At 42.8% G+C, this 115,343-nt stretch carries 102 protein-coding genes and 2 tRNA genes (1 of these 104 running past the window's edge); 51 read left to right on the top strand and 53 right to left on the bottom strand.

Annotation, left to right across the window (positions count from 1 at the left end; translation table 11 throughout):
• The 3 genes from ABIB50_RS12100 to ABIB50_RS12090 form a co-directional block, all read right to left on the bottom strand.
• Positions 1–288, bottom strand: partial view of an NHL repeat-containing protein gene (locus ABIB50_RS12100; RefSeq protein ID WP_429379985.1) — the beginning only. It extends 843 nt beyond the left edge of the window; only the first 288 of its 1,131 coding nucleotides appear in the window; its start codon is at positions 286–288; the stop codon falls past the left edge of the window.
• 345 nt (positions 289–633) lie between these two features.
• Positions 634–2,826, bottom strand: a complete 2,193-nt coding sequence (locus tag ABIB50_RS12095) for a GH92 family glycosyl hydrolase (protein WP_429379984.1) — start codon at positions 2,824–2,826, stop codon at positions 634–636.
• Between the two features lie 194 nt (positions 2,827–3,020).
• On the bottom strand, positions 3,021–4,160 hold the full coding sequence (locus ABIB50_RS12090; RefSeq protein WP_429379983.1) for a glycoside hydrolase family 76 protein: 1,140 nt from the start codon (positions 4,158–4,160) through the stop codon (positions 3,021–3,023).
• Positions 4,161–4,344: 184 nt separating this feature from the next.
• Between ABIB50_RS12090 and ABIB50_RS12085 the strand changes: the two genes are divergently transcribed.
• On the top strand, positions 4,345–5,256 hold the full coding sequence (locus ABIB50_RS12085) for a hypothetical protein (protein ID WP_429379982.1): 912 nt from the start codon (positions 4,345–4,347) through the stop codon (positions 5,254–5,256).
• Positions 5,257–5,670: 414 nt separating this feature from the next.
• On the opposite strand, the gene ABIB50_RS12080 is transcribed toward ABIB50_RS12085, so the two are convergent.
• On the bottom strand, positions 5,671–7,962 hold the full coding sequence (locus ABIB50_RS12080; protein WP_429379981.1) for a hypothetical protein: 2,292 nt from the start codon (positions 7,960–7,962) through the stop codon (positions 5,671–5,673).
• 217 nt (positions 7,963–8,179) lie between these two features.
• On the opposite strand from ABIB50_RS12080, the gene ABIB50_RS12075 reads away from it, so the two are divergent.
• Positions 8,180–9,118, top strand: a complete 939-nt coding sequence (locus tag ABIB50_RS12075) for a sugar phosphate isomerase/epimerase family protein (protein ID WP_429379980.1) — start codon at positions 8,180–8,182, stop codon at positions 9,116–9,118.
• Positions 9,119–9,170: 52 nt separating this feature from the next.
• Here the strand turns inward: ABIB50_RS12075 and ABIB50_RS12070 are convergent, their stop codons facing one another.
• From ABIB50_RS12070 to ABIB50_RS12030, 9 genes are all read right to left on the bottom strand, one after another.
• Positions 9,171–12,080, bottom strand: a complete 2,910-nt coding sequence (locus ABIB50_RS12070) for a glycoside hydrolase family 2 TIM barrel-domain containing protein (RefSeq protein ID WP_429379979.1) — start codon at positions 12,078–12,080, stop codon at positions 9,171–9,173.
• Positions 12,081–12,272: 192 nt separating this feature from the next.
• Positions 12,273–12,857: a fasciclin domain-containing protein gene (locus ABIB50_RS12065; RefSeq protein ID WP_429379978.1), complete on the bottom strand. Its 585-nt coding sequence runs from the start codon at positions 12,855–12,857 to the stop codon at positions 12,273–12,275.
• A gap of 141 nt (positions 12,858–12,998) precedes the next feature.
• Positions 12,999–13,619, bottom strand: coding sequence for an acyloxyacyl hydrolase (locus ABIB50_RS12060; protein ID WP_429379977.1), 621 nt, complete (start codon positions 13,617–13,619; stop codon positions 12,999–13,001).
• A 255-nt stretch (positions 13,620–13,874) separates the two neighbouring features.
• Positions 13,875–15,182 carry an alkaline phosphatase family protein gene (locus ABIB50_RS12055; protein WP_429379976.1) on the bottom strand — a complete coding sequence of 436 codons (1,308 nt, stop codon included), beginning with the start codon at positions 15,180–15,182 and terminating at the stop codon, positions 13,875–13,877.
• Between the two features lie 264 nt (positions 15,183–15,446).
• Entirely contained in the window at positions 15,447–17,777 is a 2,331-nt protein-coding gene (locus ABIB50_RS12050) for a DPP IV N-terminal domain-containing protein (RefSeq protein WP_429379975.1), read from the bottom strand.
• Between the two features lie 112 nt (positions 17,778–17,889).
• Positions 17,890–20,028 (bottom strand): glycoside hydrolase family 36 protein, encoded by a 2,139-nt coding sequence (locus ABIB50_RS12045; protein ID WP_429379974.1) that lies wholly within the window; start codon positions 20,026–20,028, stop codon positions 17,890–17,892.
• Between the two features lie 109 nt (positions 20,029–20,137).
• Positions 20,138–21,682, bottom strand: coding sequence for a carbohydrate-binding domain-containing protein (locus ABIB50_RS12040; RefSeq protein ID WP_429379973.1), 1,545 nt, complete (start codon positions 21,680–21,682; stop codon positions 20,138–20,140).
• 137 nt (positions 21,683–21,819) lie between these two features.
• Positions 21,820–22,509: an SGNH/GDSL hydrolase family protein gene (locus ABIB50_RS12035; RefSeq protein ID WP_429379972.1), complete on the bottom strand. Its 690-nt coding sequence runs from the start codon at positions 22,507–22,509 to the stop codon at positions 21,820–21,822.
• A gap of 3 nt (positions 22,510–22,512) precedes the next feature.
• Complete coding sequence (locus tag ABIB50_RS12030) at positions 22,513–22,776, bottom strand: DUF4342 domain-containing protein (protein ID WP_429379971.1); 264 nt, start codon at positions 22,774–22,776, stop codon at positions 22,513–22,515.
• Positions 22,777–22,897: 121 nt separating this feature from the next.
• On the opposite strand from ABIB50_RS12030, the gene ABIB50_RS12025 reads away from it, so the two are divergent.
• From ABIB50_RS12025 to ABIB50_RS11995, 7 genes are all read left to right on the top strand, one after another.
• A complete protein-coding gene (locus ABIB50_RS12025; protein WP_429379970.1) occupies positions 22,898–23,449 on the top strand; it encodes a ferritin in 552 nt (183 codons plus the stop codon).
• A gap of 148 nt (positions 23,450–23,597) precedes the next feature.
• Positions 23,598–24,800, top strand: a complete 1,203-nt coding sequence (locus ABIB50_RS12020; protein WP_429379969.1) for a sensor histidine kinase — start codon at positions 23,598–23,600, stop codon at positions 24,798–24,800.
• 58 nt (positions 24,801–24,858) lie between these two features.
• Positions 24,859–25,095 (top strand): hypothetical protein, encoded by a 237-nt coding sequence (locus tag ABIB50_RS12015; RefSeq protein ID WP_429379968.1) that lies wholly within the window; start codon positions 24,859–24,861, stop codon positions 25,093–25,095.
• Positions 25,096–25,195: 100 nt separating this feature from the next.
• Positions 25,196–25,720, top strand: a complete 525-nt coding sequence (locus ABIB50_RS12010) for a hypothetical protein (RefSeq protein WP_429379967.1) — start codon at positions 25,196–25,198, stop codon at positions 25,718–25,720.
• Between the two features lie 102 nt (positions 25,721–25,822).
• Positions 25,823–26,293: a VOC family protein gene (locus ABIB50_RS12005; protein WP_429379966.1), complete on the top strand. Its 471-nt coding sequence runs from the start codon at positions 25,823–25,825 to the stop codon at positions 26,291–26,293.
• A 119-nt stretch (positions 26,294–26,412) separates the two neighbouring features.
• Positions 26,413–26,628: a hypothetical protein gene (locus ABIB50_RS12000; protein WP_429379965.1), complete on the top strand. Its 216-nt coding sequence runs from the start codon at positions 26,413–26,415 to the stop codon at positions 26,626–26,628.
• 89 nt (positions 26,629–26,717) lie between these two features.
• A complete protein-coding gene (locus tag ABIB50_RS11995) occupies positions 26,718–28,349 on the top strand; it encodes an ArnT family glycosyltransferase (RefSeq protein WP_429379964.1) in 1,632 nt (543 codons plus the stop codon).
• A 197-nt stretch (positions 28,350–28,546) separates the two neighbouring features.
• Here ABIB50_RS11995 and ABIB50_RS11990 read toward each other — a convergent pair whose 3' ends face one another.
• Positions 28,547–29,041, bottom strand: coding sequence for a DUF6702 family protein (locus ABIB50_RS11990; RefSeq protein ID WP_429379963.1), 495 nt, complete (start codon positions 29,039–29,041; stop codon positions 28,547–28,549).
• A gap of 78 nt (positions 29,042–29,119) precedes the next feature.
• Between ABIB50_RS11990 and ABIB50_RS11985 the strand changes: the two genes are divergently transcribed.
• Together ABIB50_RS11985 and ABIB50_RS11980 are read left to right on the top strand one after the other, a co-directional pair.
• Positions 29,120–29,698, top strand: a complete 579-nt coding sequence (locus tag ABIB50_RS11985) for a HupE/UreJ family protein (protein ID WP_429379962.1) — start codon at positions 29,120–29,122, stop codon at positions 29,696–29,698.
• Between the two features lie 43 nt (positions 29,699–29,741).
• The gene (locus ABIB50_RS11980) at positions 29,742–32,156 is read left to right on the top strand and encodes a M1 family metallopeptidase (protein WP_429379961.1); all 2,415 of its coding nucleotides are present in this window, start codon (positions 29,742–29,744) and stop codon (positions 32,154–32,156) included.
• A gap of 323 nt (positions 32,157–32,479) precedes the next feature.
• Here the strand turns inward: ABIB50_RS11980 and ABIB50_RS11975 are convergent, their stop codons facing one another.
• The 5 genes from ABIB50_RS11975 to ABIB50_RS11955 all read right to left on the bottom strand — a co-directional run bounded on the left by ABIB50_RS11975 (position 32,480) and on the right by ABIB50_RS11955 (position 38,835).
• A complete protein-coding gene (locus tag ABIB50_RS11975) occupies positions 32,480–33,229 on the bottom strand; it encodes an ABC transporter permease (RefSeq protein WP_429379960.1) in 750 nt (249 codons plus the stop codon).
• A gap of 4 nt (positions 33,230–33,233) precedes the next feature.
• The gene (locus ABIB50_RS11970; protein ID WP_429379959.1) at positions 33,234–34,016 is read right to left on the bottom strand and encodes an ABC transporter ATP-binding protein; all 783 of its coding nucleotides are present in this window, start codon (positions 34,014–34,016) and stop codon (positions 33,234–33,236) included.
• A 264-nt stretch (positions 34,017–34,280) separates the two neighbouring features.
• On the bottom strand, positions 34,281–37,022 hold the full coding sequence (locus ABIB50_RS11965; protein WP_429379958.1) for a glycoside hydrolase family 2 TIM barrel-domain containing protein: 2,742 nt from the start codon (positions 37,020–37,022) through the stop codon (positions 34,281–34,283).
• 102 nt (positions 37,023–37,124) lie between these two features.
• The gene (locus tag ABIB50_RS11960) at positions 37,125–37,763 is read right to left on the bottom strand and encodes an START domain-containing protein (RefSeq protein ID WP_429379957.1); all 639 of its coding nucleotides are present in this window, start codon (positions 37,761–37,763) and stop codon (positions 37,125–37,127) included.
• A 22-nt stretch (positions 37,764–37,785) separates the two neighbouring features.
• Positions 37,786–38,835 carry an acyltransferase gene (locus tag ABIB50_RS11955; protein WP_429379956.1) on the bottom strand — a complete coding sequence of 350 codons (1,050 nt, stop codon included), beginning with the start codon at positions 38,833–38,835 and terminating at the stop codon, positions 37,786–37,788.
• A 250-nt stretch (positions 38,836–39,085) separates the two neighbouring features.
• On the opposite strand from ABIB50_RS11955, the gene ABIB50_RS11950 reads away from it, so the two are divergent.
• Positions 39,086–40,108, top strand: a complete 1,023-nt coding sequence (locus tag ABIB50_RS11950) for a glycosyltransferase family protein (RefSeq protein WP_429379955.1) — start codon at positions 39,086–39,088, stop codon at positions 40,106–40,108.
• 116 nt (positions 40,109–40,224) lie between these two features.
• On the opposite strand, the gene ABIB50_RS11945 is transcribed toward ABIB50_RS11950, so the two are convergent.
• Positions 40,225–41,169 carry a Smr/MutS family protein gene (locus tag ABIB50_RS11945; protein ID WP_429379954.1) on the bottom strand — a complete coding sequence of 315 codons (945 nt, stop codon included), beginning with the start codon at positions 41,167–41,169 and terminating at the stop codon, positions 40,225–40,227.
• Between the two features lie 124 nt (positions 41,170–41,293).
• Here ABIB50_RS11945 and ABIB50_RS11940 point away from each other — a divergent pair, with 124 nt between their 5' ends.
• The 3 genes from ABIB50_RS11940 to lysA all read left to right on the top strand — a co-directional run bounded on the left by ABIB50_RS11940 (position 41,294) and on the right by lysA (position 44,731).
• Positions 41,294–41,794 carry a DUF892 family protein gene (locus ABIB50_RS11940; RefSeq protein ID WP_429379953.1) on the top strand — a complete coding sequence of 167 codons (501 nt, stop codon included), beginning with the start codon at positions 41,294–41,296 and terminating at the stop codon, positions 41,792–41,794.
• Between the two features lie 361 nt (positions 41,795–42,155).
• Positions 42,156–43,466 (top strand): aspartate kinase, encoded by a 1,311-nt coding sequence (locus tag ABIB50_RS11935; RefSeq protein ID WP_429379952.1) that lies wholly within the window; start codon positions 42,156–42,158, stop codon positions 43,464–43,466.
• 104 nt (positions 43,467–43,570) lie between these two features.
• The gene (gene lysA, locus ABIB50_RS11930) at positions 43,571–44,731 is read left to right on the top strand and encodes a diaminopimelate decarboxylase (protein ID WP_429379951.1); all 1,161 of its coding nucleotides are present in this window, start codon (positions 43,571–43,573) and stop codon (positions 44,729–44,731) included.
• A gap of 28 nt (positions 44,732–44,759) precedes the next feature.
• On the opposite strand, the gene ABIB50_RS11925 is transcribed toward lysA, so the two are convergent.
• Both ABIB50_RS11925 and ABIB50_RS11920 read right to left on the bottom strand, forming a co-directional pair.
• Positions 44,760–45,416 (bottom strand): HAD family hydrolase, encoded by a 657-nt coding sequence (locus ABIB50_RS11925; protein WP_429379950.1) that lies wholly within the window; start codon positions 45,414–45,416, stop codon positions 44,760–44,762.
• Between the two features lie 107 nt (positions 45,417–45,523).
• Positions 45,524–45,886 (bottom strand): hypothetical protein, encoded by a 363-nt coding sequence (locus ABIB50_RS11920; protein WP_429379949.1) that lies wholly within the window; start codon positions 45,884–45,886, stop codon positions 45,524–45,526.
• 148 nt (positions 45,887–46,034) lie between these two features.
• Between ABIB50_RS11920 and ABIB50_RS11915 the strand changes: the two genes are divergently transcribed.
• From ABIB50_RS11915 to ABIB50_RS11900, 4 genes are all read left to right on the top strand, one after another.
• Complete coding sequence (locus ABIB50_RS11915; protein WP_429379948.1) at positions 46,035–46,229, top strand: cold-shock protein; 195 nt, start codon at positions 46,035–46,037, stop codon at positions 46,227–46,229.
• A 133-nt stretch (positions 46,230–46,362) separates the two neighbouring features.
• Entirely contained in the window at positions 46,363–46,749 is a 387-nt protein-coding gene (locus ABIB50_RS11910; RefSeq protein WP_429379947.1) for a YtxH domain-containing protein, read from the top strand.
• Between the two features lie 123 nt (positions 46,750–46,872).
• Positions 46,873–47,142 carry a DUF4160 domain-containing protein gene (locus ABIB50_RS11905; RefSeq protein WP_429379946.1) on the top strand — a complete coding sequence of 90 codons (270 nt, stop codon included), beginning with the start codon at positions 46,873–46,875 and terminating at the stop codon, positions 47,140–47,142.
• Between the two features lie 4 nt (positions 47,143–47,146).
• A complete protein-coding gene (locus ABIB50_RS11900) occupies positions 47,147–47,401 on the top strand; it encodes a DUF2442 domain-containing protein (protein ID WP_429379945.1) in 255 nt (84 codons plus the stop codon).
• A gap of 3 nt (positions 47,402–47,404) precedes the next feature.
• Here ABIB50_RS11900 and ABIB50_RS11895 read toward each other — a convergent pair whose 3' ends face one another.
• The 4 genes from ABIB50_RS11895 to pfkA form a co-directional block, all read right to left on the bottom strand.
• Positions 47,405–48,481: an alpha/beta fold hydrolase gene (locus ABIB50_RS11895; RefSeq protein WP_429379944.1), complete on the bottom strand. Its 1,077-nt coding sequence runs from the start codon at positions 48,479–48,481 to the stop codon at positions 47,405–47,407.
• Positions 48,482–48,641: 160 nt separating this feature from the next.
• Positions 48,642–49,637 (bottom strand): type I glyceraldehyde-3-phosphate dehydrogenase, encoded by a 996-nt coding sequence (gene gap / locus ABIB50_RS11890; RefSeq protein WP_429379943.1) that lies wholly within the window; start codon positions 49,635–49,637, stop codon positions 48,642–48,644.
• A 6-nt stretch (positions 49,638–49,643) separates the two neighbouring features.
• On the bottom strand, positions 49,644–50,492 hold the full coding sequence (locus ABIB50_RS11885; protein WP_429379942.1) for a hypothetical protein: 849 nt from the start codon (positions 50,490–50,492) through the stop codon (positions 49,644–49,646).
• Positions 50,492–51,478 carry a 6-phosphofructokinase gene (gene pfkA, locus ABIB50_RS11880; protein ID WP_429379941.1) on the bottom strand — a complete coding sequence of 329 codons (987 nt, stop codon included), beginning with the start codon at positions 51,476–51,478 and terminating at the stop codon, positions 50,492–50,494. The genes ABIB50_RS11885 and pfkA overlap by 1 nt, the downstream gene beginning before the upstream one ends.
• 128 nt (positions 51,479–51,606) lie before the next feature.
• Here pfkA and ABIB50_RS11875 point away from each other — a divergent pair, with 128 nt between their 5' ends.
• Positions 51,607–52,296, top strand: a complete 690-nt coding sequence (locus tag ABIB50_RS11875) for an NUDIX hydrolase (protein WP_429379940.1) — start codon at positions 51,607–51,609, stop codon at positions 52,294–52,296.
• 149 nt (positions 52,297–52,445) lie between these two features.
• On the opposite strand, the gene ABIB50_RS11870 is transcribed toward ABIB50_RS11875, so the two are convergent.
• Entirely contained in the window at positions 52,446–53,306 is an 861-nt protein-coding gene (locus ABIB50_RS11870) for a BadF/BadG/BcrA/BcrD ATPase family protein (protein ID WP_429379939.1), read from the bottom strand.
• Between the two features lie 220 nt (positions 53,307–53,526).
• On the opposite strand from ABIB50_RS11870, the gene ABIB50_RS11865 reads away from it, so the two are divergent.
• The 3 genes from ABIB50_RS11865 (at position 53,527) to ABIB50_RS11855 (ending at position 54,339) form a co-directional block, all read left to right on the top strand.
• Positions 53,527–53,600: transfer RNA gene (locus ABIB50_RS11865), tRNA-Arg, on the top strand.
• 92 nt (positions 53,601–53,692) lie between these two features.
• The gene (locus tag ABIB50_RS11860; protein WP_429379938.1) at positions 53,693–53,884 is read left to right on the top strand and encodes a cold-shock protein; all 192 of its coding nucleotides are present in this window, start codon (positions 53,693–53,695) and stop codon (positions 53,882–53,884) included.
• A 2-nt stretch (positions 53,885–53,886) separates the two neighbouring features.
• Positions 53,887–54,339, top strand: a complete 453-nt coding sequence (locus tag ABIB50_RS11855) for a cold-shock protein (RefSeq protein WP_429379937.1) — start codon at positions 53,887–53,889, stop codon at positions 54,337–54,339.
• A gap of 72 nt (positions 54,340–54,411) precedes the next feature.
• On the opposite strand, the gene ABIB50_RS11850 is transcribed toward ABIB50_RS11855, so the two are convergent.
• Positions 54,412–54,636 carry a hypothetical protein gene (locus tag ABIB50_RS11850; RefSeq protein WP_429379936.1) on the bottom strand — a complete coding sequence of 75 codons (225 nt, stop codon included), beginning with the start codon at positions 54,634–54,636 and terminating at the stop codon, positions 54,412–54,414.
• Positions 54,637–54,800: 164 nt separating this feature from the next.
• Between ABIB50_RS11850 and ABIB50_RS11845 the strand changes: the two genes are divergently transcribed.
• On the top strand, positions 54,801–56,102 hold the full coding sequence (locus tag ABIB50_RS11845) for a sugar MFS transporter (protein WP_429379935.1): 1,302 nt from the start codon (positions 54,801–54,803) through the stop codon (positions 56,100–56,102).
• A 41-nt stretch (positions 56,103–56,143) separates the two neighbouring features.
• On the opposite strand, the gene ABIB50_RS11840 is transcribed toward ABIB50_RS11845, so the two are convergent.
• Positions 56,144–57,085 (bottom strand): hypothetical protein, encoded by a 942-nt coding sequence (locus tag ABIB50_RS11840; RefSeq protein ID WP_429379934.1) that lies wholly within the window; start codon positions 57,083–57,085, stop codon positions 56,144–56,146.
• A 54-nt stretch (positions 57,086–57,139) separates the two neighbouring features.
• Here ABIB50_RS11840 and ABIB50_RS11835 point away from each other — a divergent pair, with 54 nt between their 5' ends.
• Positions 57,140–57,319, top strand: coding sequence for a hypothetical protein (locus ABIB50_RS11835; RefSeq protein ID WP_429379933.1), 180 nt, complete (start codon positions 57,140–57,142; stop codon positions 57,317–57,319).
• 28 nt (positions 57,320–57,347) lie between these two features.
• On the opposite strand, the gene ABIB50_RS11830 is transcribed toward ABIB50_RS11835, so the two are convergent.
• Positions 57,348–57,593, bottom strand: coding sequence for a hypothetical protein (locus tag ABIB50_RS11830; RefSeq protein WP_429379932.1), 246 nt, complete (start codon positions 57,591–57,593; stop codon positions 57,348–57,350).
• Positions 57,594–57,634: 41 nt separating this feature from the next.
• Positions 57,635–59,074 (bottom strand): phytoene desaturase family protein, encoded by a 1,440-nt coding sequence (locus tag ABIB50_RS11825; protein ID WP_429379931.1) that lies wholly within the window; start codon positions 59,072–59,074, stop codon positions 57,635–57,637.
• 59 nt (positions 59,075–59,133) lie between these two features.
• Here ABIB50_RS11825 and ABIB50_RS11820 point away from each other — a divergent pair, with 59 nt between their 5' ends.
• Both ABIB50_RS11820 and ABIB50_RS11815 read left to right on the top strand, forming a co-directional pair.
• Positions 59,134–60,789, top strand: a complete 1,656-nt coding sequence (locus ABIB50_RS11820) for a sulfatase family protein (RefSeq protein ID WP_429379930.1) — start codon at positions 59,134–59,136, stop codon at positions 60,787–60,789.
• Between the two features lie 145 nt (positions 60,790–60,934).
• On the top strand, positions 60,935–61,567 hold the full coding sequence (locus ABIB50_RS11815) for a tetratricopeptide repeat protein (protein WP_429379929.1): 633 nt from the start codon (positions 60,935–60,937) through the stop codon (positions 61,565–61,567).
• 67 nt (positions 61,568–61,634) lie between these two features.
• On the opposite strand, the gene xylA is transcribed toward ABIB50_RS11815, so the two are convergent.
• A complete protein-coding gene (gene xylA, locus ABIB50_RS11810; RefSeq protein WP_429379928.1) occupies positions 61,635–62,963 on the bottom strand; it encodes a xylose isomerase in 1,329 nt (442 codons plus the stop codon).
• Between the two features lie 80 nt (positions 62,964–63,043).
• Positions 63,044–64,522, bottom strand: coding sequence for a xylulokinase (locus ABIB50_RS11805; RefSeq protein WP_429379927.1), 1,479 nt, complete (start codon positions 64,520–64,522; stop codon positions 63,044–63,046).
• A 215-nt stretch (positions 64,523–64,737) separates the two neighbouring features.
• On the opposite strand from ABIB50_RS11805, the gene ABIB50_RS11800 reads away from it, so the two are divergent.
• From ABIB50_RS11800 to ABIB50_RS11775, 6 genes are all read left to right on the top strand, one after another.
• Entirely contained in the window at positions 64,738–66,408 is a 1,671-nt protein-coding gene (locus tag ABIB50_RS11800) for a hypothetical protein (protein ID WP_429379926.1), read from the top strand.
• Between the two features lie 173 nt (positions 66,409–66,581).
• Positions 66,582–68,543: a glycoside hydrolase family 97 protein gene (locus ABIB50_RS11795; protein ID WP_429379925.1), complete on the top strand. Its 1,962-nt coding sequence runs from the start codon at positions 66,582–66,584 to the stop codon at positions 68,541–68,543.
• A gap of 211 nt (positions 68,544–68,754) precedes the next feature.
• Positions 68,755–69,288 (top strand): DinB family protein, encoded by a 534-nt coding sequence (locus tag ABIB50_RS11790; RefSeq protein ID WP_429379924.1) that lies wholly within the window; start codon positions 68,755–68,757, stop codon positions 69,286–69,288.
• A gap of 1 nt (position 69,289) precedes the next feature.
• Positions 69,290–70,033 (top strand): isocitrate lyase/PEP mutase family protein, encoded by a 744-nt coding sequence (locus ABIB50_RS11785; RefSeq protein WP_429379923.1) that lies wholly within the window; start codon positions 69,290–69,292, stop codon positions 70,031–70,033.
• A gap of 140 nt (positions 70,034–70,173) precedes the next feature.
• The gene (locus tag ABIB50_RS11780) at positions 70,174–70,662 is read left to right on the top strand and encodes a hypothetical protein (RefSeq protein WP_429379922.1); all 489 of its coding nucleotides are present in this window, start codon (positions 70,174–70,176) and stop codon (positions 70,660–70,662) included.
• Positions 70,663–70,679: 17 nt separating this feature from the next.
• Positions 70,680–71,033 carry a hypothetical protein gene (locus ABIB50_RS11775; RefSeq protein ID WP_429379921.1) on the top strand — a complete coding sequence of 118 codons (354 nt, stop codon included), beginning with the start codon at positions 70,680–70,682 and terminating at the stop codon, positions 71,031–71,033.
• Between the two features lie 108 nt (positions 71,034–71,141).
• On the opposite strand, the gene ABIB50_RS11770 is transcribed toward ABIB50_RS11775, so the two are convergent.
• Positions 71,142–71,651, bottom strand: a complete 510-nt coding sequence (locus ABIB50_RS11770) for a GNAT family N-acetyltransferase (protein WP_429379920.1) — start codon at positions 71,649–71,651, stop codon at positions 71,142–71,144.
• A gap of 195 nt (positions 71,652–71,846) precedes the next feature.
• On the opposite strand from ABIB50_RS11770, the gene ABIB50_RS11765 reads away from it, so the two are divergent.
• Entirely contained in the window at positions 71,847–72,209 is a 363-nt protein-coding gene (locus ABIB50_RS11765; RefSeq protein ID WP_429379919.1) for a hypothetical protein, read from the top strand.
• A 31-nt stretch (positions 72,210–72,240) separates the two neighbouring features.
• Here ABIB50_RS11765 and ABIB50_RS11760 read toward each other — a convergent pair whose 3' ends face one another.
• Positions 72,241–72,657, bottom strand: coding sequence for a hypothetical protein (locus ABIB50_RS11760; protein ID WP_429379918.1), 417 nt, complete (start codon positions 72,655–72,657; stop codon positions 72,241–72,243).
• Positions 72,658–72,809: 152 nt separating this feature from the next.
• Here ABIB50_RS11760 and ABIB50_RS11755 point away from each other — a divergent pair, with 152 nt between their 5' ends.
• From ABIB50_RS11755 to ABIB50_RS11735, 5 genes are all read left to right on the top strand, one after another.
• Positions 72,810–73,160 carry a hypothetical protein gene (locus ABIB50_RS11755; protein ID WP_429379917.1) on the top strand — a complete coding sequence of 117 codons (351 nt, stop codon included), beginning with the start codon at positions 72,810–72,812 and terminating at the stop codon, positions 73,158–73,160.
• Between the two features lie 230 nt (positions 73,161–73,390).
• Positions 73,391–75,064, top strand: coding sequence for a sodium/sugar symporter (locus ABIB50_RS11750; protein ID WP_429379916.1), 1,674 nt, complete (start codon positions 73,391–73,393; stop codon positions 75,062–75,064).
• Positions 75,065–75,428: 364 nt separating this feature from the next.
• Complete coding sequence (gene uxuA, locus ABIB50_RS11745) at positions 75,429–76,619, top strand: mannonate dehydratase (protein WP_429379915.1); 1,191 nt, start codon at positions 75,429–75,431, stop codon at positions 76,617–76,619.
• 109 nt (positions 76,620–76,728) lie between these two features.
• Complete coding sequence (locus tag ABIB50_RS11740) at positions 76,729–77,790, top strand: type III polyketide synthase (RefSeq protein WP_429379914.1); 1,062 nt, start codon at positions 76,729–76,731, stop codon at positions 77,788–77,790.
• A 2-nt stretch (positions 77,791–77,792) separates the two neighbouring features.
• Entirely contained in the window at positions 77,793–78,284 is a 492-nt protein-coding gene (locus ABIB50_RS11735) for an isoprenylcysteine carboxyl methyltransferase family protein (protein ID WP_429379913.1), read from the top strand.
• Positions 78,285–78,329: 45 nt separating this feature from the next.
• Here ABIB50_RS11735 and ABIB50_RS11730 read toward each other — a convergent pair whose 3' ends face one another.
• Both ABIB50_RS11730 and glgB read right to left on the bottom strand, forming a co-directional pair.
• Complete coding sequence (locus tag ABIB50_RS11730; protein ID WP_429379912.1) at positions 78,330–78,770, bottom strand: DUF1801 domain-containing protein; 441 nt, start codon at positions 78,768–78,770, stop codon at positions 78,330–78,332.
• Positions 78,771–78,781: 11 nt separating this feature from the next.
• Positions 78,782–80,833, bottom strand: coding sequence for a 1,4-alpha-glucan branching protein GlgB (gene glgB / locus ABIB50_RS11725; protein WP_429379911.1), 2,052 nt, complete (start codon positions 80,831–80,833; stop codon positions 78,782–78,784).
• A gap of 192 nt (positions 80,834–81,025) precedes the next feature.
• Here glgB and ABIB50_RS11720 point away from each other — a divergent pair, with 192 nt between their 5' ends.
• A complete protein-coding gene (locus tag ABIB50_RS11720; protein ID WP_429379910.1) occupies positions 81,026–83,434 on the top strand; it encodes an ABC transporter permease in 2,409 nt (802 codons plus the stop codon).
• A gap of 73 nt (positions 83,435–83,507) precedes the next feature.
• Here ABIB50_RS11720 and ABIB50_RS11715 read toward each other — a convergent pair whose 3' ends face one another.
• Both ABIB50_RS11715 and ABIB50_RS11710 read right to left on the bottom strand, forming a co-directional pair.
• Complete coding sequence (locus ABIB50_RS11715) at positions 83,508–85,964, bottom strand: glycoside hydrolase family 31 protein (protein ID WP_429379909.1); 2,457 nt, start codon at positions 85,962–85,964, stop codon at positions 83,508–83,510.
• A 234-nt stretch (positions 85,965–86,198) separates the two neighbouring features.
• Positions 86,199–86,870 (bottom strand): lipid-binding SYLF domain-containing protein, encoded by a 672-nt coding sequence (locus ABIB50_RS11710; protein WP_429379908.1) that lies wholly within the window; start codon positions 86,868–86,870, stop codon positions 86,199–86,201.
• An 87-nt stretch (positions 86,871–86,957) separates the two neighbouring features.
• Between ABIB50_RS11710 and ABIB50_RS11705 the strand changes: the two genes are divergently transcribed.
• The 3 genes from ABIB50_RS11705 to ABIB50_RS11695 all read left to right on the top strand — a co-directional run bounded on the left by ABIB50_RS11705 (position 86,958) and on the right by ABIB50_RS11695 (position 89,103).
• A complete protein-coding gene (locus tag ABIB50_RS11705) occupies positions 86,958–87,311 on the top strand; it encodes a DHCW motif cupin fold protein (protein ID WP_429379907.1) in 354 nt (117 codons plus the stop codon).
• Positions 87,312–87,391: 80 nt separating this feature from the next.
• The gene (locus tag ABIB50_RS11700; protein ID WP_429379906.1) at positions 87,392–88,375 is read left to right on the top strand and encodes an acyl transferase; all 984 of its coding nucleotides are present in this window, start codon (positions 87,392–87,394) and stop codon (positions 88,373–88,375) included.
• 62 nt (positions 88,376–88,437) lie between these two features.
• Positions 88,438–89,103, top strand: a complete 666-nt coding sequence (locus tag ABIB50_RS11695; RefSeq protein WP_429379905.1) for a PH domain-containing protein — start codon at positions 88,438–88,440, stop codon at positions 89,101–89,103.
• 4 nt (positions 89,104–89,107) lie between these two features.
• Here ABIB50_RS11695 and ABIB50_RS11690 read toward each other — a convergent pair whose 3' ends face one another.
• The 3 genes from ABIB50_RS11690 to tyrS are packed head-to-tail and all read right to left on the bottom strand — an operon-like array spanning position 89,108 to position 91,380.
• Complete coding sequence (locus ABIB50_RS11690; RefSeq protein ID WP_429379904.1) at positions 89,108–89,560, bottom strand: RES family NAD+ phosphorylase; 453 nt, start codon at positions 89,558–89,560, stop codon at positions 89,108–89,110.
• Positions 89,560–90,045, bottom strand: coding sequence for a type II RES/Xre toxin-antitoxin system antitoxin (gene parS, locus ABIB50_RS11685; protein WP_429379903.1), 486 nt, complete (start codon positions 90,043–90,045; stop codon positions 89,560–89,562). Before parS ends, ABIB50_RS11690 begins: the two co-directional genes overlap by 1 nt.
• Before the next feature lie 51 nt (positions 90,046–90,096).
• Positions 90,097–91,380, bottom strand: a complete 1,284-nt coding sequence (gene tyrS, locus ABIB50_RS11680; protein WP_429379902.1) for a tyrosine--tRNA ligase — start codon at positions 91,378–91,380, stop codon at positions 90,097–90,099.
• 188 nt (positions 91,381–91,568) lie between these two features.
• Between tyrS and ABIB50_RS11675 the strand changes: the two genes are divergently transcribed.
• Entirely contained in the window at positions 91,569–92,240 is a 672-nt protein-coding gene (locus ABIB50_RS11675; RefSeq protein ID WP_429379901.1) for an ACP phosphodiesterase, read from the top strand.
• Positions 92,241–92,419: 179 nt separating this feature from the next.
• Positions 92,420–94,390 carry a 30S ribosomal protein S1 gene (gene rpsA / locus ABIB50_RS11670; protein ID WP_429379900.1) on the top strand — a complete coding sequence of 657 codons (1,971 nt, stop codon included), beginning with the start codon at positions 92,420–92,422 and terminating at the stop codon, positions 94,388–94,390.
• A gap of 551 nt (positions 94,391–94,941) precedes the next feature.
• On the opposite strand, the gene ABIB50_RS11665 is transcribed toward rpsA, so the two are convergent.
• Entirely contained in the window at positions 94,942–96,894 is a 1,953-nt protein-coding gene (locus tag ABIB50_RS11665; protein ID WP_429379899.1) for a tetratricopeptide repeat protein, read from the bottom strand.
• Between the two features lie 170 nt (positions 96,895–97,064).
• Here ABIB50_RS11665 and pyrR point away from each other — a divergent pair, with 170 nt between their 5' ends.
• The 3 genes from pyrR to ABIB50_RS11650 are packed head-to-tail and all read left to right on the top strand — an operon-like array spanning position 97,065 to position 100,038.
• A complete protein-coding gene (gene pyrR / locus ABIB50_RS11660) occupies positions 97,065–97,613 on the top strand; it encodes a bifunctional pyr operon transcriptional regulator/uracil phosphoribosyltransferase PyrR (RefSeq protein ID WP_429380244.1) in 549 nt (182 codons plus the stop codon).
• Between the two features lie 50 nt (positions 97,614–97,663).
• Entirely contained in the window at positions 97,664–98,593 is a 930-nt protein-coding gene (locus ABIB50_RS11655) for an aspartate carbamoyltransferase catalytic subunit (protein WP_429379898.1), read from the top strand.
• An 8-nt stretch (positions 98,594–98,601) separates the two neighbouring features.
• Complete coding sequence (locus ABIB50_RS11650) at positions 98,602–100,038, top strand: serine hydrolase domain-containing protein (protein ID WP_429379897.1); 1,437 nt, start codon at positions 98,602–98,604, stop codon at positions 100,036–100,038.
• A 7-nt stretch (positions 100,039–100,045) separates the two neighbouring features.
• Here ABIB50_RS11650 and ABIB50_RS11645 read toward each other — a convergent pair whose 3' ends face one another.
• The 3 genes from ABIB50_RS11645 to ABIB50_RS11635 are packed head-to-tail and all read right to left on the bottom strand — an operon-like array spanning position 100,046 to position 103,118.
• Entirely contained in the window at positions 100,046–100,705 is a 660-nt protein-coding gene (locus ABIB50_RS11645) for an MBL fold metallo-hydrolase (protein WP_429379896.1), read from the bottom strand.
• A gap of 43 nt (positions 100,706–100,748) precedes the next feature.
• The gene (locus ABIB50_RS11640; protein ID WP_429379895.1) at positions 100,749–101,393 is read right to left on the bottom strand and encodes an HAD family hydrolase; all 645 of its coding nucleotides are present in this window, start codon (positions 101,391–101,393) and stop codon (positions 100,749–100,751) included.
• A 51-nt stretch (positions 101,394–101,444) separates the two neighbouring features.
• Entirely contained in the window at positions 101,445–103,118 is a 1,674-nt protein-coding gene (locus tag ABIB50_RS11635) for an ArnT family glycosyltransferase (protein ID WP_429379894.1), read from the bottom strand.
• Positions 103,119–103,222: 104 nt separating this feature from the next.
• On the opposite strand from ABIB50_RS11635, the gene ABIB50_RS11630 reads away from it, so the two are divergent.
• The gene (locus tag ABIB50_RS11630) at positions 103,223–104,089 is read left to right on the top strand and encodes an alpha/beta hydrolase (RefSeq protein ID WP_429379893.1); all 867 of its coding nucleotides are present in this window, start codon (positions 103,223–103,225) and stop codon (positions 104,087–104,089) included.
• Between the two features lie 189 nt (positions 104,090–104,278).
• Here the strand turns inward: ABIB50_RS11630 and ABIB50_RS11625 are convergent, their stop codons facing one another.
• The 4 genes from ABIB50_RS11625 to ABIB50_RS11610 form a co-directional block, all read right to left on the bottom strand.
• Positions 104,279–106,111, bottom strand: coding sequence for an ABC transporter ATP-binding protein (locus tag ABIB50_RS11625; protein WP_429379892.1), 1,833 nt, complete (start codon positions 106,109–106,111; stop codon positions 104,279–104,281).
• Complete coding sequence (locus ABIB50_RS11620; RefSeq protein ID WP_429379891.1) at positions 106,111–107,370, bottom strand: DUF5103 domain-containing protein; 1,260 nt, start codon at positions 107,368–107,370, stop codon at positions 106,111–106,113. The genes ABIB50_RS11625 and ABIB50_RS11620 overlap by 1 nt, the downstream gene beginning before the upstream one ends.
• Positions 107,371–107,608: 238 nt before the next feature.
• Positions 107,609–109,528, bottom strand: coding sequence for an ABC-F family ATP-binding cassette domain-containing protein (locus ABIB50_RS11615; protein ID WP_429379890.1), 1,920 nt, complete (start codon positions 109,526–109,528; stop codon positions 107,609–107,611).
• A 117-nt stretch (positions 109,529–109,645) separates the two neighbouring features.
• Positions 109,646–110,419, bottom strand: a complete 774-nt coding sequence (locus tag ABIB50_RS11610; protein WP_429379889.1) for an SGNH/GDSL hydrolase family protein — start codon at positions 110,417–110,419, stop codon at positions 109,646–109,648.
• Positions 110,420–110,534: 115 nt separating this feature from the next.
• Here ABIB50_RS11610 and ABIB50_RS11605 point away from each other — a divergent pair, with 115 nt between their 5' ends.
• Entirely contained in the window at positions 110,535–111,575 is a 1,041-nt protein-coding gene (locus tag ABIB50_RS11605; protein ID WP_429379888.1) for a quinone-dependent dihydroorotate dehydrogenase, read from the top strand.
• A 110-nt stretch (positions 111,576–111,685) separates the two neighbouring features.
• Here the strand turns inward: ABIB50_RS11605 and ABIB50_RS11600 are convergent, their stop codons facing one another.
• The 3 genes from ABIB50_RS11600 to ABIB50_RS11590 all read right to left on the bottom strand — a co-directional run bounded on the left by ABIB50_RS11600 (position 111,686) and on the right by ABIB50_RS11590 (position 112,768).
• A complete protein-coding gene (locus ABIB50_RS11600) occupies positions 111,686–111,865 on the bottom strand; it encodes a spore protein (protein WP_429379887.1) in 180 nt (59 codons plus the stop codon).
• 35 nt (positions 111,866–111,900) lie between these two features.
• Positions 111,901–111,971, bottom strand: a tRNA-Cys gene (locus ABIB50_RS11595).
• A 47-nt stretch (positions 111,972–112,018) separates the two neighbouring features.
• Positions 112,019–112,768 (bottom strand): TrmH family RNA methyltransferase, encoded by a 750-nt coding sequence (locus tag ABIB50_RS11590; protein WP_429379886.1) that lies wholly within the window; start codon positions 112,766–112,768, stop codon positions 112,019–112,021.
• Here ABIB50_RS11590 and ABIB50_RS11585 point away from each other — a divergent pair.
• Positions 112,759–115,143, top strand: a complete 2,385-nt coding sequence (locus tag ABIB50_RS11585; RefSeq protein ID WP_429379885.1) for a BamA/TamA family outer membrane protein — start codon at positions 112,759–112,761, stop codon at positions 115,141–115,143. The genes ABIB50_RS11590 and ABIB50_RS11585 overlap by 10 nt on opposite strands.
• Positions 115,144–115,343 lie beyond the last annotated feature (200 nt).

The following is a 115,343-nucleotide window of genomic DNA, read 5'->3' as shown; positions in this document are numbered from 1 at the left end:
CGCAATACCACCCGGGGCATTAAAACGTGCGGCGGCGGCATTGCCGTTTATAAAACCGGCTGCAGTATCGCCGGCCAAAGTGGTAACCTGGTAGCCAGGTTCTTTATGATCCGGAGGGCAATTATATGTGTTATACGTTTTTTTGCATGAGTTTAAATGTAAAAGCGTTACAGAAAACAATAAAATGGAGGTACGCAATATGCTTTTTGATTGATTGGTATCAGCATTTAAAATAAATTTTGGCACAAAAAGCACAGCAAGTTTGCGCAAGGTAAGGTTTAAGATCATACAAAAATTTGGAGTTGGGTTATGGGTTATACATGATTAGCGCGAGGTTATTCCGGGGAAATACAGGAGTACTCTTCGCGTTTCTATTTATCTATTTAATTGTGAGGTTTGCAAATGTGTTAATATCCCTAAGACGAGCACTTTTACTAAAAGGTTGTGTTGTGTTTAATTTTTCCCGGGGGGGGACTAATAAAGCTACGGTTCCAGCCGTTCTCAAGTGTTCCATCTTTAAAAGTGGAACAGTTACTTTATAGCAGGACCAGGTTTTGGCTGAAGCCGAGGAAAAAAAAGCCCGGCTATCATGGCCGGGCTTACAAAGTCTCTTTTATTTTAGGGGTAGATTTATTACTGCGTGGTAATAGTTAAGGTTTTCCCTTTTTTCAGATCAGCATCTGTAATAAAATAGCCGTTTACTTTTTTATCCGTCCAGTTAATGCTGGTTATTTTACGGCCCTTACCTTTTTTAATGATGGTTGTAGGGGTTGTACCTAATTTTAAAGTAACCTTATCAAACAGCGGAACAGATACGATATAGCTTGGATCGGCCGGCGAGAAGGTATAGAAACCCATTGCATTAAACACAAACCAGGCAGACATTTCGCCGGCGTCATCCATCCCTGCGTAAGCCAGTTTATCTTTGCCCATATCGTAATAGTTGTTCATCACGCTGTCTAATAACACCTGTGCCTTTGGCTGTTTATCAACAAAATAATAGTAGAATATGGTGCTATGATCCGGCTGGTTGCCCTGGCAATAATTGCCGATAAAACCCGACATATTATCGGCTTCATGCCCATCATACGGCGTTGTAAACATATCATCCAGCTTTTTCTCGGCGGCGGCTTTACTTCCAAACAAGGATATTAGTCCCTTAGGATCATGCGGCGCGAAGAAGGTTTGCTGCCACGCATTGCTTTCGCGGTACATGTATTCGTAGTAAACATAGTTAGGATCGAAATTTTTCACCCAGCTGCCATCGGCTACGCGGCCCTGCATAAATCCGGTTGCCGGGTTAAATACATTTTTATAGTTGCTTGTCCGCTTCATCAGCATATCATAATTCTTTGTGTCGCCCAGCTCTTTAGCTAATAAAGCAGTAGCATAGTCATCATAAGCATATTCCAGTGTTTTGGTTACAGCCGCCTTACGTACCGTATTAACAACCGGGTGCTCAACTACATCTTCAGCGATATAGCCTTTGGTATTGTATTCGTCTACATATTTGCGGGTCCCTTCTACCGTGGCATTTTTCAGCATCAGGTCGTAAGCGCCTTTTACATCGTAGCCTTTTAAGCCGCGCAGGTATGAGCCTGCAACAATTGCCGAAGCATGGTCGCCGTGGAAGAACGTCGGCATAAAACCTTTGATCTTACCTTTATCAACCAGCGATTGGATCACATCATTCATTACTTTTGGCGACAGCATACCCAATAAAACATCCTTATTGCGGTAATCATCCCAGATAGACGGATCGGTGTAATAATTGAAACCTTTGTTTTGTACTTTGCCTTCGGCATCAATAAAATCACCGTTTATGTCGCTGCGCAAGGCCGGCCATAAAAACGAACGGTATAAACACGAGTAGAACAACCCCTTTTGCTTTTCGGTACCGCCGGTAACCTGCAGCTTGCCCAACAGGTTTGTCCAGGTTTGGTTTGCCTCGTTTCTAACCTGCGCGAAACTTTTACTCAGCATTTCTTTCTCTAAATTCTCTTTTGCATTCTTAACGCTCACAAACGAGAAACCAATTTTAAGTTCGAGCGTATTTGAGCCATCAGCAAAATTTACAACAGGCATTACTTTAGGCCCGGTGGGCCCGCCACCCCTGCGGCCAGTTGGTTGAGGCGAAGTGCCGGCGGTTTTTAATGAATCTACTTTAATAATTTTATGGTTAGCCACTGCATAGAAATACATTTTTTCGCCGCCCTGCTGGAAACCTGTCAACACATTGTCGCCCTCTTTTTTAATATCCCAGGTGCGGATCCTTTCGTTAGCCATTGATAGGTCGGCGATAAGCTTAATACTGGCACCCGGTTTAAAAGTGTATTTATGGAACGCGCAGCGCAGGGTCGAGGTGAGCTCGGCATTAACGCCGTAGCGTGGCAGGTAAACCTGGTAATAACCCGGGTGCGCGGTTTCGTTTTTATGGCTAAAGCCCGATTTATAATCATCGGCAGTAAAGTTGCTGCCGGTAGCCGGCATCAATGGAATATTGGCCAGGTTCCAGTGCCCTTTGCTGGTATGGGCAAAACCATAGATAACCGTATCTTCATATTGATAGCCCGAACCGCTATGAAACTGGCTCACCGGCGTTAACTGCACCATAGCATTGGGCACAGACGATCCCGGGAAAACTTCGGCACCCCAGCTGCGGTGTGTCGGCACAAAGCCAAGGTCTTTCGGGTCCCATAAAGTAGCAGTACCCAGCAATGGGTTTACGTAAGCAGTTACCGGTTTTGCCGCGGCGGCTTTTTTCTGCGCCTGCGCATAGCCAGCGGACAGCAATAGCAAAGCCGCTAATACAATATTTTTTTTCATGATGGTGGTTCTATTGGTTATGCTAAAGATAAAAGGTTTATCAGTTATTTTTTGTAATAATATGGGGACAGAATGACGTCTTAATATCAAAAATGTCATTTCGACCAAAGGGAGAAATCTATACATTTCAAATTCACCGCTTGTATGTGTATAGATTTCTCACTATCGTTCGAAATGACAACCTTATATGGTTTTTATCCTTTCAAATCATATTTAGTCTCTAACCACGCATAGCGCGCCAGTATCTCCAACAGTCCGCCATGATCCACCAGGTTTTTAACTGTTATTTTTCCCCTGTTCTTTCCTGTAAATAAACCTTTTTCGTTTTTATCGGCAGCGATGGTGCCGTCAAGGCATTTTTTAAAGCCCATGATATATTTAGTGTCTTTATTAAACTTTAACAAGTGTTGGTAGCCTCTTAACAACACGGCGTTGAACCAGTAATCATCCCTGAACTTCTCGCCGCTGTAAAAGAATTTAAGCGACGCTTCGGCAATAGCGTTGGCTTCGTCAAGGTATTTCTTGTCTTTGGTGATCTCATACAGGTACACGTAGGCTTCTAACGGGGTGCCGGTATTGTAAGACAGTATACCTTTGTTAACCCGGCCGTCGCGGGTGCGGATGTTATCCCAATACAGTTTCTCGGGAGTTTGCAGTTTAGCGTCAGTCCACTTCATTATCTTAATGGCGGTATCAAGGTAAGCCTTCTTTTTTGTTGCCTGGTACATTTGCAAGGCTATCAAAGCCCCCGGGCCATTTGAGCAGGTATTTTTAGAACTCAGGTCGCCCTCTTTCCAGTATACGCCGCCGCCTAAAACCTGGTCGTAGCCGGTCATGATAAAGTCGTACATATCTTTGCCAAGGGCAAGGTCGGCTTTGCTTTTGGTGCGGGTGTAAGCATCTAAAGCGGTGATACCGATCCATTCGTTATCGTCATAGTAGCGTTCGCCGGGTTTTAACTTCATGATGTAGTCGGTAAAGCCGCCGTGCGGCGGGGCCGGGTTATAGTACTCATACATCAGCTTTAGCATTGGGCTGCGCAGATTTGTTTTTGGCTCCAGCTTTTCAATTTCGTTTGCTGCCTGGTACATGGCGCAATACGACCATAAGTAAGTGTATTGCCTTGTGTAACCGTTTTTCTTTTCGCGTTCGGCTGAATCAACCACTACAAAATACTCGCCTGATGCCTTGTCATAGAAATTGGTTTGAATAACATCCTGCAGGGCCTTCATCTCTTTATGATAATAGCCGCCCGATTTTACCTGCGCGAAAACAGATGCCGAAAAAAGCATTAATAATAAAGCCGGCAATAAGCTGCGTTTATTGGTGATCATGGTTATTTAGTTTAATTGGTTATTGGGTTGATAAATCTGCAAAATATTTATCAATTAACAGCTTTACGTAACTGATTTTATACGCAAACGTTTGCTATAATCGCCGACCTACGATAGGAAAAACAAAAAGTAAATAAATAATTAAAAATTTGCCGCTTTTTTTTTAATATTAAACAACCAAACCATGAAACCTATTACCATGAAAAAGATAACTATCCTAAGCGTTTTGCTGTCTTTATCAGCATTAACCTACGCACAAAAATCCGCGCTTTTTAAATTCAAGTACGCGCCGGACCGTACCTATACCATGAATTCAAAAATGGATATGGCTACAGAAATGGATTTAAAAAGCGACAGCACAAATCAAGTTACCAACACCAGCGGCAGCAAACTTAAAGTACACATGGATATCAATGAGTTGATGGGCGCATCTGCTAAAACAGCTAAAGCAATAGCTAAAAGCCTACCGTTCACTTTGTCGTGCAACAACTACTCCATATCCCAAAAAGTAAATATAAACGGCAAAGAAAACACCTTAACCGGCGGTAACACAATAGTGGGGAAAATATTAAATGGGTCGATAGATAAGAATGGGAAAATGTCTACCGACACCGTGGTTAACGGCGTACCCATAAGCGTTGAGGTAAAATCAGGCTCCGCTGCATTACTACGCGAAATGCGCCCCCAGACAATGAATTTCCCGGATAAGCAAATGAAAATTGGCGACACCTTTACACAGGAAGAACCAATGACCGACATTAACGTGCCGGACATGGGCATTACTAAACAAGTTAATGTAAAAGTTACATATAAACTTACTGCTATAAAGGGCAACCTGGCTTATTTTGATACCGCGTCGACGTTTAATATGGATATAAACGAACATGACACCAGGCGCACCATTACAGGCAAAGGTGATGGCAGCGGAACCGGGAAAATGATCTATAATATAGCCGACAATTATCCGCAATCCAAAGTTAACGATATTAACGTCGCCTTTAATATTGAGGGGCATTCTACCAAACCAAGTACTTTAAAAGCCAGCATGAAAATAAAAAGGAGCACAGCTGTTGAGTACCTGGTAAGCGTTAATTAATAAGCCGATAGATGGCTATTTCATTTACGTTCCCTCAGGGTCTCTTGAAAAGGACCCTGAGGGAACAACGAAGTTACGCCGCTATAAACTAAAGACTAAAACCAAATAGTTTAGCCTAAAAGCACTTTTAAATATTCAAAGGATTTTGTCGATTTCTTCTTTTTGGTGAGGTTCATATAAAGCATTAAATGCTTCCCCATCCTTTTAATAATCAAACACAAATATTCCAACCCAACCTAAACCCCAGAAATCAACAGTACCACCTAAATTAGCTTAATCAAATTCTATTTGATTAAGAGAACCGAAATCCCCCTCCTCAAAAAACCGATAGCTAATTTCAAATCTATCCATGGTCGGCTCCATAGCTTCCTTAAACCAATCAATATTTTTCACAACTATCATACATTCGTGTCATTACCACTCCAACTCCACCTTCACCCCATCCGGGCTATTCTCAAAACCCAATAAAACCGTTTTACTACCTGCATCCCATGTACTTTTGGCATCAATAGCTTGGCCGCTTGCATCGGTCACCGTAACCTTTTTAGGCTGAGCAGGCAATAATACACGCATAGCATTGGTTGTATTGAGCGGGCTTTTGGCAACAAACGAATAAGAGCTTTTTCCAACCTGCTCATCATACACACGTGCAGCTGTAGCCAGTACCTGGGGCGTTTGCGGGTTAGGCACTTTAGCTACATTATAAAAATAGCCTTGCTGTCCCGGGTTTATTTGTTTTTGGTCAATAACAGGTAAAGTTGGGTCGTACAGATCTATCAGTTTTCCTTTAATGGTGTATGGCACATTGTTAACACTTTCATCCAATACAGATACGATCTCATACGGCCCGCGGTTAAGGTAGAGGCTGTTTTTATACTGCATTTTTTGCCCGGTTAGTTGCGCGTAAAGCATTTCTACTTTTCCGCGCAATTCATCGTCGCGGTCGCTCTCCATTACAAACTCTTTAGGGTCGCGGCGGATGATACAGATCTTGCCTTTGCCTACAGGGTATGTTCCGGCTTTAGGGTTTGCGTCTAAACCCAGTTTGGCAAACAGGTCGTCGGCAGGGCATTTGTATTTTTTGGCGCCCTGGTTCCACCATTCCTGCACGCTTTGGAACGGGTCATCATCCCTGCCCGAATAAACTATAATACCTCCATTACGTACCCATTTAGCCAAATGCTGGTGCGCTTCTTCGGTTGGTGGTTTCATGTTCGAGTAGCTCATCAGCAGGATCTTTGTATCTGTTAGGGCCTTAGCATAGCCCACGTTTTCTATATGCACAATATCAACCGGAACACCCCGCTTTAAAAACGGCATAGCTTCGCCAAAGAAGTTGGACAGCTGCGGGTCCATCAGCTTATTGTTTGACGGCACGCGGTTAAACATGCCCGATGTTTCGTAAAAGCTTGAGTAATAAGGGTCGGCCCAGGCCTTGCCATCATCATGCACCGGCAGGCGCTGAAACATCATCGAGTTACCCATCATCACGCTTATTCCCTGCGTGCCCGATGTCTTATTTTTTGAGGTTTTTATATCGTTTAACGAATTGATCATCACCATCATTTGCGTCGAGTAGCTCCGTGGCATACCGGCCCGCTCATTACTTGTGCGACTGGCAAAATACTTCCCGTCGAAAATACGGTCGGGCCATGGCATCACTTCGTAATTATCTACATCCGGGAAAAACAGTTCGGCGGTAAATGTTGTCTGGTAATTCTTTTTATAATCGGCCCAATCGCGGCGGGTATCCTCTACCGGGTCATTCTCGAAGAATAGCTTGCGGCCGGTTGGCGCTGTCATCGATTTCATGCAGCAATACTCCAGGAAGGCCGTCTCAAACGAACGTTCTTTAGCGATCCCGTTAAAGTAAGTAGGCTCGCGGGCGGTACCTGTCCACGATTGTACAATATAACCATCCACGCAATCCAGCGAAGCCAAACTGGCCTCCGGACTAACGATCTGCCACATGGCATAATTGATCAGCGAATGCGTAGGCACATAGCAGCGCACATTCATGCCCTTTGTTTTACCATATGCTTTGGCGTAAGTAAACGATTCTTTCAGCGCTCTATAGTACAGGTAATACTTTAGCTTATTCGACAAATAAGTATTCTCTGCCGACTCATGCTGCGGCCGCCAGTCGAACCCATAGTATTCCTTCCACTCACGCTTAAAAGCTTCGCTATAGCCTGATTTTGCCCAGTATTCCGGCTCCTCTAAATATATGGCATCAATACCTGCATCGATAGCTTTTTTAACAACCTCCTCCTTAAAATATTTCAGGAAATTTAGGGTAGGCACTACGTAAGGCGTGTTCCGGCCATGCCAAACGGTATCGCCGTTCATCATTTTCTGGCCTTCGTCAAAATACTGTTTGCCGTCCCACTTGCCCATAAAGTAATCCTGGTAACCGCCCCAGGCCATACCGGTCATAAAAGCTACTTTATAGCCATGATCGCGCCATGATTGTACGCGCTGCTCAAATTGTCCGGGCCTGCCGCCCGCGCCGTATACAATTGCCACATCCGCTCTTGAATCAACAGTGGGTTTCCATGGCCCGCCGGTTTGGAAGGTGGTTTTTTCTTTATTGATGATTCCAAAATCAACCTGCTTAGTAACGGTCTGCGCCGAAACAATTATCGAAGTAAATAACAGGGCCGAAATAACTAAGCCGATATTTTTATGATGTAGAATTGTTGACATATTTATTATTAAGGTTGGTATTGGCTATGCACTATGTGAGATAGTAAACAATGCTAACATTATTAAGCAATTATTCCAAAATAAATTCTGCAACATTAACCTTACACAGAAGTTTATATGCCCCCCTTCAACGTAAAACTTTCACTACACATTAGGCTATTACCTAAAAGTTTATAAATTTGACAATACCATTTAAACATAAACAACAGTACAATTCATGGAGAATCAATTTTCGAGGCGCCGATTTATTGGCACCGGCGCGCTTGCCGCAACAGGGGCATTACTGCTTTCAAAATCATCATTCGCACACGCTGTTTTAAGCGGTGCCGGTAAACCAAACTCGGTTGTAAAAGGCGTGCAGATAGGTGTAATTACCTATTCGTTCCGCGCTTTGCCCAGCACTATCGAAGACCTGATAAAATACTGTGTAGACTGTAATATCAACGCTATTGAATTAATGGGCGACGCCCCGGAAGCGTATGCCGGCATACCTAAACGCGAGACCGGACAAAGCAATGCCGACCGCAACAAAGCCGTTGCCGACTGGCGCGCGTCAGTATCTATGGATAAGTTTAAAGAGATCCGTAAAATGTTTAAAGATGCCGGGATAACCATCTACGCCTGGAAACCAAGCGCCTTAGAAATGCGCAATACCGATGCGGAGATAGTTTATGCGTTTAACGCAGGTAGAGCATTGGGCGCTACACATTGCACGGTAGAGCTGCAAGCCGCCGCGCACAGCAAACGCCTGGGCGAGCTGGCAACCGCCAATAAATTTAAAGTTGCTTACCACGCGCATACTCAAGCAACACCAGAGCTTTGGGACACCGCTTTAAGCCAGTCTGAATACAATTGCATTAACCTTGATATTGGGCACTATACATCTGGTACCAGCAGCAGTCCGATCCCTTTTATAGAAAAAAACCACGAGCGTATTGTTAGTATGCACCTAAAAGACCGTAAATATCATGACGGGCCAAACACCCCATGGGGCGAAGGTGATACACCAATAAAGGATGCTTTAAAGCTAATAAGAGATAAAAAATACAAGTTCCCGGTTACGATAGAGTATGAATATAACACACCAGCCGGATCAACTGTTATTGACGAGGTTAAAAAATGCCGCGAGTATGCTGCAGAAGCTTTAAACTCATAGGTCACAGCTCATCAAACAAAAAACCCGGTCACTTTATGGCCGGGTTTTTTGTTTACTCAATTTCCAGGCTTATTTTGTTTTGGATGATACTGCCAGCATGTAACGGGGTTTCAAATTTCAGGGCATGGGTATGAAAAAAACTTTCGGCGCCGAGGTTGCTGTAACCCGCCAATAATACGTGGATGCTTTTATCCGTATCGCGCCAGCAGCGGCTATGCAAAGAACCGTCTGAGGTTAATGTAAGTTTGGTTGAACTGCTAAAAAGGGCCAGTTCCTTTATATTCATTTTTGTCGACCGGAAATCATTAGTGCCTAAACTGTTCTGATCTTCTGCCCATACTACCCCTGGTTTACGGATAGGCCCTGCCGGGCCTGAAAAATGCTGTGTGTTAGCAACTTTAGCCGTACCGCTTAAACGGCCTATATGATCTGCTGGGTAATAATTCCACAGGCCATTCCTAACCCAACTCATGTTTGAAAGATCAGGGGCCAGTTTTAAAACCAATCCCCATTGCCGTGGGTTAATGTCCCTGGTTAAGGTATAATGGTATTCTACTTCAATTTTGCCGTTGCTGTTTAACCGGTAAATCGTAGTCCCGGCCGCTTCATCGTAACTGTCCCAAACCTGGATGGTTAATACCCGGGGCTGGGTTTGATATTCGATTTTTTTAATTACGTGGTTAGCAGCGGTGCTGTTATAAGGCAAAAACTCCTTTCGTTTGCCCGTCATCTGTACCCCATCGCCTGTGGGGTTAAGCGGCAGTATCATTAGCTGTGCAAAGCCATCAATTATTTTTTTCTGAGCTACAAAAACCTGCAAACTGCCGGCATTGGTGCTATTTAACAATACCTGCTTATTGCCTGCTGCGGCCCGTACCAGGTCGTTTTTTATGGTATAGCTCCAGTTTGCTTTTTCACCGGTTACCTGTTTAATGCTTTTCTGGGCAAATGCCGGCACGATATTTTCAAAAATATATTCGTCTATCATAATCTGCCGGGCATCATATACTTCCAGTTTTAGCTTTTCATTTGCGTTAGGTTTGGTGCAAAATATCTTTATCGTGTCCGTTTTTCCCGGGGCAATGCTTGGCTTCAAAACTCCGCTTTGCGTGCCCAGCGTCCACTTAAATTCGCATTCGTTTAAGTTTGAAAAACTATGGCGGTTCTCCACCACATACTTTACATAACCATTGTCCCAGTTACCGCAGGGCTTAATTTTAACCGGCGAATAGGCTTTCTTCATATGCCAGTATTCGGGTTTTAAACGGCGCCAGGCATCAATAACACCCCACGATCCAAAGCCCACTACCGTACTGTCCGGTAATATAAATGTATCGTCAATACCGGCCCATAATGCACCGCCTAAAACCCCGCGCGACGCGTACATGCGTTCCCACATATCGGCCATGCCAATGCCCCAGGCATCGCGTAAGCCGGGGTCGGTTGTTAACTCGTACCTGTTATAGGCATTAAGGTGGCAGTATTCATCAAATACAATTGGGCGGATAGCATTTTTATATTTCTCGGGGCCCTCAGGTCCGGGATAATGGTGATTGCCTATTTCTAATTCGCCGTTATCGCCCATAGGTTCGTACTGGCTAAAGTTGCGTGGACGCGATGGGTCTGCCAGCTTAACCAGCTCAGCCGTCTTTTTAAAATACTCTGCAAACTTCTTGCTTTCATTCCCCATCGACCAAATTAAAACCGAAGGATGCGATTTAAAAAACTCAACCATATCTAAGGTTTGGTTCACCAATACCTGCTGATAGTATTCGGGTGGTACAAGCCCCCTTTCTGCCCAGCAAAACGGGGCCTCAACTTCCAGGAACATGCCCAAACTGTCGCAAGCCTTTACCAGTTCTTCGGTTGGTGGATAATGCGACGTACGCAGGTAATTTACGTTCCCATGAGCAAAAATCTTAACGTCTTCAATACATTGCTCAGCAGTTACAGAGCGTCCCCGTAAGGGCATAATATCATGATGGCAAACGCCGCGCAGTTTAATGGGATTATTGTTTACAAATACCTGGTTACCCCGCACCTCAATTTGCCTGAACCCAATTTTACGCTCGGTAACTTCTTCCACTTTGCCGTTAACCGATAGTGTTGCCCGGTAAGTATATAAATTAGGGTGTTCGCTGTCCCATTTAAGTGGGTGCGGGATGTCAAATTGGTAGGACGAGGATGTAGCTGATGCCCTATCAGCTTTATTTAAAAGCACTTGTTTTGAAAATACAGTATGGGTTTTATTATCTATCAGTTCAAAAAGTACCGAAGCCTCTGCAGCTATCTTAGTTTCGTTTTTTAAAGTGATCTTGGTGTTAAGTGTGGCGTTATCATAGTTCTTGTCGAATTTAGTATCAGCCTGGAACTCGCTTATATTAACCGGGGATAATGCTACCAGCTGTATTTTACGCGTAATACCGCCCAATGCATGTACCGCGTAGCTGCTTGCTGCCAAAACGCTATCTGCAAAGCCCTCGTTCTTCACCTTAATAGCCAGCGATAGTTTGCTATCCTTAGTTAACAGATCAGTAACATCTACTTCAAAAGGTGTAAACCCGCCTATATGTGTTGTTGCCAGCCTGCCGTTAACATACACCTGTGCCTCGCTGTAGATCCCATCGCAACGCAGCTTAATCCGCTTGCCGGCCCATTCATTGGGGATCACCCATTCCGATGCATATCCGGCCCAGGTATGTTTGGCTACTTTAAATCCCTGCATTACCCATTCGCCCGGCACCTTTATCGGTTTCCATGACGGGTCTTTTGGTGATGTTGTTTTTTCAAATCCAGGCTCGGGAGCGGGATTAAAAAGCCAGTTACCCGCAAGGCTTTTTGTCCACACCACAGCACCAGCCTTAGGCAGCGGACTGATGGTTCTGTTTTTTAAGGTATCTGCACCATATATTAATTGGGCGCAGCATAATAAAACAACAGAAAAAATAAATTTTAAAGACATAGTGTGGTTGGGTAATCCATTAGTTCGCATACTAATGCAGCGTTTATAAAGTTAACGCACCAGTCAGTAAGCAACTACAACTATTTTATGTTTTTTTGACACTATATTATTGTTTGTATGCCATTGCATATACCAGGCAATAAAAAAACCCGGCTTACAGGGCCGGGTTTTTTATTTTATGCGGATAGCCGGTTAACTCTTTGGATGCGCGGCGGCTGCGCTATTACCCGGCAGTAATATCGCGTCAATGCCGTTCACAATGCCATTGTTGCCCAACAGATCATACAATATCACCTCGGCGGTAACACCATCTGCGGTGGTAAGCTGCAGTTTTTTTGTGGGGCTTATTGATAGTTGCAGCGGCTGGCCGTTTAATGTGGTTAACGTTGCCTTACCTTTACCTGCTTTAAGTGCCTTAATAATATCGGCTTTACCATATCTGCCTGTCACTATATGCGATTTTAGCAAAGTGGAAAATTTGCCGTTATCCTTCATCAAGCTATCTAATTTTCCGGGCGATAGTTTGCTAAATGCTGCGTTGTTAGGCGCAAATATGGTATAGGGTCCGCCGGTTTTAAGGTCGGCCTCTAAATTGGCAGTTTTTACGGCCGATGCAGCAGTAGTATAATCGGCATTACTGTTTAAAGCGTTTATAACGTTGCCCTTCATGGTATCGGCAACGGCTACAACTTTGGTTACGGTGTCTGTTTGTGCAAAAGTGGGGTTCGCGGTTAAACCTGCCATTGAAACGGCGGCTATTACAATTAACTTTCTCATGGTGTTATATTAAGTTAGTAAGCTGTTAATTAGTAATAGTCTGTATCTTATAGTAGCTATGTTAGGTTAAAATATCGTTTAGTGCATGTATATATTAACTACAGATTAAACGATATATTGTTTGTGGGTGAGCGCTTACATCTAAAACCCAACCACAAACCCTTCTTTAAACACCAGGTTATTCACCCCCGCATTCGGCAGGCGGGTGCCTGCATTGCTCATGTGCCTCAGGCCGAAGCTTACATCAGCATATAACGTTTTATATACTTTTAAATTGAGCCCGGCCACCAGGTTATTGGCAAACAAAAAACCGCTCATCTGCCTGTGCGGTACACCCGACGCATAATGCGGGCCGGTACTTAACGCCACATAATAACTTAGCGGACCACCGCCCCAATTACGACGGTATAGTAAACCTAAATTTAAGCCATATTCGTACGAGTCGAGATAGTCGGTTGGCACGGATTCCGGGTACAACCCATACCGCGACACATTATACTGGGGCTGCACCAACAGGTCGAGCTGGTACACCGGTCGTTTTTTGAGGGTGCGGTAAAATTGGATCTCGTAAAAATTTACGTGGTAGTAATAGTTGGATGCTACGGTAAAGCCTTTCCTGCCAATCCCCACAAGCTGGCCGATATATTGTACGCCGGTACCGGTGCTAAACCCGAGACGATTTTTGTTGTAATTAGCCAGGATTTCCTGCGCAAATACTGGTGGTATAGCTAAACAAATATTCAGGAGAAAGAGTGTGATCATTACTTTTTTGCGCACGCGATCAGAGTTTGATGTAGATTACGGTGATAGCAAGCATTGAGTTGCCCCCTCCTAACTTGTCCCGTTAGGGACTACCCCTTTGTAGCAGCATATAGAAAAAAAATTGCTCCGTAGGTGCAAGCCCTGAAATGACAGGCGGATATCTGTCTGCAAAGGGTTGCACCTACGGAGCAAAAATGTCTGGTAGATTAGTTTCTACAAAGAGGTAGCCCCTATGGGGCATTTTTTAGTGCTCTATTATTCTAACAATCCTGCCGGTATTTTTCCATCCACTTTTGGAAATGGAATACCAAGGAGTTTTACCATGATCGGTGTCATATCGCGCAGGTTCATTTCTTCTATTACAGCGCCTTTGCGAATGCCCGGGCCATGAGCTACCAGGCCGGTACGGATATTTTTTGTATCCGGAAAATACCCGTGTGTACCGCCCCTGCCAGCCCTTACGGCATTGCCCGTGTTTGCACCGCTAAATGCAGCGTCATGCTCGCCGGTAAGCGCGAAGGCCGCGCTTGGGTTATAGCCTCCTTTGGTTAATTGTTCCTTGCTGATGATGCGGTAATATTGCTTCACGCTGTCAGGCTGTGCTTTCAGTAGTGTTTTTACTTTATCGGCGGTAGCTTTATCAGCAGGGTCCTTCAGGTATAGGTAAGCCGCCCCGCCTGATGGATTAAATTGCGCTTTCCAGTCGCCGGTTTTCACGTCATTCATTAAACCGGCTTCTTTAAGCCATACGTTTGGTGAGATCGTCTTTTTCACATCATAAAAGCCATGATCGCCACCAACCAGGAACACTGTACTATCCCATATGCCCGCTTCTTTCAATGCGTCGATAATAATCCCTACGGCTGCGTCTGCATCAGCCACAGCGTCATGCACCTTTGGGCCGTTTCGTCCCTCACCATGTTCTTCATGATCTACAGAAAATACGTGTATGGTCATCAATCCCGGCTTGCTTTTCTTGATCACATAAGCGGCTATCATAGCTATGTTCTGATTCTTGCCATTATCGATCTTATCAGCACCGCCAAATATTTCTTTTTTCACCTCGGCATAAAAACCCTTTGGTAAAGAATATTCTTCGCGAACGCCGTCACCAAGGCCGCCTATGTCCGGGATGTTATAGTCTACCGGAGCATTGGCAGATACCGGCCAGTAAAGCGAAGCCACGATCATGCCTTTGTCTTTAGCCGCTTTCCAGATTGTGGGTGCATGAATAGAGCTATCCTGCCAGTAAGGCTGTTGCGGTGCTCCATCGGCTGTAAATATGTTGTTATAAAACACGCCATGCTTAACGGGCTGCACACCTGTAACGATGGTGGTATGCGAAGGATAGGTCATAGAAGGGAATACACTGTTTACGCCTTTGGCATACGCCCCGTCTTTCATCAACGCGCGTATGTTAGGCGTTTGCCAGCCGTCTTCCAGGTAAAAATCAGGGCGGAACCCGTCAATAGTCAAAAAGATAACATGTTTGGCAGTTTGTGCCATAAGCTGGCCTGTTATCATAAACAAGGCAAAGAATGCGATTGATAATTGCTTTTTCATAAATTTCCATCCGGGTTTTGCCGGAGTTTAGGGTTGATACGTAAAATAGAGAACAGCGTAAAGGTGTTTGTAAATTTGTTAACTTTTTGTGATATTATGATTATGTAATTCGCCTTCGGCGGAAAGAGAGTAATAATTAAAGCCACAAAAAAAGCGGGTAAATCAAAAGTTACCCGCCTATTATAGAATCTTTAACACCATGCGTTTCAAAGCCCCTCTCCTTTGTCCGAAGGACTCCTACGGAGGAGAGGAGCTGGGCTGAGGTTACCTGCTTGCGCCTTTCAGCACATATTCCTGCGGAGGTGTGGCCCCCATAAGGTTTTTAACAAAGTAATCCCAACGGCGGCGCATCATGTACGGCGAGTAAACACCATAGCCATGCGGACTGTTAGGGAACACCACGAGGTCGAAATCTTTGTTAGCTTTCTCTAAAGCCTCCACAACCAGTAAAGTGTTTTGTGGCGGCACGTTGTTATCCATTAAGCCATGAACCAACATCAGCTTGCCTTTTAGGTTTTTAGCCAGGCTTTGATTGGCCTGGGCAGCGTAATCAGAATTAGCTACTAAGCCGTTATAACGTTCGCCCCAGTTATCCTCGTAATTCAGGTTCTCGTGGTTGCCCGATTCTGCAACACCAACCTTAAAGAAATCAGGGTAGCGGAACATGGCGCCCGCGGTAGCAAAACCACCACCCGAGTGTCCCCAGATACCAACTTTATCCAGATCCATATAAGGGTATTTGGCAGCCAGTTGTTTGATACCGCCAACCTGGTCTGACAGTGTGTTATCGGCCATGTTACCATAGCTCATATCATGGAAGCTCTTTGAACGTAACGGGTTGCTGGTACCTTCAATCTCTACTACAATGAAGCCCAACTCGGCTAACGCGCCGTTGTCGCCTCTTGTAGTGCTGAAGGCCCAACTGCCAACGCTACCGCCTTGCGGGCCGGGGTAGATATAATCAATAACCGGATATTTTTTATTAGGGTCAAGGTTTTTAGGCACCCACATTAAACCATAAACATCGGTAGTACCATCATGCGCTTTAACCGAGAACGGGATGATCGGTTTCCAGCCGGTAGCAGTTAGTTTTGAAATATCGGTACGTTCAAACTCGGCAATTTGCTTGCCTTTCATATCGCGCAGCACCGTAACCGGCGGCACATCAGGTTTTGAATAAGTATCGATGATAAAATTACCCATCGGCGAGAAGCTGGCGGTATGTGTACCGGGGCCTGGCGTCAAAATGGTAAAACCTTTGCCATCCATCCCTATCTTACAAAACTTGCTGAAGTAAGGATTTTCGGGATCAAGGTTGTTAGCGGTGAAATAGATAACACGAGCCTTCTCGTCAACCTTTACAACGTTGGTTAATACCCAATCACCTTTGTCCACTCGGTTTTTTAACTTGCCGGTAGTGGCATCATATAAATAAAGATGGCCCCAGTTATCGCGTTCAGAGAACCAAAGGATCTCGTTGGTTTTGCTCAGGTAGCGCCAGTTAACCGCATCCCAGCCCGACTCAAACTGCGTTTTAACGGTCTCGGTGAACAGTTCGGTTACAGCACCGGTAGCGGCATCGGCTATGCGTACTTTTGCGTCCTTGTGGTCGCGGTTGGTTGATACAAATGCCAGCTTGCTGGCATCGTCGCTCCAGTAAACATCGGCCCAGCCTGCACCGCCTTTAATATCATCGCTCAGGGTTGATCTATGCGGATCAGGAGCTACATTCAGTTTAATAACCTTTGGCTCATCTACATTAATAATAACGCGGGTAAGCATCGGGATCTCGGCATCACCCGGGAATGGATATTTCCAGGCAACAAGCTTTGGCGCGCCCACCTTAGTAGGCACCAGGTACATATCATTTACCTTACGTTCATCCTGCTGGAAAGTGGCTATCTTTTTCGAGTCAGGCGACCAAATCAGTATCGGCCTGGTACCTTGTGCCCAGCCGGCATTGTCGGTAGCGTAGCCATCGTCTTTAACGCCATCGGTAGTCAACTGGGTTTCCTTGCTGGTTTTAACATCGCGCACCCAAAGGTTAAAGTCCTTTATAAAAGCAGCCTTTTGTTTGTCTGGTGATAACACTTCATTAGGGTTACCTGCAGCAAAACCACCGCCACGACGTCCGCGGGCACCGGTTAACGCTACAGCTTTAACAGTTGTAGTGTCAGGAGTTATTGCATTATTTTCAAACTTATATTGCTTGCCATCAGCAGTAAAAATTACACCTTTACCATTGGCCGAAAAGCTGATGGTTTGGAAAGGCAGGTCGGCCGCCTTGTATTCTTTACCCGTAGTTGCAGATAGTGCCGCGGCCAGTTTAGCATGATCAAAAGCTACGCCTTTGCTGCCCTTTGCCGGGTTAACTAATATAAATTGATTGCCCTCGGCAACCGGGGTGCGGTAGTAATACCTGTCATCAGGCAGCCACGTTGGGCGGATGCCGGTGCGCCCGGTAAATGGCTCAAGGTTATAAGTCATAGCGCTTTCGGCACGCTCATAATCTTTAGCGGTAAAAACTTTGCCTTGTTGGGCATGGGTGGTTAAAGCTAACGCCAAAGGGATAGCAGTAAGTAAAAACTTATTCATAGCGGTTAAAAAGCAGTTAATTTAAGACAACCAATATACGGCAATAAATATTTTTATCAAGTGGCGCGACCACTGTTACCCGCAAACTACAATATTGTTACTTAAAAACACATTAATCAACCTTTTCAATACCCAAAACTTTGGCCGTATAGGCGGTGGGGATATTGATAGTAATTCCTTTTTCAAGCAGTTCCTTTCCGCTAAACTTGCCGAACACCTTGCCATCCTCCGGAGAATATAAACGGTAATTTGCGTCGGGGCTTGCAAAGGGGGCGGCAAAGATCCGTTGCTTTTCTAAAGAGCCGTTGCGGTAAAAGAAAAGCACACCACCTTGTTTATCTTTATTAAACTTATAACAGCCATCCCAGTTGGTCATGGTGGCACGCTCAAAAACGTCGGATGTTTGTGTAAACCGGGTAAACTGGTATTTCGCATCCATCATTTTAAACCAGTCGTTCCATTTCTGGTACCATTTTTTACTGGCATCTGTAAGTGTCCTGGGGTCACCAACCAACAAGGCCTTGGTTGACGCAAGGGATAAATAAGTGTACTTATAGTGTTTTCGGATCGCTTCGTCCGTGCCCGAATACATTTGCTGGTTACCTATCAAATTAGTGGCCGCGGGGATTACCCGCGCACGATCATAAGACATTTGGCGTATATTGATAGGCCCCTCGGGCGGGTTAGCTTCGTAATTAGTGAGCCAGTCGTAATCGGCATGTTCTATCAGCGCGAAATCATTTAAATAATATTCGCCCCATACCTCATAGGTACAATCTATCAGCAAGCCCGGGAAGGCCGTATGCAATTCATCAAAAAGCTTTAAGGTGCGTTCATAAATACTGTAGAATGAGCTTTCCCTGTCGGGATATAGTTTAGCCTCGCTGCCATAATCGCCTTTCTTTTCATAATCTAACACATAGGCCGAGTTGGCGATAGCGAAATCCAATTTTATATAGGCTAAGTTGTTTTCCTTTACCAGCGTTTTAATCCTGTTAAGGATATAATCATAATATCCCGACCCCATCGACATGGTATAAAGCCCCCTGCTGCCATTGGTGTGCAGGTAAGTTGGCTTACCATTTTTATCCCTGATGGCCCATTCCGGGTGCTCGCGGTAAACCTTACTATTTTCGTCAACTGTAGCCAAACCCATCCATAAACCCGGGCGCATACCTTTTTTAATTATATAATCGCAAACCGGTTTTAGCCCTGATGGAAATTTCTTTTTATCCGTTTCCCAATCACCCCTGTCGGCCTGCCAGCCATCATCCATAATTAAAATATCGGTGCCGGTACCGCTTAATCCGTCGGCAACTTTCCTTATCAATGTATCGCTTATATTCGTCCGGAACGGGAACCAGGTATTATAAAACAAAAAGGGTATGGTTTCTTTTTCAAATAGTTTAACACCAAGCCCGGTCCTTATAAAATCGGCAAAATAACCTTCAAAAGCGTCCTGCCATTTTTCGGCTTTAACAAGGCAAATAAAGGTTTTAGGGCTTTTAAAATTTTCGTTTGGCGCTATCCATTTTTTAAACGGATAGTTGTCGGTCAATTTTGTTAAGCCGATAGAGATCCGGTCGTCATGGGCATACACCTCGGTCCGTTTTAATATGCTTGGGCTCTCATTGCCTAATATAAAGCCTTCCTTTTTAAAAGTATTATATACATAAATTGCAGCGTCCTGGTGGTTGCCTTTGTAAGGCCGCCAGGTTAGATGCGTGCCGTAATTGCTGTATATATCTGTGTATTGCGAGTTTAGCGGCACCAGGTTAAGGCGCTCCACTTCCAGATCGGCAATAGCAATAGATTGATTAGTGTGATTAGTTACGATCAGTTGCTTACGCACTACCGGGAAATCATCATACAGATCATACACTAACTTCAGGTCAATATTTTCGGCAACGCCGCCGGCTTTACCCTTTAAAAAAACGGTAAGTTGCTGCACCACACCAATCGTAGTCAACGTATTTCTAACGTAATCAAACGCCGTATTATCAGCCGGGCGACTCACCCCCTGCTTGTTGACAGTGAAATAAAACTCTTCCGATCCGTCCCTGCTATAATCATTACCGGTTGGCAAATTCTTATAGCTGCTGGTATAAAAACGGCCGTCAGTAACTGTAAATTTTCTTTCTAAAAATTTGTTTTTTAAAACGATGAGGGTATTCGTTTCTTTTGGCTGGCAAATACCCTTACTTACAGTAATTGCCAGCAATATAAACAAGGCTGCTTTAAATCGGTTCATGAATTGGTTATGACGATGGGAAACGCCAGTCCAAATTACGATTTAGGCATTATAAAACAAATAAACCAGCCACAACATGGTCGGTTTATTTGTTTTGCTGTTATTTGAATTATTTGGTGCTGATAACGCCGCCCGCCTGGGTTACTACGCCGGCGGTTGTAAATGTAGTGGCCGACTTAGTGCCCTTAGTATAAACACCTGTAAGGTAAAAACCGTTAAGCCAGGTACCTGCAGCTACGCTGCCGCCGGTGTAAATATTATAAGTGGTGTTGGCTTTTAATTTAGGGCCGGCATATAATAATGTAGCAAATTTTACCGGAGACTGGAAGGTTAAAGCTTCAGTACCATCAGCAGCCTCGATATGTATAAATTGGTTGGCATCAGCCCCACCGGTTACTACCGTACGTACCGTTGATAAAGTACCACTTGGTGCACTGGTTGTACCGCCTACCGCTACCACCGTACCGCCTGTAATTTTAAGTACGTTAGCGTCGCAATCAAGTCCCGATTCGGGGGCAACAGTACCAATGGCGATAACCTTACCCCCTGTTATGGTTAAGTTCCCGTTCGAGTCAATCCCGTCGTTTGTTTTACTGTAGGCATAAATGTCGCCGCCGTTAATAAATATATTGACCCCTGCGTTTAAGGCATCATTAATAGCAGTAATAGCGATAGTGCCTTTATTAATCGTTAGTACATTATTGCATGATATGCCCTCGCCTGCTCCGGTAGTTATGGTAATTGTACCATTATTTATATTGATGTAAGGCACAATGGTAGCATCGGTACCGCTGTAAGACGCCGATATGCCCTTACTAAACGCGTTGATAGTTAATGTACCTCCGTTTATGATAACGTTTCCTTTTTCGGCTTCAATACCATCACTGCTGGCGGTTAAGTTAAGGGTGCCGCCATCTATAATAACTGCATTATTTGCATGCATGCCATCTGTTATTGCGCCGGTTACATTGATAGTCCCGGTGCGCACGCGGATATAATCATCACAAACAATTCCATGCTTGTAAAGGCTTTTTACATTAAGTGTACCAGTGCCGCTAAATATTACCTGACCTTCTGCAAAGAAGGTACCTTTCATATCCTCACTGCCAAACGGTGTATAAGTCGGGCCATCTGCAAGTGTATTGGTGGTGCCGTCGGCAACAACAATAAATGCTCTTTTTGATGATTGTATATTTATTGCCGGACCATCTAAATTGGTGATGCTGGCATTGTTTAAAGTAAGCTTAAATTTCTTATCGCTGTAGACCTTAACCGAGCCGTTAGCCGTTGTACCGGTTACAACAAATGCCACGCCGGTAGCGGTCGAGTTTATCACCACATCGCCGTTGCTTTGCGTAATTGTAACACCGGTTGTTGCTGCAGGGCTTATTGTCGCGGTTGCGCCCATTGTTATGGTAACGGTACTGGTAAAGCTTGAGCCTTCTACCAGGTCATCCGCGTTAGCGCCGTCGGCTGTTGATCCTTCGGGAGTGCCCGTGGTTTCAGTAGCAGTCGCAATGGTTGTAGTGCTGACAACCGGCGGTACAGGGGTACTGTCGCCCGATGAGCTTTTAGAGCAGGAGACAATAGTGATACACGCTGAAAATAAAAGCATTAGTAAAGAACAGCGGATAAGGTAAGATAGGTTTTTCATGTTTTTTTATAGCTTCTTAATAATAGGCAGCATAAATATATTTGCAATTTACATTACACGCGTGTTAAGTTTATGTTAACAAACCACTTTTAAAGCTATTTGAACTTAAACATTACACTCTCGTATCAGATATATTACTATTGCTCTTCCAGCAAGGCGCTTAATTCGGCAGCTACTTTCTGTGCAAGTGCCGAAAAACCTTTTTGCAGGGGGTGCGTACCATCGCCACCCTGGTAGTATTCGGGATGATCGATAACGGTTGCAAAAAGGTCGTCTACCTTAATATCTTTTTGGGTAGATATGTAGTCCAAAGCAATTTTGTTCCGTTCCCTGATCCGATCGGTGCGCGGGTCAAATATTTTGGCATCAGCATAGGTACGTATGGGTGTGCTTGATGCCCACATTAGCTTAGCCTTTGGCGCACCCTTGCGGATAGCTTTTACAAAAGCCGGGAAAGCTTTTTTATATTCATCCTCGGTATATCCCCAGCCATGCAGGCCATTGTTGAAATGTACGATATCAAATTTATAGTAGCTCATTATCAGCTTTATCTCTTTAGCCAGGCCAGGATCGCAAAGGCTTTTTGAGGTTGACAGGCGGGCGACATAGGCTTTACCATCCATTAGCTTTACCACTTCGGGATAATAGCCGCGGGTAATAGAATTGCCAATTAACAATATGCGCGGCAAGGCACTGTTGTTGGTGTTGGGCATATAAACATCTACCCATTCTATATCCTCCCTGATGATCTTATCCTGCGCCATTAAAGGCATCGCGGCAGCAAAAAATAGTAAGGCGGTTAAGGTTACTGCTAATTTAAGTTTCATGTTTTAGGTAGTTGTGTTTTCGTTATTTTCATCATGGCGCTCAACAATAATGGTGCATTCGCCAATAAGCGCGGCTATTGCGCCTACAGCGGCAAACATGGGCATTAAAAATACACCAACCACACCTAATGTTAGGGGGAAACCCGCAATCTCCTTACCTTCCTTATCGGCAATAGTAATTCGCGTTACGTTGCCTTCGGCAATTAGTTCTTTTACCTTTTTTAGCAGGCTCTCGCCATTCATGGAGAAAAATTCTTTATTGGCCATAAGTTGTTTTATTAAATTCCTCTTTTTTTTCCAGAGGGGTTGAGGGGAAGCTTAAAGATAAACATTTACAATAAATTACAAGCTATAAAAACTATTAACGCCCCCGTTGGTTTATGCACTTATGGAAACCAACAGATTATCACCAACCCTGGCAAAAGCGTTAAACAACCAAATGACCAACGAAGCGCACAATGCGCAGATATACCTGGCTTATGCCTCATGGGCAGCCGACAAAGGGTATGACGGGATTTCGAACTTCCTGTTCAGGCATGCTAACGAGGAACGTAACCACATGATGAAGTTCCTGGAATATATTTTAAAGCGTGGCGGCAAGGTGGTAGTTACGGCAATACCTGCGCCGGGGCCCGACCCGTTAAATGTGAACGATTGCTTTGAAAAGGTTTTTCAATCGGAAGTTGATAATACAACCAGGATCTATGATATTGTTAATATGAGCATGGCCGAGAAAGACTGGGCCACCTGGAACTTTATGCAATGGTTTGTTAAAGAACAAACCGAGGAAGAAACGCTGGCGATGGATCTGTTAAGCAAAATAAAAGTTGCCGGAGGCGTTAATGCCAATGACAGCGCTTTATATGCTTTGGATATTGACCTGGGTAAAACACCAGATGATGCCACCCTTGCACAGGATGTAACGGTTGAAAACCCGTAACAGATTTTTAATATTTAATAATAAAAGCGAATGGTCAAACGATTATTCGCTTTTATGCGTTTATTCCTGATAGTTCTAAGTGATTATCAAAAAAGGATAGCACATTTAAATTTAGATGTAACTTACGCGGTTTCCTTATACACAATTTATGCCATTGATAGCAAGGGAGGTTAATGAAGATGAGCGTTTAACCGCGCTAAAGTCTTACCACATTTTAGATACCGCAGAAGAAAAGGACTTTGATGATCTTACAGACCTGGCGTCGGCTATTTGCCAAACGCCGGTTGCCCTGATAAGCCTGATTGACGGCAACAGGCAATGGTTCAAGGCCCATACCGGTGTTGAAATAAGGGAAACATCCCGCGATGTCTCTTTTTGTGCACACGCTATAGCATCGTACGATGATATCATGGTGGTTGAAGATGCTAAAGCCGATGAACGTTTTGCTAACAACCCTTTAGTTACCGGCGAAACTAATATTACCTTTTATGCAGGCGTACCATTGGTTACAGAAGACGGCCACGCGCTGGGTACACTATGTGTTATCGACCAGGCCAGGCGCACATTGGATGAAAATCAAAAAACAAATCTTAAAATATTGGCTAAACAGGTAATGGATAAGCTTGAGCTGCGCCGTAAGGTAATGCATCTTGAAGCTGCCAACCAGGAGTTGCTAAACTCGAACGTGTTGATCCAAAAATTCGCGTCGATGGCCGCGCATGATATTAAAAACCCGCTGAGCAGTATTCTATTAACCTCGCAGGCGCTGAAAATAAGGCACGAAAAACTACAGGACGAAGGCTGTATCCGCTTGGTTGATCTTAATATTATAGCTACCAAAAACTTAATGGTACTGGTGGAAGAAATGCTGGCTTACTCTAAAGAACCATCATTACTTATTGCTAAAAAACAACGGTTTAATGCCAATACCATTCTGCAAAAAATAGTTGCCATGTTAACTGTGCCTGATAATATCAGTATAGAGCTGCCTGTTATTGCTACCGAACTACAGCTATCGCTTATTGCCTTTGAGCAAATTTTTATAAACCTGCTGAGTAATGCCATCAGGTATAATAATAAAGATAACGGCATTGTTAAGGTTGCTTTTAGCGAGGATGAAGAGTTTTACCGGTTTGAAGTTGAAGATAACGGCATAGGTATAGCCGAACATTATCATGAAAAAATATTCTCGAACAACTTTACCCTTAAGGTAACAGACCGGTATAATCAAAAAGGATCGGGCATTGGTTTATCGACTGTAAAAGATTTGGTGAACGCCTTAAACGGCAACATCTATGTACAGTCGGCTTTGGAAAAAGGAACTACTTTTTTTGTGTCGATAAAAAAGTAAGATCCACCAACAATTAAGCGTTTTTAGGGTTTCTTAGCTATACACTTAATTTGCAATCATGGAGAAATTTGAAATATCAGTAGCCATAGACAATACCAATCAGCATTTCGAAGTGCGCGATTATATGCACCACGAGGGCGAACAATGCAAGTACGAGATTTTTAAAGGCGGCCAGTTCGTTGGCAGCTTTGAACCCGATAATCATAAGATCCTGCATATCTGCAAAAACCCAGGCCTGGTACCCGAAAATACTTTACACCTGATAGCCGATCAGTTAGAGAGTTATCATATTTAAGTCGCGCTACCGGATACAAATTTGAGTATCAATATTTTGTTTGGATTTTAAGTTGATTTTTCTTAACATTAATCATCCTTAACACTAAACAATTAATATCATGCCCAACCACCTTTCACTCCTCGGAATCATCCATACCGCAATTAGCATCTTTGCCTTATTTGCAGGGTTTTATTGTTTGCTGCGCGATGGTAAAATACTACCGCTAACCAGCCACGGAAAACTATACGTTTTGCTAACCATAATTACCTGCTTAACCGCCTTCCCCATCATGAAAACCGGGCACTTTACCGGCGCGCATGGTCTTGGGGTTATGGTTTTAGCTTTATTGCCTATTGGCGTTTATATAAAAGCTATCAAACCGTTTAGCAAGCTGGCAGATTATATACAGGTTTTTGTAATGTCGGCAACTTTGTTCCTGTCGTGCATCCCTGCTATAGTTGAGACCTTAACCCGCTTACCCATCTCTCAACCGATAGCCACCGGGCCAAATGATCCGATCATCCAAACCGGCTTAGGCATGCTAACATTAACATTTCTTGTTGGTGTGGCTTACCAGGTATATAAATTAAAGAAGAGCAAAAAATCAGGCCAAACGCCGGATATCCATGTTAATTTGGGTTAAGGGCGGATAAAGTCCTTATCGGCCCTAAACAATGTCTCAAATACCCCCTTTGCGGTGCAGCTATGTGCGGTACATTTGCTTTGTACATTAAACTTAAATAGTATGAGCAAGATAACCCCGTTTTTATGGTTTGACAATAATTTGGGCGAGGCCATAACCTATTACACCCAAATTTTTAAAGATTCAAAAGTTATCAGTAAATCTACTTTGAAGGATATAACCGAAGGCCCGGTAGAAACCGTACAAACTGCCGAGTTTGAATTGGCCGGCCAAAGATTTATGGCACTGGCAGGCGGCCCGATGTTTAAGTTTACCGAAGCTGTATCATTTTATGTGAACTGTAACGATCAGGCCGAGATCGATTATTATTGGAACGCCCTAACTGCCGATGGCGGCCAGGAAAGCCGCTGCGGCTGGCTGAAAGATAAGTTTGGCCTATCATGGCAAATAGTGCCTGAGAACCTTAGCAAATTTTTAGGTAACAGCGATCCGGCAAAAGCAAAAAAAGCAATGCAGGCCATGTTGAAAATGACTAAAATGGATATAGCCAAGTTTGAAGAAGCGGTTAAATGACCAATTTGTCATCCTCGAACGAAGAGAGAGATCTATACACGGACAAGTTATACGCCTGCTTAATGTATAGATTTCTCTCTTCGTTCGAAATGACAATGTGTTTTTATATCTTAGCCCGCATGGATACTAAACCATCAACAGACCAAATAAAACAAATACGCTTCTCCTTATTCATAAACTCATGCCTGGCAATTTATGCCATTTGCACATTTGTTGCCGCGCTTAAAGCGGGTGTGGCCTGGCGGATCTTATTATCGGGTACAGGTTCGGTATTTTTTGTAGTGGCCGTTGTAATGTTATTATTAAGATTAGTAAAACTGCGTAAAGCCGGTTAAAATCGTTAACTTATTAAAACTGTAATACGGGTAATTACCATTTACTCGTATTTTTTTTTGACCTTTGGTGGCAGAAATATAACGTACTAATGAAGAAAATAACAGAACAAAACGCCGCAAAATATACGCTGGTATTAATTATTGTTACTTTTTTTATCCGTTGTTTAATAGCTGCCTACACCGGCCTGGGTAACGGCGAATCGTACTATTTCCGCGGTGCCATACATTTAGACTGGAGCTATTTCGACCAGCCGCCGTTGTTCTTTTGGATCGGTGGGGCAAGTATCCGCTTGTTTGGTTTAACCAATTTCGGGCTGCGTTTTCCGTCTGTTTTAATGTTTGCCGGCACAAGCTGGCTGCTGTTCGCACTGGGCCGCAAGTTATTTAATGCTGCCGCAGGATTTTGGGCGGTAACCGTAATGAACCTGAGCGCCCTGTTTACCGTAGGCGTTGCCTGCTGGTACCAACCCGATGCACCGCTGATGTTCTTTTGGCTACTAAGCACCTGGTACATTGTAAAAGTTTTAGGCATCGGCGAAGCCAAACCCCTCGACCCTAAAACCGACAAAGCCAAAGTTTACTGGTTGTGGATAGTTATAGGCATCTGCATGGGTTTAGCTACGCTGAGTAAATACCATGTGCTGTTTTTATTTGCCGGGGTATTTATGTTTATCCTCACCAATAAAAAACAACGCCATTGGCTGGCACATCCCGGCCCCTACCTGGCAATATTTATTACTATACTTTTTGCCACCCCGGTTATCTGGTGGAACTATAAAAACAACTGGGTATCGTTTGTTTGGCAGGGATCAAGGGCGGGTACAAGGGATGAGCCTTTTCAATTGCACCTCGACTGGTTCTTACGGAGCATTTTGGGCCAGGCTGTATGGTTATTGCCATGGATCTGGTTCCCAACCATAAGGCAATTATTTATAAGCTGGAAAGAGCGCGTAAAGTGGGAATACGGTTTTAACTTTTGGATGTCGGTATTGCCCATTGTGTTTTTTACGGTGCTTACCCTTTGGGCCGATCTGCAGTACCATTTTCACTGGCAGGCGCCGGGTTATATGATGCTGTTTGTGCCTTTAGGTTTTGCTATTGATAAAGCGTTGAATGGAGCAGACGAGCGCCGCAAACGCCTTACCCGCCGCTGGATAAATTTCTCTACCTACTTTACTATTATCACCATAACCGTACTTGGGTTTCACCTGGTTACCGGCTTCTGGCAAAGCTATGGCCCTAAATGGGTGGCAAGCTTAGGTGGCGGCAAAATAGACCCAACCATACAGGGTGTTGATTATGATGATGTAATGGCCCGCTTTGAAAAAGAAGGCTGGATAAAAAATCCTAATGTATTTGCCGGAAGTACCCGCTGGTGGCTGGCCGGTAAAATTGATTGGGCACTCAAAGGCAAAAAAGACATCATCTGCTTTAACCGCGACCCGCGCAACCTGGCTTTCCTGGTTGATCCTAAGGGATTGATCGGTAAAGACTGTATCATGATTGGCGAGGCCCACGCTTATGACGAAACCATAAAAGATGATGGCACACCATTCTTCGACAGCATAACCCAACTGGAGGATATCCCCATCATTCGCGGCGGCGTGGTTGAAGAACATTTGCAGGTTTTTTATTGCAAAAACTTCCATCAATCTAAACAGAAATTGCCTGATTACCCGCTGTACAGGCAGTTGAATGGGTTGGTGCCGTTTGGGAAGTAGTAAACTATAACCTGTCAATCAATCAGGAGGCTCCGCTGGAGCCAAATCCATTTTATAATATTTTCTATAAACACGTGGCTCCTCTGGAGCCTTGGCTTACACTTTATCCTGATTTATAACTCCAGAGGAGTTTCCTGTTTATAGAAATACAGGTGAGAACTATCGGGCTCCAGCGGAGCTTCCTTAGCCTGACTGGTTTAAAACGTTTGCGTCACCTTCTTAACCGGGTAATCCAGCTTCTCACTCTTGCGCGTACCATTGACTGTCATATGCACAATATTCATCTGGTCGGTGTACAGGTTGTGCAGCAGGGTAATCTCGGCATCAATCCGTTTTGGTGTGGGTGTTTTTTCCGATTCGAAGTAAACGTTAACCGCTTCCTTGTCTACCTCAAAACCTATATAGTTAAATCCTAAGGCTGCAGCGGTGGTTCTGATATGTACGTTGGCCGACATATAGTTTTTCACCAGCACATCCATTGCGGCGTGCATATCGGCTTTAACCAAGTCGGTTTTGGTATGATTTTGTTTGGCCAACGCGGCTTCAAAATCGTCGGTAAAAATAGTGCATGTTACTTCCAGCTTACCTTCTTTAGCGTTATAATTTATATCAGTTGTGCTAACATGCAGCGGGTGCGGCACGGGTTTATTTGCCGATAGAATATTCGTCAGCATAAAAAAACCTAATATCATATTATAAAAAACAGGGGCCATAGCGCTATAAAATAAAAACGTGCTAAATTTAACGCTTTCAACGCGCAATTCTTATTTATGTCTGATTTTGCTTTCTATTTTGGCCTGGGCTGGCACCATATTATCAGTGCCGACGCGTTGGATCACCAGTTATTTATACTTGCTTTGGCGGCCGTTTATACTTTTGGCGATATTAAAAAAGTGTTGATATTGGTTACGGCGTTTACCATCGGTCACTCGCTTACTTTGGCTTTGAGCGTATTAGACATTATCCGTTTTCCCGGCAAATGGGTAGAGTTTTTAATCCCCTGCACCATCTTTATTACCGCCTTTAATAACATCATCCAGATAGATAAAAAAGGTGCCAGCGCACGCATAAATTATTACCTGGCCTTATTTTTTGGGTTGATACACGGCATGGGCTTTGCCAACGCCGTGCGCATTATGCTGGCTAAAGACCAGTCGATCGGCATGGCGCTATTTGGTTTTAATGTGGGATTAGAAGTCGGGCAGATCTTCGTTGTTGCCATAATTTTAGTATTTGCCTATATTTTTCTATCTTTCGGCAAGATAGCCCGCAGGGACTGGATCTACTTTTTATCCGCAGGTATTTTTGCGCTGGCTATTAAAATGGCGGTCGAAAGATTGCCGCTTTAAATTTAAACGGATCTTATTATACATTAAATTCATCATAACAAGTATGAGACTACTTTTTACGGGCCTTTTATTAGCCACCACTACGCTGGCATTTGCACAGGATATCCAAAACAATCCCGGCAGTAACCATGGCAACAAATTTGAGCAGTTAGGCACCATTTTAACTACGCCTAATGAGCAGCGTACCGCAAGCGGCGCACCCGGCAACAAGTACTGGCAGCAACGTGCCGATTATAACATCAAGTGCGAGCTTGATGAAAAAGCGCTAAAACTTACCGGCAGCGAAACCATCACCTATTTCAATAACTCGCCCGACCCGCTTACCTATATCTGGCTGCAGCTGGACGAGAACGAGCATAGCAATAAAAACAACGCCGGCTATCCAAACAGCAGCTTAATGCCTAAGGGTAATTTTGTGACTACGCTTGATTTTGCAGAGAGTAACAACAACGCATCTGCCGATAATGGCTATGGCGATAAGATCACCAAAATAACAGATGCCTTAGGCAAAAATCTTAAATACACCATCAACAAAACCATGATGCGGGTTGAGCTGCCTGCCACCTTAAAACCCGGCCAGCAGTTTGTTTTTAACGTAAACTGGACGTATAAGATCCCCGACCGTTTGGCTTATGCCGGCAGCCGTGGCGGTTACGAATATTTCCCGGCTGATGGTAATTACCTGTTTACTATGGCGCAATGGTATCCGCGCTTATGTGTTTACAGCGATTTCCAGGGATGGCAAAATCACCAGTTTACCGGCACCGGCGAGTTCGCCCTAACCTTCGGTAACTTTAAAGTACAGATCACCGTTCCGGCCGACCACGCGGTTGGCGGTACCGGAGAGTGTATCAATTATTCGGCGGTATTAAGCCCTGAAAGAATGGCCCGTTATCAAAAAGCAGCGACATCGGCAACACCGGTTGAGATAGTAACCCTGGCCGAAGCTAAAAAAGCCGAAGCTGCACCATCATCAGCCAAAAAAACCTGGGTGTTCCAGGCCAATAACGTGCGCGACTTTGCGTGGACATCGTCCCGCAAATTTGTATGGGATGCCATGGGCCAGGATATAGAAACCAAAAAAGTGATGTGTATGAGCTTTTTCAGTAAAGAATCATACAATTTGTGGAGCAGGTATTCAACCCGCGTTATTGCACATACTATAAAAAGCTATTCGCATTTCACGTTCCCTTACCCGTACCCGGTTGCGCAAAGCGTTGAGGCATCAAACGGTATGGAATACCCGATGATCTGTTTTAACAACGGCCGTACCGATAAGGATGGCAACTATAGCGAAACGGTTAAAAACGGCATGATAGGCGTTATTATCCATGAGGTTGGGCATAATTTCTTCCCGATGATTGTAAACAGCGATGAGCGCCAATGGACCTGGATGGACGAGGGTTTAAACTCGTTTGTGCAGATGCTGACAGAGGGCTTATGGGATAATAAGTTCCCGTCTAAAAGAGGCCCTGCATACCTTATTGCCGATTACATGAAATTGCCTAAGAACCAACTGGAGCCGGTAATGACAAACTCTGAAAACATTGTAATGTTTGGACCTAACGCCTATGCCAAACCGGCAACCGCGTTAAATATATTACGCGAGACAGTTATGGGCCGCGAGCTGTTTGACTATTCGTTTAAAGAATATGCCAAACGCTGGGCGTTTAAACACCCTACCCCTGCCGATTTCTTCCGCACCATGGAAGATGCCAGCGGCGAGGACCTGGATTGGTTTTGGAGAGGCTGGTTTTATGGCACTGATCCGGTAGATATTTCGATAGATTCGGTTAGCGTAGCTAAAGCTGATATTAATGGCAAACCTGTATTTTCCCGTACGCCGGTTGGTACGCAGTTGGCTGATCCGAATAAAGCTACCCCGCCGGCTTTAAATACTTTCGAGGATATACAGAAAGTGAGGAACAGGGAAGAAAAAATTGTGTTCCAGACAGATAAAGATGTAGCTACCCAGGATTTTTACTGGAAATACGACCGTGGTTTGGTTACTGTTGATGAGAATAAATTTGCGGTGATGCTAAAAAACCAACCGGCAGCTGCAGGCGTGCAAACCGAACCGTTAAGCGATGCTGAAGCAGCCAAATACGCAAACAAGTATTTTTATATGGTAAGCTTTGGCAACAAAGGCGGCCTGGTTATGCCGATAATTGTTGAGTTTACATTTAAAGACGGTACTAAGATGGTCGATCGCATACCTGCACAGATCTGGCGGTTAAATGAGCAAAAGGCATCTAAATTTTATATGCACGATAAAGAAGTAGCCTCCATAAAACTTGACCCTATGCGCGAAACCGGCGATATTGACGAAAGCAATAATGTATGGGGCGCCATGCCTAAACCATCGAAGTTTGCCATATTTAAACTAAAGGCTGGTACCACCCTTCCGGGCCGTGGCCAAACTACAGGTATTACGCCTATGCAAGTGGGTAATAAATAGGTATATCCGGGTAATAAACGGGTAAAATCGGGTAATAAAATAAAGGCCTCGCGACTGTTGTCGGGAGGCCTTTTTAATTGTTTTTTATGTGATCCAGTGATCCAAATTTACTGATCCACCCGTAAAAAACTGGTCAAAAATGACTGATTTTCAATTATTTGATTATCAGAGAATTGGTTAAATTATTATACTTAAAAACCCTGACGAATAAGGGTGATCCAAAGTGATCCGCCATAAAATTTAAATGTTTTATTTTCAACAAGTTAACTAAAAATGGTGATCCAGGTGATCCATATTTTTAAGTGGATCACCTGATAATAAAACTATTTAGTACTCCACTTAAATTTACTGATACCAATACCTGCAAATACAATAATGTAACCAATAGATATCAATACAGCGATGGTGGTATCATTTACCCACTTAGCGGGTTCCATACCTGATGCAAGCATAATTTTCACACAACCATATGGCGAAAAGCGTACGGCTTCTTTTAAGTTCTTGTTTTGGATCATTAGTTCGCCTACCATACCCACCATAATGAATATAAAATAGGTTATGCGCGTTACCGCATTAATGGTTTCGAAGTTTTTGATTAGCCCTACAATAAGCTGGCCCAGGCTTAGATAAACTGCACCACCAAGAATGGCTATAAAAAAAGTGACTACATAGCCTGCCGGCGAGAGCATAACTCCATCATATTGATAGCCCACAATAAATACAAACAATGTTAATACAATAATCATCATCAGTTGTATAGTGATACGGCTTGTCATGATAACCCAGGTTGGCACTGGTGCCACGCGCAGGCGTTGAAAAATGCCTTTGTCCCTATCTTTTGCTACCGACAATGTGTAACCCATCAAACCAATAGCAATAAGGCCAATAGCTAACGCTGTAGCTAACACGGTAGGGCCGCCTACGTGTTTGATGAGTCCTTTCCAGGTAAACAATACGATCATCGGTACAAACAAAGAAATCACTGCCGACCGGCGGTTACTTAGCAATGTAGCCATATCAGCCCTAAACAATGTGGCAAATACGGTTGAAGTTTTTGGTATAGTTGTTTCCATAATATTATTCTCTTACAGCTTTGCCGGTTAAGGCGATAAATACATCCTCTAAAGTTACTTTGCCACGGCGCGATACCGCTTTTACTTCCGGGTCGTTTTTGTGTTTGTCTATCAGGGCCTGTGGGGTATCGACAGCGATAACACGTCCGTGGTCGATGATAGCGATACGGTCGCAGATTGCCTCAGCCTCTTCCATTGAATGGGTAGTCAGCAGCACCGCATGTCCCTTTTCACGAAAAGCTTCGATACGCTCCCATAACTGGCGCCGCGATTGCGGGTCGAGGCCTGTTGTAGGCTCGTCTAACAGCACCAATTTGGGGTTATGGATAGTTGATATCACCAGCGATACGCGTTGCTGCTGTCCGCCTGATAACTGCCCGAACTTTTTCTTGCCATGCTCTTCAAGGCTGATCTCTTTTAGGATCTGCTTTATCTCGTCCTTGCTTTTTGGAACACCGTAGATGCCGCAGAATAACTGCAGGATCTGGATAACGTTCAACTCGGGCTGGAAACTGGTTGATTGCAGCTGCACCCCCATCGATGCCTTGGCATGCAATGGCTTTTGCTGTACGTCCTGCCCGTCCACAATGATGGTACCTGTTTTGTATTTTAATAAACCTTCGATAGAGCTTAGCGTACTTGTTTTACCGGCGCCGTTAGGGCCAAGCAAGCCAAATATCTCGCCGTGTAAAACGTTAAACCCAACATCCTTTACAGCTACAAAGTCGCCATAACTAACGCCAAGGCCCTCCACACTTAAAATGTATTTATCCTGTTCAATAGTCATATTTGTTTAGTTTGGTAATTAGATACGGGCACCTCAATTTTATTACAATAATACTTAAACTTTATTAAGGATTATGTTGGTTGCAAAGGAGGCTCCGCTGGAGCCGAAAGATCGGTGTAACTTTGCTATAAACACGGGGCTCCTCCGGAGCCAGGGGGTGTATTTTGCTGAGCCAAAGCTCCAGAGGAGCTACCTGTTTATAGGCAACATATAGAAACACAAAAGGCTCCAGCGGAGCCTCCTGTAATTCTCTATCATTATTATCTAAAACTCAAACCACAACGTATTGCTTATCGGTGCACCATCAACATGCGCCTTCTGGCTTTGCGGGCCCATCTTGTTGCTTGCCTGGAACTTGGTACCAATAGCGCTTATGGCATTAAGGAAACCAATGTTGCCTGTTGGAAACGCAGGTTGCACATTCTTAACCGGGTCCTTCTCTGTTGCCGGCTTGTACATTTGCAGGTACATGTTTTTATTATCCATATAAACCGTAAACGGCGACTCATTATTCTCTATCACTGCCCAGTTAACCTCGCCGTGGTAACCTTTAAACTCGGGGTAGCCCCAGTCCTGGCCGGTTATGGTATTGTTATAGGCCTTGTGCCAAACGCCAAATTGCTGCCCCGGCACACGGTTTTGCCAAACGCGGTACGGGCCACGGCCCAGCCATTTCATGCCGGTCACCTTCTCTTCGGGATAATTAAAAGTGATACCTAAAAAGTCGAAGTCGCCGGTTTGGGTATAAGTGTAATCTAATTTAACCCGTTTACCTGGCGCGAAGGTCCATTTTACATGCATGGTAGCGTCGCCCTGGTAATCAGCTTCTACTACAAACGCCTTGCCCTCGGCATTGTAGGTAAATGACTTTAAAGTAGTGTTAACGCCTGCCAATACCGGTCCACCTGATAAGGAGATCTCTTTACCAGCTTTAACTACTTTTTCAATATAGCCTGTGGTCTTATCAAAATAATATGTCTTGCCATCGCTTTTAACCACCAATTCATTATCGGTGAGTTGTCCTTTTATGGCAGCGTTATCACCAACTACAGGTGCTTTAGCTATAGCAGCAGGCGCTTTAATGGCCCAGCTCCAGGTAAACAGTTCTTCACCGTGCGGGCCGTAGGCTGTTAAATAAAGCGCGTCGCTACTTGCCCAGGTTGCAGGCAGGTGTAAGTTAAGCGTGCCTTTTTCGCCGGGTTGTAGTTCTAACGGTAGCGGTACGCCTGTAGCCGTGGTTATTGCCTTAGTTGTTTTAGCTGCCGCCGATGGTAGCTTAACCAGCTGCCATTTAAACTTACACTGACTTAGTTTTGTGAAGGTATAACGGTTCTCCACCGCTATTTTACCATTAAAAGTTTTATCAATTGGTTCAGGGTGGATATATACCGGCGACCAGATCTCCTTTATCGTATAAAAGCTGCCCTCCTTTTCGCGGTGCGGACCCAGGATCCCGTCGGGCGCACGGTTACCGATACCATCATAAGTATTGTTTCTATCTGTACGGATAACATCCTCATCAACCAAAGCCCAAATAAAGCCGCCTGCCGCCTGCGGATGTTTCATCATTTTATCCCAAAAGTCTTCCAGCCCTGCCCCCGCGCCGCCATCATACAGGCCGTGCATAAACTCGGTAGGCATAAATATATCTTTGGCTGCCGTTGCTTTAACAATGCCATTATAATCGGGATAGTGGTGCGTATCTACGCCATTAAAGTTCGACCAGGGGTGCAGCACTGTCCGTTTCTGCGGATCATATAAAGCATAATCATTATCCAATTGGAAATTAAAGCCGCCCTCATTTCCGTTATCCCAAAACAGGATGGATGGGTGGTTAACATCACGCACCACCATTTCTTTAACCAATTTATGACCTACCAAGGTGTCATACTTATGCTGCCAGCCGGTTAACTCGTCCAGTACATAAATACCTAATGAATCGCACACATCCAGGAAATCCTGGTCGGGTGGGTAATGCGACATCCGCACCGCGTTGTCATTCATGTCCTTCATGGCCTTCACGTCCATCAGGTGCACTTTATGGCTAAGCGTACGCCCTGTTTCAGGCCAGAAGCTATGGCGGCAGTTACCTTTTAAAATCTCTTTTGCGCCATTAACATACAAGCCATCCTGGGGGCGTACCTCAACAGTACGGAACCCAAATTTTTGTTTAATGCGATGGCCTGCGCCTTGTTTACCTTTTATAGTAACTATAACCTGGTACAGGTTAGGATATTCGGCACTCCATAATGCAGGCCTGGTGAAATTACTTGTCAATGTTGAACGATCAGCAGAAGTATTAGCTGCTACTGTAAAACGCTTGCCAACATTTTGGCCGTTTAGTTTTTGCACCTGGCCTTCAATAATATCACCGTCTTTCAGATTTTTAGCATATACATCTAATTGAAATGAACCGTCGGCCTTTGCATTTACGGCGGTATGATCAATATAAGTTTCAGGAACAACCTCTAAGTAAACCGGGCGATAGATGCCACCAAATACCCAGAAATCGCTGTAGTTACGTTCGGCATCATTAACACCGGCGTTTGCCGACATTTTATCAACCGTAACTTCCAAAAGGTTTTGCGCGTTGAATTTCACCAGGTCGGTTATATCATATTTAAACCGGTAAAAGCTGCCCTGATGGATTGGGCCGGCTGATTTACCGTTAATAGTAACTTTAGTATCGGTCATGGAGCCTTCAAACACGATGAAGACGCGCTTACCGCTCCAGGCACCTACAGCAAACTCATGCTTGTACATGCCGCTTTCATGAGCTTTGTTTTTATCGCCGCCATAGTTATAGGCACCAAAGCCTTGCAGTTCCCAGCATGAAGGCACAGCAATTTTTGACCACTTGCCGCTTAACCGGCCATCGGTACAAAAGAAATCCCATTGTACGGTGTGGTCCTTATCGGTGCCTGATAAATATTTAGTTATTGTTGATTGCGCGAATGATGTTAGTGTAATAAATAGCCCGAGGGTGGCTAAGCAGTACTTCTTCATAATTTAAAGTTGGTTTAACTACCGCTAAGCTAACAATACTGACCCGTATTAACAGCAGATAAACTACGCTATCGATTGCGTAATGAAGATGTTGCAATATTGCTACTTAAACAATTGCTGCACGTTCCTGTAGGCCGGTTTTTGCACCTGTAGCTTTAATTTTTTAAAACTCTGCATCGGGCCATCCGACAGAAACATATTAATGAGCCAGGCCGGTGCGCCGCCATCAGGCTCAATTTGAAGGTAATACGTTATGTTGGTTTGACTATTCCCCACAGGTGTCATTACCCATTTGCCTATTGATTTTTTTATTCTTGAAATGCGTTCTTTAACAGGCACCATGCCGGATACGGAAGGAGCATCAACAGTTATTACTTTGGTATCCGGGTTTTGGGTAGCGGTAATATGCGCTATAAAATCGCGGTTCTGGGCCGGCCATGGCATGTTGATCTCGGCGTAATAAAACAAGTCGGTAGGCGATACTTGTTTAACAACCGATGTTAGTTTGTTTTTATAAACCCAGTCCGTGTAGTTTTTTATATCGAACAAAACTGCAGTTATCTGCGCTGGTGTCGCGTTAAAAATGCACTCTACCTTTATAGGTTTTACTTTTAACGTTGATTTAGCATTGCTGTAAACTTTAATACCCTCGCTTTGAGTTTTAAACTCCCATTCATCCTGGGCTATGGCCAGTTTGGTTATAAATATTAATGCCAGTAAGAGGGAAATTTTTAATTTCATATATCAAATTTTAATCGCGGTGTTACAATCCGGCCAACCATTTACCAATTACCGGCAACTTACTCAATAACCACACCACCAATAACGACAAGATAAAACATATAATTGCCGTTACCGGGATACTTATTATCGGCGTGCATAATTTAAAACTGATACCAAACGGATCATCCAGAAAATAAAGCACCAACGCATGGCTTAAATAAATGCCGAAATTATACTCACAAGCAAAGTTTTTGGCCTTTAGCAGTATTGGTGGTAGTTGCAGCTTTGTAAATCGCCCTAATAAAAATACACTTGACGCTAACAGCACTATCGCCGGGCCAAGGGGCTCATACAATAGGGTTATTAGCGTAGTATATTTATAAAGCAGATAGGTGCCGGTGAAGATCAGCATCAATACGCTAAAGAATAATACCCACATCCACCTAACCAACCCTTTGCTGTAATTGATGTTAAAAGTAAGGTAATGCCCCAATACTAAATAGCCGGCATACCCGGCAAAATAATGCAGGTCGACCTGCGGGTTAAAGCGCATAATTATTGGCTGGCTTATAAACATGATGATCAGCCACATCCCCAAAAAATATTCTATTTCGCGTTTGGTTGCATTGCGCACAAATTTGCTGATGATGGGGATAAAAAAGTAAAGCCCTATCAGCATATATACATACCATAAATGGTAGGAGCTACCGTATTTTAATTGATGCAGCACCTGTTTAATATTTGTCCAGGTATCAGCATCAAAACTTATTTCTTCGATATACCACGAGTATCCCACATACACCAAACTCCAGAATAAAAACGGTACCACTACCCTGCTTAAACGTTTTTTAAGGAAGGCTCCCAGCTCGTAATCCCGGTGCAGGGTTAGCGCACCTGTTATCATTACAAATACCGGCACAGCAAAACGTACCAGCGCGTTGTAAAAATCGGCAGCAAGCCAGGTGGCGGTGGATACATGCCCATATTGCCCTAACGGGATAGCCGAAACGTGCAACATTATTACTGCAAATAATGCTATCAGCCTTAGGCTGTTTATCCAATCAAGATTGTGGCTTTTCGCGATGGTCATCCAGTTAAAATGGTGTTTAAAAGTAACACATTTATACTAAAAGCCGATTAAGTTAATTAGGTAAACAACTAATATAAACTTAACAGTGACTTAACAGCCGTGCCTTACTTTTGTAATATTATTCATTTGAGGTATTACCAAATCGTTCTTTTTTCATTGAACTAATAAGATCAGTTAATAGTAAAGAGCGCATGCATGCGCTCTTTATTTATTTAAAACTATTTCTCCGCAATTTAATTTACCCCATATCATGAAAATTTTATACGCCATACAAGGAACCGGGAACGGCCACCTAAGCCGGTCTATGGATATTGTCCCCCTGCTTAAAAAAATGGGTGATGTTGATGTGCTGGTAAGTGGTACGCAAGGCGATTTGAACCTGCCTTTCCCTGTCAAATATAAGCTGCATGGCTTTGGATTTGTGTTTGGCAAGTCGGGCGGAGTTGACCTTTGGGGATCATTTTTAAAATCGAGATTCAGGAAGTTTATTAAAGAGATAAAGGACCTGCCTATAGATAAATACGACCTGGTTATTAATGACTTTGAACCGGTATCTGCATGGGCATGTTATATAAAAAACAAGCCTTGTATTAGTTTGAGCCACCAGGCCGCGGTATTGCACGATAAAGCGCCGAAACCTGCCGAAGTAGATATGATAGGCAGGCTGATACTGAAAAACTACGCGCCGGTTACAGCGCAATTTGGCTTCCATTTTAAAAGCTTTGATAAAAATATATTTACCCCGGTTATACGCCAGCAAGTGCGCGAGCATGAAGTAAGCAACAAAGGGCATTACACCGTTTACCTTCCCGCTTATGATGATAAGCGTTTGATAAATCGCTTGTCGGAGTTTAAAGAAGTGGAGTGGGATGTTTTCTCAAAACACAATAAAAAGGTATTCAAACACAAAAACGTATCTATACAGCCTATTGATAATAAAGCATTTATTAAAAGCATGGCTACAAGCGCCGGCGTACTCTGCGGCGGTGGTTTTGAAACCCCGGCCGAGGCGTTGTTTCTGAAGAAAAAGCTATTGGTTATCCCGATGAAAAATCAGTACGAACAGCAGCTTAACGCCGCGGCTTTAAAGGACATGGGTGTACCGGTTATAAAAAGCCTGAAACCAAAACACGACGAAAAGATACTGGATTGGCTTAACAACGGCCAGGTAATTAAAGTAAACTACCCCGATAACACCCAAAAAGTGCTTGATTTGCTATTTGAGCAATATGCAGAGACAAGTTATTTCACTGACACCCTGGTAGCGCAGTAAAATCCAAAAAGCATGTCATTTCTAAGCGCAGCGAGAAATCTTAAACGCTTTCAAGCGGATCGCTTGTTTAAGATTCCTCACTCGTTCCTCGTTTCGGAATGACAGGGAGTAGAGCTTTATTTTAACACCACCCTTGTAGCTCCATAGCCAAACTTCTCTTTTAGCGCATCCATAAAGGTTTGGACTTTGGGATGTTTGCCTAAAGATCTATGGATCTCGTTACGCAGTGTGCCATTACCGGCGCCGTGTATAAATACGATATCATTTAGCTGGTGCACTATGGCCGCGTCCAACGCTTTATTAAAATAATCCAGTTGGATCTTTAATATTTCGGTGCTGTTTATAAACTGGTAGTCGTCGCGCAGCTTTTCGATGTGCAGGTCAACTTCGCGCGAAGGTTTGGTAACCACCACTTTTTCTTCTGCAGGTTTATAAAAACTTTCTTTTAACTGCTCGGCATCTATTACAAAATCTGGCTCATCCAATTGTATCAGCCAGCCTTGTTGGTTTAGCACCGGTAAATCCTTCTTGCTTCCGGCAAAATCTTTAGCCTTAAATTTTTCGGTTATAGTTAATGGCGATGGCGCTTCAAAATTCTGCGTGGTGTAATACAGTATATTCAGCACAAGTTTTGGCCATAGCTGAAGATCGGCCAGTTGGGCCGAGTATATTTTTACTGCCGATTGAGGCGCAACTATCCCGGCATATTCCCCTTTAAATGCCTGCTTTTCGGTTGTCAGCGCAATCAGCAATTGAAACGAGGTATAGTTTATCAAGTTAAAATGCACTACCGAATTTACTTTGGTATCGGGCACTACGCCTAAATAAATGCCTTTTGTTTTAAACTCGCCTTGTGGTGTTTGCGGTTCATTTGTTTCCGTTGCAATTTCTGTTCCAGGCGCTTTGTAACCATGCACCAGGGTAACTTTGCGGGCCAATACAGGTATCTCAAAATCATCTTCGGTGGTTACACCTATCATCTCCTCATCAATAATGCGGGTAATGTGGCCCTCCATTTTCTCGTCAACAAACCTTACAAAGTCACCTAATTTATATTTCATATATAGTATTAATCAGGCAAAGCTACCTTATATATTATCATTACAGCAAAACATTTAGCTTAAATTGTTGTATTAGTGATATTATTAAAATTGTCTTTGAAGCATTAAATCACCCGGCCATATCATGAGCGCTATTAAACCCCAACCACTCGACAAACAATTACAATACAAGGTATTTGTACATAATTTAAACCGAATCTACTTTGCCAAAACTTACCTGGATAAAAAAATGCCTAACTTAATTGATATAGCATCATTTAAGGGGCTTAAGTTGGGTATGGGCGAATTTTGGGAGGATGTGAAAAAACAGATAGCCCGGATGGAGGTGATTTACAAAACAATTGGCGAGTTACCATCTGATAAAAATTGCAACCCCCTTAAAGCTATTATTAAGGATGAGTTTTGCCTGGATCAGAAGCACGAGCTGGCCATTTTAAACGATATGGACCTTATTATGTATATGCAGATGCTGGAACATATCAATATCGCCTGCTACGGTTTACTAAAAGTTATTGCCAAACAGCTTAACTACGACCATATAGAACAATTACTAAAAGAATGTTTTGATGAGTGTGTAGATAACGACGAACTATTTGTGCTTATCGCGAAAGAATACGTACAATAAACCTGTACAAATTGCTATAAAAAAATTAAGCCACCTGCATAAAGCAAGTGGCTCGTTATAGCTATTTAATACCCCTATTAAAATAACCTGAGACAAATTAATATATAATTTTTATGCTAAACAAGCAAACAAAGCCACTATTATTAAAAACAGACGAGTTAGTCAGTATTTTAACACTTCTATAACAATTAATGGCCTTAATAATTCAATTTCACAGATTAATACGCTTAAGGTAAATCATAGTTTACCAATCTTCATTTTCATTTTGTGATTTTAGTATATGATATATAGGGGTTAAAATCCTATTTTTAGCCCCTCAAACCAGGTACTTGCGTATAGGGTTTGCATTAACAAAATTATAATGAAAGTTTTAAAATTTGGCGGGACATCAGTAGGCAGCCCGGAGCGCATGAAAAAGCTTCTGGATATTATTGATGCTTCAGAAAGGCAAATTGTTGTGCTATCGGCCGTATCGGGTACAACAAATGGTTTGGTAGAGATTGGGCAGGCATACTTAGCGGGCGATAAACCAAAGGCTGCCTCATTGATTACTGCTTTAAAGGATAAGTACGAAACCTTTATAAAGGAACTATTTGCCAGTCCCGAATTTTTAGGACAAGGTAAAGAAGTTATCGACTATCATTTTGGTTTGTTAAGCAACCTGGCTAACGACCTGTTTACTTCTATCGAAGACAAGATCATATTGGCGCAGGGCGAGTTGTTATCAACCACGCTATATCACGTATATTTAAAAGAGATAGGCGTACCATCTGTTTTGTTACCCGCGTTAGAGTTTATGAAAACTGATGAGGATAATGAGCCTGATGTTGACCATATTACCACATACCTTACGCCATTATTAGAAGCAGCACCAAACAACAACCTGTTTATAACCCAGGGCTATATTTGCCGCAATGCTTTTGGCGAAATTGATAACCTGCGCCGTGGTGGCAGTGATTATACCGCGTCATTAATTGGAGCTGGTATCCGCAGCGAAGAGGTACAGATCTGGACCGATATTGACGGCATGCACAATAATGATCCGCGGATTGTTAAGGGCACCAAGCCTATCGCACAACTATCATTTGATGAAGCTGCCGAGCTGGCTTACTTTGGCGCCAAGATCCTGCACCCGCAAAGTGTGTTCCCGGCGCAAAAGTATAAAATACCGGTACGTTTGTTAAACACCATGGACCCACAGGCCCGGGGCACCTTAATAACCAACGATAGCGAAAAGAACCAGATCAAATCCATTGCAGCTAAAGATGGTATAACCGCTGTAAAAATAAACTCAAGCCGCATGTTATTGGCTTATGGCTTTTTACGGCGTGTATTCGAGGTTTTTGAGCGCTATAAAACATCTATAGACATGATCACCACCTCCGAAGTCGCGGTATCATTAACCATTGATGACACCACGCATCTTGATGAGATCTTGGGTGAGCTTAAAGCCTTCGGCGATGTTGAGGTGGATTCAGACCAGACCATTATTTGCGTTGTGGGTGATTTTGCCACCGATAAGCACGGATTTGGCTCGCGCGTATTAGAGGCTATCAAACACCTTCCGTTACGCATGATATCATACGGCGGCAGTAATCATAACTTATCTGTACTGGTTAAAACCGAAGATAAGGTGGAAGCTTTAAGGAGTTTGCACAGCAGATTATTTTAATATTAAATTTGTCATGCTGAGGAACGAAGCATCTGCCGAGCGGCGTAAGCATACTTTGCAGATTCTTCGCTATGCTCAGAATGACAAAAAGACTTTACAACAACATGTTTAATTCAGACACTATTACCAAATTCCAGTCTACCGAAACGCCATTTTATTATTATGATATGGAGGTGCTGCGCCAAACCTTACAGGCTTGTCATGATGCTTCGGCTCAATACAATTTCCATGTGCATTATGCTTTAAAGGCTAACTTTAACCCGAAGGTGCTTGATATGATCCAGTCGTTTGGTTTTGGTGCCGATTGTGTAAGCGGTGGCGAGGTTAAAGCAGCTATTGAACATGGCTTTGGTAAAGAGAAAGTGGTTTTCGCGGGCGTTGGTAAATCAGACAAAGAAATAAACCTGGCGCTGGATGCTGATATCTTCTGCTTTAATGTTGAATCGGTACAGGAGCTGCATATCATCAATGAACTGGCAGCAGCTAAAAACAAAGTGGCCAAAGTGGCTATCCGCATTAACCCGAATGTTGATGCGCATACCCATCATTTTATTACTACCGGTTTAGACGAGAATAAATTTGGCGTTAACACCTGGCAATTAACCGACGTGGTTGAGGCCTTACGTGCCAGCAAGAATCTTGAATTTTTAGGGATCCATTTTCATATCGGGTCGCAAATAACAGATATGGAAGTTTACAAAAGCCTTTGTATCCGTATCAACGAAATGCAGGACTGGTTTGAAGATCACGGCTTCCAGATTAAAGTTTTAAATACAGGCGGCGGTTTAGGGGTTGATTATTATAACCCGGATACCAATACCATAAGCGATTTTGAAAGCTATTTTAAAGTATTTAAAGACTTTTTAAATGTAAAACCGGGCCAGGAAGTTCACTTCGAATTGGGCCGCGCATTGGTGGCACAAAGCGCTTCGTTAATAAGCAGGGTGCTGTATGTTAAAAACGGACAAAAGAAAAACTTTTTGGTACTTGATGCCGGCATGACCGAATTGATCCGCCCAATGCTGTACCAGGCGTACCATGTAATAGAAAATCTAACTCAAAACTCATCACCCACTACTCAAGACTTAAAGTATGACGTTGTTGGGCCAATATGCGAGAGTACCGATTGTTTCCGTAAGGATGTCGATCTGCCCGAGTCTTTCCGTGGCGATATTATCGCGGTGCGCAGCGCCGGCGCTTATGGCGAGGTAATGGCGTCAGGGTATAACCTGCGCGAAAGGGTACAGAGTGTGTATTCGGAGTAATTAAAATTTATAGCCTTATAAAAACGTACTAACGCAGTAATAACTGATCAAAAAAATCGCCGGTGTAATCAGCAGAAAAATGCAGGATGTTTTGATATGCTTCAAACTCATGCTGCTGGTGTGTGGTGGTTAATATTACCGCGTTCATCCCGGCGTTTAAAGCTGCTTCCGCTCCTTTAGGCACGTCTTCAAATACAATGCAATCCGTTACCGATACGTATAGTTTCTCAGCAGCTTTTAAATAAGTTTCGGGGTTAGGCTTGCTTAGCTCTACATCATCAGCGCTTATAATAGCGGTAAAATAATGCCTGATGTTTAAATTATCCAATACGTAATCAATATTATAGGGTATGGCTGCCGACCCAATAGCCATTGGGATCCCTTTTTGCCAGGCCGTTTCCAGGAATTTATCCAGGCCGTTAACCAGTTTAAGATGGGGTAAAAACTCGGCCTGGTATTGCTTTTCCTTTTCGAGCGATAGCATGTTCATCTCATCAAGGGTAAACCTGTCCTGCCCAAACATACGTACCAGCACTTCGGGGTTTTTGCCGTACATCTGCTCCTTTACTTCAGCCGGGGTAAAGCTTCCGCCTAACTCGTCGTTTAATAATCGTCGCCAGGCTTTGGCATGGTATTCCATGTCGTCAACCATAGTACCGTTTAAATCAAAGATAAAAGCTTTCATAAATGTAGTATTGGTTAAAATAGCTTATTGTACTGCTGTACTGTGCCAGGTACAGGTGACACACCTGACACAGCTGGTACACCTGGTACACCTGGTACAGTTGTAAATTATTGCAGTTTTATTTGTAACGTATCCGTAACTACAATTTCGGGTTTGCCTTTATAATCTATCACCTGCCCTGTTATGCATACTTTTTTACCTTTAAAGTATTCTTCGGGCGCTACTTTAAATTTCTTACGGTCGTCGCCTTTAATTAAAAGGGTTAAGGCTTCATTAGGGTGGCTGCCGCCTACATCAACCAAAGTAATATTTGCGCCGCTTAAAAACTTACCGCCAAAAATCTGGTCGCAAATAACAACTTTCTCGTTAATATGCTTGGCCGCATCTTTAGCAGCTATGCTGGTTTGTCCGTAGGTTTTTATGGTAGTAGCGGCTATTAACAAGCCGGTAACAATAATCAGTTTCTTCATTTTTTTTGTTTAATTACCAGCCGTAAAAGTACAAATTATGGCGCTTTATAAGACGGTTGTTTATGGCCTGTCGCTATTTAATTACTTACCGGTTACCGTCGTTATAGATTATTATGTCTACATTTGTACTTTAATAATATATAATATAATGCAAAAAGAAGGAACAGTAAAATTTTTTAATGAAACAAAAGGATTCGGATTTATTACACCAGAAAACGGTGGCCAGGATGTATTTGTTCATTCAACAGGTCTGATCGACGAAATCCGTGAAAACGATAAAGTTGAGTTCGAAGTAGAGAACGGCAGAAAAGGCCTTAATGCGGTAAATGTAAAAGTTATCTAAGTATAATATTTTCTAAACGTATTCCAAAAACATCCGCCCAATAGGCGGATGTTTTTTTTTGGCCCAACCGAGCGGCCGAGGTTGGCACTGTTGTTGTGTTACAGGTACATATCTACATAAAAAATTGAAAACCATGAAAGATCAATCAAAACTTATAGCAGCCTTATTAGTAGGTGCAGCCGCAGGCGCGGTACTTGGATTATTATTTGCACCCGATAAAGGTGAAGAAACCAGGGGTAGCATAGCCGGTTATGCCGACGACGTTGTTGGAAGAGCAAAGGACCGCGCGCGTTCAGCATCCGATCAGTTAAAAGAGTATGGTACCAGTGCCTTTGAAAAAGCTAAATCAAAATTTGGCAGCGCTGCTGATGATCTGTATAATTATAGAGACGGTGTGTCTGATGAGATCCGCTCAAAAGCTGATGATGTTGCCGATGAAGCGAAAGATCAGGCAAGCAATGCAAAATCTAAAGTAAAAAATGTGGCTGATGATCTGAATGATTCTATTCAGAACGCGTAGCCCCTCTATCCCCAATTGGCGGAGGTATTATAAACACATTAAAACGCCTGCACTTTTTGTGCAGGCGTTTTTGTTAGCAGTAAAACTGTTTGAAAGATTTTTTATATTTATAAAAAAATAAGTATGCCGGTTATTTCGATGTTTTATGGATTAATTGTAGCTATGTATTACTTAGATACCAGGCAACATAGTCTACCACATATTCATGTTAAATATAGTGGCGTTGAAGCGGTTTACGAAATACCTAATGGCAAGCTATTAGAAGGTTCACTGCCTGCTAATAAAGAAAAGTTATTATTAGCATGGATAGAAATTCACAAAGAAGACCTAATGGCTAATTGGGAACTGGCAGTTACCGGCAATAAAGTATTTAGGATAGACCCTTTAAAATAAAAGTATGAATCCAAGAGTGTTAACAGCAAAATATACGGGTAATCATCAATTACTTCTAACATTTAAAAACGGAGAAGTGAAACAGTTTGATTTTAGCGCTTATCTTAATTATCCTGTATATGAACCATTAAATAATGAAAATTTTTGTAAAAAAGTAAAGGCTATTGATGGTATTGTACAGTGGGATGGGGATGTAGATTTTGATCCCGATACCTTATATTTAGAAAGCAAGCCACTTCAATCCTTAGTACAGGCATAATTATTATTGCTTATCCGATATCTTCATTAACTCCTTTAAGTACTCGCCCCAAACTGTTGGGTTGGAGTGTGTGCCGTGCCCTGAAGTTTGGTCTGTAATAGGCAGCAGGATATAGCGGCCCTTTGCTACTTTTTTTATCTCACGTTCCATAAAGCCAAGTTCGGGCGGGTTAACTTCGTCATCGGCCGAGTTTATAGCAAATAATGGTGCTTTGATCTTTGTCAGGTAAGGCGACGGATTGTAATTGCGCGATGCATCAAAAGCGTAAATAACATCGTTAGCGTCAAGCGTGGTTTGGTAGCGTTTCCAGGTACGTTCAACTATGGCATCTTCCTGCTCACGGGTTGGTGCTGCTTTTTGCATTTGCAGCGGGCTGCTGCCCATAAACATTAAAACTGCAGCGGCACCTATCAGGCCCTCTTTGGGTTGTGTCTTATACTCGCCGCCCATCCAGGCCGGGTCGTTTTCTATCAGGTCAATGGCCAGCTTCCGGGTCATGCGGTTGCGGCCGGCAATTTCAACCGGGTTACTTGCCAGCGGCATCAGTGCGTCCATAAAATCGGGATAAGTATAACCCCAAACCCAGGTATGCATAGCCCCCATTGATGTGCCCATAACCAGGCGCAGGTGTTTAATACCCAAGTGTTCAGTAATCAGCAGGTGTTGCGCTTTCACCATATCGTTGTAAGTATATTTAGGAAACTTCATGTGCAGGCCGTCGCTGGGCTTGCTTGATTTACCGTGGCCTATGCCATCAATAAACACAATGAAGTATTTGGTGGCATCCAGCACCTGCCCCGCGCCAAATAAATTGCCCGAGAAACGTTGTATAGATACCAATCCTTTCGAGTCGCCGGTGGTGCCGTGTGTTATCAGTATGCCGTTGCTGATATTGCCCGCAGCATCTTTATACGGTTGACCTACGGTAATGTAATGTATGTTCATTTCGGCCAGCTTTTCGCCGCTCTCAAAGGTGAAATCTTTGGCTTTGTAATCGCCTTCTATGGGTGTTGGATAAGTTGATTGCGCTTTGGTTGCAAAAGCTACTGACAGCAGGATAAGTAAGGTGTATTTACGCATGGTTCAACGGTTATGTGAGTAGTACTAATATACAAATTTATCCGCCAAGTCATCCTGAACTTGTTTCGGCTCGACGGGATGGTAAACAAAAAAAGCCCCCGATAACTCGGAGGCTTTTTACTAAACCATTATTCCCCCTTCAGGGGGTTAGGGGGGTGTCTTATAATTTACCCAATTCCTGAACTAAATCTATTAGTTTGTTTGAATAACCCCACTCGTTATCATACCATGATACAACTTTAACAAAGTTGTTGTTTAAAGCGATACCAGCTTTTGCATCAAAAATTGATGTACGTGCATCACCTTTAAAATCCTCAGATACAACTTCGTCTTCAGTATAACCTAAAATACCTTTAAGGTCGCCTTCTGATGCTTCCTTCATTGCGGTTTTAATATCCTCGTAAGTAGCAGGAGTTTTAAGGCGTACAACCAAATCAACTACAGAAACGTCGGCAACCGGAACACGGAATGACATACCTGTTAATTTACCTTTTAATTCAGGAAGAACTAAGCCTACAGCTTTAGCTGCGCCTGTTGATGAAGGGATAATGTTTTGGTAAGCACCACGGCCACCTCTCCAGTCTTTTGCAGACGGGCCATCAACTGTTTTTTGAGTAGCAGTTACCGCGTGGATAGTGCTCATCAAACCTTCTTCTATACCAAATTTATCATTTAATACTTTAGCGATAGGTGCTAAACAGTTAGTGGTACATGAAGCGTTTGATACGATATTTTGATCTGCTCTTAATAATTTATGGTTAACACCCATTACAAATGTAGGGGTATCATCTTTTGCCGGTGCGCTCATTACAACTTTTTTAGCGCCTGCGTCGATATGTTTTTGTGCACTCTCCATTGTTAAGAATAAACCGGTTGATTCAATAACAACTTCGGCACCTACTTCGTTCCATTTAAGGTTAGCAGGGTCCTTTTCAGCAGTTACACGTATAGTTTTACCGTTTACAACCAAATGTCCGCCCTCAACAGCAATAGTGCCTTTAAACTGACCGTGAGTTGAATCGTATTTTAACATGTAAGCCATGTAATCAGGCTCAACAAGGTCATTAATACCAACAACTTCAATATCTGGTCTGTCAACTGCAGCTCTGAATGCCAGGCGGCCAATACGGCCGAAACCGTTAATTCCTATTTTCATGATTTTTTAATTTTTATTTGAATAATACGTTAATAGATTGTTTATAGGTTCTTTTATTATGCCCGCAATTTCAAGTCCTGCTTCGGCACAGGTCTCACGCAGATAATCCTGGAACGCAAAAGCTACCGAGCCTTCAAAATGTAATGCCGCTTGCGGGTATTGCTTATGTAAAGGTAACAAGTATGTGGCTATTAGTCTATTAAATCCGTCTTTTATGACGCTTTTCAGATATTCGTCGCCATCGTTCTCAATAAAAAACTCGCTGAACGAACTTAAATATAACGCGGTTTGTTTTTGGCGATAAACTTTCTCTAACAGTGTTTTCCGGTCGGCTTCATATTTATGAACAAACTTTTTCCGGAGGTTTTCTGGCAGTGTTTCGTTCATGAAACTTTTGATGAGCTGCCTGCCCAACCAATTACCCGACCCCTCGTCGGCCAGTATATATCCTAAACCATAGTTGTTTGGCTTAACCTTGCGGCCATCATACCAGGCGGCGTTTGATCCGCTGCCGCAGATACCAATTATACCCGGCGTGTTACGGTAACAGGCAATTGCAGCACCCTCAATATCATGCGATACGGTTACTTTAGCAAACTTAAAAAACACGGAGAAAGCATTTTGTACAATAGCCTGCAACTCTTTTGACGAAGACCCGGCACCAAAAAAATAAATTCGCTTTATTTCTTCGGCATGATGTATCAGGTTGATGTTTTTATTCAGGATCTGGATGATGTGTTTCTCATCGATGAAATAGGGATTGATGCCATTTGTTTTAAAAGACGCAATTGTTCTTCCTTTGTCTGACAAGCGCCAGTCTGCATGGTTTGATCCGCTATATACAACCGCGATCATTATATGGAAAGTACCTCCACCATTTGTAACAGGTCTGATTCCAGCTTAAAATCATGATGACTTAAAGCCTCATCAAGCGGGGTTAGTTTAATATGATTAGCCTCAAGCCCAACCATTTTTTGGCTTTGGCCGGCAATAAGCGCGTTAACCGCGGCAAAGCCTAAACGGCTACCCAATACCCGGTCAAAACTGCTTGGTGCACCCCCCCTTTGCAGGTGGCCCAATACGGTAACCTTTATATCGTAATTGGTAATTTCTTTTTGAACGGCCTTGGCCAGGTCATAGATCCCGCCGGTTTTATCGCCTTCGGCAACTATAACTATGCTGGATGATTTCTTGTTGGATTCGCCGCTTTTTAATTGTTTGATCAGGTCATCAATAGCGGTTGATTTTTCAGGCAACAAAATAGCCTCTGCACCGCATGATATACCCGCACGTAAAGCAATAGCGCCCGAGTCGCGCCCCATTACCTCAACAAAAAACAAACGATCGTGCGAATCGGCAGTATCACGTATTTTGTCAATAGCTTCAATAACGGTATTGGTAGCGGTATCAAAACCTAAAGTATAGGTTGAACCGTAAAGGTCATTATCAATAGTCCCCGGGATACCTATTACGGCAACATCAGGATATTTTTGCGAAAAACGCAACGCGCCGGTAAAGGTGCCATCGCCGCCAATTACCACCAGGCCCTCAATACCGTGTGCCTTTATGTTTTGATACGCAGTTTCCATCCCTTCATCTGTACGAAAAGGCAGGCAACGTGCTGTTTTTAATATGGTACCACCTAAATTTAATATGTTACTAACAGAGCGGGTCCCCATGTCGTACATATCGTTCTCGATCATCCCCTTATACCCCTGCTTTATACCAACAACATGTAAGCCATTAAATATCGCTGTACGTACAACAGCCCTAATGCACGGGTTCATTCCCGGTGCGTCGCCGCCTGATGTAAGTACCCCGATTTTTGAAATTTTACGCATCTTTTATACTAAAAAAATTTTGCACGAATATAAGGTGTGAAAATTACACCGTTAAATTTATTTTTATTTATTTTTGAAACCAATAAGCAAATATCTTAATAAATTATTAACTTAATTACAACGCCACTTTGGAAGATAAATTACCCGCGTTCGAGTCAGTATTCTCTATTGACTGTTTAATTTTTGGGTTTGAAGCAGGGGAACTGAAAATACTTTTAATTGAACGTAATGATGAGCCTTTTAAGGATTGGTACGCCTTACCCGGTTATATTGTTAAGCAAGACGAAAGCCTTGATGACGCCGCCGACCGGATACTTTATGAGCTTACCGGCCTGCGCGACTTGCAAATGAAACAGTTTCATACATTTGGCGAAGTTAACCGCCATCCGCAGGGCCGTGTAATAACCGTAGGCTACTATGCATTGATCCGCATTATCGGTCAAAAAGAATTAAGGCCGATTAACCAATACGCCCGCAAAGCCATATGGCACTCGGTTAATAATTTACCGAAACTGGCCTTTGACCATACTGAGATATTTAATAACGGCTTCAGCAAGATCCGCAGGAGGTTAAACCACCAGCCGTTGGCATTTGATTTGCTGCCCGAAAAATTTACCCTTACCCAGTTACAAGGATTATACGAGGCTATCCTGAACAAAAAACTGGATAAACGCAACTTCCGCAAAAAAATGCTGAGCTACGGCTTTTTGAAGGAACTGGTTGAAAAGCAAAAAGGAGTTTCCTATCGCGCAGCTAAACTATATAAGTTTGACAGGCGCAAGTATGCCAAGATCTTTCAGAATGAGTTGACGGCTTAGTAATTCTGAGTGTTGAGTTATGAGTGTTGAGTAAAAATAAAAACTACTAACAAAAAATGCAGATCCGATGGGTCTGCATTTTTAGTTTTATATGTATAATATTCTTCTCGGTGTCGACTCAACACTCAGAACTCACCACTCAAAACTCCTTACTGTGCTTCAGCAGCTAACTCCTGGTGGAATTTAACAAGGCTATCTATTGGTGAGCGGATAATGTTACCTACCTGCATTCCGTTTTCTGTACAAACCTCTTCCAACACATTACGGAAGTTATAGCCAACCGAGCCGATACAGTTAAAGGTATATTTTTGATAATCAGGATAATGCGTTACCAGGTTTTTAAAGAAATCTTCGAAAGATGTTTTAACCAGGTTGCGCGAATATTGAATATTTACATTATTGTCATACACAAACTTGCTAAAGCTGGCGCAAAAACGGTTTGCCAAAGGTTTGGTATATACCTGCTCATTAACATCATCAGGTGTTAACTGGAAGGTTTCCCAGAAAAGTGTACGTACCGCTTCCGGCATATATCCCCTTATATAATCGGTTAATAGCTTTTTACCAATATAGCAACCGCTACCTTCATCGCCCAATATATAAGCGCCCGAGTCGATGTTATTTACGATGTCTTTTCCATCATAAATACAAGTATTGGTGCCTGTGCCTAAAATTGCGGCAAAGCCGGCATTTCTGCCTAACAGCGCACGTGCAGCGGCAAGCAGGTCATGGCCTATATTTATCTTAGCATGTGTAAAAACGGCGCTCATGGCGTCTTCAACCTGCTTACGTTTTTCTTCGGTAGAGCACCCCGCACCGTAATAGTTAACTTCTGTTATTTTATCTTTTTCAAGATCGGTAGGTAAACTTTCATTTAACGAGTTGACGATATATGCGATACTTGAAAAATATGGATTATACCCCTCTGTGTTGAAGTAAACCTTCACACCTTCATCGTTAAGTAAACACCAGTTAGTTTTAGTTGAGCCGCCGTCAGCAATTATGATCATAATTTTAAAATTTATAAAATAGTCGCTAAATGTATAACTTCTTCTTGTAATAAAAATATTTGTAATAAAAAAAATATGACTAACCCTATAGTTTATATTAATATTACGTTAAGGTTTCAATCATATTTATAGCAGGCGCAATAATAAAAAGTAAAAATTCTAATTTATTTTTACGCAGAAATTTGCATCTTTGCGCTTTCCCGGGGCATCTCGGGAAGATGGTCCTATAGCTCAGCTGGATAGAGCAACAGATTTCTAATCTGTAGGTCTCAGGTTCGAATCCTGATGGGATCACCGGAAGCCTGGCTAAATTAGCCGGGCTTTTTTTAATATAATAGCGAAATACCCATTAATTATCGTACCTTGCCAACTTATATAAAATAATCATGGCAACAGGAACAGTAAAATTTTTTAATGAATCAAAAGGCTTCGGCTTTATTACACCAGATGCTGGTGGCAAAGAAGTGTTTGCACACGTAACAGGTTTAATTGACGAGATCCGCGAAGGTGACGCAGTTACATACGAAGTAGAAGATGGTAAAAAAGGCCCAAGTGCCGTTAACGTTAAAATCGCGTAAGTTTGGCAAAATCTACAGCAACATTTAGTAAAAAGGAAAAAGAAAAAAAGCGACTAAAAAAATCGCAGGATAAAAGGGAAAAAGCCGAAGAACGCAAGTCTAACTTCGTAAAAGGCAAAACCCTGGAAGATATGATGGCCTATATTGATGAACATGGCAACATCACTTCTACCCCACCAGACCCGTCGCGTAAATTAAAGATCAATTCCGAAGACATCCAGATCGCTGTCCCTAAACAGGAAGACATCGTACAGGAAATAGTGCGTAATGGCATTGTCGGTTTCTTTAATGACGCAAAAGGCTACGGTTTTATCAAGGACCTGCAAACGCAGGAAAGCATATTTGTGCATGTAAATGCATTAACAGAGCCTATTAAAGAAGGAAACAAAGTTACCTTCGAGATAGAGCCAGGCGCCAAAGGACCAACTGCGGTAAAAGTCAAAATTTCTAAATAAAAACAAACAAAGCCGGATAATTATCCGGCTTTGTTTGTTTAAATGCCTGTCGCGCTTGCGACATTAATTATATTAATCAAGGATCACAACCCATTTGCCTTCATCATTGATAGCATAGGTTAGCCCGTCGCTCATTTCATTTACTTCGCGGCCATGTTTTTCGCTATAATAACTTTTCATTTGGCGCACTGTTTCACCACCGTTCTCACGGCGCAGGTATAATAATAACGAGCTTAAATTTGGAGTCACTTCGCTTAAAGGCTGGTAATCACTCTCTCTTATAAATGCTGAACTCATAACAGAACAACAATCATATACAAGGATGGTTTCGTTTAAGACAGCGCTGTCGCCAATAAACTTATTGTAAAATATACACTAAGCCAGGTGGATGGATAAAATAAATTTCCTATATTTCCATCACAGAAGGTTACATTTTAAATTAGCTACTTAACTGATTGAATATGGGCACAGCAACTACTAAAACTTCAACCGGCGGTATAAGCCCTATTTACATTATCGGCGCTTTATTTTTTGTTTTTGGGTTTGTAACCTGGCTCAACTCCGTATTAATACCGTATTTAAAAATCGCCTGCGAACTGAACACGCTTGAGTCGTACCTGGTAGCGTTTGCTTTTTATATTGCTTATCTGGTGATGGCTATCCCATCGGCCTGGGTATTAAAAGTTACCGGTTTTAAAAAAGGCATGTCAATAGGGCTCAGCATTATTGGCGTAGGCGCATTGATCTTTATCCCGGCTGCTTTAACACGTACTTATAGTTTATTCTTAACAGGTTTGTTTGTACAGGGCACCGGCCTGGCCATATTGCAAACGGCATCAAACCCTTATATTACCATATTGGGCCCTATTGAGAGCGCCGCAAAACGCATCAGCATTATGGGGATCTTCAATAAAGTAGCCGGATCATTGGCCCCAATTATTTTAGGTGCCGTCACCCTAAGTGATGCCGACGCCCTGCAAAAAAAATTAATCACGCTGAATGCCGCCGATAAAGCGGAACAACTTAACCAACTGGCACACCGGGTTATAATACCATACATTATTATACTGATTGTACTGCTGATACTGGCCGTGCTGATCTATTTTTCAACCCTGCCCGAAATTGATACCGCTAAAGATGATACGGGTACCGAAACCATCACGATGCCGCAAACCAGTATCTTCCAGTTTCCGCACTTGTTGCTGGGGGCGTTTACCTTGTTTTTGTACGTGGGCGTAGAAGTTATGGCAGGCGACTCGGTGATCAGCTATGGCGCAAGCCAGGGCATCCCGCTATCTACCGCAAAATTTTTTACTACCTGTACGTTGGTTTGTATGACGCTGGGCTACATTGTAGGTATTATAGGCATCCCCAAATATTTCACACAGGAAAGCGCGTTAAAGATCTCGGCTTTTTTGGGGATCTTCTTTTCGTTAACAGCGATATTTACTACCGGTTATATATCGGTTCTAAGCATCTCATTGTTAGGCCTGGCAAATGCGCTGATGTGGCCGGCTTTATGGCCACTGGCAATAAAAGGGTTAGGCAAATTCACCCAGATTGGTTCGTCGTTTTTAATTATGGGGATTGCCGGTGGCGCATTGTTGCCGCTCCTTTACGGTTTCATAGTAGACCAACTGGTTACCGGCGGCCAGCTGAAAGCAACAGCAGCCACACATGGTTATTGGATAATGGTGCCTTGTTACGTTTTGATTGCTTATTATGCAATATCGGGCCATAAAATAAAAGCCAGGGTCAGCTAATCCGTCTTCCTGGTCGTTGTCCGATCTGGGGCGGGGATATTCTATTTTTTTATCGGCCCGATATATTTCCTGGCCATTACCAGATTGGCATACTTAATATAATGCGATTGCCCGGCCGGGCTTTTATCGTCATAAAACTCAATCCAGATATAATTGATCTTTAAGTTGGCATCGGTGCGCCATTTAAATCCTGCAAAAGCCGCTTCGTTTGGATTATTTATCCATGAATCTGCATCCCAGTGACCGTTAGGGAACCCCGGACCCCAGTGCCCTACTTCCTTGCCGTCCTGCCAAACTTTAAGTTCGCCGTTGTTAGCGGTTATCGGGTTGTTTAGTTTTATCATCAGTTCCACACACATCCATTTATCCCATTTCAATTCCTGTGCAGCCGGGCTGTGGTTTACCATGTCATTACCCCAACACTTGCCCTGCGCGCTGCTTTTCATATCGCCCCAATACAAATAGGTATCCATATTCGGTGCATTAACCGGTTCGTAAGCTATAGAAATTCTTTTATCGCCCAATCCGCAAATCCCGGCACGGGGGTTGGCGTAAGTAGTTGGCGGGTTATATCCCCCAAACCAAACAGATTCATGATGAATATATCCTTTTGATGACAGCGGGTATTTTACATAATAACGCAGGTAAACAGTACCATCAAACCCTGTTTTAAATACTTTGTATAAATGCCCGCCATCATTAACCGCGCCTTTACCTGTTATGGTTAAGGCGGGTGTTGTGCTACCTTCGGGTTTGTCTTTTATATCCACCATCATCCCCTCCGGGTTTTTAACATCATTATACCGGCCATGAATATTGGTTATACCATCATTAAAACTTTCTGTATAAAGCACGTCAGGATCCTGCGCTATGCCAACATCGTTTAGATATTTATCGGCCAGGGCAACAGGCGTAATGCCCAACGGTTTAAAACTCGTTGTTATGATGATAAAGGGTATGAAACAGAGATATTTGATTTGCATTTAGTTAAGGTAGTATTATTTAAATCAAAATCAACTTCCACGTGTTTTAACCTTATGAAAAACCACACCACCATGCCAAACGAACCCAAAGAAATGCCGGTAACACCTGATCGCCCGGAGATACAACAACCATCTGACCCAAGGCCTGCCGAAACGCCGCAACGCGAAATACCCGACGTACCGCAGGAACTGCCGCCGCCAACCGTAGAGCCCGCCGAGCCAAAGGTTATTTAAAAAGGCGAAAAACTGGTATCGGTGTATCTTATAATTTTAATTTTTGCCAGTTACTTTTTAAAGCCCGGTAAAGCTCTAATTCTTCGTCTGACATTGATGCGATAACGTTGATAGATTTACCATTTAACCCGTTAATTACATAGTTGGTTCTGGTAGTATCAAAAAACTGTATCTTAAATTGATTATGCAGGTTACTATTTTTTTGAACAATAGCTTCAAACGTAGTTTTAAAATTTTCCTTTTGGAATTCGGTAGCAAAGGGTTTCGATGACATAACACATTAACTTGTTGGGGGTTAAAATGTTTTGAAAAGTATTAAACAGTTATCCCAAAAACGTCTGATAACGCTTTTTTAGCCGCGTTATACCCGCACATTCCATGCACGCCCCCACCCGGCGGTGTTGACGATGAACAGATGTACAAGCCCCTTGCCGATGTTTTATAAGGCGACCACCGCAATGCAGGGCGGGTAAACAGCTGGCCTATGTCCAATATCCCCCCGTTAATATCACCGCCAATGTAGTTGGGGTTATAGGCTTCAACCTGCGCGGTGTTCATGGTGCTTTTGGCTACGATCAGGTCCTTAAAACCGGGGGCAAAACGTTCAACCTGCGCTTCAATAGCGGCGGTCATATCCTGTGTCGAGCCGTTAGGCACATGGCAATAGGCCCACGCGGTGTGTTTCCCTTCAGGCGCGCGGCTGCTGTCAAACAAGCTTTGCTGAGCTAACAAAACAAATGGCTTTTCAGCCTGGCGGCCCTGGCTGGTTTGCAGTTCGCCTGCTGCAATTTCTTCAAAAGTGTTGCCTAAGTGTATGGTACCGGCCTGGCGGCATTCCGGCGCGGTAAAAGGTATGGGGCCATCCATCGCCCAATCAATTTTAAATACGCCCATGCCATACCGGTAACGCTCCAATTGCCACTTGTATATCGATGAGAATTTATGTCCTGCTATCTGCAATAATTGCTTTGGCGTAACATCAAATAAAACAGCCTGTGTCGATGGTAATTGATCTAACGACTTGATATATGTCCGGGTTTCAATTGTGCCTCCTATCGACTTAAAACAGCCAGCCAAAGCGTTTGCTATAGCTGCTGATCCCCCCTTTGGAATGGGCCAGCCTTTTAAATGCCCCGTGGCCAATAGCACTAAGCCTATTGCCGCTGTACTTAAATTGCTTAAAGGTTGTATGGCATGTGCCGCCATGCCGCCAAATAATCCCCGCGCTTCAGTAGTCTTAAAACGTTTTACAAATGTTTCGGCGCTTTGCAAAGCTTTAAGGCCAAATTGCGCCATTACAAATGGGTGCCTCGGGAAACGAAGTGGCCCTAACGCGTCCTGGTCAATTAATGGCCAGGCGCCGGTTAACTCGCGCATTAATGCCGTATACGTTTGGGCATCCGCACCTAAACAGTCGGCTGTGTTTTTGATGGACCTGTCTAATATAGCGGCGGTACCATTATCAAACGGATGCGCAGCGTTTAAAGTGGGCTGGATATATTCCAGCCCAAAATCCGCCAACGGTAAAGTCTTAAAAAATGGCGAGGCTAAGGCCAGTGGATGGATAGCCGAACAAACATCATGCGTAAACCCCGGTAAGGTTAACCCGGCCGAGCGCAAGCCGCCGCCTATCTCATCCTTACCCTCAATTATCAAAACGTTTAATCCCTGCTGCTGCATTAATATAGCCGCGGCTAATCCGTTAGGGCCCGAGCCTACTACAATAGCATCGTAATCGCTTTTCTGTAAAGTCATTGTGGCAAATATAAGGTATCGAAAATTTATAGTAGTTTTAAACCACCTATAAACGTATTATGTTCAAAACAAGACACATCGCTGTATTGTCGGTACTGGGTTTACTTACCGTATCCTTGTTAGGCTTTATAAAAGGGGCATTGCCAAAACCAAAATCCCAGGCAAATAAACCGCCCAATATTATTTTGGTGATAGTAGACCAATGGCGCGCCGATGCAACCAAACGCGAAGGTTTTAAGTTAAATACCACGCCGTTTTTAGACAGCCTTGCCGAAACCGGCACCTGGTTTAACAAAGCCTATTGTGCCGCCCCTATCTGTGCGCCAAGCCGTATATCTATGTTTACCGGAAGGTTCCCAAGTGCCACGCATACCCGTTCTAATTTCAACATCACAGATGCCAGTTACCAAACCGACCTGGTGAGCGTTTTAAAATCAAAAGATTATGCCACCGGTTTTGTAGGTAAGAACCACACCTACCTTACTCCACAAATGTTTGATTACTGGCATAACTACGACCACCTTGGCGAACCGAAGGTAACAGATCCGCAGAAGCTGGCCATGAACAAGTTTTTGGGCAGCACCAATTTTTATATGAGCGAAAAGCCTGCGCCTTTCCCGGCCAGCATGCAGCAACCATCGCGCATTATTAAAACCGGCGAGGAATGGTTGACCAGCCAGAAAACGGCTGGCAGCACTAAACCCTTCTTTTTGTACCTGTCAATCCCCGAGCCGCATAACCCTTACCAGGTATCAGAGCCTTATTATTCCATGTTCCCGGCCAAGGATCTGCCACAGTTTAAAGCTGGCGCGGCCTCATTGGCAACCAAAGGTAATAAGTGGGCTTTGCAACGTGGCTTGTTTCATATGGGTTATGGCGATTATGAGAAGCAGATTCCGCGCATCCGCAGTAATTATTATGGCATGATGCGCCTGATAGACGACCAGATGCGCGGCCTGATGAACTACCTTAAACAAAACGACCTTTACGATAACACCGTAGTAATTTTTGTGGCCGACCACGGCGACTTTACCGGGCAGTACGGCCTGATAAAAAAAGGCGTTGAAGTACCCGAGTGCCTTACCCGTATCCCAATGATATGGCATGGCCCGGGCATTGTGAAAAACAAACTGCCGCATAGCGCCCATGTAAGCAACGTGGATATTATGCCGACAATCTGTACCATGATAGGCGCGCCCATCCCCGATGGGGTGCAGGGCCGCAGCTTATGGCCGCTGCTAACCGGAAAGCCATACCCTAAAGAAGAATTTAACAGCATGATGGTGCAACAGGGTTTTGGCGGGTTAAACTATGTTAATTTTGAAGAATACGACCCATATACGCAGGACGGCACAGTCACCAAAGGCCGGCAGGAAGCAGATGAGCTAAATACCTGGAGCCAAAGCGGGACCATGCGGATGCTGCGCAAAGACGGTTGGAAACTTACCTACGATATGCAGGGCGCGGGCCAGCTTTATAACCTGGCTACTGACCCCCAGGAGTTAGTCAACCTATTTGGCAACGAAAAATACTTAAAGAAACAGGACGAACTATTGCGAGACTTAATGACCTGGGACCTGCGCACGCAGGATCCGCTACCCATGCCGCATAAACAAGGCAAGCGCCAATACGGTTACAAAAAAGATCCGTTTAATTACTGGACTCCGTATAAGGATGAACCTGCTAAAAATTTGCAGAAGAATTTGAAGCTGTAAAGATCCATTCTACCATCCTGTCATTTCGAGCGATAGCGAGAAATCTATATTCTGTTGCGACTCTCAGTGAATGTACAGATTTCACCGGTTGGTAGAAATGATATATATTATATTTAGCTTTAGCATATAAAACGTCAATAAGACAATGCGATACATCTTTAAATCAGCTTCAATAATTATATTATTAACAGCAATTAATTCTTGCTCTAATGGACAGGGAACACATCCAAAAGAATGTATCGAGCTAAACAATAAAGGATCTGACATTCTAACAAGTTCGACTGATGGAAAAAGAGATTTGGACAAGGCTGTTGACTTTTTCAAGCAGTCAATTGTTTGCGATTCAACAAATATCACACCCTATATAAATTTGACTACCGCTTTAGACGACAAACATTTATTTAAAGAGGAAATTATTTTTTATAATAAAATATTAAAGATGACTAAAAACGATCCAGGAATGCTGGAGCAAAAAGGAATGTTATTTGAGCGCATGAACGACTCCGTTTCAGCAAATAAAATTTATAGTCTGGCGTTTTCTGAGTGCAAAGAACGATTGGTTCAAAATCCGGCAGACGGCAATCTTATTGGTATTTTGGTGGATTTGAAAGCTATCACTATTGGAACAGATGAAGCGATAAAAGAGTTGGACAAGCAACTGAACGTGCATCCCGAACTTTCGCCAAGATTATCTTATCTACACGAGTTTTATAAAAATTTTAATAGATACGCTTTTGTACATCGTCTTGCAACAATAGACGGGATACCGCAACAATAAAAAGTCCCAACCATAGCGGCCGGGACTTTTACATTAAAAACAATGTCACCCTGAGGCCCTCGAAGGGTTAGATATAACGATTGATCAAATTCTCGATATACTCTTGCCTTCCGCTGGCAACTTTTGGCTCGCCATTTTGTATGGCGTAAGCGCGCAAGTCCTCAAGGCTTAATTTGCCCTCTTCAAACTCCTTGCCTTTACCGCTATCAAATGAGGCGTAACGGTCGGTGCGCAGTTTTTTGTATTCTGATTTTTGCAGGATATTGTCGGCTGTTATCAATGCACGCGCAAAGATATCCATACCACCAACGTGCGAGTAGAACAAATCGGCCTGGTCGGTTGAGTTACGGCGGATCTTAGCATCGAAGTTAATACCGCCGCCCTGTAAACCACCCGCTTCCAGGATGATCAGCATAGACTCGGTTATCTCATTAATATCATTCGGGAACTGGTCGGTATCCCAGCCGTTTTGGTTATCGCCACGGTTGGCATCTATCGATCCTAATAACCCACAATCCGCAGCAACCTGCAGCTCGTGCTGGAAGGTATGGCCGGCTAATGTCGCGTGGTTTACCTCGATGTTCAGTTTAAAATCATCAAGCAAACCATATTTCTGCAAGAAACCAAATACGGTTGCCGAGTCATAATCGTACTGGTGCTTGGTCGGCTCACAAGGTTTTGGCTCGATAAAGAACGTACCTTTAAAGCCTTGCTTGCGGGCGTAATCTTTAGCAGTATGTAAGAACTTAGCCAGGTGCTCCTGCTCGCGTTTCATGTTGGTGTTTAGCAAGCTCATGTAGCCTTCGCGTCCACCCCAGAAAACGTAATTCTCACCGCCTAAAGCGATGGTAGCATCCAAAGCAGCTTTAACCTGTGCCGCGCCATGCGTTAACACATGAAAATCGGGGTTGGTAGCCGCGCCGTTCATATACCTGCGGTTTGAGAACATATTGGCTGTACCCCAAAGCAGTTTTACCCCGCTTTCGGCTTGTTTTTGTTTGGCATAATCAACCAGTGCCTGCAGGCGGCGGTCGTTTTCATTTATATCGTTACCATAGTCAACCACATCAACATCATGGAAGCAGTAGTAAGGCAGGTTCATTTTGGTCAGAAACTCAAACGCGGCATCCATTTTATCTTTGGCGCGCTCAACCGGGTCGCTCTTTTTGTTCCACTCAAAAACATGGGTAGGCTCGCCAAACGGATCGGCACCATTACCTACAAACGAGTGCCAATAAGCCCCCGCGAAACGCAGGTGTTCTTTCATGGTTTTGCCGGCCACAACTTTATCTGCATCATACCAGCGAAAAGCCAGCGGGTTATCAGAACCTAAGCCCTCATACTTTATCTGGCCTATGCCTTTAAAAAACTCTGTATCGCCTGTTACTATACTCATCTTACAATTATTGAATTAATGATTTTTTGAATTATTGATTTTATTATTTTGATTTCACCGATTTTTGGTGATTTCACTGATTAGTTTTTTAGTTGTTTTTGTAGCAGCGCTTTCCATTCCTGGTAAACGGGATGGAAGTTTGCTGATGTTGGCTCAATTACCTGTATGCGTTCCATTTTGTTAAATGCTTCGGCTGGCGATGAAAAGATCCCCGCGCCAATACCCGCGCCCAATGCAGCGCCTACGCTGCCATCATTATTATAAAGTTCAACCGGGATTCCCGTAGCATTTACAAATGTTTGGGCGAACAGGTCGCTTAAAAATAAGTTGGCCTTGCCTGCACGGATGATTTTGGGGCTCATGCCGTTCTCGCGCATAATATCCACACCGTAGCGGAACGCGCAGGCTATCCCCTCCTGCACCGCCCTGGAAATATGCGCCGGGGTATGCAGGTTAAGGTCGATGTTATGGAAATGCACGCCAACCAGCTCGTTGTTCAGCATCCGCTCGGCACCGTTGCCGAAAGGCAGGATCCGCAGGCCGTCGCTGCCTAAAGGTGCTTTGCTCGCTTGCTCGTTCATCTGGGTATAACTAACTGATGAACCGAAAAGGTTCTTCGTCCAGCGGTATAAACTGCCGGTACCATTGATGCATAACAGCACCCCTAAACTTTTTTGCTGTTGGGTGTAATTAACGTGTGCAAAGGTGTTAACGCGCGATTGCGGATCGTAAGTCAATTGATCGCTCACGCCATATATCACGCCCGATGTGCCTGCCGTAGCAGCCACCTCGCCGGGGTTCAATACATTTAATGATAAGGCATTGTTGGGCTGATCGCCGGCTTTATAAGCTATAGGGATACCCGCTTTTAAACCTAATTGCTGCGCGATTGAAGGCAGTACGCCACCATGGGTTGAAAACACATCCTGCACCCTCGGGAATAAGCTCTCGCTAAAGCCATAGTGGTTAATGATATCTTTTGATAAGCTGTTATTTATAAAATCAAAGAAAACGCCTTCTGATAAAGCAGATATCGAGGTGGTGATCTCACCGCTTAGCTTCATGGCGATATAATCGCCGGGCAGCATGATCTTGTCAATACGGTCGTAAATGCCTGGTTCGTTTTGTTTAACCCAAGCCAGTTTGCTGGCGGTAAAGTTGCCCGGCGAATTAAGCAGATGCGACAAACATTCCTCATGCCCGATGGCATCAAAAGCCTGTTGGCCAATTTCAACCGCGCGGCTATCGCACCATATAATGCTGTCGCGCAACAATTTTTGATCTTTATCAACCAATACCAAACCATGCATCTGGTAGGCAATGCCTATAGCTGCTATATCCTGCGGATTATACTTACCCGAAGTATTGCATTTACTGATTGCCTGCTGCGCCTGCTGCCACCACATATCCGGCGATTGCTCGGCCCAACCTGGGTGCAGGGCAGTTATCGGCGATTCCTCATCGGGGTACTGCGCCGTTGCTACAGCTTTTTGCGTAGCAGCATCAACTACCGATACTTTTACAGATGAGGTACCTATATCAATTCCTAATAATAACATGCTATTTATAAGCTATTTGTACTAAAGTGTACCTTTTACAATTGGTTAATGATTGCAGACGCAAATTAATTTTTTTAAAGGTTAAAATCCACCTGTTGGCGGTATTATTTTCGCTATGCGGATTTCCGAACTTAGAAATGCAGAAATATGCCAATATTGTTTAATAAAAAGCTAATTTCTTGTAAGTTTAGCCCACTAATTACTCCCTCATAACCATGCAAAGACGTCATTTCCTTCAATTATCTTCAACTACGGCTGTAGCTTTACTGGCAGGCAGGCTAACTTATGCAACATCGGCACAAACAACAGCCATGGCTTTACCTAACGAAGTTTGGGCGCAAAGCGGCGAGGAATGGTTCAAGCTAACTGGTAGCAATGGCACCAAGTTTAGTTATAAGGATATTGAGGTAGTGATTAAAACCCACGGCAATGCTAAAGGGGTTTATATCACATCGCCCACGCAGCAGTTAAACGCTGTACGCCTATCGTGGAAACATAAAATGCCTGCAGGCGCTATGTTCCTGGGCGATCATTGGGAACGCTCGTACGGCGATCTGCAATGGAAAAAAGATCCTGCCAATGTTAAAAACCCGTGGTATGTATTGATACATGATGCCAAACATACCGCCTGCTTTGGCGTGAAAACCGGTACCAATAGCATTTGCTGGTGGGGTGTAAGTGCCGGTGCATTGGAGCTGACTTTAGATACCCACTCGGGTGGTAACGGGGTGATGCTGGGTAACCGTACCCTGCATGGCGCTGATATTATTACCATGCAAAGCAAACCCGGCGAATCTGCCTTCCAAACTGACCATCGTTTTTGCGGCATGATGTGCGGGAAACCGCGCCTGCCCAAACAACCTGTTTATGGCATTAACGATTGGTACTTCGCTTACGGCAATAACAATTTCGACCTGATCAAGAAAACCACCGCCATGATGAGCGAGCTGGTTACCGATACGCATAACAAACCATTCTCGGTGATAGACGCGGGTTGGGCCACCTACTCGCCTCTGCTACCCGGTGATGGCGGCTGGAACGACGATTTCTCAAAACCGAACGATAAGTTTAAAGACATGCACTCCATGGCCGAAGAAATCAAGAGAAGTAATATGCGCCCCGGCTTATGGATGCGCCCTTTATGTGCACGGCATGACGAAAAAGCCAGTTTGCTGGCGCCAACCATCAAGGGCCGCGGCGGCGCAAAACGACCGGTGCTTGACCCTACTATCCCCGAAAACATTGCCCGGGTTAAACGCAATTTTGATTTTTATAAAGAATGGGGATTTGAACTGGTGAAGCACGATTTTAGCACCTATGATATTTTTGGCCGCTGGGGCTTTGATATGAAGAATGAGCTTACCGTACCCGGCTGGAACTTCAATGACCGCAGCCGCACCAATGCCGAGATAATGCTTGACCTGTACCGCGCCATAAGGGAAGCGGCGGGCGATGGCATTTATATTATCGGCTGTAATACCATGAGCCATTTAAGCGCGGGGATCTTTGAACTGAACCGTATAGGCGATGATACCAGCGGCAACGAATGGGAACGCACACCACGCATGGGGGTAAATACGATGGCTTTCCGCCTGCCGCAGCATAATAAATTTTACGCGGTTGATGGCGATTGTGTGGGCCTAACCACCAAAATAGAGTGGAGCCGCAACAAACAATGGATGGACCTGCTGGCACAAAGCGGCGCGCCACTGTTTATCTCGGCACAACCCGAAGCCATGGGCGAAGCGCAAAAAGCTGCTATTAAAACTGCATTTGCACAAGCTGCCAAAGTACAGCCATTAGGTGAGCCGCTGGATTGGATGGAAACTTTGACGCCGAAGAAATGGAAGTTGAATGGTAAGGTGGTGAATTATGATTGGAGGTAAAAGCCCCTCCCAACCCTCCCCGGAAGGGAGGGCTTTATAAAAGCAATTTAAAAATCTCCCCTACCGGGGGAGATTTAGAGGGGCTACACCGCAAACGTTTCCACAAAAACATTCCGCCTGAATAATAAAAAATCCTACTTTTAGGCCGCTATAATAAACCAACCAATTTAACCATGAAGCTTATTAACAAATTTATTTGCTGTGCCTTGCTATGTTCGGGTGTGGCTGTGCAGGTACGCGCACAAAAAACTATCGACCTTGCATCGCCCAACGGGCAGATAAAAGTTGCAATAACCCTTGGCGATAAAATATACTATACCGTATCAGACAATAACACCGACCTGCTAACCCGCAACTACCTGGCGCTTAACCTGCGCACCGGCAAATTGGGCGAAAATCCAAAGTTAACCGGCACAAAAAAAACTAAAGGCGACGAAACTATCAAACCTTATATCCCCATCAAATTTTCGACTGTTAGAAGTACGTATAACGATTTGTTGCTAACCTTTAAAGGCGATTATGCTGTCGAGTTCCGTGCTTTTGATGATGGGGTTGCTTACCGTTTTATCACCACCAAAAAAGGAGATATAGAGGTTTTGAATGAGGACTTCGCTATTAACTTCCCTGAGGATTATACCTTGAACTTACAGCAAGCTAATGGGTTTAAAACTTCGTACGAAGAGTTATACACCCACATTTCATCAGCTGGTTGGAAAGCTGAAGATAAGATGTCGACCCTGCCGGTTTTGATCGACACTAAAAAACAATATAAGATCCTGATCAGCGAGAGCGACCTGTCTGATTATCCCGGCATGTTCCTGAAAGGCAACGGCGCTAATGGCGCTACCGGTACTTTTGCTAAAGCCCCATTAGAGTTTGGCCCGCAGGGCGACCGTAGTCAGCGCATTTTAAAGGAGGCCGATTACATTGCTAAAACTACAGGCACGCGTAATTTCCCGTGGCGTTATTTTGTCATAACCAGCAACGATAAGCAGATCTTAGAAAACACAATGACCCTTAAACTGGCGGCAAAAAGCGTTATTGGCGACCCTACCTGGGTTAAACCGGGACAAGCAAGCTGGGAGTGGTGGAACGATGCCGCGCCTTACGGTCCGGATGTAAACTTTGTAGCTGGTTATAACCTGGATACCTATAAATATTATATAGATTTCGCTTCAAAATATGGGGTTAAATATATTGTGATGGACGAAGGTTGGGCAAAAAGCACTACTGATCCCTACACGCCAAACCCTAAGGTTGATGTTAAGGAGCTGATCCGTTATGGTAAAGAAAAAAATGTGAGCATCATTTTATGGTTAACCTGGTTAACTGTACATAACAATATGGGCCTGTTTAAAACCTTCCACGAGTGGGGCATTAAAGGGGTTAAAATTGACTTTATGGACCGCAGCGACCAATGGATGGTTAAATACTATGAGGATGTGGTTAAAGAGGCAGCCAAAAACGAGGTTTTTGTAGATTTCCATGGCGCGTTTAAACCATCAGGTTTAGAGTATAAGTATCCTAACCTGGTATCGTACGAAGGTGTGCGTGGTTTAGAGCAAATGGGCGGCTGCTCGCCTGATAACAGTACTTACCTGCCGTTTATGCGTAACGCGGTTGGCCCGATGGACTTTACGCCCGGCGCTATGATCAACATGCAGCCCGAGGCTTATCGCGCAGCACGCCCTAACGCGGCTGCCATTGGTACCCGTGTTAACCAGCTGGCCATGTATGTTGTGTTTGAAAGCGGCGTATCCATGCTTTGCGACAACCCTACCCTATATTACCGCAACCCTGATTGCACCCAGTTTATCACCAGCGTACCTACTACCTGGGACGAAACCAAAGCATTGGTTGCTGATGCCGGGCAGATAGCCGTTGTTGCTAAGCGCAAAGCGGATAAATGGTTTATTGGCGGTATAACCAACGGTAAAGAAAAAACACGCGATGTTGAATTAAACTTCGACTTTTTAGAGAAAGGCAAAACCTATACCATGACTTATTTTGAGGATGGTATAAACGCCGGCCGCCAGGCAATGGATTATCGCCGCAAAACCAAACAGGTAACCGCAGGCGATAAAATGACCATCACCATGGTACGTAACGGTGGCTTTGCAGCCGAGTTGAAATAGAGACGATTTCGTTTTTAATATTTAAAGCCTCCGGAATTATCCGGAGGCTTTTTTGTTGGCATAATACCACACAAATTCCCTTAAGATTGCCTTTTAATTAACATGCTCAAAAAAATATATTAAAATAAATTTGCGTAACTCGTAAGTTACATATATATTGCGTAACCGAAGGGTTACAAATAAACTCATCACGTTTTAACATTTAAACAATATGAATATAGAAATCAAAAATTTAGTATTAAGCCTATGCCTGGTTATAGGCAGTTTAGCAGCAAAGGCGCAAGTAAAGCCGGTAGATATCATTAAGGAATGGGAACGATCAAAAGTTTATACGAAGGAATACCTGGATGCGATGCCGGAAACCGGCTACGCTTTACAGCCTACGCCGGAAATGCGGTCGTTCGCCGGGCAAATGTTGCACTTAGCAGATGCTAACTACGGGCTTGCTTCGGCAGCTATGGGTATTAAAAGCCCATTTACTGTAGGCGATCTGGAAAAAAGCAGCGACAAATCTAAAGCCAACGTAACCAAACTGGTAATGGAAAGCTATGATTACGTAGCCGATAACATCAAAAAAATGCCCGAAGCGCAACTTGATACACCTATCAAAATGCTTGGAAGTTTTGATATGACTAAAAGGACGGGCATAGCTAAGGCTTTTGAACACCAGGTACATCACCGTGGCCAAACAACTGTATACCTAAGATTAGCCGGCGTAAAACCACCACAAGAAAAACTTTTTTAACATGAACCAATATCAAACGTTTTATAATTTGCACCACGCTACGCAGCCGCTGGTAATAGCCAACGCGTGGAATTCTAAAAGTGCACAACTTATTGAGAAAGCAGGATTTGATGCGGTGGCCACATCCAGTGGCGCTATAGCTGCTTCAATGGGTTACCCGGATGGTGAACAAATGCCATTTGCAGAAATGCTTTATATTATTTCACGCATTAAGGCGGCAACCAGTTTACCGTTATCGGTAGATTTTGAACGGGGATATACAGACGATCCTGAACTTTTAAATCAGCATGTCCAGCAGCTCATTGATGCAGGCGCAGTAGGTATTAACCTGGAAGATAACCAGGGCGAAGAATTATATTTAAAGAAGCTGACATCAGTTAAAAATTATTTATTAAAAACCGGGCAGCAGCTATTTTTAAATGCCCGTACGGATGTTTTTTTGCAAAAATTAGATAAACCATTAGAGACAACAATAAAAAGAGCCGGTTTATATAAAGATGCAGGTGCCGATGGGTTATTTGTTACCGGCGTGCAGGACGAGGAAATAGTTAGACAAATTGTTGCAGCTACTACTTTGCCTGTTAATGTGGTAGGTGTTGCCAAACTCTCCAATATTCAAACCCTGGCAGATCTGGGCGTTAAAAGAATAAGTATGGCCGGTATTCTATTTGGTGCCGTATATAAAAAGACCGAAGCTATGTTAGCCGGCATTAAGGCAGACAACTCTCTGAGCGACCTGTTTTAAACACCAAAACTGTACCGCACGGGTCCTTTTTAAGAGACGCTGCGGAGATGTTTAAGTTGAAATAAGATATTTCACTTTTAATATAAAAAGCTCAACTTTATGGTTGAGCTTTTTTTGTGGAGGGATTGGACTCAAAGAGTATGATAGAAAATTTTTTACAGCTTAAAAGTAATTCGGTTAAAAGCGATTTTCAGTTTCTTATATTAAGGAATATTGAAGAAATGCTTGATGGTGTAAATATTTCACTTTTTAGCCAACATAGTTTTATCGATACTACGAAAGACAGCATTACCATATCCCTTGTCCATAAAGATGATTCGGATACTATAGCCACGTTAAATATTTTTACAGATCGCATCTCGTTATGGTACGGTTCGTGTGAAATTAACTTTGATTCTTTTGATTTAGATATTAACTATTTTAAAGACGTTTATCAAGATTGCCTTAACGGGAATTACATAACTACCGACTTTTTTTTAAGAAATAAATTGATTTATTCTTCCACTACTTTGACAACTTCGGGAAAAAAATGCTTAATGCCTTTTTTTTATAGACTTTATATTAAGTTTTATCAAAGGAAATTTACTTCAAAGCAGGTTCATTATAAATCATTTTCCCTTGGACTTTAATCATTTCAAACAGCAATATGAAATTCCTCTCCCTCGAACCATTTATCCCTTCAGGCAGTAATTTTGATGGTTCCAAACAACTTTTCCAGGAATTAGGTTTTGACATTAATTGGGACCAGGGCGACTATGTTGGTTTCCAGAAAGACGAATGTCGGTTTATATTACAACGTTATGATGTGGTAGAGTTTGCGCAAAACTTTATGCTGAGTGTTAAGGTGACCGATGTTAAAGCATTTAGGGATAGTGTGGTGGACAAACAACTGGTAGAAAAGTTTGGCATCCGCATTGGCAACATCACCCAACAGCCCTATGGTAAGGAATTTAATATCATAGACATTGCCGGCGTGTGCTGGCATTTTGTGGAGCAGTAACCACCTTCTCTTCAATCTCGAAGCGTAGCGAGAGATCTATACATATCCGGTTTGCGTACTCAGCGCGTGTATAGATTTCTCTCTTCGTTCGAAATGACAGGCTTTTTATTATACCGCCTTCTCCATAATATACATTTCCAGCGGTTGTTTTAAACTGCCAAACTGCTCAGGTATCACCAACTGTATCGTCTCCCCTGTTTTGCTGTAGCCGCGCCTTTCATACCAGTTTATCAATTCTGTACGGGTAGTTATTACTGTCATGGTAACAGCGGTGCAATTTATGCTTCGGGTATAATCTTCGGCGGCATTTAGTAATTGCTTGCCCAAGCCATTGGCCTGGAGGGTTGGCGATACGGTGAGCATCCCCAGGTAAACTTTATCACCTTGTTTTTGTAAATAAACACAACCGGTTATCAGGCCCTCGTTGTTGGTGTTTTTAAGGATGACGGCTTGTGGGTCTGCTATTTGTTGTTCAAGGCTTTCCTTGTTTATTCTTTGTCCGTCTATCAGGTCAGCCTCGGTTGTCCAGCCTTTTTTTGAAGATTCGCCGCGATAGGCAGAATTGATCAAATTAACCAGTTCGGGTACGTCAGCAAGGGTAGCAGGTGTAATAGCCATGCCGCAAATTTATTAATTAGCTTCAAAATGACAAAAGCATATATAAGCCTTTCATTATTAAAATGTTATAAAATGGAAACCCTATCGGGACATTTACCGTTAAAACATGAACAATTACAGGAGAAATAAGAATAATCTTTGCTTTTTTAAATTGAAAAACATAATTTTAACTTAACCCTTAATTATTACCCAATCATGAAAAAAAATCTTTGCTTTTTGCTGCTATTGGCATCATGCACAGTAAGCCGCCCTGTTCCGGGCAACTACTACAGCAACGGAACAACCTATGTAAAAAGCCTTAAACTTGATCAGAACGGTTCTTTCCTTTTATCTGCAGACAATTTCGATAGAAAAGCCGGCTTCCCCGGCAATTGGAAATACCTGTCTAAAGACACCATCTTATTAAAGTATAATTTAAAAGATTTCCCGGGAATAGCTAAAAGCGAGCATATTACCCAGAAGGAAGTAAAAGTAGTGCTCTTAAATAATAACGAGATCAAATACGACCAGGTTATATTAACTAAAGTTAATGCAAATGCTACCGCCAGCATCCGGTAGTTTGCAGGGTTAACCGGATGCTGGTTTAAAATCAATCGACCACTAATCCATTAATCCGCTGGTAGCTTAAATAACCTCCGTCATAAGCGTCGGGTGAAATCCTGAGCGTGTTCCCGTCGACCTCTAAAAAGGTTTTTATCTTATTTGTTTCATTGTCATAAATGATACAGGTGCCTGTTGTTTTATAAACCTGGCTAACAGTCTGTACTACGGTAAATGTTCCCTCTTTTTTCACCGTATCATGGGCCATTATTTTATAGGTATTACCAGAGAATATTACCGTTCGGCCATTGCCAATAGGGAAATTAACAACCTTGCCGCTATAACCCTGGTTTTCGGTTCGCAGTTCCCATTTTCCGGCAAGCCCGGTTTCTGCTGCTGCATCTGGTTTTTTACAGGCTAATAAGCCGAGTGTAATAGTAAGCGCAAAAAATAAAATGTTTTTCATAGGTAGATACTAATTCAATAATCAACTGGTTACTTTCCCGATAAAACGACAGCTAAAACAATAACGCTACAGTATGTAATAATTAATTGATGTTGCGAACACCGGGATACTTTATTTGTTAATACTTAAGTTTACACTAAACACCAACTGCTATGAAAAACCTGCTACTTGTATTTATATTGATAACGGGCCTTGCCCTAACCACCAAAGCCCAGGACAAACCCTTAACTCAGGCTGAGTATAAGGACCACATGGGTAAGGTAGCCACACTTTGCGATACGGTGTACAGCGTAAAAATATTTAGTGATACCCTTACTTTATTAAATATGGGCGGCAACTACCCTAACCAAAAATTCACTATAGCCATAAAGGGCAACAAATTACAGTTGGATTGGGTAAACCTTAAAAGAAAACACCTTTGCGTAACCGGCTTGCTTGAACTGTATAAAAACACGCTGCAGATCATCGCGTCAGAGCCTAACCAGATAACTGTAAGTAAATAATTAAAATATTATTTGCTTTTAAACACAGTTCATTTCGACCATAGGGAGAAATCTATACACAAGCAGGCGGGTAATAGTCTATGTATGGATCTCTCACTATCGTTCGACGACAAGTAGTAGATGATAATCCGGAACAATTCATCGTTTTTATAACAAACCACTATTTATAGCTTGCTAAAGCGTGATTTAAAGTTTATAATTGTCCAACCAATTATAAACTTTATAGAAAAATGAATAAGCTGACAACCGGCGATTACGTAGTATTTGCAATTTACTTTTGCGTAGTAGCCATTTATGGCATATGGGTTTACCGCCGCAAACACAACAAGAATGCCACATCAAAAGATTACTTTTTAGCAGAAGGCTCGCTTACCTGGTGGGCCATTGGCGCTTCCCTTATCGCTTCAAACATTTCGGCCGAGCAATTTATCGGCATGAGCGGATCGGGCTTTAAAATGGGCCTGGCCATAGCTACTTACGAGTGGATGGCAGCAGCCACGCTGATAATTGTAGCCGTATTTTTTATCCCGGTATATCTTAAAAATAAGATCTTTACTATGCCGCAGTTCCTTAACCAGCGGTATAACGGCACGGTAGCCATGATCATGGCTGTTTTCTGGTTGTTATTGTATGTAGTAGTAAACTTAACGTCGATATTATATTTAGGAGCGCTTGCTGTAAGCGCCATATCAGATGTAAACATCAATGTGTGTATTTGGGGCATGGCCATATTTGCCATTATTATCACCCTGGGTGGCATGAAAGTTATTGGATACACAGATGTTGTCCAGGTGTTTTTCCTTATCCTGGGCGGCCTGGTAACTACCTATATCGCGGTTAACCTGGTATCAGAGCATTATGGACAAACCGGCATATTAAATGGCCTTAAAATAATGAAGGACCAGGCAGGCGATCACTTCCATATGATATTCCAAACCGGGAACCCCAACTACCTCGACCTGCCGGGCCTGAGCGTTTTAATTGGCGGTATGTGGATAGTTAACTTAAACTATTGGGGTTGTAACCAGTACATTACCCAACGTGCTTTGGGCGCCGATTTAAAAACTGCCCGTGGCGGTATTTTATTCGCGGCTTTCTTAAAGTTGCTGATGCCGGTTATTGTGGTATTACCGGGTATTGCTGCCTTTATCCTGTATAAACAGGATGTATTTAGCTTCCATGATAAAATGACCATTGGTGGCGAGGTTAATCCTGACAGGGCCTACCCTATCTTATTAAATTTATTACCATCTGGTTTAAAGGGCCTTTCGTTCGCGGCGCTAACCGCGGCTGTTGTGGCATCGTTAGCAGGTAAAGCAAACAGTATTGCTACTATATTTACGCTCGACGTTTACAAGAAAATTAATCCGGGATCAACGGATAAGCAAATGGTTGTTGTTGGAAAAATAACGGTAGTTATTGCCATGTTATTGGGTATCGTATTATGTACCCATTTAGGTATCGATAAAAAAGGCGGTTTCCAATACATCCAGGAATACACCGGTTTTGTATCGCCGGGTATTTTTGCCATGTTTATTTTAGGTTTCTTCTGGAAAAAAACAACATCAAGCGCAGCTTTATTTGCAACCATTGGTGGGTTTATTCTTTCGGTAGGCTTTAAAGTGATGCCTGACTATATTAACCTGGAGCCGCTTTATAAATTTGGCTTTGCCGATAAAAACGGCGCCGGTGTTTACGAAATGCCGTTTATTGACCGTATGGGTTTTGTATTCCTGATCTGCGTGATAGGTATGTACATCATATCAATGATTGAGAATGCCGATGGTAAAAAAGTTCACGGCCTGGAGGTTGATGCCAGCATGTTTAAAACATCAAGAGGTTTTGCTGTAGGTACATTAATAATTGGCGGTATATTGGTTGCTTTATATTCAATGTTCTGGTAAGATCATCAATAGATCATTTAAAAGTCCCGGCCACAAACCGGGACTTTTTTTGTTTTAGCGGATCAGGGTATCTTGTTTCACTTGCCTTGTTTCAGCCTCAAAAAAACGCTTTTTTGTAGTTTACTGTAAATCAAAGCAATAAATTAAAATCATACTTAATAATACAGACGTAAAAGTTGTTTCATTTTGTTTCACCAATTTTTTATAAATAATTGCATATCAAATAGTTAATTCAAAATCCTGTTTCACTTGTTTCATTTGTTGCGTATTTTTGTGAAACAAAACAAGTTGGAACAAAATCAAACAAATTATCCCCCTGTCCACAAAATAATGTTTATTTGCAGCAGATAACGTCACCATTAAAATGATCCCAAATTTAGAACAAACCTTCCGCTGGTACGGCCCTAACGATGCGGCTACTTTGCAAGCCATAAGCCATACCGGCGCTACCGGCATTGTTAACGCGCTGCACCACATCCCTACCGGCGAAGTGTGGAGCCTTGATGAAATAAAAAAACGTAAGGCTATTATTGAAGCCGGCGGCTTTAAGTGGTCGGTTGTAGAGAGCGTGAACGTGCACGACAGCATAAAAACTGCCGGCCCGGAGCGTGAGCAACATATCAACAACTATATTGAGACGCTAAAGAACCTGTCGGCAGCAGGCATAAGCATCGTATGCTACAACTTTATGCCCGTACTGGATTGGACCCGCAGCGACATTGACTACAGGTTACCAAACGGTGCGTCTGCCCTGCGTTTCCATGCCCCGGCCTGGCGCGCTTTTGACTTGTATATACTGGAACGCCCGGAAGCGTTTACTGAGTTTACCGCAGAAGAACAGGCAGCTGCAAAACAGTACCTGGATGGTTTAAGTGCTGATGAAGTAACCCTGCTAACCAACAACATGATGGCCGGCCTGCCGGGCACTAAAGATGTGCTTACTGTTGAGCAGTTTAAAGGATATTTAAAACGTTATGAAGGTATTGATGCAGCAATGCTGAAAGCCAATATGGCCTATTTCCTTCAAGCCATTATTCCTGAAGCGGAGAAGCTGGGTATAAAGATGTGCGTGCATCCAGACGATCCGCCGTTCCCGATATTTGGGTTACCGAGGATAGTATCGACAGAACAAGATTTAAACGATGTGGTAAACGCCATCCCTTCGCCAAGTAATGGGTTAACGTTTTGCACAGGCTCATTAGGCGCACGTGGTGATAATGATTTGCCGGGTATAGTTGAACGGTTGGGGCAGCATTTCCATTTCCTGCACCTGCGTAACGTTAAGCGCGAAGCCGATGGCAGTTTTTATGAAGATAACCACCTTGAAGGCAGCACAGATATGTACGCGGTTATGAAGGCACTTGTATTGGAGCAAAAGAAACGCCGGGAAGCTGGCCGTACCGACGCAGCCATCCCGATGCGACCAGACCATGGACATAAATTGCTGGACGATTTCAACTATGATACCTTCCCGGGCTACTCTGTAATAGGCAGGTTGAAAGGGCTGGCTGAATTACGGGGACTGGAGTTGGGCGTAAAGAGGAGCTTGTTGTAAATCAACAATAAAGACCATTCCTGCGAGTGGTCTTTATTGTTACAAACAAATCCACCTTTTCCTGATTATAATAGGGCAACTGCAAGTTAAAAAACTACGTATTTAAAATATGCCCTACATAGCAGCGACAGCTACCATCGATTTACCGTATAAAACCAACCAGCAAAACGTTAAAAAGCAGGCTCACGACTTGTTTTCGGCCAATTTCCCGCAAACGGACAGGCTGATATTTGCGTTTGATAATACCGAGATCATCACCCGTAATTTTGTAAAACCGCTTTCCTATTACGGCGAACCAAATACCTTCGAGGAACGCAATAACGATTATATCGAGAACGCCTTAAACTACTCGGTACAAGCTATTGAGGATTGCGTTATAAAAGCAGGTGTTAAAAAAGAAGACATAACCGACCTGGTATTTGTTTCAACCACCGGCCTGGCTACGCCGAGTATTGATGCATTGATCATTAACAAAATGCGGTTAAACCCGCACGTTAACCGTAGCCCGTTGTGGGGCCTGGGTTGCGGCGGTGGTGTATCAGGCATGGCAAAAGCCAATATGGCGGCTATGGCTAACCCCAATGCTGTGGTATTGTTAGTCGCAGTCGAGCTATGTTCATTAACCTTAATCAAAAGCGATTATAGCAAGAGCAATTTCATTGGCTCAAGCCTGTTTTCGGACGGTATAGCGGCTTGTATTATCAAGGGCGACAATCATACCTGCCCTGGCAACAAAGTTGATTATGTAGCATCCAGCAGCAAATTATATTATGACTCATTAGAAGTAATGGGCTGGGATTTCCAGGACACGGGGTTTAAGGTTCTTTTCTCGAAAGATATCCCTACTTTCATACACGAAAATGTTAAGCAGGATATTACCGAATTTTTAGCTAATCATAACTTGCAGTTAAGCGATATTAAAAACTTCATCTTTCATCCCGGTGGCAAGAAAGTGTTAGATGCCTATACTGATGCTTTGGGTGTTGAGGGCGATTTCCTGAATAAAACCCGCGCCGTTATGAACGATAACGGTAACATGAGCAGCGCTACGGTTTTATATGTTTTAGAACGATTTATGCGAGAAGGATTTGAAGATGGGTACGGTTTAATGATGGCCATGGGGCCGGGTTTTTCGAGCGAGATGGTATTGCTAAAGCTTACTAAAAACTAAACATGTATTTCATCATATTCATTTCTTTTTTGATCCTGCAACGGTTGTCAGAACTATACATATCAAGCCGTAACGAAAAATGGCTGCTGCAAAACGGTGCCATACAATACGGGCAAAGCCATTACCCTTTTATGGTGGCTATGCATACACTATTCATCATATCAATAATTGCCGAGTATAACTGGCGGGGCGGAACACCAATCAGCTGGGGGTTTTTAATAGCCTTCCTGCTGGTATTAGCTTTTAAGTTTTGGGCACTATCATCATTAGGTAAATACTGGAACACTAAGATCTACCGTGTACCTGGCGTGTATCCCGTAAAAAAAGGGCCATACAAAATTTTCAAGCACCCTAATTATATGGAAGTGGTTTGCGAGATAGCTTTGATCCCCCTGGTATTTCACCTTTACTACACCGCAATAATCTTCACCCTGCTAAATGCAGCTATGTTAACAGTGAGGATAAATGTAGAGAATAAAGTTTGGGCTAAGTAGTTTCTTTACCAATCACTCTTAAATTATTTTTTAGCAATCACGCACTTATCGCTTTATTACGCGTTCGTATATTTCTATGTATTGCTTAGGTGTAACCCGGGCAGCAAGTTGTCCAATCAAGGCAAGCGGAATTTGGTCTGGCTTTTTAAACCGAACACAGCCTTTACCCATATCCAACTTAAATTTACTGTGTTTGGGATATTCGGCGGTAAACCAATCAAGCAGTTCTTTATTAGCATACAGCCCTAAATGGTGCATTACGATAAAGTTTTTTTGCGATCCGATATAAATAAATCCCAGCGGCAACTTAGGGTCGCCATGATAGCCTGCCGGGTATACCGAATGCGGTATAACAAAACCCGGCATGCCATAGTAAAACTGCTCGGCGAAGCCCTCGGGTATGTTATCTTCAATAGCCTCCCATAATGCCTGCATAGGCGCCTTGCGATCGTCCGGGAGATTATTAAAGTAGGCTGTTATACTCATATTAGTTTGCTTTAAACCCTTTTAAATACCGATGCAGCTAAAGGGGACAACGTAATATTGATAGAATTATTCCTGCCATGCCAGCTTACAGCTTCGCTTGTTAAGGTTGATTTGTTGGTTATGCCGGCTCCCCAATATTCCTGTTTGTCCGAATTAAAGATCTCTTTCCAGTTGCCCGCGGCAGGCACACCTACCCTAAAGTTGGTACGAGATACCGGTGTCATGTTTAATACTACCAGCAAATCATTCTTAGCATCATGTCCTTTACGGGCAAATACTACTACCGAATCGTCGGCATTGCCACCGTCTATCCATTCAAACCCTTCGGGCGAAAACGCTTTTTCGTACAAAGCCGGTTCTGATTTATAAAGCTGGTTAAGCGCCCTGATGGTTTCGCTTATCCCTTTATGGTTTGGATATTCGGTTACATGCCATTGCAGCGCATCCTGGTAGTTCCATTCTACACCCTGGCCAAACTCGGCACCCATAAACAGCAATTTAGCACCGGGGTGCATAAACATATAGCTATAAACCAAGCGCAGGTTGGCAAACTGTTGCCATTCATCGCCCGGCATTTTGCGCAGCATAGAGCCTTTACCATAAACAACCTCATCATGACTGAAAGGCAGCATAAAGTTCTCGGTAAACGCGTAGATCAGGCTAAAAGTTAACTGGTTATGATGGTATTTACGGTTGATAGGGTCTTCCTGGAAATATTTTATGGTATCATGCATCCAGCCCATCATCCATTTCATGCCAAACCCTAACCCGCCTAAAAATACCGGGCGACTAACGCCTGTAAACGAGGTGGATTCTTCGGCAATGGTTTGTATATCGGGGAAATGGCTATAGCAAGCCTCATTAAATTCTTTTAAAAACGATACGGCTTCCAAATTCTCATTGCCCCCATAAATATTAGGTTCCCACTCCCCCTCTTTGCGTGAATAGTCCAAATAAAGCATAGATGCTACCGCGTCTACACGTAAACCGTCGACATGATATCTATCTAACCAAAAAATGGCATTACTTATCAGGAACGCGCGCACTTCATTTCGGCCATAGTTAAATATGTACGATTTCCAGTCGGGGTGAAAGCCCTTACGCATATCGGCATGCTCATATAAGTGCGTGCCATCGAAATTGTACAGCGCCATAGCGTCTCCCGGGAAATGCGAAGGCACCCAATCCATGATAACGCCTATACCTTCCTGGTGAAAGCGCTCTATCAGTAACATTAACTGTTGTGGTGTACCATAGCGCGACGACGCTGCAAAGTACCCGCTAACCTGGTAACCCCAGCTTGGATAATAAGGGTGCTCGGCTATCGGCATAAACTCTACATGCGTAAAGCCCATATATTTAACATAAGGCACCAGCATGTCAGCCAATTGCTCATAACTATAAAACACGTCCGGCTGTTCAAAATCGCGTGCCCATGAGCCTAAATGCACTTCGTAAACAGAATATGGTTTATCTAAAGCATTATGCTGGTAACGATTAGCCATCCAGTTTGAATCTTTCCACTCATAAAAAGTATCAGCAACTATTGATCCTGTAAGTGGTGGTATTTCCCAACGCAAAGCAAAAGGATCACTTTTTTCCAGGTCTTCGCCGGTATTTGAGCTGATAAAATATTTATATACCTCGCCCACCCCAACGTCCGGGATAAATCCTTCCCAAATACCCGAGCCATCCCAACGAATATACAAAGAGTGCGAGCCGCGATTCCAACCATTAAAATTGGCTATCACAGCAACATATTTAGCGTTTGGTGCCCAAACTGCAAAGTAAGTACCCACTACCCCATTATGCTCCACCACGTGCGAGCCTAATTTTTCATAAAGCTTATAATGCTTGCCCGATTGAAACAGCGCTATATCAAAATCACTAAACCGGCTATAAGGGATAACTGCTTTATATTCTTCAACCGGTTGTGCTTTAACAACCTTTGGTTTGGCGGCCTTCTTTACTATTTCCGTTTCTTTTACAATTTTTGCTTTAGTAGTTTTTGCAGGTTTTGCTGCCGCAGATTCGGGTTGGGTAGTAGCTATTTTCTTTGCCATGGTAGAAAGCCCTTGGGGCGTTTAGATATAACTCATTTTATAGATGAGCCTGGTTTTATAACAATCAAATATATCATTATTGTTTGGTGCAAAGCAATAAACAATAAATAGTTGTAGAAGGTAGTAGTTAAAAAATGTTAATGTTTTCTGTGTTTCGCAATTAGCCATTACATTAGTTTAAACTTGATACCTATGCTGCATAATTACTTTACTATTGCCTGGCGCAACATCCGTAAAAACAAAGTGTTTGCGCTAATTAATATATTTGGCTTATCTGTAGGCATTGCCTTCGCTTTACTAATAGGCGCTTATATTTGGGGCGAGCTACAAATTAACCATGAACTAAAAAATGCCGATAACCAATACATCATCCTTAGCAAATGGGAGGACCCAAACCTGGGTAATGAAATAGGTATTATAGCAGCCTTACCTAAGGCACTGAAAGATAATTACCCTACCCTGGTTGCTAATTATTATCATGCTGATGGGATTACTACCACTGTATCAAAAAACAACAAGCATTTTAGAGAAAACCTTCAATTGGGCGATAGCACTTTGCTAAAGACTTATGGATTTAAACTATTACATGGCGATGCTAACACTGCTTTAAAAGATCCGTTTACAGTAGTAACTACAGAAAAAATGGCCATGAAATATTTTGGGCGGACGAACGTAATAGGCCAAACACTTAATTTTGAAAACCTTAACGGCGGGAACCATGATTTTACAATTACCGGTGTATTAAAAGAGATCCCGGAAAATTCCGTAACCTCCCTGGCAGGGAAGAATGATTTCTTTTTTAATAACGCTGCCGCGCGATATTTTAACCGTAGTCTTGAAGGTTGGATGAACCCAGGCAATGTGGGTTATGTAGAATTACAAAAAGGCGTAACTCCTGCAACTGTTGAAAGAGCCATGAAATCCCTGATGGATAAAAATGCATCAGACAACGTAATTAAGAAAGAGCTTACAGAATACCTTGTAAAACTTACAGATTATAACCTTACCGCCAACAATGGTGTGATCAAAAAAATGACCTTAACGCTATCCTGCACAGCATTGTTTATCTTGTTTATGGCAGTTATTAATTTTGTAAATATCTGTATCGGCAGGTCGTCAGGGCGGATGAAGGAAATGGGTATCCGCAAGGTATTAGGTAGTTTACGCAAGCAGCTTATTTTACAATTCATGATCGAATCGGTTGTGTTAGTCATGTTATCAACCTTTGTGGCGCTAATAATTTACCTTGTTGCCAAACCTTATTTTAGCGATGTTTTGGGCAAGCAAATTCCGGGGCTATTTTCTTTCCCGGTATATTTTATTCCGCTCCTCTTCCTGTTTTCATTGCTGATTGGGCTATTAGCGGGGCTTTATCCGGCACTGGTATTATCAGCCTTAAAATCTGTCGATTCGTTAAAAGGCAAATTAAGCTCAGTTAAAGAGAGCGTACTGTTTCGCAAAACGTTGGTGGTTTTTCAGTTTACCATTGCAGCTGTTGTTTTTACCGGCGCCATTATAATGTCGCAACAAATAAGCCTGTTTTTTAGCGACAACCAGGGTTACACCAAAGACAACATCATTTACGCACAGCTGCCGTGTGACTGGTCGCCTAAAGGCGTTCAGAGGATGGGATATATCCGCTCGCAATTGGCTGAAATACCTGAGGTACGCAACATATCCTTATCGTACGAAATACCCGACGGTCATAACGGCGGTAATTACAAGATCAACAGACCGGAAAATCCTAATAAAGTGATAAGCAGCACGGGGATGGTTTGTGACAATAATTACACGGCTACCTATAAGATCCAGATGAAAGCCGGGCAATTTTTCAGTCCGGTTTATTCACCTGGCGACAGTTCAAAAATTGTGATCAATGAAACAGAAGCCAAAACGTTGGGTTGGGACCGCGCCGAAGATGCTATTGGTAAACCAGTAATGATCTGGGCCTATTCGGCTAAGCCTTTTACCATTGGTGGCGTCACTTCCGATTTTTATTTCGGGTCGATGCAAAATAAAATAACTCCGATTACTTTCATGAACATTAGGTATAATTCGGTTTACCGTTATTTCTCTATCCGCATAAAACCCGGCGATATGCAAAAAAGCCTGGCAGCCGTCGAGAAAAAATGGACAGCATTAATGCCGGGTACGCCGTTTGATTATAACTTTATGGACGATGCACTAAAAAAAGTCTATATAACCGAGCTGCAATTAAAAAAGGCCGCCTTTATAGCAACCATATTATCGGTAATTATTGTACTGCTTGGTGTATTGGGTTTAATATCCCTAAGCATTCAAAAACGCACCAGGGAGATAGGCATCCGCAAAGTGCTGGGATCATCGGTTAACAGCGTAATCATGCTGTTTATGAAAGATTTTTTAGTAACCGTAGCTATCGCCGGAGCAATTGCTACTCCACTGGCTTATATGATAATGAAGCAATGGTTAAATAGCTATGCCTACCGGATAACAATAACACCTTTGCCTTTTGTTATTACTATAGTGGTACTAACCGTTTTAACAGTGGTATTGATCAGCATACAAACCGTAAAAGCTGCATTGGCTAATCCGGTGAAGAGTTTGCGGGTAGATAATTAAGCCGTAAATAAAAAGACCTCCGAAGTTTTTAAAACTTCGGAGGTCTGATACAATATCAAAATTAAGTTTCCGATTATTTACTGATCTCTATCTTCTTAAAGTTTTTACTGTATTTAAACTCTAATATTTTATCAGTATTAACCGTAAAATCTTTAATAGCCTTTCCATCAGCAATAATTTTTGATGGCTTAAACGGCAGGCCCGATACGCTGAATGCATACGTTTCATATCTTGGTGTGTATAGACCTTCCATACTTTGCTGTACCGTGAAATTAGTTTTGCTGCCGTTTACCGCGAATTTTTTCTCCGAGTAAATATCCTGCTCGTACGCAAAGGTTTCGCCGTAATCTTCAAAGAAGAATGAGTTAGCATCATAATCGCTGTAATAAACATTTAGCTTAACTTCTTCAATCTCCTTCTCGCCAACATATTGCATTACCGGGTATTCAGGTATTACAGAACCGGCCTTAACAAAGATAGGGATAGTATCCAACGGAGTTTGCACCTCTACTTCTTTACCACCATCAACAACTTCTAACGACCAGAAGTTATACCATTTACCTACCGGCAGGTAAACCTTGCGGCTTTTTTGTCCGGGTTCTAATACAGGGCAAATCAATATTTTATCGCCATAAGTAAACTCATCCTGGCGGAAATAGTTGTCAGACTCAATCTGCTCTTGCATAACTATCGGCCTTAAAATAGGGAAACCATAACGGTGATGTTCCCAGAAGGTAGAGTATAAATAAGGGATAAGCTTATATCTTAACTCAATAAATTTACGGTTGATAGAAGTGTATGGCTCGCCAAAGCTCCACGGCTCGCGCTCCTTGGTATCACCGGCGGAGTGCGCACGCATAAACGGTGCGAAGGTACCTAACTGGATCCAGCGGGTAAACAGCTCGCCATCAGGCTCGCCGCTAAAACCACCGATATCAGTACCACAAAATGATATGCCCGACATTGACAGGCGCTGCAACTGGATATTACCCAATTTCAAGTGCTCCCAGGTAGCTACGTTATCACCCGTCCAAACAGACGAATAACGTTGTACGCCCGAATAGCCTGCCCTGGTAATTGTAAATGGGCGCTTATTTTTCATAATGGTTCGCAAACCTTCGTAAGTAGCGCGTACCATTTGCATACCATAAACATTATGCGCCTTACGGTGCGATCCGCGATGGCCATCATACTGGTGGCGCACATCATCAGGGAACGTACTGGTGCCAAATACAGCAGGCTCGTTCATATCATTCCAAACACCTGCAACACCCGCATCAACCAAGCCCTGGAATAAACCGCCCCACCATTCGCGCACCTCCGGATTGGTAAAATCGGGGAACTGGCAACGGCCTGGCCATACGTGGCCCTCCATAAAGTAGTCATCACTTCGGCGGCAGAAATAACGGTTCTCTTTACCCTCCTTAAACACCCAGTAATTATCATCCACGCGGATACCCGGATCAATAATAACAACGGTTTTAAAGCCATCGGCAGCCAGTTCCTTCACCATTTTTACCGGATCAGGGAAATATTTCTTGTTCCAGGTAAAGCAGCGGTAACCATCCATGTAATCAATATCCAGGTAAATACCGTCGCAAGGGATCTTTTCTTTACGGAAAGTATCGGCAATAGCTCTAACCTTGGCCTCGGGATAATAGCTCCAGCGGCATTGATGGTAACCAAACGCCCAAAGTGGAGGCATTGGGTGTGTACCTGTTATAATATGATAATTTTTAACCACGTCCATCATGTGCGGGCCGTGGATGTAGTAGTATTGCAATTCGCCGCCATCGGCCCAAAAGCTGGTTTTATTTTTTTCTTCGGCACCAAAATCAAAATGCGATTTAAAGGTATTATCGAAGAAAATACCATAAGAGATACCTTCATTTATACTAATATAAAAAGGTATGGTACGGTATATCGGGTCCTGATTCCATTGGAAAGAATAAGCATCTGTGTTCCAGTTAACAAAGCGCTTTCCTTTTAAGTTAAGTTCGGTTGGTTTATCGCCTAAGCCAAAAAAACTTTCGTTTGGCGCACAGGTTTTTGTACAGAAAACATAATAACCACCAAAAGCCACATTCTCTTCCCAGTGCATAGGCACCGCATCCATGCTGGTAACTTTGTCGTTAGCATCAGAGAAAGAGATAAAGAAATCCTGCTTACGGATATGGCAATTTATTACCCCTGTTGATACGCGAAATTCCGCATCATTTTCAAACAAGGTAAAGGCAGTAGCTTTTTGGGCGAGCTTAGGTACGGCGTACGAAAACTCATCCAGGAAAACACCGTGTGGTGCAAGTCTAACTCTTATAATTTCGTCGGTAACAACAACTATTTCAACTTTAGCCTCGCCATCTGTAAAGAAAAACTTGTTACCTATTTGATCTGCATGGTTGGGTATACCCAGGTATTTTTTTTGGATAGGCTTTATACCGATGATAGGATTATTTACGTGTTGAAATACTTCCTCTTCTTCGGCTACTTTATTTAATTCTAATTTGGGGTCTACCGTATTCTCTTCCATAAAACGTTTAAACTAATCGTGCCTTGCCCACAAAAATTTTGCAAAAACGCAAAAAACAAGTTGGCAGGTGCTTGTTTCAACAGCTAATAAACGACTTTTATTCAATAAATAAGTTATAATCCGGGTGGAAAACATTGACAAGTGTGAAAAATTATGAAACTCATAATTTTCAATACCAGAAAGTTAGTTAATAGCAACAAGCCTAAAACCTGCTGCTATTAACTGGCTGATAATTTATAAAGCGCCCAGGGTTGCCTTTAGATCGACAACTGCGGCATTGGTACTTTTACCGGCTTCAAATATCTCGGCCGATGATAATTTATTATCATAAAAAGCATTGTTAGCACTCTTATCAATTGATAAGTTAGAACCGTGGATGGTTATCCCTGCAAATAATCCGCGGCTGCGCGAATAGGAATATACCTCAGCTTCCAGTTTATAATCTGTACTTGCTGTCGAGCTGCGCCCAACCGGCCCGGCCGCTGCCGATATGTCGCCACCAATAGTAAAATCGCCGTTTTTTACTTTAGCCAATACGCCTTTATGCCTAAAAACCAATACCATATCAACCGATTGTACACCTATTTGCAAACCCAATGTACCACCGGTAAGCGTAACAAATACAGGGTCGCTCCATTTACCATCGGGCAATTTAACCATAGCAACGCCTTTACCGCGCTTGCCGCCAATGCCAAAACCGGCATTTAATAAGTTAGGAATGATTACTATTCCCTGGTAATCAGTAATTAATTGATGCGGAATACTTTCCTTCATGGTGCCAAAAGCCTTCAATACGGCGGATGATTTTTGCACCTTTTCAGTCTCTTTGCTTGTTTGCATAGTCGATGCCAGTACGATAAATACGCTTAACAGTACCGGCACCAGGTATAATTTTAATGTTTTCATAAGTGTTATGTTATTTAGAACTACAACCCTTAAAAATTAGAGTTGTTTGTTTCTTTATTAACTTGCACTATTTAATTACCTATCACAATGAGCGACAAAAACATTCCTTTTCAGGTTATAAACTGGGACACCATAGCCAAAACAAACCATCCCGGCGAGGTGGGTAATTCAACCTGGCAAACACTACAATTTCCCGGGTTGCGCGTCAGGATAGTTGAATATACCGCAGGTTACATTGCCGACCATTGGTGCAAAAAGGGCCATATTGTACATTGTTTAGAGGGGGAGGTTATTTCTGAGCTGAAAAACGGCGAACGATCGACACTAACTCAAGGGATGACCTACATAGTTAGTGACGAACTAAGCTCGCACCGCTCATTAGCGCAAACTAATGTAAAACTGTTGATTATTGATGGCGATTTTTTAAAGTATCAGCCATAAAATAAGTAATTGGTCATGCCAACGTATTATCTGCGCATACGCACATTAGCATATCTGCACATCTGCTTATCTTTGTCGCGATGAAACCCGGTAAACAGCAGGTATTTTCTATTAGTAATGATGAGCAGTTTAATGCCGTCGCGTTGCAGATATTTCAACATCAGGCAAAAAACTGTAAGATTTATGCTGATTTTATTTCGGGCTTAGGTATTGATCCGGCTACCATAACTAATATCCAGGATATCCCTTTTTTACCGATCCAATTTTTTAAGGCCCATTCGGTTTTAAGTTCGGCCGATGATGTAGCCATAACATTTACCAGCTCCGGTACCACAGGCATGATCACCAGCAGCCACTATGTAATCGATGTTAGCTGGTACGAAGAAAGCTTCCGCAAAGCATTCCAGTTATTTTATGGCGATATAAAAGCCTATACGGTTTTAGCTTTATTGCCGGCTTATTTAGAAAGACCCGGTTCGTCGCTCATCTATATGGCACAGGACCTGATAACGCAATCTAACAACCCTGATAGCGGCTTTTACTTGTATAATCACGCCGATCTGTACGCGCAACTTATCAAACAACAACAGGCTAAAAAACCAACCTTGTTGTTAGGTGTAACCTTTGCTTTGTTAGATTTTGTAGAGCAATACCAGATAAATTTCCCTGAGCTGATAGTTATGGAAACCGGCGGTATGAAGGGCCGGCGTAAAGAGATGATTCGCGAGGAGTTACATGAAACCCTATGCAAAGGTTTTGGGGTTGATACCATACATTCAGAATATGGGATGACCGAGCTATTATCGCAGGCTTACTCAAAAGGAGCCGGCATATTTAATTGCCCGCCCTGGATGCGCATCATAACGCGCGACACCAATGACCCATTAAGTATTATTACTAATAATAAAGCCGGCGGCATTAATGTTATTGATCTGGCAAATATTAATTCATGCTCGTTTATTGCTACTCAGGACCTGGGTAAAATATACAGCGATGGAAGTTTTGAGATATTGGGCCGCTTTGACAATGCCGACATTCGCGGCTGTAATTTACTGATAGCGTAAAAGTTAATATACAACTAACAGAATTTATATATTTTTGCACTTCAAAATATAAGTGATTTAAGATGATCGAGAAATTTTTGCATGACGAACAGGACCAAAAAGCTGTTGAAAAGGTATACACCCGCCTTATAGACCTGTTAACCACCGGCGAAGAAATAATATACATTGCTGTACAAAAAAAGCCGTTAGTTAATATCCTGCCTGATTGTATTGCCATAACCAACAAACGCGTATTGTTTTTTACTCCGGCAAACCTGGGCCTGTCTATAAAATTCATTGATTATGTTTGGAAAGATGTGGTTGATGTTTATACCAAAGAAGAAATTATAGGTGCCATATTCAGCGTAAAAACCACCAGCGGTGCCGAAATGGGTGTTGATTACTTACCTAAGGTACAGGCCCGTAAACTATACCAATATGCACAGGAACGTAAAGAAGCCGAACGCGAAGCACGCCGCCTGCGCGACCTGGAACAAAAACGCGCCGAATCAGGCTCAGTACAATTTGAAACACCGTCACAACATGTGGCCGCGCATCAAATAGCTACGCCGCCAGTACCTGAGCCAACACCAGAACCTAAGTTGGAGCCGGTTATTGTTCATCACGAAGAGGCAAAACCTGATATATTAACCGAAAAACTTAAAAAGTTAAGGACTTTATTTGATAACGGGTTGATATCGCAGGAAGAATACAATCACAAAAAATTAGAATTACTAAACGATTTGTAATAATTTAAGTAAGTAGCCGTGCATCAAAACTAAACGGCTGCTTGCTTATAATCTTAACCTTATCTGCATGGCTATGCAGTGGGTTTAACAGATAATTATATTCCTCCTTTATTATTGCCGAAGGTACTTTAAGCAGCAGGTTTTTCTTTTCCTGTAAAAACCGGTTCCCTATTTGTTTCAGGATATTTTGCTCAGGGTACTCGTGCCAGTTTTGAGGCAATAATTTAATGTCTAATTCGGCAGCTGCATTACCAGGCACCTCAACTATCATCATGCAATAATCATCAGGGATATTTGTCGGGCTTAAATGCGCCAGGGCTTCCAATACAGCCAATGATCTTGACGAAGCGAAATAAACCATTGGCTTACCCTCACTGTTCCACCGGCCGCCGTATAAACGGGCACCATTGCCGCTTAGATCTGCATAAGCACTCCTAACAATGCGGTAAAGTAACATTAAGCAAAAATACCGTGCTCAATACGGCCTAACTCTTTAAAAACAATGTCAAAACCAATTGAGGTATCCAACAGCGAAACAGGGGCCTCGCCTTTAAACACATACAACGGAGTTTTCATCCACGTTTTGAATTTATCAAGCGAACCAAATACTTCTTCGCCACGGGTGTACAAACGGGCTAACTCAACCGCTTTCTCTGCGTATTCTGTTTTGATAATTTCTGTATCATCGTAGCGCTGTAAAGTGCGTTCAGAGATATGCAGGATGTTGGCAAACTCTTGCAGGGTTAAAGATATTTTTTTGGCAAAAGCCATCAATAAGTTTTTTGGCAATCCTTTACGCGTAGTTGCAAGGATATCAAAATCACTCATAAAACTAAACTGCGCGGCAGTACTGCCTAATAAATTACTAAACAAGTTGCCGGATTGTACAGCGTAAATAGCTAATGGCTCATTTAAACTGTTGTTTGTGGTATCTTCACTCATATAATATACGACATTAATCCAAAAATAAGTACAATTTGTCGTAAATAAAAATTATTCCACAATAATTAAAAAATAATTTTTCTTTCCTTTTTGTATTACCAAAAATTTTCCGCCAATTAAAGCCTCCTGGTTATACACACTTTCAGGCGATGCGATCTTTAATTTATTAATAGCCACACCCCCGCCCTGTATCATCTTCTTTGCTTCACCTTTTGATGTGAATACAGCGGTGTTAGCAGCTAAAAGATCGGTAGCATTTACGCCTGCTTGAAGATCGGCTAAAGCTATTGTAAAGTTAGGCACGCCTTCAAATAAGCCAATTACTTCACTTTCATTGAGTTCGTTTAAAAATTCAATGCCGGTATTGCCAAATAAAAATTCAGATGATTTAATGGCTTTTTCGTATTCAGCTTCGCCATGCACGCGTATCGTTATATCTTTTGCCAGCGCTTTTTGCAATACACGTAAATGGGGTGCAGCGTCTTGTTCGGCTTCCAAATCTTTAATGGTTGGTTCATCAAACAAGGTAAATATGCGGATATAAGTTTTAGCATCCTCATCGCTGGTATTTAACCAAAACTGGTAAAATTTATAAGGCGATGTTTTTGCAGGGTCCAACCAGATGTTGCCACCCTCGGTCTTACCAAATTTTGATCCGTCTGATTTTTTGATCAATTGTGTGGTTAAAGCAAAAGCTTCGCCCCCGCCTTTACGGCGCACCAGCTCAGTACCTGTAACTATGTTTCCCCATTGATCTGACCCACCCATTTGCAGCTTACAATCGTTATGTTTCCACAAATAGTAAAAATCATAACCCTGCACCAACTGATAAGTAAATTCTGTGAACGACATGCCGGTTTCACCCTCCAAACGTTTCTTTACAGAATCTTTAGCCATCATATAGTTAACCGTGATGTGCTTACCTACCTCACGAATAAAATCAAGGAAGGTGAAATTCTTGAACCAGTCGAAATTATTAACCATCTGGGCGCTGTTGGCACCGCTGTTAAAATCCAGGAACTTCTCTAACTGCGCTTTAATACCTGCCAGGTTTTGCTGCAACACATTTTCCGACAGCAAATTACGCTCGGCTGACTTGCCTGACGGGTCGCCAACCATACCGGTAGCACCGCCAATTAAGGCTAACGGCTTATGGCCGGCACGCTGGAAGTGGATCATGGTCATGATCTGCGCCAGGCTGCCAACGTGTAGCGAATCGGCAGTTGGGTCAAACCCAATATAGCCTGACGTCGTACCCTTATTTAACAGTTCCTCGGTTCCGGGCATAATGTCATGCAGCATGCCCCGCCAGCGTAATTCTTCAACAAAGTTCATTAGTATAGTTATATTTCAAAGACGCCAAAGATAATAGAATATGTCCTTTAGTGCAGAAAAGAAAAACAATAGCCGCCGCTGTTAATTAAATATATAATAAGCATAATTATTTATTTAGACCGCTAACTATTCAACAAGTGGGATATTTTCCCTATTTTTAAGGTTAACGGGTTATATCTGCTATTGCTATGAATTTTCTATCTCATTACTATTTCGACCGTGATGTTACCGACTGCTACTTTATTTTAGGTACGGTATTGCCCGATCTGTTAAAGAATGCGGATAAAACTATAGTGCTCCATCCCGAAAAATTACAGCATCAAAATCCCCATGTTAACGCCATTATTAAAGGCTGGAATAAACATCTGGACGTAGATCGTTATTTCCACTCGTCTGATTTTTTTGCAACCCATTCACATGAGCTTAAAAAATTATTGGCCCCGGTTATTGAAGGTTCGCCGGTGAAACCTTTTTTTTTAGGACATATAGCTATTGAGCTGATATTAGATAACCTATTGTTGACTACCGGCAAAATTAAGGTTGATGATTTTTATGCGCATCTAAAAGGGTGCGATAATACTATTATTGAAGAATTCCTTACTTCGGCAGGGCTAAAGGACACTACCCGGTTCTTGCGCTTTTATGAAGGTTTTAAGCGCGATGGCTACCTGCACACCTACTCAGAAACCCAACAAATTGCCTACGCGCTTAAAAGAATTTGCATGCGTGTTTGGGAAAATCCGTTTACACCACTCCATGAAGCACGGATGAATGAGGTATTAGTAGCCTATCGCCGGTTATTATTGCCCCATTTTATGACGATATTTTATGAGATAGAGGGTAAATTATTGGCTCAATAAGCCGCTTTTTTACCCGGTTAAAGTCCTGTAATTGAATATAATTACCCAAAAACACTGCTTATCCTGCAAAAACCCTTAAAAATCAGCATTTAACAGTAAATTAAATTTTATAGAATAAAAATATAGTCCTACCTTTGCAGTCCCAATTAACAAATTGGGAAAAGGAGATAAATTATTTAATGGCAAAAAAACAAGAAGCAGAAAAAGAATTAAAAGCTAAGGAAGCAGAACTGGGTACAGTTACCGCAACCAGCGAAAAAGAAACTATTGAGTCAGAGGCTGATTCAATATCAATCGAAGAGATCAAATCTCAAATTTCAATTGCCCCCCTGGCAGATTTTGACTGGGATGCAGATGACAAAAAGTTTGGTAACTACAGCGACAGCGAGCGCGAGAAAATGGAGAAATTGTATGATGGAACTTTCAGTTCAATCACCAAGGGCGAAATTATCACCGGTACTGTTGTAAATGTTAACAACAAGGATGTAGTATTAAACGTTGGGTTTAAATCTGATGGTTTGGTATCTGTTTCTGAATTCCGTGATACACCTGATCTTAAAATCGGTGACACAGTTGACGTATTTGTTGAATCACAAGAAGATGCGAACGGCCAGTTAGTACTTTCTCGTAAACGTGCAAAAACTCAAAAATCATGGGAAAAAATTAATTCTGCACTGGATAATGATGAGATCATCACTGGTTTTGTTAAGAGCAGAACAAAAGGTGGTCTGATTGTAGACATCATGGGTGTTGAAGCCTTTTTACCAGGTTCACAGATCGACATTAAACCTATCAGGGATTATGACGTGTATGTGGGCAAAACAATGGAGTTCAAAGTTGTTAAGATCAACCACGAGTTTAAAAACGTAGTGGTATCGCACAAAGTGCTGATCGAAGACGATTTGGAAAACCAAAAAACCGAAATTGTTGCCAAACTTGAAAAAGGCCAGGTATTGGAAGGCACAGTTAAAAACATTACCGACTTTGGTGTATTTATTGACCTTGGTGGTGTTGATGGTTTATTACACATTACTGATATTTCATGGGGCCGTATTGAGCATCCAAGAGAAGTTTTATCATTGGATCAGAAGATCAACGTTGTTGTGTTGGATTTTGATGACGAGAAAAAACGTATCGCTCTTGGTTTGAAACAATTAACTCCGCATCCTTGGCAATCACTTGACGAAACTTTGCAAATTGGTTCGAAAGTTAAAGGCCGCATAGTTACTGTTGCCGATTACGGCGCTTTCTTAGAGATCATCCCGGGTGTTGAAGGATTGATTCACGTGTCAGAAATGTCATGGTCTCAAAACCTGCGTAACCCACAAGAGTTCTTGAAAGTTGGTGACGAAATTGAAGCACAAGTATTGACATTGGATCGCGACGAGCGTAAAATGTCATTAGGCATCAAACAATTAACTCCAGATCCTTGGCAAAATGCTGCCGATCGTTACGCAGTTGGTACAACTCACGTAGCTACAGTTAAAAACATGACTAACTTTGGTGTGTTTGTTGAACTGGAAGACGGCATTGACGGATTGATTCACATCAGCGACCTTTCATGGTCTAAGAAAATTAACCACCCTAACGAGTTCACTAAAGTTGGTGAAAAATTAAACGTGGTTGTTTTAGAACTTGATGTTGAGAACCGCAAATTAAGCTTAGGCCACAAACAACTTGAAGAAAACCCTTGGGATACTTTTGAAAGCATCTTCACTATTGATTCAATACATGAAGGTACCGTTATAAAAGTAACTGATAAAGGCGCTATTGTTGCTTTACCTTATGGTGTTGAAGGTTTCGTACCTACCAAACACCTGGTTAAAGAAGATGGCAAGGGCTTAAAAGCTGAAGAAGCTGCTGAGTTCAAGATCATTGAATTTAACAAGGAAAACAAACGTATCGTGATCTCTCACTCACGTATATGGGAAGAAGCCCGTGCTGACGCTCGTGTACAAGATTTCGAAAACCGCAAAAAAGAAGCAAAATCTGCTAACAACGCGGTTAAGAAAGTGAAAGAATCGGTTGAAAAATCAACTTTAGGTGATTTAAGCGTACTTGCCCAATTGAAAGAACAAATGGAAGGTGCAGAAACTAAAGCAGCTGTTAAAAAAGCAGCAGCTAAAAAATCTGAAGAAGAAGCTAAATAAGCTTTAAACCATATTTTTCCAAAGCCCTATCGAGCAATCGGTAGGGCTTTTTTTGTAGAAAAGAGTTTTATATTTGACTATGATATTCTATAACGAAATATTTGTTGCTATCATAGTATGCTTGATTTCTGCTGAGATAGGATTTTTTTTAAGAATAGATCTAAAGTATTGAAAAGGTTGTTTTGGACAATCAGTGGGCTAATTGTTTTTTGGCTCGTTATTCCGGTGCCGTTAAACTATTATTATAATAATAAACGTTCAAAATATACTGGCATTGATTTGAAAAAATATAGCTCCTTAAAAATGGTTGTGAAAGACGATCACACTTTCACATTTAGTCAAAGGGTCCCGTTTCTTCAAAACAAAAATGGCGACTGGTTTTATTGTATGGATGGCGACATGGAAGTCCTTGAATGCACATTTGACGGAATAAGAATGCAAGAAATACAGATGTCTTATAGTAATGCTTGGTTATTTAAAGGAGAATCTTTGCTAGATAGTTCAGTCGGAAATAGAATAGTTTTTCGTCCAAATAAATAGCTATACTCACCTTACGCGGCCGGAAAAGAGAAGTAAAACGTAGTGCCTTTACCCTGCTCACTTTCCAACCAAATGCTGCCATTATTAGCTACAATAAACTCTTTGATAAGATTAAGGCCTAATCCGCTTCCTTTCTCGCCCTTGGTACCATAAGATACCTGTAGGTCCGAGGTTAAAAACTGTTGCTGTTGTTCTGCCGAGATACCTGTTCCGGTATCTTTCACCATAAATACAACCTTTCCCGCATCCTTCTTTTCGGCACTAAGTTCAATAGTGCCATTCTCATAAGTAAACTTAATAGCGTTTGATAACAGGTTACGCACGATAAAGTCAAAATGATTCAGGTCCCCAATGATGCCTGCACCTGCAGGTACATGATCGACAACAGATATGTTTTTTAAAGCTGCCTGACGCGCAAGCAGGTTAATATTCTTATTCACGATGCTTTTGGTGTCCAATGTTTCAGGTTGCACCTTAATACCCTGCAACTGCGCCCTTCCCCACTCAAATAAGGTTTGTAATAACTCAAATGACGCTTCGGTTTGCTTACGCAGATCGGATATAATTAACTTAAGCTCCTCCTCGGTAAAATCCTCGGTTTCCATTAACGCGAAAAGCTGCGCAGCGCTTCCTGCCGGGCCTTTCAAATCATGCCCAATCACAGAAAATAAGGTATCTTTAACCTGGTTGGCAGCTTTAAGCTCCTTATTTAATCGCTTAACCTTACGCAGGTATAAAAAGAAAAGCACCAATGCTACAACCGCCATTCCAAGTATCACAAGGCTTAAGTCAAGTTCTTTCTTTTCTTCCTTACTTACTTGTTGTAAATTACCAATTTTCTCTCTTGAGCTTTCAAGTGCATAGCTACTGTCAATAGCCGAAATATCTTTCGTGGTATCGGCGCCTAATAAACTGTCTAACAAGCGATGGTTCTCTTCCAGTGCTGCTATAGCTTCTTTGTAATCTTTTTCCTGCCGGTAAACATCTGCAAGGGCGGCATAAATGGCGGCTTCTAATCGTGGTTCGTTAAGCCCATTGGCTATTTTCAAAGCACTTTTCAAATCATTAAGGCTTTGGCCCGAATTCTCTTTTTTCAATACCCCGGCAATGCTTATTAAAGCCTGGGCCTGTTCCTCGGGTTTATTATATTTCTTTGCCTCGGCGAGTGCCTGTTTATAGTAAGCCAATGCCTTAGTTTTTTGCCCCTCTTGCTCATAAATCTTGCCTTCTTCAGTTATCAGGTTTATCTGGGTATCCCGCTCAGACGGAATATTACTTTCACGTATGCCTTCCTCCAAATATTTTAGCGCCATTTTCCTATCACCTTTTTTGAGATAAATATGGCCAATGCGATCCAGTAAAATAAAATAAGCTTCGGGTTTTTGTTTCCGATGCTCATATTGTACCAGTGTGCGCAAGTAATATGTAAGCGCTTTTTCAGTGTCCCCTTTTTCCTCAAACACTTTCCCCAGGCCGTTGTAGGTATTCATTACACCTTCGCTGTCATGACTGTCAACATAAAACTTCATGGCCCTGTCCATCTCTTTGGTAGCAGCATTTATATTTTGCTGTTGCCCGTCTACCAAGCCCAATTCATCATATGCCTGGGCAATACCTTCCGGCTCGCGTAGATTTCTAAATATAGATAAGGCTTCGTTAATAAAGCGGCGTGCCAGTTCTTCGTGATGATGCCGGATATTGATGCGGCCCAATTCAAGCAACAGCACACCTTCGCTATGCCGGTCATTAAGCTTTTCAGCTAATCGCATCGCCAGGTTACAATAATGTACTGCCGAATCCGGCTGATCTGCCGCATATAACTTACCAATCTCAAGGTAAGTATTGATCTTTTGAGAATCTGACTCGTTTTTTAAACGTGTATGAAGATTATAAACAGATTGCTGCGCCGCAGCTGTACCTGTAGCTAATAAAAACAAAAAAACAAAAGACCTGATTTTAAACATATAGCTGTGTATATAACTGGGGATGGCAAAGTTAAGATAATACTGGGTTTCATTAGGTTAATATTTAAGCCTTATTTTAAATCAGTACCGGGTTAAGCGTAAAAACTAATCTCCAATCGCTATTCAACTAATCACTAAAATTATTACCTTTGCCCAAATCCACCCAAACGATGCAAAACCTTACGCTGCTCGACGGTCAAAAATTTCAAATCACTATACAGCGTTTATGTCGTCAATTGATCGAAAATCATAACGATTTTTCCGAATCAGTATTAATTGGTATTCAGCCGCGCGGCATTTACCTGGCTAAGCGTGTAGCAAGCGAATTACGCAAAATTTTACCCGAAAGCAATATCCAGCAAGGCGATATGGACATCACTTTTTATCGTGATGACTTTCGCCGCCGCAGCGCACCGCTGATACCCAGCGAAACCAAAATGGATTTTATTATTGAAGGCAAAAAGGTGGTGCTGATGGATGATGTACTATGGAGCGGACGCACCATCCGTGCAGCTATGGAAGCCATGCTGGCCTATGGCCGACCGCAAAAGGTGGAGCTGCTGGCTTTAGTTGACCGCCGTTACTCGCGCCACCTGCCAATAATGCCCGACTATGTAGGTATCGACGTAGATTCAATTGCATCGCAAAAAGTAGTGGTTAGCTGGAAAGAAACAGACGGCGAAGATAAAATCGTGTTACTATCAGAAATAGAAAAATAATACATATAACAAATCCGAAATCGATAATCCGAAATCAGATATAAAGAAACATGGCAGAACTTAGCACAAGGCATCTATTAGGTATTAAAGGTTTAACCGTTAAGGATATTGAATTAATATTTGAAACGGCAGACCGCTTTAAAGATGTGCTAAACCAGCCCCAGATCCGTAAGGTGCCATCACTACGCGATTTAACTATTGCCAATATCTTTTTCGAGAACTCTACCCGTACCCGTTTATCCTTTGAGCTTGCCGAGAAACGCTTATCAGCCGATGTTGTGAACTTTGCAGCCTCGTCATCATCAGTAAGCAAGGGCGAAACTTTGATTGACACGGTAAACAATATCCTGGCTATGAAGGTGGATATGGTGGTAATGCGCCATCCTTATGCCGGCGCGGCAACCTTCCTGTCAAAACATGTAAAGGCGCAAATAGTAAACGCCGGCGACGGTGCGCATGAGCACCCTACCCAGGCTTTGCTGGACGCTTTCTCTATCCGCGAGAAATATGGCGACGTAGCAGGCAAAAAGGTAGTTATCGTAGGCGATATCCTGCACTCGCGCGTAGCGCTTTCAAACATACTTTGCCTTAAACAATTAGGCGCCGAAGTAATGGTTTGCGGGCCAACCACATTGATACCGAAATATATCAACGCCTTAGGTGTTAAGGTTGAGCATAACCTGGTGAAGGCTCTTAACTGGTGCGATGTGGCCAATATGCTGCGCATCCAATTAGAGAGACAGGACATCAAATACTTTCCATCCATACGCGAGTATACCATGCTTTACGGATTGAATAAGGAGATCTTAAATTCGTTAGATAAGGAGATCACCGTAATGCACCCCGGCCCTATTAACCGCGGGGTAGAGATAACCAGTGATGTTGCAGACAGCAAGCAATCTATTATTTTAGACCAGGTACAAAACGGTGTTGCCATACGTATGGCAGTATTATATCTGTTAGCAGGACAAAACCCATAAATTTCCCGATGAAATTTGCACGGGGGATAGTAGTGGTAATGGTATTTATATCATCAAACGCGTTAGCACAAAGCCACCAGCTTCAAAAAACAGATTCAGTATACCGGGTGATAAAAAAACATATTATTACCAGGGATGCCGATGCTATCTATGAAATGGCCGATGCGCGCCTTAAACAGTCCATAACCCAGGGTAATTTCAGAGACTTCCTGTTCCGCGACTTATTCTCGCTTGGGCCCGTAAAAAAAGATTCTCTGCTCAGTTTTGTTAATAATCTGACAGCTACTTATAAAATACAGTTTCAAACGCTCACCATGCAGCTTGGCATCAGCCTTGGTACTGACAATAAACTGGCTTACTTTAGGTTAGAACCTTTTAAAGAAGGGCCGGTTGATAAGCCTTCGCTTGTAGCAACAACTAATCCTTTAAAAACAATAGTCGATAAAATAGTTGATTCTGTTGCGCGGCGTTATATCCAAAAGTCTAACACGGTTGGTTTAAGTATAGGTATTATTAAAGATGGAAAGATCAGTACCTACAATTATGGCGAAACCAAAATCAGTAACAGGCAATTGCCTAATAATAATACCATTTATGAGATAGGTTCTATCACCAAAACATTTACTGCCGCCATTTTAGCGCATTATGTTAACGATGGCAAAGTGAGTTTAACGGATCCTATAACCAAATACCTTCCGGATTCGGTAGCCGCTAACCCTGCACTTAAAGACATTACTTTATTAAATCTAATTAATCATACATCCGGCCTGGCCAGCTTACCAACCAATTTTACTGCACAAAAACCGTATAACGAGGCCAATCCTTATAAAAATTATACCCGGCAGTTGCTATTTGCTTATCTAAAAAACTGCACGTTAAAAAGTGTACCCGGCAAAAACTATGCTTACTCTAATTTAGCTGTGGGGTTATTGGGGATTATTTTGGAAAATATTAGCGGTAAACATTACGATCAATTGGTTAGCGAAATTATTTGCCGGCCATTAGCAATGAAGAGTACCATACAACATTTATACCCGTTAATTATACCACGCTTTACGACAGTTTATGACGAAGACGGCCATGAAACACCCACTTGGGACATGTTGGATACCTTTGCGGCTGCCGGATCATTGAAATCAACCATAAATGACTTGTTGATATATACAAAAGCCAATATGATAAAGGCTGATAATAAACTGTCAAAAGCGTTTAGTTTAACTCACCAGGTAACTTTTAACAATGACACGCAACTAAGCATTGGCCTGGGCTGGCATATTATTAAGGTTGATGGTATTAGTTATTACTTTCATAATGGTGGCACAGGGGGCAGCAGCAGCTTCCTGGCGTATAATATAGAAAGGAACATTGCTATTGTAATATTATCAAATGCCACCGCGGGTACAGATGCTACCGGCACTGGTATTTTAAAACTATTACAAAAATAGCTGTCTGCTAAATAGTTATACTATCTCCCACCTTATAAATATTATGAAACTTTATACCCTGCTTATCAAAGTGTCTGGTGTAGGCCTCATACCGTTGTTTAATAAAAAACTCTTTTGCGTAGCCATCGTGCACAGGCAAGATCTGTTTAGGTTGTAATTTATCAGCAAAGCCGGAGATCCGTACCTCGTTAGCGAAGGGCGCCATAGTTACCATCAACAATAAGCCTATCCCATGGTATTTTAGTAACTTGTCTTCCATCGAATCTACTGGGTGCAGCACCTTATCATTTATGATAAAACCCGTCATCTGCGGCAATGGATTATCCATTATCAGCTCATGTACAACCGTTAGAGCTTCCAGTTTAAACGGACCAACATTGTAGATACCGTCTTCCCAAACAGTACTTGCGATGCCTTCCTTCTCTATTTGCCCGGCAACTTGCTTATTGGTATAAACCGGTGCATTTGATAAGGAAACAATCTCTTTAAGTATCGCTGCATCCAAGTGGTCAGGGTGATTGTGGGTAATGATGATAGCATCAACATCAGCAAACATATCGGGCGTTACTACCCCCTCAGCAAAACTAAATTTACCCGGGTCGAACAACAGTTTATAGTCGTCTAACTCAAAAACCAGGCAGGAGTGTAAGTATTTGGTGATCTTCATGATATGCGATTATGAAAATATAACGCTGTCCTCAATAAAAAGTTTACAATAGTTCCGCCAACTCCTCCAACCCGTTAACAGTAGCCACCTGGTCTTCATTCACTACGCCAAAACCATGGCTTATAAATACAAAAGGTACACCGGCTTTGGTTGCCGCGCTGTAGTCGCCCATGGTATCGCCCACATAAACCGGGGCTTTAAGGTCATGATCTTTTATTATATCCAGTATATTTTCGTTTTTGGGTTGATTTTTTGTGCCGTAGCACTGGTGCCCCTTAAAGTAATGCGCCAGGCCGCTTATTTTAAAAAACACCTCGATGTAACCGTTCTGGCAATTACTTACAATAAACAGCTTATAGTTGGCCGCCAGGTATTTCAATGCATCTTCCAGCCCGGGATAAAGCTCCCCGCCTTTTTCGTATAAAATTTCCAGCTCATATTTACCGGCAAGGGCTTTAAACTCCTCGCGCTGCTGTTCATTTAAATAAGGCAGCAGGGTTTCAAAAATAGCTTTGTAGGTCATCCCAGTTATGGAATGGATCATGGGTTGGGTAAAATCTTCTTTAATATAGTCAACCTGTTCTTTAGCGGTTTGCCAGGCCGTAACCACGTTTGCCGAGCTATCCCAAAGTGTACCGTCCAGATCAAAAATTATGCTGTCGTATTTGTTTTTCAGTGTAGTATTCATAGAGCCGCAAAGGTAGATATTTTATTTATCCCTACCTTTAAATTGAGTCTATTATTGGCGCGTTACTATGGCTACCTGCATTTCTTCCAGCTCTTTAGCCCGGGTGGCTTTATTCAAAAAAGCGGGCTTTAAACGGCTGATCCAATAGCGTTGAAAAGTTTTTAATTGCGTGAGCTTATAACCTTTAGCTGCGAGATCGTTTACCCTGTTACTGCCGGCATATAATACAAATTGCCCCTGCGGAAGTTGTTTAAGATCATCATTTACAATAGTTGTTACCGGCACATCGCTATAGAAGTTCATGGCCGATACGTAGGCATCATCAAACTGCACAACAGGCAGGTTTTGAGGGTTATGCTGATTAATCCAAACCGCGGCTTCGCTGGCTGATTGATAATGCAGCAATGATTTGTAAAATACCGTATTCAAATAAACATTAATAAAGAATGATACCAGGGCCGTACGCAAAACTATTTTAGCTATTGTATTGGATGAAATTGCCGGTGGTAAAAAAAACAAGCCTGCCAATAATATGACCAAACAGGTGCCAATAGCTATCGTAAATGTTTCGGGTTGATAGAAATAATGTAATACCCCAATAACTACCAATAGTACCCAGATAAGCACCGTTTGTACACCCCATATACCCTTAATGCTGCTTGTTTTTACCACATTATGCAAATATTGCGCTGTTATAATGGCGAAGAATGGGTACACAATATTTAAATAATGTGGTAACTGAAATTTCGATGCCGAAAACAGCAGGAAAGTCAGCAACGCTCCGCAGATGCAATACCACTCGGTGGCTCGGGTTTGCTTGCATCCCTTTTTGATGAATTGAAATATCGCCGCAAATAACAACAGCGACCAGGGTAAAAATGCCCAGAGCGTGGTATGTATAAAAAAGGTTGGGTCGCCATTGCCTTTGATGGGGCCGGTGTTGAAGAAACGACCAAACTGGCTGTCCCAGAAAAAGAAGCGGATACCGGATACATTGTGTTTATCAAATACCAGCTTCTCCGGATGCAGATCAAACTGCTGGTTGAGGCAATAAAGCTCTGGCAGGATAAAGATCAGCACCAGTAGAATACCAATTAGCCAGCGCAGGTTAAACAGTTGTTTCCATTGCCGGGTTATGACGAACTGGCCTGCTATAGCTCCGCCTATAGGGATGATGGCGAACATGCCCTTGGTCATGATGGCGCAGGCGGTAAAAAGACATCCCCATAGCAACTGCCAATAACTGTTTGTTGTGTGTGATTTGTATAAATGATAAACCGCAGCGATAATTAACCCGGTTAAATATGGCTCGGCGCGGACATCGTTGTTGGATAGTACAATATGCTGCGCGGTCAACAATATCAGTGTTGCCCATAAGCCTGTTTGTTTATTATACAACGCCTTACCAAACAGGTAGGTGTATCCTGAACCCATCAGCAAAAACAATATGGCCGGAAGCTTATAGGCCCAGGTTGTATAGCCGAATAATTTAAACGAAAGCGCCGCTATCCAAAACGGGAAATGCGGTTTATCCAGCCAATCCTTACCATACGCAAACAACTCAACAAAATTGTTACGTTGGGCCATTGTTTTGGCAATGGACGCATATAGTGTACCATCCGGGCCAGTTATGGGTACAAAAATGCCGCTAAAATTAACTAAAACAGCTATACCAATAAAAAGGTAAAGCCATTTTGCAGCAATTGCGGGGGTTTGGTTATCCATACAGGAAGTAAAGGTAAGCAGAGTTTTGTTATTGCCTGTTAATGAATTTTTATATTAAATTTATAAAGTCAACGCTTCCTAGGTTGGCCTAACCAATTATAGATATGATGAAAAAATTATTGAGTGCAGCAATTGCGCTATTACTAAGCCCGGTGCTGGTATTGGCCCAAACCGGTAAGGTATTTGATAACCTGACCGTATCCAGTAAAATATTAAAAAGCGAGCGCAAGTTTGCTATTTATTTACCACCCGATTATGAAACATCAAACCGCACCTATCCGGTGTTGTATTTACTGCATGGATCAGGCGATGACCAGACCGGTTGGGTACAATTTGGTGAGGTATTAAATATTACTGACAAGGCCATAAAAGATGGTATTGCCACCCCCATGATCATAGTAATGCCCGATGCCAATACCGGGCAGCGCGGCTATTTCAACAGCATGAAAGGCGACTGGAACTACGAAGATTTCTTTTTCCAGGAGCTCATTCCTTTTGTAGAAAAGAAATACCGGGTTAAAGTTGAAAAACGCTCCCGTGCTATTTCCGGCCTGTCAATGGGCGGCGGCGGCACCTTTATGTATGCCTTACACCATCCCGAAATGTTTTCATCTGCCTGCCCTTTAAGTGCGGCAGTTGGCCCTAACACTTTAGAGGATGCAAAGCGGGCATTATCGCGCAGCTTACCTAACGCCCCTGATTCGGTTGTAACCAATTACTATAATAAGTACAGCGCAATGGCATTAATTAACAACATGCCCGATGCCCAGAAAAAAGCGGTACGCTGGTATATTGAAGTAGGTGATGATGACCGCCTGAGCGAAGGAAATGCGTTGATACACATCGCTATGGCCAAAAAAGAGATCCCGCATGAATTCAGGATTGTTGACGGTGCCCATACCTGGACAGTATGGCGCGGCGCGCTGCCTAAAGTATTACAGTTTGTGAGTGACGCTTTTCATCAGTATTAGATAACCGTACACCTGTCGCGTAGACTCACCCGGTCTACGCTTCGCTTGACCACCCTCTCTTCGCTGCGCGGAAAGAGGGTTTTTTGTTTTTATTAATGAACAATTACCCTCTTTCCGCCAAAGGCGAAGAGAGGGTCGCGCTCGAAGAGTCGCGGGGTGAGTCGACGGCGCGCGTCCTTCGCAAGCGCTCTACTTATACCCCATCGCCTGCAGCTCAAACAGCTCGGCATAAATGCCGCCTTTGGCTAAAAGCTCTTCGTGGTTGCCTATTTCTTTTAGTTCGCCTTTTTCTAATACCAATATCCGGTCGGCCATGCGTACGGTGCTGAACCGGTGCGATATCAGTATGGCTGATTTTTCTTTGGTTAACTCTGCAAAGCGTTGAAACACCTGGTATTCGGCACGGGCATCTAAGGCTGATGTTGGTTCATCCAATATCAGTAGTTGGGCATCGCGCATATAGGCCCTGGCAAGGGCAACCTTTTGCCATTCGCCGCCCGATAAGTCGACACCATCAGCAAAGCGCTTACCCAGCTGTTGGTCATACCCGTTTGGTAATTTGGGAATCAATGATTCTGCCAGGCTTTGTTTGGCCGAGCGTTCAATTAATTCGCGGTTAGCTATTTGTTTAATGTTACCTACGGCTATGTTTTGTGCAAGGGTCATCTGGTAGCGCAAATAATCCTGGAAGATAACGCCTATGTTTAAACGCAGATCAAACAGGTCGTATTTACGCAGGTCTATGCCATCTAACAGGATCCGCCCCTCAGTAGGATCGTACAGGCGCGAAAGCAGTTTTACCAGTGTAGTTTTTCCGGCGCCGTTCTCGCCAACCAGCGCCAGCTTTTCGCCGGGGAACAAGGTAAAGTTAAGATGCCGGTTTGCCCAGCGTTCTGAGTTATGATATTTAAAACCGACATCCTCAAAAACAAAACCCTGCTGTATGGTTTTTGGGAATGGCAGCGGGTTTGCCGACTGAACTATTTTGGGCTCGATATCAAAAAACTCAAAGAAATCGCGCAGGTAAATGGCCCCTTGCGATACAGTACTAAACCTTGTCAGTATACCTTCCAATAACGATCGTAGTTGCCTGAATGATCCGGCCAAAAATGCCAGTGCGCCTATTGTAACCTTACCTTCAACCGTGCTGATGATTATAAAAACATAAGCCGTGTAATAGCCAATGCTACCCAGCATTGCAAAAAACGTCCCCCATACCGATCGCTGGATAGCCAGCTTTTTACTATCCTTATAAAAACTATCAGACAATTGCTTAAAGCGATCAATGATAAAGTCTGACAGGTCAAATGTCTTTATTTCTTTGGCGGTTTGATCGCTGGCACCTAAATAACGGATATAGTCAAGCTCCCTGCGTTCGGGCGTTTGGCCGCGGGTTAATAAATAACTGCGGTCGTTAAAATAAGATTCACCTATAAATGCCGGGATAATGGCAAACAGCAACAATACAATCAACCAGGGATTAAAGGCCATTAAGCCGGTAGCTAAAAAGGCCATGGTAATTACATCCTGCAGCTGGCTCATTATCTGGCCCAATAAAATGGTACGGCCCGTGGTTTGCTGGCGGGCGCGTTCCAGTTTATCATAAAATACAGAATCTTCAAACTGGTCAAGGTCCAGCGTTGCCGCATGGTTCATTATCTTTACCGAAGTATAGTTACCAAACCTGTCGCCCAGTAAACTTTCTATCAGCGTTATGGCACGGCTAAGGGCATCGGTAAATATGGCCAATGCAAACTCGGCGGCCACCAGTTTCCACAAATGGTGAATATCTCCCCCTTGCGTATGCCTCAGCTGGATCACCCCATCAATTATCAGCTTACCTATATACAACAGCGTCACCGGCATTGCCGACCTTACAATGCGCAGCACCAGGCTAATCATTAACATTAGCGGGTTGGTTTGCCACACCAGCTTAAAAAACGCCGGCAGGTTACGCAATGCCTGCAGGCGATCTTTGAAAGTTAAAGTTTCTTCAATTTTATTTACTTCGGGTCTGGCCATTATTTCTTTACCGTATTCAATAATCTATATCCTACCAACTCATCCCACCGCGCGGTAACCGGGCGATAGTACACCAATAGCTGGTAATCATTCTCTGTTTCAAAATGGGTACCTTCTATGGGGATATCATCAGGCTTGCCTGTGTTTTTATCAACCCAAATATATACATAGTCGTACACCCCTTGTTTTAAAAACAGGTCTGTAAAAAACCGGCCTTTAACAGGTTCGTATTCCAGTTTGCTCGTCGCGTCAATTTTATAGTCATTAAACTTACCTACAATGTAAGCTGTACCATCTTTATCAGTTTTATTTGCGGCTACGCTAAAATAAATATGCGCATAATCAGCATCACGGCGCGGTTCTGATCCTTCCTGGTTCAATATAAAAAAGTTGCCATCGTTATCATACTGGAACGAATAGCTGGCCTGGTTGCGCAGCGGATCGCCAAACAGTACAACTGTATTAGCCGTATCGCGATAGATCTGTCCTATCCTGTCTGATTTTAGCTTAAGACTACGTGTATCAAACCGCCTGAATTCATTCCTGCCGGGGAAATCATTGATGCTGACATCGTTATATACCAGCTGTGTTCCGCGTACATAAGTAGGCTTACTATTCCAGACACCTGTCGCGCTACGGGCATTTTGCATCAGCAGCACACGGATATCATTATTGGGGTTCTGCACATTAAAACCACCATAGTTTACCTGGAAATTTATTTTTTGATTGGTTTGCCTTAATGAAGGATCGGTAGACGGAACAATATCTGCAGCTACGCCTACTACCCTGTTACTCACAATATATAACCGGCGGGTAAAAACCATTTTTGATTTATCGCCATCTTCATAAACCTTTAATATGTAGTTGCCGGATATTTTTGGGATGATGGTTTGGTTGGGCAATTTTAACTCGTAGTGTGTATATTTTTGAATGGTGTTGGTAGAGTAGGCATAATCGGTCAACCTATCATCCTGGAAACCCTGCAGGTATTCTGACGGGGACAGATTAGATGAGTTCCACTTACTGTCGCAATGCTCAATAGTATAATAGTAGTTTCGGGTACCGCCGCGCAGATCGTCAAATGCCAGAAGCACCTGCTCGCCTGATTGTAAGGTAATTTGCGGGAAGGATGCTTGTTTTTTGGTATTGTAAAACTCTATGGTTTTAATGTGGGCATTGTATACGCTATCGGCGTAGGGCTGTTGGGCAAAGCTTTTTATGGCGATTATTGTAAATAGAATAAAAAGACCCTTTTTCATCTTACAATAATAATCAAAATTTTGTCCCCTCAGGGTCTCTCGCAGAGGACCCTGAGGTTGCACGTCACTCCTCAGGGTCCTTTACAAGAGACCCTGAGGGAACAGAAAAAAAGCCCCAACAAGTTTTAGCTTATTGAGGCTTTAAAATTATTATGTCACTGCTGCGAGCGTAGCGTGGCAATCGCGAACTTTGCAGCGTGCGATTGCCTCATTCCTCGCAATAACAGAAGGTTTCGGCTTACGCCTCCAACTCCATTATCTGTTCTGCCAAATCCTCCCATTGTTGCTGAACTTGTTTTAGCTCGGCTTGTTTTTGGGAATAGTTGGCATTGGTTTCTTTTAGCTTGGCGCCGTCATTATAGATCTTATCATCGGCTAATTTAGCTTCCAGCTCTTTAACCGTTTTTTCCAAAGAAGCTATTTTATCTTCCATATTGGTCAGGTCCTGGTTCAGCTTTTTTAATTGCTGATGTTTATTTTCTGATGGTTGTTGTTGCTTAACCGGTTCAGGCTTTTTCTCTTCTTTTTTAGGCGCAGGTGCTTCTACTTTCGGATCGATCTTACGCTTAGCGTTCCACTCATCATATTCGGCATACGTGCCCGGGTATTGTTTTATTTTCTGGTTTTCGATGAACCAGATCTTATTAGCTACGTTATCCAGGAAGTACCTATCGTGGGATACTACAATCACTGTACCTTCGTACTGTTGCAGTGCCTGGATTAAGATATTAACTGAAGCCATGTCAAGGTGATTGGTAGGCTCATCCAGTACCAGGAAGTTTGCATCGGCGGTTAACGCTTTTGCTAAAGCCACGCGCGATTTCTCGCCACCCGACAATACCTTGATCTTTTTAAACACATCATCACCGGTAAACAAGAACGATCCTAAAATCGAGCGCAGCTCGGTATCGGTATGTTTTGGTGCGAATGATTGCAGCTCCTGTAAGATTTGATGCTCAAGGTGCAGGCTTTCCAACTGGTGCTGTGCAAAAAATGTCTGGGTAACATTATGACCGGTAACGGCTGTGCCTTCAAATTCTTTATCAGCACCCGCTACAATACGCAGCAAGGTTGATTTACCTTTACCGTTTGCACCTATCAGCGCTATTTTATCGCCTTTTTCAATAATTGCTTCGGCATCATCCAAAATATCAATTGCAGGATATTTTTTGGTGATATGCTCCAAAGTAGATACGTGGCGGCCCGATTGCTTGCTGAACTTAAAGCTAAAGTTAACCTCAGGATTATCATCATCCACATCATCCACACGCTCCAGTTTATCCAGCATCTTGATACGCGACTGCGCCATTTTTGCTTTTGATGCCTTGGCGCGGAAACGCTCAATTAAACGCTCCTCTTGTTTTATTTTTGATTGCTGGTTTTTAAACTCGCCACGCTGAATTTCGGCACGCAGTGCTTTTTCTTCCAGGTAGAAAGTATAATTACCCGCGTAAACGTTCAATTTACCTTTGCGCGATTCAACCGTACGGTTGATCACTTTATCCAGGAACCACCTATCGTGCGATACGATAATGATAGCGCCGTTAAATGCCTTCAAATAATCTTCCAGCCATTGGATAGACGGTAAGTCTAAGTGGTTGGTAGGCTCATCCAGTAACAGTATATCAGGTGCCTGCAGAAGAATCTTAGCCAGCATTACCCGCATCCGCCATCCACCCGAGAAGGTGCTTAGCTTACGCTGGCAGTCAGCTTCGCTGAAACCAAGACCCGCTAAAATTTCGTGTGCTTTGTATTCGATGTTATAGCCGTCAAGCGCTTCAAACTCGTGCTGCTTGTCGCTTAGTTTATGTAGTAAGTCTTCGCTATAATCTGTTTCCAGCTTTTTTAACAAAACCTCTATCTCGTCATGCAGTTGATTTTGGCGCTCAAAAGCCTCCATAGCCACATGCACAATGTTTTTGTCGGACGAGTAGGACAACAGATCCTGGTTAAGGTAGCCCATGGTAAGGTCCTTAGCCATTGATATGGTGCCCGATGTAGGTTTATAGTCGCCTACAATAATTTTTAAAAGGGTAGTTTTCCCGGTACCGTTAGCACCGATTAGGCCTATTTTTTCACCGGGTTTAATATGCCAGTTGGCTTCATCATATAATGCCCTTGCACCTATCTCGAACGTAAGATTATTTATAGCGATCATTTGGCCGCAAAGATACGCTTTTTGAGGCGAAAGCTGAAAGGTAAAAGGCGAAAGGTTACATTCAATTCAGAATGGCTATTTACCATCTGATACCTTTTACCTTTCGCCTTTAACCTCCTATCCTTTTACCGCTTTCAACCAGGTCTCAGCCATTAATGCCGCGCCTGCAATTGACGGGTGCACGCCGTCGCCGGTCCAATAGGTTGGCGGGGCCAGGGTTATGGCTTTATCAAATGCTGCCTGGTAAGGTACAAATGGCGCATCGTATTCTTTAGCTATATCTTTGGCTGCTTTTTTAAACAGGTCGAATGTCGGGTACCAATCTTTAGTTACCGATTTTACATCTAACACGCCAAAGGGCTCGCAGATGATCAGTTTCACGTTCGGTAACTCAGCTTTGGTGCGGTCCAATAGTTTTTTATAGTCGGCAATGTAGTTCTCTATAGTGCCTTTGTAACCACCGCCAAGCGTATGCCAGTAATCGTTTACACCAATGTGGATGCTTAATACAGTTGGTTTAATAGCCAATGCATCAGCGTCCCAACGATCGGCCAATTGGTATACTTTGTTACCGCTAACACCTTTATTATAAATCTGCAGGTTCTTATCCGGGTTTTTTAATAACAACTGGCTGGCCGCCATAAATGCATAGCCATTACCCAACGCCCCGGTATTATTAGCCACAACAGCATTGCGGTTACCACGGCCCGAATCTGTAATCGAATCGCCCTGGAAAAGGATAATATCATCTTTTTCAATGCTTATTCTTTTAGAGATAGGCGCGGTAGCTAAGGCGGCCGAAACAATTTCGGGGATACTTATAGCCGCTAACGTGCCTATTGATGCGTTCCTGATAAAACGGCGACGGTTATTTGTAGATTGATCTTCCATAATTGGTATTAAGTTTTTGAAGCGCAACGGGTACTGCTGCGGTGGTTTATTTATGACGAACTAAAGTACAATATTCTTTTACAAATCAAAATATTAAACAAGTAACTTTGCTGCTATGTATTCGTTAATAAAGCCCTTACTATTTCAATTCGATCCGGAAAACATCCACTATTTTGTAACCCGAAATTTAAAGCGGCTTAACCGTTTCCCTGGCGGGGCAGCATTAAGCCGTGCCGTTTGGGACCTGAAGGATCATCGCCTTGAAAAAGAAGTGTTCGGCCTTAAATTTATTAACCCGGTTGGCCTGGCAGCGGGCTTTGATAAAAATGGCGAGGTGATAAGCGAGCTGGCAAATATGGGGTTCGGTTTTATTGAGGTGGGTACAGTTACTCCCCTGCCCCAGCCCGGCAACCCGAAGCCACGCATGTTTCGCGCCCCTGAAGATAAAGCGCTGATCAACCGCATGGGTTTTAATAATTTAGGGGTTGATGTTGTTGCAGAGCGCATTGCCGCTTACCGCAAAACGCAAGCGGCGGCCCAAAAAGGATTATTAATTGGAGGCAACATCGGCAAAAATAAAAACACGCCTAACGAAGACGCGGTAAGCGACTACATTAAATGTTTTGACCGCCTTTTTGATGTGGTGGATTATTTTGTGGTAAATGTAAGCTCGCCAAATACACCGGGCCTGCGCGAGCTACAGGAGAAAGAGCCGCTAATGCACTTATTAAACACGCTGAAGCAACGCAATAACAAAAACAATGTATTTAAGCCCATCCTGCTAAAGATAGCTCCAGACCTTACTAATGAGCAACTGGACGACATTGTTGAGATAGTGCAGCAAACCAAAATTGCAGGGGTAATAGCCACTAATACTACTATTGATAAATCATTGCTAACAAACCCAAAACTAAAAGAAGAAGCCGGCGGATTAAGCGGCGCACTATTAACTAAGCGGTCAACCGAGGTGATACGTTATGTGGCGGATAAATCAAACCGGTCGTTCCCGATTATTGGTGTCGGCGGGATCCATTCGGCCGAAGATGCCCTGGAGAAATTAGACGCGGGCGCATCATTAATACAATTGTATACAGGGTTTATTTATGAAGGGCCGGGATTGATTAAGCGAATTAACAAGAGGATATTGGAAATGTAATTTGTAGATACGCAATGCATTGTGTCTCTACAATGTGAAATATCCGGCACAAAAAAATCCCATCGGTTTTCACCAACAGGATCTTAAAAATCACAAATTCTTTTCAGAAATTAGTTATTTGCTGCAGCTGCTTTAGCTAAAACAATATTGTTTAAAGTTACCTGGCTTTTAGGTGACTCTGCAGAACGGCTTCCAGACTCAAGGTTGGTAGCATTCTTTAAAAACTGAACTTCTAATCTTGAGAAAGTCTTGTTTCTTCTATCTTTTCTTTTTAAACGTGTTACGCCCATGATGCTTTTATTTTTTAATATTTTTGTTAACCTTGAGGTCGGGAGCGGATTCGAACCGCTGTACGAGGTTTTGCAGACCTCTGCCTAGCCACTCGGCCACCCGACCAATTTTAAGGATTGCAAAAATAGTAATTATTTATTGCAAGCCAACATTTATTTAAGCTTATTTCTGTTTATTTCTGAACAAAATATAGCGGTGGCAATTGCTACGTTTAATGATTCGGCATTACCGGCGCGTGGTATGGTGATGGCTTTGGTTACTAACCGCTTCACTTCGTCACTTAAACCGTTGCCTTCGTTACCCATAACTATCAATCCTTCAGTACCGAAATTAGTGCTATAAATATTCTCACCATCCAGTAAAGCACCGTAAACCGGCAGTTTTGTTGCCGATAAAACCAAGGGAAGGTCAACATAATGTACATTCATCCGCGAAAGCGAGCCCATTGTTGCCTGTACTACTTTAGGGTTATACACCTCAACACAATCTTCAGAACAGATAATATTTTCTATCCCAAACCAGTCGGCCGTACGAATTATGGTGCCCATATTACCCGGATCCTGGATTCCATCTAACACTATTGCAAATTTTTTGTTAAGGGTAGTAGCATTTAAAAACGGCCATTGTGGTATTTTAATAACCGCAATAACATCGGGCGGGGTTTTTAAAGCACTTATTTTTTCAATTATAGCAGATGAAATCTCTAAACAGTTCGTTTTCTGCGATAATTTGAGCATTTTTGGGGCAACGGCCTGGGTATGGTAAACGGTTTCTACCTGGTAAGCAGAATTAATAAATTCTGATACCGATTTGTAGCCTTCAACTAAAAACAAGCCATGCTCCCTACGAAATTTTTTGTGTTGTAAGGACTGTAATAAACTAATATTTGATTTTGAAAGCATATAAAAGCATAAATAGATACCGTATTGCAATATTAAGTATTTTGCTGCTCTTTATAGGCTCGGGTTGCAGTTTAACGCGCGGATTAAAAGGTAACGAATCGTTGGTGCGCAAGGTTACTATTAAGGGTATGGACAAAGAGTTTAGCGAACTGGCGTTAAACTATGTAGATAAACAGCAACAACCCAACAACCTGGTTAACCTGGAGCTTTATTATATCTTTAATAAAAAAGGCAAAAAAAATATTGGCGAGCCACCAGCTATTTTGGATAGCAACCTGGTTGAGTTTTCGCGTGTTCAGATCGAAAAATTCATCCAGAGTAAAGGCTATCTAAAAGCTAAGGTAAGTGATACCATAATTATCAAAAAGAAAAAAGCCCAACTGATTTTCACTACTACTCAGGGGCCAATGTTTAGGATCCGTAAAATTGCCGACAGTATCCCCGACAGAACTGTGCGCAATTTGTACCGGGCAAACCGTCCTGTATTTTCGCATTTGCAGCCTGGCGGGCGTTTTGATACGGATAGTTTAGCTTTTGACCGTGACGCATTTTACCAGGTGATGAAACGCAACGGCTATTATGAATTTTATCGCCAGTACATCAATTTTGCTTACGACTCGACCTATAACAGCAGCGTGGTTGATCTGACCCTGATCATAGATAACCCGGCCGACAGGCCCTCGCATCCTACCTTTAGCATTAATAATACATTAATAACGATATCTACTGCAGGCGGGCGTACAACCGGCGTAGCCGATACAACGGTGGTCGATTCGCAGTTTACCTTTGTTGATTACTCGCATAGGTTTAAGCCGCATCCGGTGGTTGACTATATCTTTCAAACCAAAGGCGACCTGTATAATTCTGATATGCAAACCATCACTACATCCCGCCTGTCAGAGTTAAACGTTTTCCGTAATGTGCCCAATCCAACCTACATCAAAACTGCCGATAGTACCAACCGGCTAAATACTGTTATAAGCATGATCCCGCTCAAGCAGATGTCGGACCGTGTAGAGGGCGAGTTTTTATTTAGCGGTGGGCGGTATGGTTATAATATAGGTAATACGTTTACCAATCGTAACATGTTTAAACAGGCGGTTACCCTGCAGGTAAAGTTAAACATGAGTATATTGTATGATAACGGCCGCAATTCTATTAACGGCAGTGGTGTTGAGAATCAGGATTTTAAAGTAGGCGCAAGCCTGATATACCCCTGGATAGTCACGCCTTTTAACCTTGCTAAACCCGGCAAATATGGGGTGCCTCATACTACATTTTCTTCCAACTACTCCTTATATTTTCAAAAAGGATTGGTTGAACGAACGAGTTTAGTAAATTCTGTAACCTATGATTTCCTGGAACAGGCTAACAAGGTACATAGCATAACACCTATTGATATTGAATTTTCAAAAGGCACGCTTGATCCGGTTGCAAAGGAACAACTGTTGAAAGCCAATCGCCTTTCATACGTGTTTTTAATAGGGCGTACCGTTTTTACTACCGGTAGCCAGTATACTTATCAGGTAAACGGCAACCAGTTAAATAATTATAAAGACTTTACTTATTTCAGGGGATCGCTTGATGTTGGTGGTAATATGTTGTCGGCAGTAACCAATGCTTTTAATACTGAAAAAGATAGTGAAGGGAAACGCACACTTTTTGGCTATAGTTTTTACCAATATACCAAATTTGAGATTGACCTGCGCTTATACCGTAGTTTTGGCGGCGAGCGCCAGTTTATTTTCCGCGTCAATCCCGGATTAGGGGTGCCGTATGGAAACAGCAGCCTGCTTATATTTGAGAAAAACTTTTATGCCGGTGGTGCTAATGATATGCGCGCCTGGCTACCACGTACTTTAGGGCCGGGGCAATTTAACAGGGCGACAACCTACGGCCCTGCCGGGACAGATGCAGCGCCTACAATAGGCGATACTTTGCGTACGCGATTGAAATATATTGACCAGTTTGGCGAGATAAAGCTGATTACCAATGCCGAATACCGCTTTAAAGTGGCCAACAACTTTTTTGGGGCAAAACTAAAAGGCGCCCTGTTTATGGATGCCGGTAACGTTTGGCGGTTACATAAGCAGCCTGATAACCCTAATGGCGAATTCAGGTTTAACAATATATTAAACTCTTCGGCAATGGATATTGGGGCGGGTTTACGGTTTGATGTGAGCTTCTTTGTATTCAGGCTTGATGCAGCCTTTAAGTTTAAGGACCCGCAATTTAACGGCTCAGAACAATGGGTGTTGGTTAAGCACGCCAACGAGCTGTTTCATGATGGGGCCTTCAAATCCCGGTTCTACAACGAAAACCGCGAAAGCTATAATTTTATGCAGTTAAACTTTGGTATCGGGATGCCGTTTTAGGTCGGAGATTAGTTAACTAGAGGTCAGGCCGGTCATAATAAAATAAAAAAGGCGATGAGTATTGAAACTCATCGCCTTTTTGGTAACTTGTATAGCTAAAGACTCCTCTAATCTCTAATCTCTAATCTCTAATCTCTAATCTCTAATCTCTAATCTCTAATCTCTAATCTCTAATCTCTAATCTCTAATCTCTAATCTCT

Origin of the sequence: Mucilaginibacter sp. UYCu711 (assembly GCF_050433825.1) — a bacterium.
GTDB lineage: Bacteria > Bacteroidota > Bacteroidia > Sphingobacteriales > Sphingobacteriaceae > Mucilaginibacter.
The sequence above is the reverse complement of the archived record's forward strand: the minus strand, read 5'-3'. Positions and strand labels throughout refer to the sequence as shown.

Bases quoted from the DNA above. Each gene is read 5' to 3' on its own strand.
- ABIB50_RS12095 (WP_429379984.1), bottom strand. From the start codon at position 2,826: ATGAAAAAAAATATTGTATTAGCGGCTTTGCTATTGCTGTCCGCTGGC.
- ABIB50_RS12090 (WP_429379983.1), bottom strand. From the start codon at position 4,160: ATGATCACCAATAAACGCAGCTTATTGCCGGCTTTATTATTAATGCTT.
- ABIB50_RS12085 (WP_429379982.1), top strand. From the start codon at position 4,345: ATGAAACCTATTACCATGAAAAAGATAACTATCCTAAGCGTTTTGCTG.
- ABIB50_RS12080 (WP_429379981.1), bottom strand. From the start codon at position 7,962: ATGTCAACAATTCTACATCATAAAAATATCGGCTTAGTTATTTCGGCC.
- ABIB50_RS12075 (WP_429379980.1), top strand. From the start codon at position 8,180: ATGGAGAATCAATTTTCGAGGCGCCGATTTATTGGCACCGGCGCGCTT.
- ABIB50_RS12070 (WP_429379979.1), bottom strand. From the start codon at position 12,080: ATGTCTTTAAAATTTATTTTTTCTGTTGTTTTATTATGCTGCGCCCAA.
- ABIB50_RS12065 (WP_429379978.1), bottom strand. From the start codon at position 12,857: ATGAGAAAGTTAATTGTAATAGCCGCCGTTTCAATGGCAGGTTTAACC.
- ABIB50_RS12060 (WP_429379977.1), bottom strand. From the start codon at position 13,619: ATGATCACACTCTTTCTCCTGAATATTTGTTTAGCTATACCACCAGTA.
- ABIB50_RS12055 (WP_429379976.1), bottom strand. From the start codon at position 15,182: ATGAAAAAGCAATTATCAATCGCATTCTTTGCCTTGTTTATGATAACA.
- ABIB50_RS12050 (WP_429379975.1), bottom strand. From the start codon at position 17,777: ATGAATAAGTTTTTACTTACTGCTATCCCTTTGGCGTTAGCTTTAACC.
- ABIB50_RS12045 (WP_429379974.1), bottom strand. From the start codon at position 20,028: ATGAACCGATTTAAAGCAGCCTTGTTTATATTGCTGGCAATTACTGTA.
- ABIB50_RS12040 (WP_429379973.1), bottom strand. From the start codon at position 21,682: ATGAAAAACCTATCTTACCTTATCCGCTGTTCTTTACTAATGCTTTTA.
- ABIB50_RS12035 (WP_429379972.1), bottom strand. From the start codon at position 22,509: ATGAAACTTAAATTAGCAGTAACCTTAACCGCCTTACTATTTTTTGCT.
- ABIB50_RS12030 (WP_429379971.1), bottom strand. From the start codon at position 22,776: ATGGCCAATAAAGAATTTTTCTCCATGAATGGCGAGAGCCTGCTAAAA.
- ABIB50_RS12025 (WP_429379970.1), top strand. From the start codon at position 22,898: ATGGAAACCAACAGATTATCACCAACCCTGGCAAAAGCGTTAAACAAC.
- ABIB50_RS12020 (WP_429379969.1), top strand. From the start codon at position 23,598: ATGCCATTGATAGCAAGGGAGGTTAATGAAGATGAGCGTTTAACCGCG.
- ABIB50_RS12015 (WP_429379968.1), top strand. From the start codon at position 24,859: ATGGAGAAATTTGAAATATCAGTAGCCATAGACAATACCAATCAGCAT.
- ABIB50_RS12010 (WP_429379967.1), top strand. From the start codon at position 25,196: ATGCCCAACCACCTTTCACTCCTCGGAATCATCCATACCGCAATTAGC.
- ABIB50_RS12005 (WP_429379966.1), top strand. From the start codon at position 25,823: ATGAGCAAGATAACCCCGTTTTTATGGTTTGACAATAATTTGGGCGAG.
- ABIB50_RS12000 (WP_429379965.1), top strand. From the start codon at position 26,413: ATGGATACTAAACCATCAACAGACCAAATAAAACAAATACGCTTCTCC.
- ABIB50_RS11995 (WP_429379964.1), top strand. From the start codon at position 26,718: ATGAAGAAAATAACAGAACAAAACGCCGCAAAATATACGCTGGTATTA.
- ABIB50_RS11990 (WP_429379963.1), bottom strand. From the start codon at position 29,041: ATGATATTAGGTTTTTTTATGCTGACGAATATTCTATCGGCAAATAAA.
- ABIB50_RS11985 (WP_429379962.1), top strand. From the start codon at position 29,120: ATGTCTGATTTTGCTTTCTATTTTGGCCTGGGCTGGCACCATATTATC.
- ABIB50_RS11980 (WP_429379961.1), top strand. From the start codon at position 29,742: ATGAGACTACTTTTTACGGGCCTTTTATTAGCCACCACTACGCTGGCA.
- ABIB50_RS11975 (WP_429379960.1), bottom strand. From the start codon at position 33,229: ATGGAAACAACTATACCAAAAACTTCAACCGTATTTGCCACATTGTTT.
- ABIB50_RS11970 (WP_429379959.1), bottom strand. From the start codon at position 34,016: ATGACTATTGAACAGGATAAATACATTTTAAGTGTGGAGGGCCTTGGC.
- ABIB50_RS11965 (WP_429379958.1), bottom strand. From the start codon at position 37,022: ATGAAGAAGTACTGCTTAGCCACCCTCGGGCTATTTATTACACTAACA.
- ABIB50_RS11960 (WP_429379957.1), bottom strand. From the start codon at position 37,763: ATGAAATTAAAAATTTCCCTCTTACTGGCATTAATATTTATAACCAAA.
- ABIB50_RS11955 (WP_429379956.1), bottom strand. From the start codon at position 38,835: ATGACCATCGCGAAAAGCCACAATCTTGATTGGATAAACAGCCTAAGG.
- ABIB50_RS11950 (WP_429379955.1), top strand. From the start codon at position 39,086: ATGAAAATTTTATACGCCATACAAGGAACCGGGAACGGCCACCTAAGC.
- ABIB50_RS11945 (WP_429379954.1), bottom strand. From the start codon at position 41,169: ATGAAATATAAATTAGGTGACTTTGTAAGGTTTGTTGACGAGAAAATG.
- ABIB50_RS11940 (WP_429379953.1), top strand. From the start codon at position 41,294: ATGAGCGCTATTAAACCCCAACCACTCGACAAACAATTACAATACAAG.
- ABIB50_RS11935 (WP_429379952.1), top strand. From the start codon at position 42,156: ATGAAAGTTTTAAAATTTGGCGGGACATCAGTAGGCAGCCCGGAGCGC.
- lysA (WP_429379951.1), top strand. From the start codon at position 43,571: ATGTTTAATTCAGACACTATTACCAAATTCCAGTCTACCGAAACGCCA.
- ABIB50_RS11925 (WP_429379950.1), bottom strand. From the start codon at position 45,416: ATGAAAGCTTTTATCTTTGATTTAAACGGTACTATGGTTGACGACATG.
- ABIB50_RS11920 (WP_429379949.1), bottom strand. From the start codon at position 45,886: ATGAAGAAACTGATTATTGTTACCGGCTTGTTAATAGCCGCTACTACC.
- ABIB50_RS11915 (WP_429379948.1), top strand. From the start codon at position 46,035: ATGCAAAAAGAAGGAACAGTAAAATTTTTTAATGAAACAAAAGGATTC.
- ABIB50_RS11910 (WP_429379947.1), top strand. From the start codon at position 46,363: ATGAAAGATCAATCAAAACTTATAGCAGCCTTATTAGTAGGTGCAGCC.
- ABIB50_RS11905 (WP_429379946.1), top strand. From the start codon at position 46,873: ATGCCGGTTATTTCGATGTTTTATGGATTAATTGTAGCTATGTATTAC.
- ABIB50_RS11900 (WP_429379945.1), top strand. From the start codon at position 47,147: ATGAATCCAAGAGTGTTAACAGCAAAATATACGGGTAATCATCAATTA.
- ABIB50_RS11895 (WP_429379944.1), bottom strand. From the start codon at position 48,481: ATGCGTAAATACACCTTACTTATCCTGCTGTCAGTAGCTTTTGCAACC.
- gap (WP_429379943.1), bottom strand. From the start codon at position 49,637: ATGAAAATAGGAATTAACGGTTTCGGCCGTATTGGCCGCCTGGCATTC.
- ABIB50_RS11885 (WP_429379942.1), bottom strand. From the start codon at position 50,492: ATGATCGCGGTTGTATATAGCGGATCAAACCATGCAGACTGGCGCTTG.
- pfkA (WP_429379941.1), bottom strand. From the start codon at position 51,478: ATGCGTAAAATTTCAAAAATCGGGGTACTTACATCAGGCGGCGACGCA.
- ABIB50_RS11870 (WP_429379939.1), bottom strand. From the start codon at position 53,306: ATGATCATAATTGCTGACGGCGGCTCAACTAAAACTAACTGGTGTTTA.
- ABIB50_RS11860 (WP_429379938.1), top strand. From the start codon at position 53,693: ATGGCAACAGGAACAGTAAAATTTTTTAATGAATCAAAAGGCTTCGGC.
- ABIB50_RS11850 (WP_429379936.1), bottom strand. From the start codon at position 54,636: ATGAGTTCAGCATTTATAAGAGAGAGTGATTACCAGCCTTTAAGCGAA.
- ABIB50_RS11845 (WP_429379935.1), top strand. From the start codon at position 54,801: ATGGGCACAGCAACTACTAAAACTTCAACCGGCGGTATAAGCCCTATT.
- ABIB50_RS11840 (WP_429379934.1), bottom strand. From the start codon at position 57,085: ATGCAAATCAAATATCTCTGTTTCATACCCTTTATCATCATAACAACG.
- ABIB50_RS11835 (WP_429379933.1), top strand. From the start codon at position 57,140: ATGAAAAACCACACCACCATGCCAAACGAACCCAAAGAAATGCCGGTA.
- ABIB50_RS11830 (WP_429379932.1), bottom strand. From the start codon at position 57,593: ATGTCATCGAAACCCTTTGCTACCGAATTCCAAAAGGAAAATTTTAAA.
- ABIB50_RS11825 (WP_429379931.1), bottom strand. From the start codon at position 59,074: ATGACTTTACAGAAAAGCGATTACGATGCTATTGTAGTAGGCTCGGGC.
- ABIB50_RS11820 (WP_429379930.1), top strand. From the start codon at position 59,134: ATGTTCAAAACAAGACACATCGCTGTATTGTCGGTACTGGGTTTACTT.
- ABIB50_RS11815 (WP_429379929.1), top strand. From the start codon at position 60,935: ATGCGATACATCTTTAAATCAGCTTCAATAATTATATTATTAACAGCA.
- xylA (WP_429379928.1), bottom strand. From the start codon at position 62,963: ATGAGTATAGTAACAGGCGATACAGAGTTTTTTAAAGGCATAGGCCAG.
- ABIB50_RS11805 (WP_429379927.1), bottom strand. From the start codon at position 64,522: ATGTTATTATTAGGAATTGATATAGGTACCTCATCTGTAAAAGTATCG.
- ABIB50_RS11800 (WP_429379926.1), top strand. From the start codon at position 64,738: ATGCAAAGACGTCATTTCCTTCAATTATCTTCAACTACGGCTGTAGCT.
- ABIB50_RS11795 (WP_429379925.1), top strand. From the start codon at position 66,582: ATGAAGCTTATTAACAAATTTATTTGCTGTGCCTTGCTATGTTCGGGT.
- ABIB50_RS11790 (WP_429379924.1), top strand. From the start codon at position 68,755: ATGAATATAGAAATCAAAAATTTAGTATTAAGCCTATGCCTGGTTATA.
- ABIB50_RS11785 (WP_429379923.1), top strand. From the start codon at position 69,290: ATGAACCAATATCAAACGTTTTATAATTTGCACCACGCTACGCAGCCG.
- ABIB50_RS11780 (WP_429379922.1), top strand. From the start codon at position 70,174: ATGATAGAAAATTTTTTACAGCTTAAAAGTAATTCGGTTAAAAGCGAT.
- ABIB50_RS11775 (WP_429379921.1), top strand. From the start codon at position 70,680: ATGAAATTCCTCTCCCTCGAACCATTTATCCCTTCAGGCAGTAATTTT.
- ABIB50_RS11770 (WP_429379920.1), bottom strand. From the start codon at position 71,651: ATGGCTATTACACCTGCTACCCTTGCTGACGTACCCGAACTGGTTAAT.
- ABIB50_RS11765 (WP_429379919.1), top strand. From the start codon at position 71,847: ATGAAAAAAAATCTTTGCTTTTTGCTGCTATTGGCATCATGCACAGTA.
- ABIB50_RS11760 (WP_429379918.1), bottom strand. From the start codon at position 72,657: ATGAAAAACATTTTATTTTTTGCGCTTACTATTACACTCGGCTTATTA.
- ABIB50_RS11755 (WP_429379917.1), top strand. From the start codon at position 72,810: ATGAAAAACCTGCTACTTGTATTTATATTGATAACGGGCCTTGCCCTA.
- ABIB50_RS11750 (WP_429379916.1), top strand. From the start codon at position 73,391: ATGAATAAGCTGACAACCGGCGATTACGTAGTATTTGCAATTTACTTT.
- uxuA (WP_429379915.1), top strand. From the start codon at position 75,429: ATGATCCCAAATTTAGAACAAACCTTCCGCTGGTACGGCCCTAACGAT.
- ABIB50_RS11740 (WP_429379914.1), top strand. From the start codon at position 76,729: ATGCCCTACATAGCAGCGACAGCTACCATCGATTTACCGTATAAAACC.
- ABIB50_RS11735 (WP_429379913.1), top strand. From the start codon at position 77,793: ATGTATTTCATCATATTCATTTCTTTTTTGATCCTGCAACGGTTGTCA.
- ABIB50_RS11730 (WP_429379912.1), bottom strand. From the start codon at position 78,770: ATGAGTATAACAGCCTACTTTAATAATCTCCCGGACGATCGCAAGGCG.
- glgB (WP_429379911.1), bottom strand. From the start codon at position 80,833: ATGGCAAAGAAAATAGCTACTACCCAACCCGAATCTGCGGCAGCAAAA.
- ABIB50_RS11720 (WP_429379910.1), top strand. From the start codon at position 81,026: ATGCTGCATAATTACTTTACTATTGCCTGGCGCAACATCCGTAAAAAC.
- ABIB50_RS11715 (WP_429379909.1), bottom strand. From the start codon at position 85,964: ATGGAAGAGAATACGGTAGACCCCAAATTAGAATTAAATAAAGTAGCC.
- ABIB50_RS11710 (WP_429379908.1), bottom strand. From the start codon at position 86,870: ATGAAAACATTAAAATTATACCTGGTGCCGGTACTGTTAAGCGTATTT.
- ABIB50_RS11705 (WP_429379907.1), top strand. From the start codon at position 86,958: ATGAGCGACAAAAACATTCCTTTTCAGGTTATAAACTGGGACACCATA.
- ABIB50_RS11700 (WP_429379906.1), top strand. From the start codon at position 87,392: ATGAAACCCGGTAAACAGCAGGTATTTTCTATTAGTAATGATGAGCAG.
- ABIB50_RS11695 (WP_429379905.1), top strand. From the start codon at position 88,438: ATGATCGAGAAATTTTTGCATGACGAACAGGACCAAAAAGCTGTTGAA.
- ABIB50_RS11690 (WP_429379904.1), bottom strand. From the start codon at position 89,560: ATGTTACTTTACCGCATTGTTAGGAGTGCTTATGCAGATCTAAGCGGC.
- parS (WP_429379903.1), bottom strand. From the start codon at position 90,045: ATGAGTGAAGATACCACAAACAACAGTTTAAATGAGCCATTAGCTATT.
- tyrS (WP_429379902.1), bottom strand. From the start codon at position 91,380: ATGAACTTTGTTGAAGAATTACGCTGGCGGGGCATGCTGCATGACATT.
- ABIB50_RS11675 (WP_429379901.1), top strand. From the start codon at position 91,569: ATGAATTTTCTATCTCATTACTATTTCGACCGTGATGTTACCGACTGC.
- rpsA (WP_429379900.1), top strand. From the start codon at position 92,420: ATGGCAAAAAAACAAGAAGCAGAAAAAGAATTAAAAGCTAAGGAAGCA.
- ABIB50_RS11665 (WP_429379899.1), bottom strand. From the start codon at position 96,894: ATGTTTAAAATCAGGTCTTTTGTTTTTTTGTTTTTATTAGCTACAGGT.
- pyrR (WP_429380244.1), top strand. From the start codon at position 97,065: ATGCAAAACCTTACGCTGCTCGACGGTCAAAAATTTCAAATCACTATA.
- ABIB50_RS11655 (WP_429379898.1), top strand. From the start codon at position 97,664: ATGGCAGAACTTAGCACAAGGCATCTATTAGGTATTAAAGGTTTAACC.
- ABIB50_RS11650 (WP_429379897.1), top strand. From the start codon at position 98,602: ATGAAATTTGCACGGGGGATAGTAGTGGTAATGGTATTTATATCATCA.
- ABIB50_RS11645 (WP_429379896.1), bottom strand. From the start codon at position 100,705: ATGAAGATCACCAAATACTTACACTCCTGCCTGGTTTTTGAGTTAGAC.
- ABIB50_RS11640 (WP_429379895.1), bottom strand. From the start codon at position 101,393: ATGAATACTACACTGAAAAACAAATACGACAGCATAATTTTTGATCTG.
- ABIB50_RS11635 (WP_429379894.1), bottom strand. From the start codon at position 103,118: ATGGATAACCAAACCCCCGCAATTGCTGCAAAATGGCTTTACCTTTTT.
- ABIB50_RS11630 (WP_429379893.1), top strand. From the start codon at position 103,223: ATGATGAAAAAATTATTGAGTGCAGCAATTGCGCTATTACTAAGCCCG.
- ABIB50_RS11625 (WP_429379892.1), bottom strand. From the start codon at position 106,111: ATGGCCAGACCCGAAGTAAATAAAATTGAAGAAACTTTAACTTTCAAA.
- ABIB50_RS11620 (WP_429379891.1), bottom strand. From the start codon at position 107,370: ATGAAAAAGGGTCTTTTTATTCTATTTACAATAATCGCCATAAAAAGC.
- ABIB50_RS11615 (WP_429379890.1), bottom strand. From the start codon at position 109,528: ATGATCGCTATAAATAATCTTACGTTCGAGATAGGTGCAAGGGCATTA.
- ABIB50_RS11610 (WP_429379889.1), bottom strand. From the start codon at position 110,419: ATGGAAGATCAATCTACAAATAACCGTCGCCGTTTTATCAGGAACGCA.
- ABIB50_RS11605 (WP_429379888.1), top strand. From the start codon at position 110,535: ATGTATTCGTTAATAAAGCCCTTACTATTTCAATTCGATCCGGAAAAC.
- ABIB50_RS11600 (WP_429379887.1), bottom strand. From the start codon at position 111,865: ATGGGCGTAACACGTTTAAAAAGAAAAGATAGAAGAAACAAGACTTTC.
- ABIB50_RS11590 (WP_429379886.1), bottom strand. From the start codon at position 112,768: ATGCTTTCAAAATCAAATATTAGTTTATTACAGTCCTTACAACACAAA.